At 68.7% G+C, this 110148-nt stretch carries 114 protein-coding genes and 1 tRNA gene (1 of these 115 cut by a window edge); 54 read left to right on the top strand and 61 right to left on the bottom strand.

Annotation, left to right across the window (positions count from 1 at the left end; translation table 11 throughout):
- From rplT to infC, 3 genes are all read right to left on the bottom strand, one after another.
- The coding region (gene rplT / locus RIN18_RS03395) for a 50S ribosomal protein L20 (protein WP_309102533.1) at window positions 1–185 on the bottom strand (185 nt) is incomplete at its 3' end.
- Between the two features lie 30 nt (window positions 186–215).
- Window positions 216–410: a 50S ribosomal protein L35 gene (rpmI, locus tag RIN18_RS03390; RefSeq protein WP_243232621.1), complete on the bottom strand. Its 195-nt coding sequence runs from the start codon at window positions 408–410 to the stop codon at window positions 216–218.
- Between the two features lie 72 nt (window positions 411–482).
- Complete coding sequence (infC, locus tag RIN18_RS03385; RefSeq protein ID WP_309102542.1) at window positions 483–1097, bottom strand: translation initiation factor IF-3; 615 nt, start codon at window positions 1095–1097, stop codon at window positions 483–485.
- Between the two features lie 259 nt (window positions 1098–1356).
- Here infC and RIN18_RS03380 point away from each other — a divergent pair, with 259 nt between their 5' ends.
- Window positions 1357–1749 (top strand): DUF1844 domain-containing protein, encoded by a 393-nt coding sequence (locus RIN18_RS03380; protein ID WP_309102532.1) that lies wholly within the window; start codon window positions 1357–1359, stop codon window positions 1747–1749.
- Window positions 1750–1890: 141 nt separating this feature from the next.
- Here the strand turns inward: RIN18_RS03380 and RIN18_RS03375 are convergent, their stop codons facing one another.
- From RIN18_RS03375 to priA, 3 genes are read right to left on the bottom strand one after another with little or no spacing between them, the layout of a single operon-like run.
- A complete protein-coding gene (locus tag RIN18_RS03375) occupies window positions 1891–2286 on the bottom strand; it encodes a hypothetical protein (protein ID WP_309102531.1) in 396 nt (131 codons plus the stop codon).
- 22 nt (window positions 2287–2308) lie between these two features.
- Window positions 2309–3118: an SseB family protein gene (locus tag RIN18_RS03370; protein WP_309102530.1), complete on the bottom strand. Its 810-nt coding sequence runs from the start codon at window positions 3116–3118 to the stop codon at window positions 2309–2311.
- Entirely contained in the window at window positions 3102–3848 is a 747-nt protein-coding gene (priA, locus tag RIN18_RS03365; protein WP_309102529.1) for a bifunctional 1-(5-phosphoribosyl)-5-((5-phosphoribosylamino)methylideneamino)imidazole-4-carboxamide isomerase/phosphoribosylanthranilate isomerase PriA, read from the bottom strand. Before priA ends, RIN18_RS03370 begins: the two co-directional genes overlap by 17 nt.
- Before the next feature lie 98 nt (window positions 3849–3946).
- Here priA and RIN18_RS03360 point away from each other — a divergent pair, with 98 nt between their 5' ends.
- Together RIN18_RS03360 and RIN18_RS03355 are read left to right on the top strand one after the other, a co-directional pair.
- Window positions 3947–5191 carry an AAA family ATPase gene (locus RIN18_RS03360; RefSeq protein ID WP_309102528.1) on the top strand — a complete coding sequence of 415 codons (1245 nt, stop codon included), beginning with the start codon at window positions 3947–3949 and terminating at the stop codon, window positions 5189–5191.
- Window positions 5192–5303: 112 nt separating this feature from the next.
- The gene (locus RIN18_RS03355; protein ID WP_309102527.1) at window positions 5304–6053 is read left to right on the top strand and encodes a hypothetical protein; all 750 of its coding nucleotides are present in this window, start codon (window positions 5304–5306) and stop codon (window positions 6051–6053) included.
- 62 nt (window positions 6054–6115) lie between these two features.
- Here the strand turns inward: RIN18_RS03355 and hisH are convergent, their stop codons facing one another.
- Genes hisH through RIN18_RS03335 form a run of 4 tightly spaced genes read right to left on the bottom strand, consistent with a single transcriptional unit; the run spans window position 6116 to window position 8860 of the window.
- Complete coding sequence (gene hisH, locus RIN18_RS03350; protein WP_309102526.1) at window positions 6116–6751, bottom strand: imidazole glycerol phosphate synthase subunit HisH; 636 nt, start codon at window positions 6749–6751, stop codon at window positions 6116–6118.
- Window positions 6748–7353: an imidazoleglycerol-phosphate dehydratase HisB gene (gene hisB / locus RIN18_RS03345; protein ID WP_309102525.1), complete on the bottom strand. Its 606-nt coding sequence runs from the start codon at window positions 7351–7353 to the stop codon at window positions 6748–6750. Before hisB ends, hisH begins: the two co-directional genes overlap by 4 nt.
- Window positions 7350–8444, bottom strand: coding sequence for a histidinol-phosphate transaminase (locus RIN18_RS03340; protein WP_309102524.1), 1095 nt, complete (start codon window positions 8442–8444; stop codon window positions 7350–7352). Before RIN18_RS03340 ends, hisB begins: the two co-directional genes overlap by 4 nt.
- Window positions 8445–8488: 44 nt before the next feature.
- Window positions 8489–8860 carry a LysM peptidoglycan-binding domain-containing protein gene (locus tag RIN18_RS03335; RefSeq protein WP_309102523.1) on the bottom strand — a complete coding sequence of 124 codons (372 nt, stop codon included), beginning with the start codon at window positions 8858–8860 and terminating at the stop codon, window positions 8489–8491.
- A 284-nt stretch (window positions 8861–9144) separates the two neighbouring features.
- On the opposite strand from RIN18_RS03335, the gene lexA reads away from it, so the two are divergent.
- Window positions 9145–9831 carry a transcriptional repressor LexA gene (gene lexA / locus RIN18_RS03330; protein ID WP_309102522.1) on the top strand — a complete coding sequence of 229 codons (687 nt, stop codon included), beginning with the start codon at window positions 9145–9147 and terminating at the stop codon, window positions 9829–9831.
- Between the two features lie 188 nt (window positions 9832–10019).
- Here the strand turns inward: lexA and metE are convergent, their stop codons facing one another.
- Both metE and RIN18_RS03320 read right to left on the bottom strand, forming a co-directional pair.
- Window positions 10020–12332 carry a 5-methyltetrahydropteroyltriglutamate--homocysteine S-methyltransferase gene (gene metE, locus RIN18_RS03325; RefSeq protein WP_309102521.1) on the bottom strand — a complete coding sequence of 771 codons (2313 nt, stop codon included), beginning with the start codon at window positions 12330–12332 and terminating at the stop codon, window positions 10020–10022.
- 20 nt (window positions 12333–12352) lie between these two features.
- Entirely contained in the window at window positions 12353–13300 is a 948-nt protein-coding gene (locus RIN18_RS03320) for a methylenetetrahydrofolate reductase (protein ID WP_309102520.1), read from the bottom strand.
- A gap of 198 nt (window positions 13301–13498) precedes the next feature.
- Here RIN18_RS03320 and RIN18_RS03315 point away from each other — a divergent pair, with 198 nt between their 5' ends.
- A complete protein-coding gene (locus tag RIN18_RS03315; RefSeq protein ID WP_309102519.1) occupies window positions 13499–15367 on the top strand; it encodes a prolyl oligopeptidase family serine peptidase in 1869 nt (622 codons plus the stop codon).
- Window positions 15368–15558: 191 nt separating this feature from the next.
- Here RIN18_RS03315 and smpB read toward each other — a convergent pair whose 3' ends face one another.
- The 3 genes from smpB to ftsE all read right to left on the bottom strand — a co-directional run bounded on the left by smpB (window position 15559) and on the right by ftsE (window position 18150).
- Window positions 15559–16035, bottom strand: coding sequence for an SsrA-binding protein SmpB (smpB, locus tag RIN18_RS03310; RefSeq protein WP_309102518.1), 477 nt, complete (start codon window positions 16033–16035; stop codon window positions 15559–15561).
- A gap of 64 nt (window positions 16036–16099) precedes the next feature.
- Window positions 16100–17014, bottom strand: coding sequence for a permease-like cell division protein FtsX (gene ftsX / locus RIN18_RS03305; protein WP_309102517.1), 915 nt, complete (start codon window positions 17012–17014; stop codon window positions 16100–16102).
- Entirely contained in the window at window positions 17011–18150 is a 1140-nt protein-coding gene (ftsE, locus tag RIN18_RS03300) for a cell division ATP-binding protein FtsE (protein ID WP_309102516.1), read from the bottom strand. The genes ftsX and ftsE overlap by 4 nt, the downstream gene beginning before the upstream one ends.
- A 205-nt stretch (window positions 18151–18355) precedes the next feature.
- On the opposite strand from ftsE, the gene RIN18_RS03295 reads away from it, so the two are divergent.
- Window positions 18356–19405: a DUF2510 domain-containing protein gene (locus RIN18_RS03295; protein ID WP_309102515.1), complete on the top strand. Its 1050-nt coding sequence runs from the start codon at window positions 18356–18358 to the stop codon at window positions 19403–19405.
- 68 nt (window positions 19406–19473) lie between these two features.
- Here RIN18_RS03295 and prfB read toward each other — a convergent pair whose 3' ends face one another.
- Window positions 19474–20583 (bottom strand): peptide chain release factor 2, encoded by a 1110-nt coding sequence (gene prfB / locus RIN18_RS03290; protein ID WP_309102514.1) that lies wholly within the window; start codon window positions 20581–20583, stop codon window positions 19474–19476.
- Between the two features lie 78 nt (window positions 20584–20661).
- Between prfB and RIN18_RS03285 the strand changes: the two genes are divergently transcribed.
- On the top strand, window positions 20662–21900 hold the full coding sequence (locus RIN18_RS03285; protein ID WP_309102541.1) for an MFS transporter: 1239 nt from the start codon (window positions 20662–20664) through the stop codon (window positions 21898–21900).
- Window positions 21901–21902: 2 nt separating this feature from the next.
- Here the strand turns inward: RIN18_RS03285 and RIN18_RS03280 are convergent, their stop codons facing one another.
- Genes RIN18_RS03280 through RIN18_RS03250 form a run of 7 tightly spaced genes read right to left on the bottom strand, consistent with a single transcriptional unit; the run spans window position 21903 to window position 26196 of the window.
- Complete coding sequence (locus RIN18_RS03280) at window positions 21903–22325, bottom strand: pilus assembly protein TadG-related protein (protein WP_309102513.1); 423 nt, start codon at window positions 22323–22325, stop codon at window positions 21903–21905.
- On the bottom strand, window positions 22322–22777 hold the full coding sequence (locus RIN18_RS03275; protein WP_375163487.1) for a TadE family protein: 456 nt from the start codon (window positions 22775–22777) through the stop codon (window positions 22322–22324). The genes RIN18_RS03280 and RIN18_RS03275 overlap by 4 nt, the downstream gene beginning before the upstream one ends.
- Window positions 22746–23150 (bottom strand): TadE/TadG family type IV pilus assembly protein, encoded by a 405-nt coding sequence (locus tag RIN18_RS03270; protein WP_309102511.1) that lies wholly within the window; start codon window positions 23148–23150, stop codon window positions 22746–22748. The genes RIN18_RS03275 and RIN18_RS03270 overlap by 32 nt, the downstream gene beginning before the upstream one ends.
- 2 nt (window positions 23151–23152) lie before the next feature.
- Entirely contained in the window at window positions 23153–23350 is a 198-nt protein-coding gene (locus RIN18_RS03265) for a hypothetical protein (protein WP_309102510.1), read from the bottom strand.
- 37 nt (window positions 23351–23387) lie between these two features.
- Window positions 23388–24326 (bottom strand): type II secretion system F family protein, encoded by a 939-nt coding sequence (locus RIN18_RS03260; protein ID WP_309102509.1) that lies wholly within the window; start codon window positions 24324–24326, stop codon window positions 23388–23390.
- Entirely contained in the window at window positions 24323–25180 is an 858-nt protein-coding gene (locus RIN18_RS03255; RefSeq protein WP_309102508.1) for a type II secretion system F family protein, read from the bottom strand. Before RIN18_RS03255 ends, RIN18_RS03260 begins: the two co-directional genes overlap by 4 nt.
- A complete protein-coding gene (locus RIN18_RS03250) occupies window positions 25177–26196 on the bottom strand; it encodes an ATPase, T2SS/T4P/T4SS family (protein WP_309102507.1) in 1020 nt (339 codons plus the stop codon). Before RIN18_RS03250 ends, RIN18_RS03255 begins: the two co-directional genes overlap by 4 nt.
- On the opposite strand from RIN18_RS03250, the gene RIN18_RS03245 reads away from it, so the two are divergent.
- The 9 genes from RIN18_RS03245 (at window position 26195) to RIN18_RS03205 (ending at window position 35048) form a co-directional block, all read left to right on the top strand.
- Entirely contained in the window at window positions 26195–27766 is a 1572-nt protein-coding gene (locus RIN18_RS03245) for a recombinase family protein (protein WP_309102506.1), read from the top strand. The two genes, RIN18_RS03250 and RIN18_RS03245, sit on opposite strands and share 2 nt — an antisense overlap.
- 825 nt (window positions 27767–28591) lie before the next feature.
- A complete protein-coding gene (locus RIN18_RS03240) occupies window positions 28592–29200 on the top strand; it encodes a hypothetical protein (protein ID WP_309102505.1) in 609 nt (202 codons plus the stop codon).
- Entirely contained in the window at window positions 29197–29508 is a 312-nt protein-coding gene (locus tag RIN18_RS03235) for a hypothetical protein (protein WP_309102504.1), read from the top strand. The genes RIN18_RS03240 and RIN18_RS03235 overlap by 4 nt, the downstream gene beginning before the upstream one ends.
- A gap of 226 nt (window positions 29509–29734) precedes the next feature.
- A complete protein-coding gene (locus tag RIN18_RS03230) occupies window positions 29735–29986 on the top strand; it encodes a hypothetical protein (RefSeq protein WP_309102503.1) in 252 nt (83 codons plus the stop codon).
- Window positions 29987–29994: 8 nt separating this feature from the next.
- Window positions 29995–30966: a TIR domain-containing protein gene (locus tag RIN18_RS03225; protein ID WP_309102502.1), complete on the top strand. Its 972-nt coding sequence runs from the start codon at window positions 29995–29997 to the stop codon at window positions 30964–30966.
- Between the two features lie 524 nt (window positions 30967–31490).
- Complete coding sequence (locus RIN18_RS03220) at window positions 31491–31823, top strand: hypothetical protein (protein ID WP_309102501.1); 333 nt, start codon at window positions 31491–31493, stop codon at window positions 31821–31823.
- A 355-nt stretch (window positions 31824–32178) separates the two neighbouring features.
- Window positions 32179–32346 (top strand): hypothetical protein, encoded by a 168-nt coding sequence (locus RIN18_RS03215; RefSeq protein WP_309102500.1) that lies wholly within the window; start codon window positions 32179–32181, stop codon window positions 32344–32346.
- On the top strand, window positions 32343–32687 hold the full coding sequence (locus tag RIN18_RS03210; RefSeq protein ID WP_309102499.1) for a hypothetical protein: 345 nt from the start codon (window positions 32343–32345) through the stop codon (window positions 32685–32687). The genes RIN18_RS03215 and RIN18_RS03210 overlap by 4 nt, the downstream gene beginning before the upstream one ends.
- A gap of 81 nt (window positions 32688–32768) precedes the next feature.
- Complete coding sequence (locus RIN18_RS03205; RefSeq protein ID WP_309102498.1) at window positions 32769–35048, top strand: hypothetical protein; 2280 nt, start codon at window positions 32769–32771, stop codon at window positions 35046–35048.
- Window positions 35049–35198: 150 nt separating this feature from the next.
- Here the strand turns inward: RIN18_RS03205 and RIN18_RS03200 are convergent, their stop codons facing one another.
- Window positions 35199–35600, bottom strand: a complete 402-nt coding sequence (locus RIN18_RS03200) for a hypothetical protein (RefSeq protein WP_309102497.1) — start codon at window positions 35598–35600, stop codon at window positions 35199–35201.
- 11 nt (window positions 35601–35611) lie between these two features.
- Between RIN18_RS03200 and RIN18_RS03195 the strand changes: the two genes are divergently transcribed.
- Window positions 35612–36394 carry a hypothetical protein gene (locus RIN18_RS03195; RefSeq protein WP_309102496.1) on the top strand — a complete coding sequence of 261 codons (783 nt, stop codon included), beginning with the start codon at window positions 35612–35614 and terminating at the stop codon, window positions 36392–36394.
- A 51-nt stretch (window positions 36395–36445) separates the two neighbouring features.
- A complete protein-coding gene (locus RIN18_RS03190; RefSeq protein WP_309102495.1) occupies window positions 36446–36694 on the top strand; it encodes a hypothetical protein in 249 nt (82 codons plus the stop codon).
- A gap of 346 nt (window positions 36695–37040) precedes the next feature.
- Here RIN18_RS03190 and RIN18_RS03185 read toward each other — a convergent pair whose 3' ends face one another.
- Together RIN18_RS03185 and RIN18_RS03180 are read right to left on the bottom strand one after the other, a co-directional pair.
- Window positions 37041–37295 (bottom strand): hypothetical protein, encoded by a 255-nt coding sequence (locus RIN18_RS03185; protein WP_309102494.1) that lies wholly within the window; start codon window positions 37293–37295, stop codon window positions 37041–37043.
- A gap of 271 nt (window positions 37296–37566) precedes the next feature.
- Window positions 37567–37923 (bottom strand): hypothetical protein, encoded by a 357-nt coding sequence (locus RIN18_RS03180; protein WP_309102493.1) that lies wholly within the window; start codon window positions 37921–37923, stop codon window positions 37567–37569.
- A gap of 151 nt (window positions 37924–38074) precedes the next feature.
- Here RIN18_RS03180 and RIN18_RS03175 point away from each other — a divergent pair, with 151 nt between their 5' ends.
- The 6 genes from RIN18_RS03175 (at window position 38075) to RIN18_RS03150 (ending at window position 41790) form a co-directional block, all read left to right on the top strand.
- Window positions 38075–38875 (top strand): glycosyltransferase family 2 protein, encoded by an 801-nt coding sequence (locus tag RIN18_RS03175; protein WP_309102492.1) that lies wholly within the window; start codon window positions 38075–38077, stop codon window positions 38873–38875.
- Window positions 38872–39723, top strand: a complete 852-nt coding sequence (locus RIN18_RS03170) for an endonuclease/exonuclease/phosphatase family protein (RefSeq protein WP_309102491.1) — start codon at window positions 38872–38874, stop codon at window positions 39721–39723. Before RIN18_RS03175 ends, RIN18_RS03170 begins: the two co-directional genes overlap by 4 nt.
- The gene (locus tag RIN18_RS03165) at window positions 39720–40316 is read left to right on the top strand and encodes a hypothetical protein (RefSeq protein WP_309102490.1); all 597 of its coding nucleotides are present in this window, start codon (window positions 39720–39722) and stop codon (window positions 40314–40316) included. The genes RIN18_RS03170 and RIN18_RS03165 overlap by 4 nt, the downstream gene beginning before the upstream one ends.
- A 144-nt stretch (window positions 40317–40460) precedes the next feature.
- A complete protein-coding gene (locus tag RIN18_RS03160) occupies window positions 40461–40724 on the top strand; it encodes a hypothetical protein (RefSeq protein WP_309102489.1) in 264 nt (87 codons plus the stop codon).
- A gap of 59 nt (window positions 40725–40783) precedes the next feature.
- Window positions 40784–41662 (top strand): hypothetical protein, encoded by an 879-nt coding sequence (locus tag RIN18_RS03155; protein WP_309102488.1) that lies wholly within the window; start codon window positions 40784–40786, stop codon window positions 41660–41662.
- Between the two features lie 46 nt (window positions 41663–41708).
- Window positions 41709–41790: transfer RNA gene (locus RIN18_RS03150), tRNA-Leu, on the top strand.
- Window positions 41791–41824: 34 nt separating this feature from the next.
- On the opposite strand, the gene RIN18_RS03145 is transcribed toward RIN18_RS03150, so the two are convergent.
- The 3 genes from RIN18_RS03145 to RIN18_RS03135 form a co-directional block, all read right to left on the bottom strand.
- On the bottom strand, window positions 41825–42676 hold the full coding sequence (locus RIN18_RS03145; RefSeq protein WP_309102487.1) for a hypothetical protein: 852 nt from the start codon (window positions 42674–42676) through the stop codon (window positions 41825–41827).
- A gap of 76 nt (window positions 42677–42752) precedes the next feature.
- Complete coding sequence (locus RIN18_RS03140) at window positions 42753–44081, bottom strand: ATP-binding protein (protein ID WP_309102486.1); 1329 nt, start codon at window positions 44079–44081, stop codon at window positions 42753–42755.
- Window positions 44074–44751, bottom strand: coding sequence for a response regulator transcription factor (locus RIN18_RS03135; RefSeq protein ID WP_309102485.1), 678 nt, complete (start codon window positions 44749–44751; stop codon window positions 44074–44076). Before RIN18_RS03135 ends, RIN18_RS03140 begins: the two co-directional genes overlap by 8 nt.
- Before the next feature lie 119 nt (window positions 44752–44870).
- Here RIN18_RS03135 and RIN18_RS03130 point away from each other — a divergent pair, with 119 nt between their 5' ends.
- A complete protein-coding gene (locus RIN18_RS03130) occupies window positions 44871–45644 on the top strand; it encodes a VTT domain-containing protein (RefSeq protein WP_309102484.1) in 774 nt (257 codons plus the stop codon).
- A 57-nt stretch (window positions 45645–45701) separates the two neighbouring features.
- Here RIN18_RS03130 and RIN18_RS03125 read toward each other — a convergent pair whose 3' ends face one another.
- The gene (locus RIN18_RS03125; RefSeq protein WP_309102483.1) at window positions 45702–46610 is read right to left on the bottom strand and encodes a Ku protein; all 909 of its coding nucleotides are present in this window, start codon (window positions 46608–46610) and stop codon (window positions 45702–45704) included.
- A 72-nt stretch (window positions 46611–46682) separates the two neighbouring features.
- Here RIN18_RS03125 and RIN18_RS03120 point away from each other — a divergent pair, with 72 nt between their 5' ends.
- Window positions 46683–49070 carry an ATP-dependent DNA ligase gene (locus tag RIN18_RS03120; protein ID WP_309102482.1) on the top strand — a complete coding sequence of 796 codons (2388 nt, stop codon included), beginning with the start codon at window positions 46683–46685 and terminating at the stop codon, window positions 49068–49070.
- Between the two features lie 9 nt (window positions 49071–49079).
- Here RIN18_RS03120 and RIN18_RS03115 read toward each other — a convergent pair whose 3' ends face one another.
- The 5 genes from RIN18_RS03115 to murI all read right to left on the bottom strand — a co-directional run bounded on the left by RIN18_RS03115 (window position 49080) and on the right by murI (window position 52927).
- A complete protein-coding gene (locus RIN18_RS03115; protein WP_309102481.1) occupies window positions 49080–50000 on the bottom strand; it encodes a cation diffusion facilitator family transporter in 921 nt (306 codons plus the stop codon).
- 82 nt (window positions 50001–50082) lie between these two features.
- Window positions 50083–50676 carry a dihydrofolate reductase family protein gene (locus RIN18_RS03110; protein WP_309102480.1) on the bottom strand — a complete coding sequence of 198 codons (594 nt, stop codon included), beginning with the start codon at window positions 50674–50676 and terminating at the stop codon, window positions 50083–50085.
- 45 nt (window positions 50677–50721) lie between these two features.
- On the bottom strand, window positions 50722–51366 hold the full coding sequence (gene rdgB, locus RIN18_RS03105) for an RdgB/HAM1 family non-canonical purine NTP pyrophosphatase (protein ID WP_309102479.1): 645 nt from the start codon (window positions 51364–51366) through the stop codon (window positions 50722–50724).
- Entirely contained in the window at window positions 51315–52055 is a 741-nt protein-coding gene (gene rph / locus RIN18_RS03100; protein ID WP_309102478.1) for a ribonuclease PH, read from the bottom strand. The genes rdgB and rph overlap by 52 nt, the downstream gene beginning before the upstream one ends.
- 35 nt (window positions 52056–52090) lie before the next feature.
- Window positions 52091–52927: a glutamate racemase gene (gene murI / locus RIN18_RS03095; RefSeq protein WP_309102477.1), complete on the bottom strand. Its 837-nt coding sequence runs from the start codon at window positions 52925–52927 to the stop codon at window positions 52091–52093.
- Between the two features lie 59 nt (window positions 52928–52986).
- Here murI and RIN18_RS03090 point away from each other — a divergent pair, with 59 nt between their 5' ends.
- Window positions 52987–54312 carry a nicotinate phosphoribosyltransferase gene (locus tag RIN18_RS03090; protein WP_309102476.1) on the top strand — a complete coding sequence of 442 codons (1326 nt, stop codon included), beginning with the start codon at window positions 52987–52989 and terminating at the stop codon, window positions 54310–54312.
- Window positions 54313–54363: 51 nt separating this feature from the next.
- Here the strand turns inward: RIN18_RS03090 and RIN18_RS03085 are convergent, their stop codons facing one another.
- The 3 genes from RIN18_RS03085 to RIN18_RS03075 are packed head-to-tail and all read right to left on the bottom strand — an operon-like array spanning window position 54364 to window position 58222.
- Entirely contained in the window at window positions 54364–54630 is a 267-nt protein-coding gene (locus RIN18_RS03085) for a DUF3039 domain-containing protein (RefSeq protein ID WP_028503536.1), read from the bottom strand.
- 41 nt (window positions 54631–54671) lie between these two features.
- Window positions 54672–56237 (bottom strand): hypothetical protein, encoded by a 1566-nt coding sequence (locus RIN18_RS03080; protein ID WP_309102475.1) that lies wholly within the window; start codon window positions 56235–56237, stop codon window positions 54672–54674.
- On the bottom strand, window positions 56213–58222 hold the full coding sequence (locus RIN18_RS03075; protein ID WP_309102474.1) for an ATP-binding cassette domain-containing protein: 2010 nt from the start codon (window positions 58220–58222) through the stop codon (window positions 56213–56215). Before RIN18_RS03075 ends, RIN18_RS03080 begins: the two co-directional genes overlap by 25 nt.
- Window positions 58223–58462: 240 nt before the next feature.
- Here RIN18_RS03075 and RIN18_RS03070 point away from each other — a divergent pair, with 240 nt between their 5' ends.
- The 5 genes from RIN18_RS03070 (at window position 58463) to RIN18_RS03050 (ending at window position 63656) form a co-directional block, all read left to right on the top strand.
- The gene (locus tag RIN18_RS03070) at window positions 58463–59155 is read left to right on the top strand and encodes an NTP transferase domain-containing protein (protein WP_309102473.1); all 693 of its coding nucleotides are present in this window, start codon (window positions 58463–58465) and stop codon (window positions 59153–59155) included.
- A 91-nt stretch (window positions 59156–59246) separates the two neighbouring features.
- A complete protein-coding gene (locus tag RIN18_RS03065; RefSeq protein WP_309102472.1) occupies window positions 59247–60245 on the top strand; it encodes a hypothetical protein in 999 nt (332 codons plus the stop codon).
- 121 nt (window positions 60246–60366) lie between these two features.
- On the top strand, window positions 60367–61755 hold the full coding sequence (locus RIN18_RS03060) for a sugar porter family MFS transporter (protein WP_309102471.1): 1389 nt from the start codon (window positions 60367–60369) through the stop codon (window positions 61753–61755).
- Window positions 61756–61830: 75 nt separating this feature from the next.
- The gene (locus RIN18_RS03055; RefSeq protein WP_375163486.1) at window positions 61831–63420 is read left to right on the top strand and encodes an acyl-CoA carboxylase subunit beta; all 1590 of its coding nucleotides are present in this window, start codon (window positions 61831–61833) and stop codon (window positions 63418–63420) included.
- Window positions 63417–63656: an acyl-CoA carboxylase subunit epsilon gene (locus tag RIN18_RS03050; RefSeq protein WP_309102470.1), complete on the top strand. Its 240-nt coding sequence runs from the start codon at window positions 63417–63419 to the stop codon at window positions 63654–63656. The genes RIN18_RS03055 and RIN18_RS03050 overlap by 4 nt, the downstream gene beginning before the upstream one ends.
- 39 nt (window positions 63657–63695) lie before the next feature.
- On the opposite strand, the gene RIN18_RS03045 is transcribed toward RIN18_RS03050, so the two are convergent.
- The 5 genes from RIN18_RS03045 to RIN18_RS03025 all read right to left on the bottom strand — a co-directional run bounded on the left by RIN18_RS03045 (window position 63696) and on the right by RIN18_RS03025 (window position 69332).
- The gene (locus RIN18_RS03045) at window positions 63696–64925 is read right to left on the bottom strand and encodes an ROK family transcriptional regulator (RefSeq protein WP_309102469.1); all 1230 of its coding nucleotides are present in this window, start codon (window positions 64923–64925) and stop codon (window positions 63696–63698) included.
- Between the two features lie 264 nt (window positions 64926–65189).
- Window positions 65190–66200 carry a hypothetical protein gene (locus RIN18_RS03040; RefSeq protein WP_309102468.1) on the bottom strand — a complete coding sequence of 337 codons (1011 nt, stop codon included), beginning with the start codon at window positions 66198–66200 and terminating at the stop codon, window positions 65190–65192.
- The gene (locus RIN18_RS03035; protein ID WP_309102467.1) at window positions 66197–67432 is read right to left on the bottom strand and encodes an ATP-binding protein; all 1236 of its coding nucleotides are present in this window, start codon (window positions 67430–67432) and stop codon (window positions 66197–66199) included. Before RIN18_RS03035 ends, RIN18_RS03040 begins: the two co-directional genes overlap by 4 nt.
- Window positions 67422–68084, bottom strand: a complete 663-nt coding sequence (locus RIN18_RS03030; protein ID WP_309102466.1) for a response regulator transcription factor — start codon at window positions 68082–68084, stop codon at window positions 67422–67424. The genes RIN18_RS03035 and RIN18_RS03030 overlap by 11 nt, the downstream gene beginning before the upstream one ends.
- A 30-nt stretch (window positions 68085–68114) precedes the next feature.
- Window positions 68115–69332, bottom strand: coding sequence for a TRAM domain-containing protein (locus RIN18_RS03025; protein WP_309102465.1), 1218 nt, complete (start codon window positions 69330–69332; stop codon window positions 68115–68117).
- A gap of 64 nt (window positions 69333–69396) precedes the next feature.
- Here RIN18_RS03025 and RIN18_RS03020 point away from each other — a divergent pair, with 64 nt between their 5' ends.
- Window positions 69397–70053, top strand: coding sequence for a nucleoside triphosphate pyrophosphatase (locus tag RIN18_RS03020; protein ID WP_309102464.1), 657 nt, complete (start codon window positions 69397–69399; stop codon window positions 70051–70053).
- Window positions 70054–70131: 78 nt separating this feature from the next.
- On the top strand, window positions 70132–71898 hold the full coding sequence (locus RIN18_RS03015) for a biotin carboxylase N-terminal domain-containing protein (protein ID WP_309102463.1): 1767 nt from the start codon (window positions 70132–70134) through the stop codon (window positions 71896–71898).
- 86 nt (window positions 71899–71984) lie between these two features.
- On the opposite strand, the gene RIN18_RS03010 is transcribed toward RIN18_RS03015, so the two are convergent.
- Window positions 71985–73433 carry an NAD(P)H-quinone dehydrogenase gene (locus RIN18_RS03010; protein WP_309102462.1) on the bottom strand — a complete coding sequence of 483 codons (1449 nt, stop codon included), beginning with the start codon at window positions 73431–73433 and terminating at the stop codon, window positions 71985–71987.
- Between the two features lie 48 nt (window positions 73434–73481).
- On the opposite strand from RIN18_RS03010, the gene RIN18_RS03005 reads away from it, so the two are divergent.
- Genes RIN18_RS03005 through RIN18_RS02995 form a run of 3 tightly spaced genes read left to right on the top strand, consistent with a single transcriptional unit; the run spans window position 73482 to window position 76302 of the window.
- Window positions 73482–74315, top strand: coding sequence for a purine-nucleoside phosphorylase (locus RIN18_RS03005; RefSeq protein ID WP_309102461.1), 834 nt, complete (start codon window positions 73482–73484; stop codon window positions 74313–74315).
- Window positions 74312–75982, top strand: a complete 1671-nt coding sequence (locus RIN18_RS03000; protein ID WP_309102460.1) for a phospho-sugar mutase — start codon at window positions 74312–74314, stop codon at window positions 75980–75982. The genes RIN18_RS03005 and RIN18_RS03000 overlap by 4 nt, the downstream gene beginning before the upstream one ends.
- Window positions 75983–76038: 56 nt before the next feature.
- On the top strand, window positions 76039–76302 hold the full coding sequence (locus RIN18_RS02995) for an HPr family phosphocarrier protein (protein WP_309102459.1): 264 nt from the start codon (window positions 76039–76041) through the stop codon (window positions 76300–76302).
- Window positions 76303–76305: 3 nt separating this feature from the next.
- Here RIN18_RS02995 and RIN18_RS02990 read toward each other — a convergent pair whose 3' ends face one another.
- Complete coding sequence (locus RIN18_RS02990) at window positions 76306–78228, bottom strand: PTS sugar transporter subunit IIA (RefSeq protein WP_309102458.1); 1923 nt, start codon at window positions 78226–78228, stop codon at window positions 76306–76308.
- A gap of 165 nt (window positions 78229–78393) precedes the next feature.
- Between RIN18_RS02990 and RIN18_RS02985 the strand changes: the two genes are divergently transcribed.
- The 7 genes from RIN18_RS02985 to RIN18_RS02955 all read left to right on the top strand — a co-directional run bounded on the left by RIN18_RS02985 (window position 78394) and on the right by RIN18_RS02955 (window position 85260).
- Window positions 78394–78711 carry a hypothetical protein gene (locus RIN18_RS02985; protein WP_309102457.1) on the top strand — a complete coding sequence of 106 codons (318 nt, stop codon included), beginning with the start codon at window positions 78394–78396 and terminating at the stop codon, window positions 78709–78711.
- Complete coding sequence (locus tag RIN18_RS02980) at window positions 78708–78989, top strand: HPr family phosphocarrier protein (protein ID WP_309102456.1); 282 nt, start codon at window positions 78708–78710, stop codon at window positions 78987–78989. The genes RIN18_RS02985 and RIN18_RS02980 overlap by 4 nt, the downstream gene beginning before the upstream one ends.
- Window positions 78986–80671 (top strand): phosphoenolpyruvate--protein phosphotransferase, encoded by a 1686-nt coding sequence (gene ptsP, locus RIN18_RS02975; RefSeq protein WP_309102455.1) that lies wholly within the window; start codon window positions 78986–78988, stop codon window positions 80669–80671. Before RIN18_RS02980 ends, ptsP begins: the two co-directional genes overlap by 4 nt.
- Window positions 80668–82221 (top strand): PTS mannitol transporter subunit IICB, encoded by a 1554-nt coding sequence (locus RIN18_RS02970; protein ID WP_309102454.1) that lies wholly within the window; start codon window positions 80668–80670, stop codon window positions 82219–82221. The genes ptsP and RIN18_RS02970 overlap by 4 nt, the downstream gene beginning before the upstream one ends.
- A 71-nt stretch (window positions 82222–82292) precedes the next feature.
- On the top strand, window positions 82293–82724 hold the full coding sequence (locus RIN18_RS02965) for a PTS sugar transporter subunit IIA (protein ID WP_309102453.1): 432 nt from the start codon (window positions 82293–82295) through the stop codon (window positions 82722–82724).
- On the top strand, window positions 82724–83881 hold the full coding sequence (locus tag RIN18_RS02960) for a mannitol-1-phosphate 5-dehydrogenase (RefSeq protein WP_309102452.1): 1158 nt from the start codon (window positions 82724–82726) through the stop codon (window positions 83879–83881). The genes RIN18_RS02965 and RIN18_RS02960 overlap by 1 nt, the downstream gene beginning before the upstream one ends.
- A gap of 86 nt (window positions 83882–83967) precedes the next feature.
- A complete protein-coding gene (locus RIN18_RS02955) occupies window positions 83968–85260 on the top strand; it encodes an NAD(P)-binding domain-containing protein (protein ID WP_309102451.1) in 1293 nt (430 codons plus the stop codon).
- Window positions 85261–85267: 7 nt separating this feature from the next.
- Here the strand turns inward: RIN18_RS02955 and RIN18_RS02950 are convergent, their stop codons facing one another.
- The 3 genes from RIN18_RS02950 to RIN18_RS02940 form a co-directional block, all read right to left on the bottom strand.
- A complete protein-coding gene (locus tag RIN18_RS02950) occupies window positions 85268–85756 on the bottom strand; it encodes a PaaI family thioesterase (RefSeq protein ID WP_309102450.1) in 489 nt (162 codons plus the stop codon).
- Window positions 85757–85851: 95 nt separating this feature from the next.
- Complete coding sequence (locus RIN18_RS02945; protein WP_309102449.1) at window positions 85852–87030, bottom strand: FAD-binding domain; 1179 nt, start codon at window positions 87028–87030, stop codon at window positions 85852–85854.
- Window positions 87031–87067: 37 nt separating this feature from the next.
- Window positions 87068–87934 (bottom strand): NAD(P)-dependent oxidoreductase, encoded by an 867-nt coding sequence (locus tag RIN18_RS02940; RefSeq protein WP_309102448.1) that lies wholly within the window; start codon window positions 87932–87934, stop codon window positions 87068–87070.
- Window positions 87935–88069: 135 nt separating this feature from the next.
- Between RIN18_RS02940 and RIN18_RS02935 the strand changes: the two genes are divergently transcribed.
- Window positions 88070–89512, top strand: coding sequence for a PLP-dependent aminotransferase family protein (locus tag RIN18_RS02935; protein ID WP_309102447.1), 1443 nt, complete (start codon window positions 88070–88072; stop codon window positions 89510–89512).
- 10 nt (window positions 89513–89522) lie between these two features.
- Here RIN18_RS02935 and RIN18_RS02930 read toward each other — a convergent pair whose 3' ends face one another.
- From RIN18_RS02930 to RIN18_RS02885, 10 genes are all read right to left on the bottom strand, one after another.
- The gene (locus RIN18_RS02930; RefSeq protein ID WP_309102446.1) at window positions 89523–90383 is read right to left on the bottom strand and encodes a carbohydrate kinase family protein; all 861 of its coding nucleotides are present in this window, start codon (window positions 90381–90383) and stop codon (window positions 89523–89525) included.
- A 31-nt stretch (window positions 90384–90414) separates the two neighbouring features.
- A complete protein-coding gene (locus tag RIN18_RS02925) occupies window positions 90415–91515 on the bottom strand; it encodes a polysaccharide deacetylase family protein (RefSeq protein ID WP_309102445.1) in 1101 nt (366 codons plus the stop codon).
- Between the two features lie 4 nt (window positions 91516–91519).
- On the bottom strand, window positions 91520–92635 hold the full coding sequence (locus RIN18_RS02920) for an adenosine deaminase (protein ID WP_309102444.1): 1116 nt from the start codon (window positions 92633–92635) through the stop codon (window positions 91520–91522).
- A gap of 67 nt (window positions 92636–92702) precedes the next feature.
- Window positions 92703–93995 (bottom strand): thymidine phosphorylase, encoded by a 1293-nt coding sequence (locus RIN18_RS02915; RefSeq protein WP_309102443.1) that lies wholly within the window; start codon window positions 93993–93995, stop codon window positions 92703–92705.
- Window positions 93992–94390 (bottom strand): cytidine deaminase, encoded by a 399-nt coding sequence (locus tag RIN18_RS02910; protein WP_096713717.1) that lies wholly within the window; start codon window positions 94388–94390, stop codon window positions 93992–93994. The genes RIN18_RS02915 and RIN18_RS02910 overlap by 4 nt, the downstream gene beginning before the upstream one ends.
- Before the next feature lie 2 nt (window positions 94391–94392).
- A complete protein-coding gene (locus tag RIN18_RS02905) occupies window positions 94393–95676 on the bottom strand; it encodes an ABC transporter permease (RefSeq protein WP_309102442.1) in 1284 nt (427 codons plus the stop codon).
- Entirely contained in the window at window positions 95673–96914 is a 1242-nt protein-coding gene (locus tag RIN18_RS02900; protein ID WP_309102441.1) for an ABC transporter permease, read from the bottom strand. Before RIN18_RS02900 ends, RIN18_RS02905 begins: the two co-directional genes overlap by 4 nt.
- Entirely contained in the window at window positions 96911–98440 is a 1530-nt protein-coding gene (locus RIN18_RS02895; protein ID WP_309102440.1) for an ABC transporter ATP-binding protein, read from the bottom strand. The genes RIN18_RS02900 and RIN18_RS02895 overlap by 4 nt, the downstream gene beginning before the upstream one ends.
- A gap of 79 nt (window positions 98441–98519) precedes the next feature.
- A complete protein-coding gene (locus RIN18_RS02890) occupies window positions 98520–99632 on the bottom strand; it encodes a BMP family ABC transporter substrate-binding protein (protein WP_309102439.1) in 1113 nt (370 codons plus the stop codon).
- 148 nt (window positions 99633–99780) lie between these two features.
- A complete protein-coding gene (locus RIN18_RS02885) occupies window positions 99781–100896 on the bottom strand; it encodes a mannose-1-phosphate guanylyltransferase (protein WP_309102438.1) in 1116 nt (371 codons plus the stop codon).
- 180 nt (window positions 100897–101076) lie between these two features.
- Between RIN18_RS02885 and sdhC the strand changes: the two genes are divergently transcribed.
- The 8 genes from sdhC (at window position 101077) to RIN18_RS02845 (ending at window position 108269) form a co-directional block, all read left to right on the top strand.
- A complete protein-coding gene (sdhC, locus tag RIN18_RS02880) occupies window positions 101077–101511 on the top strand; it encodes a succinate dehydrogenase, cytochrome b556 subunit (RefSeq protein ID WP_309102437.1) in 435 nt (144 codons plus the stop codon).
- A complete protein-coding gene (locus tag RIN18_RS02875; protein ID WP_309102436.1) occupies window positions 101511–101951 on the top strand; it encodes a succinate dehydrogenase hydrophobic membrane anchor subunit in 441 nt (146 codons plus the stop codon). The genes sdhC and RIN18_RS02875 overlap by 1 nt, the downstream gene beginning before the upstream one ends.
- 19 nt (window positions 101952–101970) lie before the next feature.
- Window positions 101971–103797 carry a succinate dehydrogenase flavoprotein subunit gene (sdhA, locus tag RIN18_RS02870; protein ID WP_309102435.1) on the top strand — a complete coding sequence of 609 codons (1827 nt, stop codon included), beginning with the start codon at window positions 101971–101973 and terminating at the stop codon, window positions 103795–103797.
- Window positions 103798–103799: 2 nt separating this feature from the next.
- A complete protein-coding gene (locus RIN18_RS02865; protein WP_309102434.1) occupies window positions 103800–104561 on the top strand; it encodes a succinate dehydrogenase iron-sulfur subunit in 762 nt (253 codons plus the stop codon).
- 15 nt (window positions 104562–104576) lie between these two features.
- Window positions 104577–105713: a YihY/virulence factor BrkB family protein gene (locus RIN18_RS02860; protein ID WP_309102433.1), complete on the top strand. Its 1137-nt coding sequence runs from the start codon at window positions 104577–104579 to the stop codon at window positions 105711–105713.
- A 34-nt stretch (window positions 105714–105747) separates the two neighbouring features.
- Window positions 105748–106587: an exodeoxyribonuclease III gene (locus tag RIN18_RS02855; protein WP_309102432.1), complete on the top strand. Its 840-nt coding sequence runs from the start codon at window positions 105748–105750 to the stop codon at window positions 106585–106587.
- A gap of 83 nt (window positions 106588–106670) precedes the next feature.
- The gene (gene trpS, locus RIN18_RS02850) at window positions 106671–107675 is read left to right on the top strand and encodes a tryptophan--tRNA ligase (RefSeq protein ID WP_309102431.1); all 1005 of its coding nucleotides are present in this window, start codon (window positions 106671–106673) and stop codon (window positions 107673–107675) included.
- Window positions 107676–107696: 21 nt separating this feature from the next.
- A complete protein-coding gene (locus RIN18_RS02845) occupies window positions 107697–108269 on the top strand; it encodes a hypothetical protein (protein WP_309102430.1) in 573 nt (190 codons plus the stop codon).
- Window positions 108270–108282: 13 nt separating this feature from the next.
- On the opposite strand, the gene pth is transcribed toward RIN18_RS02845, so the two are convergent.
- Window positions 108283–108864 carry an aminoacyl-tRNA hydrolase gene (gene pth, locus RIN18_RS02840; protein WP_309102429.1) on the bottom strand — a complete coding sequence of 194 codons (582 nt, stop codon included), beginning with the start codon at window positions 108862–108864 and terminating at the stop codon, window positions 108283–108285.
- A gap of 128 nt (window positions 108865–108992) precedes the next feature.
- Window positions 108993–109595 (bottom strand): 50S ribosomal protein L25/general stress protein Ctc, encoded by a 603-nt coding sequence (locus RIN18_RS02835; protein WP_309102428.1) that lies wholly within the window; start codon window positions 109593–109595, stop codon window positions 108993–108995.
- Window positions 109596–109820: 225 nt separating this feature from the next.
- On the opposite strand from RIN18_RS02835, the gene RIN18_RS02830 reads away from it, so the two are divergent.
- Window positions 109821–109946: a hypothetical protein gene (locus RIN18_RS02830; protein WP_309102427.1), complete on the top strand. Its 126-nt coding sequence runs from the start codon at window positions 109821–109823 to the stop codon at window positions 109944–109946.
- A gap of 11 nt (window positions 109947–109957) precedes the next feature.
- Here RIN18_RS02830 and RIN18_RS02825 read toward each other — a convergent pair whose 3' ends face one another.
- A protein-coding gene (locus RIN18_RS02825) for a D-2-hydroxyacid dehydrogenase (protein WP_309102426.1) crosses the window boundary here: on the bottom strand, window positions 109958–110148 show its 3' portion. The gene runs 868 nt beyond the window's last position; the window shows 191 of its 1059 coding nt (coding positions 869–1059); its start codon lies off the right edge, out of view — the gene reads right to left on this strand; it ends in the stop codon at window positions 109958–109960.

Genomic DNA, 110148 nt, shown 5'->3' with positions numbered 1-110148 from the left:
ATCCAGAGACGGCGGAAGTCGCCCTTGCGCTTGCGACGGTCCCGGTACGAGTAGACCAGGGAGTGGATGACCTGCTCCTTGGCCTTGCGGTAGAGGCGCGAACGCTGACCGCGGTAGCCGGAGGCGCGCTCGAGGATGACGCGACGCTTCTTGTGGGCGTTTACTGCCCGCTTGACTCTTGCCATGACTTGTTCCTATTCCTGCGGTCGGACGCTTCAGCGACCGAGAAGCTTCTTCGCGACCTTGGTGTCGTTCTTCGAGAGCACCTGGTCCTGGTTCAGACGACGGGTGCGACGGCTCGACTTGTGCTCGAGGTTGTGGCGCATCCCGGCCTGCTGCTTCTTCAGCTTGCCGCTTCCGGTGATCTTGAAGCGCTTCTTAGCACCCGAGTGGGTCTTCTGCTTCGGCATCTTCTCTTCCTTCGTATGGCGCCTTCTCAGGCGACGGTGTCACCCCGCGGTGCGGGAGTCTTGTTGGCGGATCTACTCCGCGGAGCTCTCAGCCGGAGCGTCGGCGCCGTGGGCGGCGTCGCGCGCCGCGGCCTTGTTCGCGGCCCGGACGGCGTTCTGCTCGGCCTTCGCCTCGGACTTGTTCTTCAGCGGTGCGACGACCATCACCATGTTGCGACCGTCGATGGTCGGGTTCGACTCGACAGTGCCGAACTCGGCGACGTCCTCGGCGAACTTGCGCAGCAGACGCACACCCTGCTCGGGGCGCGACTGCTCGCGGCCACGGAACAGGATCATGGCCTTGACCTTGTCGCCGGCCTTGAGGAAGCCCTCGGCGCGCTTGAGCTTGGTCGTGTAGTCGTGAGCCTCGATCTTCAGACGGAAGCGGACTTCCTTGAGGATCGTGTTCGCCTGATTGCGGCGAGCTTCCTTCGCCTTCTGGGCGGCCTCGTACTTGAACTTGCCGTAGTCCATGATCTTGACCACGGGCGGCTTCGAGTTCGGGGCGACCTCGACGAGGTCGAGATCGGCTTCCTGCGCAAGGCGCAACGCGGCCTCGATGCGGACGACGCCGATCTGCTCACCCGCGGGTCCGACGAGGCGGACCTCGGGGACGCGGATGCGCTCATTGGTGCGGGGATCGCTGATAGGTGCTCCTTAGACGATGTGATTCGGCCACCGCGACGCTGTGTGCATCGCGGGCGAATTCGGAATCGTCCCCACCCGCCGGCGTTCAGATGCCGGCTTCGCACCCTGACCATCGGCTGGCGCCGATCTGCCGGCCTGAACCGGCGGAGTGCTTGACCCGGTAGCCTGGAACGGCAAGCGCGGGTGGGAAGTGAATCCTCTTTCGAACCGGAGCTAGACGCTCCGGAGCCCGCCAAAGTCTAACAGAAGGCAAGGCGAAGTGACGACTCAGGGTCAGGACGAGGCAGATCGCGAGCGCGAAGAGCGCTGGGCACGGCAGGAAGAGGCAGCGTCATCCGCCACCCGGGACATCGCCGACGTCCCCGCCGTCGAGGTGATCACGACGGCCGCGGTGCACCTCATGAGCGCCGCGGCGGTGAAGGTGGGTCTCGCTCACGATCCGGAAGCCGAGCTCGACCTCGACGAGGCCCGCAAGCTCATCAACGCCCTCGCGGGGCTCATCACAGCCGGCGCGCCGGAGATCAGCGACATGCACGCGCGCTCCCTCCGTGACGGGCTCCGCTCCCTGCAGCTGGCCTTCCGCGAAGCGTCCGTCATCGTCGACCCGATCGGCAAGGGGCCTGGCGAGAAGTGGACGGGGCCGGTCACGTAGCTCGTCCTTCGGGCGCAGGGCTGCCGTCTTCGCTCGCAGAGCGGGCGCCCTCCCCGCTTCGCGGGTCCCCTCCCGATGCTCGCTCCCGGCGACATCCCCGCGCCGTTGCGTTGCTCAATGACCTCTGGGGATGGCAACGGGTCAGGGTTGCAGGACAATGGGCTCGGCGGTGGAAGGTCCACCGCAGCGGTCGGTGGAGTGGGTCCATGAGATCGTGTGCTCTGACTCGGCGACGAGCGATCCGTCCGCGGCGTAGACCCGGACGAGAGCCTCGTCGGGCGCCGCCATGCCGAAGCCGAACGTCGTGTCGTCCGCCCGCACCGGCGTCGCGGGGTCGGACGACGGCGTCGGTTCCTCACCTGGCGCGGCAGAGCAGCCGGCATCCGTGCACAGCTGGATGAACACGTCGTCGCCGTAGGCTGCGGCGTCGACGGTCACGACGTTGTTCCAGCCGATCGCCGGGCACGCGTTCTCTGCGCAGGCGGGGAGGGTGAGGAGCAACACGAACCCCATGACCGCGATCGCCGCCTTGCGCATACGGCGATCGTACCCAACTCGCTCAGGCCGACCGGCGGAGCTTGACCGTCAGGGAATCGGCGAGCACGGCGATGCGATCGTCGGATGCCCAGCGCTGGGCAAGGCGGGCGAGCACCGCGTCGAGCACCTCGGGCTCGAGTCCGTCGACGAGTTCGAGGATCACGACGAGCTCCGGCCCGCGCAGCCGCGCGTCCGGATCGCCGGGCGCGACGGCGACATCGATCACCGCGAGCTCGTGCCCGATGCTCTCGCGAAGCGCGCCGAACACCTCCGGCGACTGGAAACTCGGCTCCCAGCCGTGCCCCTGCGCGATCGCCCAGACGGCCGGGCGGCGGATGACGAACTCGGTGTCCGCCGTCGGATCCAGCACGATCAGGTCGGTGTCCTCCGCGGATGCCGCGAGCGCTGCCCGCACGGCTTCCACTGGGATGGGGCGGGCCGTGGCATCCCACTTCGCCATCGCGTCGACCGAAGAGAACACGGGCTGCACCCGGCGACCGTCGGGAGCAGCGACCGTCACGATCGACAGCTCCTGCGTCTTGTCGACCGTCAGTCCGCTGGGGGCGACGCCCTCCTCGCCCCTCTCGGCGACGAGCGGGATCAGCACCCGTGCCGAACGGAACGCGTCGACCACGTCGACCTGCGACCCTTCTCCTGCCCGAAAGCGAAGCAGTGCGTCGAGCAGCGCCGGATCTGCCGACCCGTCATCCGCCGCGTGCTGATTGGCCTCGAAGCTGCGCCCCTCCCAGGGGACGCCGGCGGAGTCCGAACGCTCGTGAGCGTCGTGGTCGTGCCCGCCGTCGTGGCCGGGCTCGTCAGTCCCCGGCGACATCCAGCGCCTCGGCCAGCGTGAACGCGCCGGCGTAGAGGGCCTTTCCGACGATGGCACCTTCCACACCCAGGGGCACCAGCTCTCGAAGCGCGATGATGTCATCGAGGCTCGAGATGCCGCCGGAGGCGACGACCGGCTTCGGGGTGCGAGCGGTGACCTCGCGAAGCAGCTCGAGGTTCGGGCCCCGGAGTGTGCCGTCCTTGGTGACATCGGTCACGACGTAGCGGCTGCAGCCGGCATCCTCGAGGCGGTCGAGCACCTCCCAGAGGTCGCCGCCCTCCTTCGTCCAGCCGCGCGCGGCGAGGGTCGTGCCGCGCACGTCGAGGCCGACGGCGATGGCCTCACCGTAGCGGCCGATGACATCGGCCGCCCACTCCGGGTTCTCGAGCGCCGCGGTTCCGAGGTTGATGCGGGTCGCTCCGCTCTCCAGGGCCGCTTCCAGCGTCGCGTCATCGCGGATGCCGCCCGAGAGCTCGACGTTCACGTTGCGGAACTGCTTGATGACCTTGCGCAGGATCGAGGTGTTGCTCCCCCGGCCGAATGCGGCGTCGAGGTCGACGAGGTGAATCCACTGCGCGCCCTGCGACACCCACTCCCCTGCGGCATCCAGCGGGTCGCCGTAGCTCGTCTCGGTGCCGGCCTCTCCCTGGGTCAGACGCACGGCCTTGCCGCCGGCGACATCGACGGCCGGGAGCAGGGTGAGATTGGGGGACTGCGCGAAGTCGTTCATGACGTCCTTGTGTGAGCTGGTGTGCTCCGTACGCGGGCACGAGAACCGAGGCTACCCCCGAGGCGGGTTCCGCTTCAAATGCCGGTAGGCTCGGGAAGATGTCAGGCGCGACTGAGGAACCGACCCCGTCGGCCGCTGCTCCTGCCCTGAGAGGCGATCACAAGCAGCAGATCATCAGCTCCGTCCCTTCGATGCCGTCCTCGGTTCCGCCCGCGCCGCCGGTGCCACCGAGCCCCGCGACACCCGCCGAGACGTTCGGCGCGCTCGACGACACGATGCCCGCACCGCCTCGGGATGCTCCGGCGGAGCCGCCGCAGTACCGCCGCGCCGGCGTGCCCGCCGGCCAGCAGGCACCACCGCTGCCGCAGCGTCCGGATGCCGCCCCGACCGTGAGTCCAGCACCACCGCCCTCTCGCCGCGAACTGAGGGAGCGCACCTCGTTCCTTCAGACCGAGCGGCCCGAGGAACCGGCACGCGAGGGCGCGCGCGGAGCGCTCAACAAGATGGGCTTCCGGCTGGCACCCGGAGCGAACGAGCAGTCGGCGCGCAGCGACGAACTCGCGGTCAGCCAGCACTGGCCGGGCCCGAGGACCATCGCCGTGGTCAACGGCAAGGGCGGCGCCGGGAAGACGCCGACGACGATCCTGCTCTCGGCCGTGTTCGCCCGGTACGGCGGCGCCGGCGTCCTCGCCTGGGACAACAATCAGACGCGCGGCACCCTCGGATGGCGCACCGAGCCCGGCGCCCACGACCGCACTCTCCTGGAGATGCTTCCCGAGGTCGACCGCCTCCTCGGCACGGGGGCGCAGTCGGCCGACCTCGCGCACTTCGTGCACCACCAGCCCCGGGAGAAGTACGACGTCCTCCGGTCGAAACCGATCCGGCTCGCGCACGAGAATCGCCTTCGCCCGGAGGACGTCGACGCGATCCATGCGGTGGCGGCGAAGTTCTACCGGCTGATCATCATCGACTCGGGCAATGACGAATCCGACCCGATGTGGCTGCGCATGGTCGATCACGCCGACCAGCTCGTGGTGGCGACGACCACCCGCGACGATCACGCCGAGGCGGGAGCACTGCTCCTGGAAGCACTCGAAGAACGCGACGAGAGGTCGGCGCGGCTCGCGCAGCAGTCCGTCGTCGTCGTGTCCCAGGCCGATCCCAAGGCCACGTCGGCCGATGTCGAGCACGTCGTCGGCGGCTATCGATCTCTCGCCCGTGATGTCGTCAGCATCCCGTTCGACCATGAGATGGTCGACGGCCACCTCCGCTTCGGAGCGTTGGCGAAGCGTACGCAGCGCGCGTGGCTCGCCGCGGCCGCATCAGTGGCTCGTGGATTCTGAGCCGGTTCCGATGCGCGACGGATTGAACGGTCCGTCCATCGCGGATGTAGTGCCGGGCAGGACTCTGTTTCGCTCGGAATTGCGAGCTCTCGCCTTCGGAGTGAATCTGGGTGTGCTCATCATCGCGATCGCCGCGGCGATGTGGGGCGCGTTCGACAGCATGACGGATGCCGGCGGCGACCGCTTCGGTGGAACCCTGGCGATCGCGAGCCCCGCACTTTACGCCGGCTGGTGCATGCTCGAGCCCGCCCTGCGGCGCGGCGCCGACGTCGGCTCGGTGATCATGCGCCTGATGACTGCCTGCTTCATCGCTCCGGGCCTCGTCGCGGTCCCTGTCGGCGTCGTCCTCGCGGTCGCCGTGATCTTCCCTGGGATGCGCGATGCCATCACGGACGCGCAGACGCAGAACGGTGGGTTCCACTACTACTGGTCGGAGGGGATCACCGCGCAGGTGTTCCTCCTCCCGCTGATGGGCTGGATGACCGGCGCGTGCGCCGCGCTGGGCGTGTGCCTGATCCTCGCTCTGCCGATCCTGTCGCTGCGGGCACCGAACGTGGTCGCAAGCGGTACGCACATCGAGAAGGTCGAAAGCAGCAAGCGCGACTCGACATCGGCGTTCGTGTTCTGCGGACTCGGCTCGACGGTGCTCGGCATCGTGCTCTGGGTGTTCGGCGACGGCGGCAACATCCTGGAGTTCCCTCAAGGCGTCCACCGCGCGATCACCACTCAGTCGCAGGGCGCGTTCTCCTGGGATGAGTCGATCTGGCTGTTCGGGGTGATCTTCGTCGTTCTCGGCGTGCTCGCGATGGCCTGGGGTTGCCGACGGGCGCTCTCGGCGCCTTCCGGCGCCGGGGGCGGATAGGCGCAGCCGGCACGGGCGAGCCCGCGGAGACCGCGTCGGGCGGACCGCCGCGACCGCGAGCGTCAGAGGCTTTCGACCCAGTTGCGCAGTAGACGGATGCCGGCCTCGCCGGACTTCTCCGGATGGAACTGCGTCGCCGAGAGCGGACCGTTCTCCACCGCCGCCAGGAACGGTGAGCCGTACGTCGTCCAGGTGAGCTTCGGCGTCGGGAACGGCGGGATGACGTCGAGCTCCCAGGAGTGCGCGGCGTAGGAGTGCAGGAAATAGAACCGCTCCTGCTCGAGACCGCGGAAAAGCACGCTTCCCTCGTCGGGGGTCACCGTGTTCCAGCCCATGTGCGGCAGCACCGGCGCCTCGAGCTCGGTCACGGAACCTGGCCACTCCCCCAGCCCCTCGATGTCCTGCCCGCGTTCGACGCCGTTGCCGAACATCACCTGCATGCCGACGCAGATGCCGAGAACCGGACGCCCGCCGGCAAGCCGCCGGTCGATGATGTCGTCGCCGCCGTGGGCAGCGAGAGCCTCGCGGACGGCGGCGAACGCACCGACGCCGGGAACGAGGAGACCGTCCGCCTCGAGAGCCTGTTTGCGGTCACCGGTGAGCACGGCGTCGGCGCCCGCGGCGATCAGGGCCTTCACCGCGGAGTGGACGTTGCCCGATTCGTAGTCGAAGACGACGACCCGCGGTGCGCCGCTCACAGCGCTCCCTTGGTGGACGGGATTCCCTCGACGAGCGGATCGATCGACTTCGCCTGGCGGAATGCTCGGGCGAATGCCTTGAACTCGGCCTCGGCGATGTGGTGCGGGTCGCGTCCGCCGAGGACGCGGATGTGCACGGTCAGCGCCGCGTTGAACGTGATGGCCTCGAAGACGTGCCTCACGAGCGATCCGGTGAAGTGCCCGCCGATGAGGTGGTGCTCGAAGCCCACGGGCTCGCCGTCGTGCACGAGGTACGGGCGACCGCTGATGTCGACGACGGCCTGAGCGAGCGCTTCATCCAGCGGCACCAGAGCGTCGCCGTAGCGGGAGATGCCGGACTTGTCGCCGAGGGCCTCGCCGATCGCCTGGCCCAGCACGATCGAGATGTCCTCGACGGTGTGGTGCGCGTCGATGTCGGTGTCGCCCGATGCCCGGACGGTGAGATCCGTCAGTGAGTGCTTCGCGAACGCCGTGAGCATGTGGTCGAAGAACGGCACCGAAGTGTCGATGCGGCTCGCGCCGGTGCCGTCGAGGTTCAGTTCGAGCTCGACGGTGGACTCCGACGTGCTGCGGACTCGGCTGGCGGTGCGGGCGGCGCTCATGCCCCCGATTCTATCGAGGCCAGAGCCTCGAGGAACGCCGTCGTCTCCCCTTCGGTGCCGGCGGTGACCCGCAGGTGCCCGGGGATGCCGACATCGCGGATGAGCACGCCGCGGTCGTACAGCTCCTGCCACGTGCGCTTCGGATCTGCGACACCGCCGAACAGCACGAAGTTGGACCACGATTCGTGCGGGAGGTAGTCGAGCGCCTCGAGCGTCGCCGTGATGCGATCACGCTGCTCGACGATCTCGTCGACCATCCGCAGCATCGTCGATGAGTTGCGCAGGGCCGCGACGGCCGCCGCCTGTGTCAGAGCGCTCAGGTGGTACGGCAGCCGCACCAGGCGCAGCGCGTCGATGAACGCCGGGTCGGCGGCGAGGTAGCCGACGCGGGCCCCGGCGAAGGCGAACGCCTTGCTCATCGTGCGCGAGATCGCCAGGCGCGGCCGGCCCTCGAGCAGAGTCAGTGCGGATGGGGCATCCTTCGGTGCGAACTCCTGATAGGCCTCGTCGACGACCACGATGCCGCGGGCCGCATCGTAGACGGCTTCGACGACGTCGAGTCCGAGAGGCGTGCCGGTCGGGTTGTTGGGCGCGCAGAGCAGGATCACGTCGGGGTCGGCGTGCTTCACCTGCGCGACCGCGTCCTCGACGGTGATCGTGTAGTCGGGCTCGCGAGGAGCTGAGACCCAGGTCCCACCGGTGCCCTGGGCGAGCAAGGGATACATCGAATAGGTGGGTGCGAAGCTGAACGCCGTCCGCCCGGGCCCGGCGAAGGCCTGCAGGATGTGCTGCAGCACCTCGTTCGAGCCGTTGCCGGCCCAGATCTGCTTCGCCTCCAGGCCGTGACCGAGGTACTCGGCGAAACCCTCTCGGAGAGCGGTGAACTCCCGGTCGGGGTACCGGTTCACGTCACGGAGGGCGACGGCGATGTCATCGAGGATGTCGCTGGCCACGGCGTCGGGCACCGGGTGCGTGTTCTCGTTGACGTTCAAAGCGATGGGGAGCGGTGCCTGCGGTGCGCCGTATGGGGTGAGTCCTCGGAGGTCGTCACGCAGCGGCAGGTCGTCGAGGGAGGCGGTCACCCTTCCCATGCTAGAACCCGCAGCAGGCTCCGTGCGCCGGCGGGTGCGAACGCTCAGCCGGCGAACTCCGCGGGAATCGCGAGCTCCTGGCCGGCCTGAACGACGCCGTCCTGCAGCAGGTTCAGTCGGGAGATCTCGCCGATGACCTCACGAGGGTCGGCCTCGGGGGCGACATCGACGGCGATCGACCAGAGGGTGTCACCCGGCATGACGGTCACCGTCTCGAAGCTGGCCGGCTCGGAGCCTGCCGCGTCACCACCCGCCGCGATCGCGCTCCCCCCGCTGATCGCAGCGAACGCGATGCCCGCAGCGAGCGGAAGGGACGCGAGCACCGCGAGCACCCGGCGACCCCTGGCGGTCAGCCGGAGACGGGTCGGAGACCCCGCCGGGATCACCGCTGCGGTGCTGAAGGTGATGCTGCTCATGTGCTGCTCCTCATGATCGCCCCGCCTGCGCGGAGCTGAAGTTGGCGTAGCATTCGCATTCGCCGCTCGGCCGGGAGCCGTGAATGCGAAGCTACGTACCGAAGATATCTTCGAGTTCGAACATCTGTCAACCGTTCTTCGAAATCGTGCCCGGAAATCGTGCGACACGCTCGAACAGATCTTCCACATCGGCGCGATTCTCGGATACGGTTTCGATGAGAACACCCCATCACGGGCCTCCGACATTCGAAGAGCGGCGTCGGATTCGCGTACGAAGGAGCATCATGAGCGACATCTCCGTCCCCGAGACCGAGGCACCGCGCACGCGCCGACGGAAGAGCCTCAGCGCCAAGCAGATGGCGATCCTCGAGGTCATCCAGGCCTCGATCGCCAACCAGGGCTACCCGCCGAGCATGCGCGAGATCGGCGATGCCGTCGGACTCAAGTCCCTCTCGAGCGTCACGCATCAGCTCGGTCAGCTCGAGCTCAGCGGATATCTGCGCCGCGACCCGGGCAAGACCCGGGCCATGGAGGTGCTCATCGACCTTCCGGGCACAAGCGGTGAGAATCCGGCTGACACGATGACGCCCGTCGGTGACGCGGCGATGGTGCCCCTGGTGGGCCAGATCGCCGCAGGCGTGCCGATCACGGCGGAGCAGCAGGTCGAGGAGATCTTCCCGCTCCCCCGTCAACTCGTCGGCAAGGGCGACCTGTTCATGCTCAAGGTCTCGGGCGAGTCGATGATCGACGCCGCGATCTGCGACGGCGATTGGGTCGTCATCCGCTCGCAGAACAGCGCCGAGAACGGCGAGATCGTCGCAGCGATGCTCGACGGCGAGGCGACCGTCAAGACATTCCGGCAGCGCGACGGTCACACCTGGCTGCTGCCGCGCAACTCCTCGTTCGAACCGATCCTCGGCGACGAGGCGACGGTGCTCGGCAAGGTCGTGGCGGTGCTCCGCGCCGTCTGAGTGCGCGCCGGCATCCGCCGACCGAGTATGCGAAGCCGCCCTCCCGATACGTCGGGAGGGCGGCTTTCGCATTCGTACCGCCCCGAAGTTCTGCGGCCATCTCGGACTTCTGCGGCCAAACGGCGCCGATATGGCCGCAGAAGCTGGGAATGGCCGCGGAAGTTGCGGGCCAGCCGCGCGAGTGCGGGTCAGGCCGTGACCGTCACGTCCTCGCGGACGCGGCGGGTGGCCTCGACGATGTTGCGAAGCGACGCGGTGGTCTCGTCGTAGCCGCGGGTCTTCAGGCCGCAGTCGGGGTTGACCCAGAGCTGACGCGTCGGGATCTCCTGCACCGCACGGCGAAGGAGCGATTCGACCTCGTCGACACCCGGCACCCGCGGCGAGTGGATGTCGTAGACCCCGGGCCCGATGCCGTGGTCGAACCCGGCCTCGGCGATGTCGGCGACGACCTCCATGCGGCTGCGTGCCGCCTCGATGGAGGTGACATCGGCATCCAGGGCCCTGATCGCGTCGATGACCACGCCGAACTCCGAGTAACACAGGTGGGTGTGCACCTGCGTGCCCGCGGCGGCACCCCCGGTCGCCAGCCTGAACGATGCCACCGACCAATCGAGGTACGCCGGCTGATCCGCCTTCTTCAGGGGAAGCAGCTCGCGAAGGGCAGGCTCATCCACCTGGATGACGGCGATGCCCGCCGCCTCCAGATCGGCGATCTCCTCGCGCAGCGCCAGTGCCACCTGGTTCGCCGTCTCACCCAACGGCTGGTCGTCGCGCACGAACGACCACGCGAGGATCGTCACCGGTCCCGTCAGCATGCCCTTCATGTGCTTGACCGTCAGCGACTGGGCGTAGGTCGACCACGCGACGGTAATCGGAGCCGGGCGCGAGACGTCCCCCCACAGGATCGACGGGCGCGTCGCGCGGGAGCCGTAGGACTGCACCCAGCCGTGCTCGGTGACCGCGAAGCCATCGAGATTCTCGGCGAAGTACTGCACCATGTCGTTGCGCTCCGGCTCGCCGTGCACGAGCACGTCCAGCCCGAGCTCCTCCTGCAGGGAGACGACGCTGTCGATCTCACGACGGAGGAACTCCTCGTAGTCCTCCTGGGGCAGCTCGCCGCGCGCGAACTGCGCACGCGCCCGGCGGATGTCACCGGTCTGCGGGAAGGAGCCGATCGTGGTGAGCGGCAGGGCGGGCAGATTCAGTGCCTCCTGCGCGCTCAGGCGCTCCTCGTACGACACCCGCGAGAAGTCGGCGTCGCCGAGAACTCGCTGCCGCACGGCACCGTCGCGCACTCCGGGAGCGCCCAGACGGTCGGCGAGCGCTGCGGATGCCGCGGCGAGTTCGCCCTCGATGGATTCGCGCCCCGCGGCGATGCCGCGTGCGAGGGTGACGACCTGCTCGACCTTCTGGTCGGCGAAGGCCAGCCAGGACAGCAGTCTCTCGTCGAGCTTCGTCTCGTCTGCGACGTCGTGCGGCACGTGCAGCAGCGAGGTCGACGTCGACGCGGCGACCGCTCGCGCACCGAGCCCTCGCAGGGCCTCGAGCTTGTCAGCCGCTGCGGCGAGGTCGCCGCGCCAGATGTTGTGACCGTCGATGACACCGCCGACGAGCGTCTTGTCTTCGAGCCCCGCCGCTGCCGCCGGGATGCCGCCGCGGACGAGGTCGACAGCGATCGCCTCGATCGGCGCCGCGGCGAGCACCGGGAACACCTCGCCGAGATCGGCATACGGGGCGGCGACGAGGATCGACGGGCGCTCGGAGGCGCCCCCGAGCACCGCAAGGGCACGCGCGGCGGCATCCGAGAGCTGTGCGACCGTCGCCGGCAGTGATTCGCTCACCAGGGCCGGCTCGTCGAGCTGGACCCATGCGGCGCCGGCGGCGCGCAGCCGCGCGAGAAGCTCTGCGTACACCGGCAGCAGGTCGTCGAGCCGGCTGAGCGGATCGAAGCCCTCCGGCGCCTCGTCCGATGCCTTGGCGAGCGCGAGAAGGGTCACCGGGCCCACGACGACGGGTCGCGTGACGAAGCCGGCGGCCGCGGCCTCGGCGACCTCGCGGACGAGGCGATCACTTGCGAGCGAGAACACCGTCTCCGGGCCGATCTCCGGCACCAGATAGTGGTAGTTCGAATCGAACCACTTCGTCATCTCTAGTGGCGCCCGCTCGCCTTCGCCGCGGGCGACCGTGAAGTAGGCGGGAAGCCCGATCGTGCCGTCGGCGTCGCGCAGATCCGCGAAACGGCTCGGGATCGCGCCGACGGTGACAGCCGCGTCGAGCACCTGGTCGTAGTACGAGAACGACTCGGGGATCGCGGAGTCGTCTCGGCCGAGGCCGAGCGAGGCGAGCCGGTCACGGGTCGCTGCCCGAAGCGCGGCCGAGGTGCGCTCGAGTTCCGCTTCGTCGACACGGCCCGCCCAGAACGCCTCGACAGCCTTCTTCAGCTCACGACGTCGGCCGATGCGGGGGTAGCCGAGGATGGTTCCCTCGGGGAATGCGGTCATGGTCTTTCCTTTCGGCGGGGTCAATGGTGCAGGGCCGGGAGGATGCCGGCTTCTGCGAGGACGGTGAGGACGGTCTCGTGCTGGTTGAAGGCGTAGAGGTGCACGCCGGGCGCACCGCCGGCGACGACCTCGCGGGCGAGTCGAGCCGCCCACTCGATGCCGATCTCGCGGCGCCCCTCCACCGTCGGCTCGACGTCGAGGGCGATGGCGAGTTCGCTGGGCAGGTCCTCGCCCGTGAGCTCGAGCACGCGAGCGAGCCGAGCGGGAGACGTGATCGGCATGATCCCCGGCAGGATCGGGATCGTGACACCGGCTGCACGAGCGCGTTCGACGAAGGCGAGATAGTCATCCGGGTGGAAGAAGAGCTGGGTGATCGCGAAGGTGGCACCGGCCGCCTGCTTCGCCAGCAACGCCTCGACGTCCTGCGTGCGGTGCGTCGCGCGCGGGTGCCCCTTCGGGAAGGCGGCGACGGCGATGCTGACCTCGCGCCGCGGTGCAACCGTGGCAGCTCCCGGGAAGCCGGGTACCGGCGACTCCTCGTAGGGCGCACGTTCGGCCTGGACCCGGTCGATGAGCTGCACGAGCTGCGCCGCGCTCTCGAGGTCGCCCAGGTACGCCTCGGTCTGTCCCGCGGGCGGGTCGCCGCGGAGGGCGAGGAAGCTGAGGATGCCGGCGTCGAGGAACTCGCGGATCAGCCGGGCTGCAGCAGCGTACGTGTTGCCGACACACGTGAGGTGGGCGAGGGGTTCGACGCTCGTCTGCTCCCGGATGAACCGGAGCACCTCCAGCGACCGTCCACCGGTCGATCCGCCCGCGCCATAGGTCACCGAGAGGAACTCGGGACCCGCTGCGGCGAGCCGGCGCACCGTCTCGTGCAGTGCCTCCTCGCGCGACTCGGACCGTGGAGGGTAGAGCTCGAAGGAGAACGGCACGCGCGGCGAGCCGGGGGGTGGAGTCTCGGAAGACATCTCTCTCCTGAAGAACGGGGCGGGCCGGGCGGCCGCGCACGACGCATGGTGGGCATCATTCGCGGGCGGGTGCCGGGCTCGGCTGTCGCTCCAACGCTCGGGGCGAACCGGGCGTTTCCAGAAACCTATGGCAACCGAGTCGCAGGATGCACGCTGTGTGACGCCGTATGTCGACACCGGGGCGCATAGGCTCGAAGGATGTCGCCTGCGTACGGAACCTGGCCCTCACCCTTCCGCGCCGAGGAGGTCGCGGCGTCCTCTCCGCGCATCGACGGAGCCCGCTTCGTCGGGGAGGAGATCTGGTGGGGGGAATCGGTGCCCACCCAGGCGGGTCGCGTCACCGTGCGCACCTCGACGGGACGCGAGGTGCTCACGGCGCCGTGGAGCGCGCGCTCGCGCGTGCACGAGTACGGCGGCGGTGCGTGGACGGCGGATGCCGACGGCATCCTGTACTTCGTCGAGGCGAAGGATCAGCGCGTCTACCGTGTGTCTCCCGGGGCCGATCCGGTGCCGCTCACGCCCCAGGGTGCGTCGCACGGTGGCCTGCGCCTGCAGCAGGGACGCCTGCTCGCCGTGCGTGAGGATCTCTCGGTCACCCCGCACCGACGCGCTCTCATCGAGATCCCGATCGACGGCTCGGGCGCGGTCGATGAAGAGGCCATCAACGTCTTCGTGCAGGGGAGCGCGTTCTTCGCACACCCCGCCCTCTCCCCCGACGGCACCCGGATCGCGTGGGTCGAGTGGAGCGGGATCCGGATGCCGTGGGAGAGCGCGCAGCTCTCGGTCGCCTCGATCGAGAACCAGACGTTTGCCGAGGTCACGGCCCGAGCCGCATTGCAGCCGGAGTGGGTGAGCGACACCGAGCTGCTGTACGCCGACGACCCGACCGGCCGCTGGGGCCTGTTCCGCCAACGTCTGGATGGCATCGCAGCGCAGGGGGAAGCTGAGGCGATCGCCCCCGCCGACGCTGACACCGGCTACGGGCTCTGGGTGCTCGGCAACAGGTGGTATCAGCCGCTCACCGACGGGCGGATCGTTGCGGTGCGCACGAACGGCCGCGACGAGGTGGTCGTCATCGGGCCCGACGGCAGCGCACGGGCGCTGCCACTCCCCTGTGACGGCCACGTCAGCATCGACGACGTCGCAGACTCGCTCGTGTTGATCTCAGGCAACGGGTCGGCGGTGGCGCCCGGTCTCTGGTGCGTCGACCTCGACTCGGGCGAGATCGTCGCCGTGCGCGGTGGTGCGCGCGTCGACGCGCGCTGGATGCCGCCGGCACGCCCGATCGTCATCGACGGCGACCACGGCCCCGTGCACGCGTTCGCCTATCCGCCGGCGAACCCCGAGGTCGACGCTGCCACCGACGAGCTGCCGCCGTACGTCGTCTTCGTGCACGGCGGGCCGACCGCTCACGTCACCGGTGCCGCCTCATCGGCCATCGCCTTCTACACGAGTCGCGGAATCGGCGTGCTCGACGTGAACTACGGCGGTTCGACCGGATACGGGCGGCAGTACCGCGAACGCCTGCACCGAGGGTGGGGCGTCGTCGACGTCGATGACGTAATCGCTGCGGCGCGGGGCCTGATCGATGCGGGGCTGGCGGATCCTGCCCGGATCGCGATCCGTGGCAGCTCGGCGGGAGGGTGGACGGTGCTGTCGTCGCTCGTCCGCGGTGGCACGTTCGCCGCCGGAATCAGCCGATACGGCGTGGCGGATCTGCGGATGCTGGCCGCCGACTCCCCCGACTTCGAGAAGCACTACATCGAGGGGCTCGTCGGACCTCTCCCGGCATCCGAGCAGCTCTTCATCGATCGCTCCCCGCTCACGCACGCCGAACGGATCGATGTCCCCGTTCTGCTGCTGCAGGGCGAGGAGGACCGAGTGGTGCCGCCGACGCAGTCGGCAGCGATCCGCGATGCGCTCGCCGCGCGCGGCATCCCTCACGAATACGTGCTGTACCCGGGCGAGGGCCACGGTTTCCGGCGAGCCGAGACCGTCGTCGACGCGCTGGAACGCGAACTGCGTTTCCTCGGCCGGGCCTTCGGCTTCACACCGCGGCCGGACTGACCGGAAGCTCCTCGCGGCTGCCGCCGCCCCGACGGCGAGACTCCGACGGGGAGTTCGACGGCGGCTCCGACCGCGACTTCGGCCGCGGCTTCGACCGCGAGTGCACCGGTTGTCGCCGAGTGCACGGGACATTGACGTGAGCAGGCCGTGCACTCGGCACGAATCCGTCCACTCGGCGCGAGCGTCTGAATTTACTCGCCGGTGCGGTTGCGGGTGCGCATGGCGCGCTCCGCCTCACGGGTGTCCTGACGCTCGCGCAGGGTCTGCCGCTTGTCGTACTCGCGCTTTCCCTTGGCCAGGGCGATCTCGACCTTGGCGCGACCGTCCAAGAAGTAGAGCTTCAGCGGGACGAGCGTGTACCCACCGGCCGAGACCGCGTGCGACAGCTTCGCGATCTCCTCACGGTGCAGCAGCAGCTTGCGCACGCGCTTGGCGGAGTGGTTGGTCCAGTGCCCCTGGGAGTACTCGGGGATGTGCACGGAGTCGAGGAACACCTCGTTGCCCTTGATGAACGCATACCCGTCGCTGAGATTCGCGCGCCCCTGACGCAGCGACTTCACCTCGGTGCCCGTGAGCACCATCCCCGCCTCGTACGACTTCTCGATGTTGTAGTCGTGACGTGCGCGACGATTGGTCGCGACGACCTTCTCCCCGCGTTCCCTGGGCATGTTGCTCTCCTGATCCGTGCCGTGCGGACGCACGACAGCCTGTCAGTCTACAACGGCACCGGCGTCAGGTGCGCAGCCAACGGCGGATGGCGAACCCGGCCGACAGGGCCGCGAGCAGGATGCCGATGCCGATCAGCACGGGGACCACGAGGGCGGCATCCTGCATGCTCACCCACGTCGTGATGAAGGGCACGCGCTCTCGCAGGTAGCCGTCGACCCCGAAATGCAGCCCGGCCACTACCGCGGCGCTCGCGAGAACCGAGCCGAGGAACGCCGCGAACACGCCCTCCAGCACGAACGGCGTCTGGATGAAGCGGTTCGACGCGCCCACCAGCCGCATGATCCCGATCTCCTTGCGCCGGGCGTAGGCCGACAGGCGGATCGTGGTCGCGATGAGCAACGTCGCTGCGATCAGCATCAGCACGGCGATACCGACGGCGATGTAGGTGGCGACGGTGAGCGCCGAGAAGAGGGGCTCGAGGTACTGCAGCTGGTCGGCCACCTGCTCGACCCCCAGCTGTCCGCCGAACGCTTCGACGAGAACCTGCGACTGCGTGGGGTCCTTCAGCGTGACGAAGAAGCTCTCCGACATCTGCTCGGCGGTGAAGACGCTGGCCTTCTCGGCGCCGATCTGCTCGACGATGTTGGCGTACGCCTCTTCTTTCGTCTCGAAGCGCACGTCGGCGATGAGCGGTGACAGCGCCTCGTCGGCGAGGCGATCGCGCACGATCTGCACCTGCTCCTCGGTCGCCGATCCGTCGATGCAGGTCTGCGACTCCGACACCTCGGAGCACATGTAGACGGCCACCTGGGCGCGCTCCGTCCAGTAGCCGCGCATCGTGCCGATCTGGGCCTGCATGAGGATCGCGGCCCCGACGAACGTCAGCGACACGAAGGTCACGAGGACGACCGAGATCACCATCGAGATGTTGCGGCGGAGACCGCCGAGGGCTTCTGCGAGGATCAGACCGATTCTCATGAGGTCGGCCCCACTTCCTCGTCGCCGGACTCCGACAGCCCGAGGCGATCGGCGACACCGAGCTCGGCCACGTCGACCTCGGGCAGGACGATCGGATGCGTGAGCGGTCCGACCGGAGCGGGCTTCTCAGCCGCAGGCTCCGGCGCTCCCGGCGCGCGGTCGGCCGATGCGCGTTCGGCCGGCGCCGACGCTGCGGCGGCGTGGGTGCGCGCCGGCGAGGATGCGGCAGCGGCTGCTGCCGCCGGTGCGGTCTCCGCCGCCTGGTCGGTACGGGCCGGCTGCCGGACGGGCTCTGCGGCGCTCTGCCTGCGCTGTGCGTTCAGTTCTTCGGCGAGGGCGGCGCGCACGACGGAGAGATCAGCCGTCTGACGCTGCACCTCCTGCACCGCGGTGAGGGCCGCGGCCGCTGCTGCTCCCCGCACCTCTTCCGGCACCAGGCGCGGGATGTTGGACGTGTCTCCGTACCCGCCGTGCACCTCATCGCGCACCATGACGCCGTCACGGAGCTCGATCACGCGGCGCTGCATCTGATCGACGAATGCGGCTTCGTGGGTGGCCATCAGCACGGTGGTCCCGCCGGCGTTGATGCGGGCGAGCAGCTGCATGATGTCGACCGAGGTGGCCGGGTCGAGGTTTCCCGTCGGCTCATCGGCGAGCAGCACCTGCGGCCGGTTCACGAGAGCGCGCGCGATGGCGACGCGCTGCTGCTCACCGCCGGAGAGCTCATGCGGCATCCGCTTCTGCTTGCCGTCGAGCCCGACGAGCGCCAGCGCTTCCGGAACGGCCTGCTGGATGAAGCCGCGTGAGGATCCGGTGACTTGGAGGGTGAAGGCGACGTTCTGGTAGACCGTCTTCGACGGCAGCAGGCGGAAGTCCTGGAAGACCGAGCCGATGTGCCGGCGGAAATACGGCACCTTCCGGTTCGCCAGCGCGCGGAGATCGCGCCCGAGGACGGCGACCCGGCCGGACGACGGGATCTCCTCGCGGAGGATCAGCCTTAGGCAGGTTGACTTCCCCGATCCCGAGGCGCCGACGAGGAAGACGAACTCGCCCCGCTGCACCTCGAAGTCGACGCCGGACAGGGCGGGCCTCGCGGTCCCGCGATAGCGCTTCGTGACGTTCTCGAACCGGATCATGGCGTTACGAGCCTAAGCGCGGCCCTCTCGCTGTCTGCGAGCGACACCCCGCGAGCACAAGGCGAGTCGCCTCTCGATCGCCCCCGGTGACCCGCATGGGGAGCCCTCCCCATGCCGCTGACCCTCTCGACGTCACCCGCGACTGCTATATATGGAGGGTCCGTTCGCACGTTCCGCGCGGGCTCACATTCTCTAGGGGGACCCCATGACGACACCCGCAGGCTGGTACGACGACGGTTCAGGCCGGCAGCGATGGTGGGACGGCCAGCAGTGGACCGAGCACTTCGCTCCCGAGGCCGAGGCACCCGCCGCAACCGACGCTCCCGCTGCCGAGCCGGCCGCCGGCTCCGCTGCCCCGCAGGACTGGTCGAACGGCGATTCACTCGACGACACCGTGATGCGGCCGTCGGGCGACGCTCCCGCCGCGTCCAGCGACGCCGACGCGCAGCCCACCGAGGCCTTCAGCGCACCGGGCGAGACGGCCTCGTACCCGTCGAGCGCCCCCTACCCCGGTTCCACCCCGGCCGTCCCGGAATACGCGGCGCCGTCGTACCCGGACGCAGCGGCGGCGTACGCACCGCCGGCTCCCGGGTACCCGGCCGCTGACTCGGGCGGCGCCTACCCCGGCGCAGCCACCGGCGTCGGCACCCCCGAGGAGCCGAAGAAGCTCTCCGTCATCGGGCTCGTCGGTCTGGGCCTTGCCGCGCTCGGCACGATCCTCGGCTGCATCCCCCCGGTCATGGTTGTCGGCTGGGTGCTGCTCGGTCTCGGCTTCATCGTCTCGATCGTGTCGCTGTTCCTCAAGGGCAAGAAGTGGCCGGGCATCGTCGGGCTGTCGGTCGCCGTGGTCGGCACGATCATCAGCATCATCGTCGCGGCCGTGTTCTTCACCCTCTCTTTCGCCGACGCGTTCCAGGACGAGCTCGACAACTTCCCGACGTCGATCCCGTCCGACTCGGCGAGTCCTGAGCCCGACGAGACCGACGCGAGTGACGACACCGCGACCGGCACCGGTCGACCCACCGTCGAAGAGGTCGCTGCCGGCCTCACCGAGGTGATCACCGCGCTCGGGGAGAACGAATCGTACTCACCCGAGCAGATCACCTGCATCGCCGAAGGATTCGTCTCGTCGGACATCCCGGATGACACGCTTCGGGTGATTGCGAACGGCGAGGAGATGTACACCGACCCGGACGCTCTCACCGCGTTCAGCGAGAAGTTCACCGAGTGGGGCGTCACCTGCCTGATGCCGTGACACCCGCCTGAATCAACAGAAGGCCCCGGAGCGCATCGCTCCGGGGCCTTCTGCGTGCGTATCGAGGATCAGTCGTCGGTCTTGCGCTTCCGCCAGCGGATGCCGGCAGAGATGAAGCCGTCGAGGTCGCCGTCGAAGACGGCAGCGGGGTTGCCGGACTCGTGGCCGGTGCGCAGGTCTTTCACCAGCTGCTGCCCGTAGAGGAAGTACGAGCGCATCTGATCGCCCCAGCTCGCGGTGATGGTTCCGGCGAGTTCCTTCTTCTTCGCCGCCTCCTGCTCCTTCTGCAGCAGCAGCAGGCGGGTCTGCAGCACGCGCATCGCGGCGGCGCGGTTCTGGATCTGCGACTTCTCGTTCTGCATCGACACGACGATGCCGGTCGGCAGGTGGGTCAGGCGCACGGCGGAGTCGGTGGTGTTGACCGACTGGCCGCCGGGGCCCGAGGAGCGGAAGACGTCGACGCGGATGTCGCCCTCGGGGATGTCGACCTCGGTCGCCTCTTCCATCAGCGGGATGACCTCGACGGCGGCGAACGACGTCTGGCGCTTGTCGGCCGACCCGAACGGGCTGATCCGCGCGAGGCGGTGGGTCCCGGCCTCGACCGACAGCGTGCCGAAGGCGTAGGGGGCCTCGATCTCGAAGGTCGCCGACTTGATGCCGGCGCCTTCGGCGTATGAGGTGTCCATCACCTTGACGGGGTACTTGTGCTGCTCGGCCCAGCGCAGGTACATGCGCATGAGCATCTCGGCGAAGTCGGTGGCGTCGTCGCCGCCGGCGCCGGAACGGATCGTGATGATGGCCGAGCGATCGTCGTACTCGCCGTCGAGGAGCGTCTGCACCTCGAGCTGGTCGATGAGCTCTTTGAGGGTGGCGAGCTCGGTGCGCGCTTCCTGCGCGGAATCCTCATCACCCATCTCGTTCGCGAGGCCGATGAGCACCTCGAGGTCGTCGAGGCGGCTGGCGATGCCCTCGATGCGGGCGAGTTCGGACTGACGGTGGCTCAGAGCGCTGGTCACCTTCTGCGCGCGCTCGGTGTCGTCCCACAGGTCGGGGGCACCGGCTTCTTCGCTGAGTCGGGCGATTTCGGTGCGGAGCGCTTCGACATCGACGACCTCGCGAATGTCACCGAAGGTGAGTCGCAGGGCCTGGATGTCAGCTGAGAGGTCGAGTTCGAGCATGGCACTTCAGCCTAACGTGCGCAGGGGTAACGTGAGAGCGTGAGTAGTGCGTCGTCGGTCCTGAGACAGTTCGGGCCGATGGTGTACCTGCCGACCATCCTCTTCTCGATCGGCGAGGGCGCCGTCATCCCCCTCATCCCGGTGATCGCGGTGACGATGGGGGCGGATGTCGCCTCCGCGGCGCTCGTCGCGGCCGCGCTCGTCGTCGGCCAGCTCTGCGGCAACCTGCCGGCCGGGTGGCTCGTGGCGAAGGTCGGCGAGCGGTTCACGATGGTGATCGCGGGGGCGGTCTCGCTGCTCGCGGCCCTCGGGATGCTCTCCTCCCCCACGCTGGGCCTCTTCGCGGCATCCGTGTTCCTGCTCGGCTTCTGCGCGGCCGCGTTCGGCCTCGCCCGGCACGCCTTCATGACGACGAGGGTTCCGCTGCCGTTCCGGGCTCGGTCGCTGTCGCTGCTGGGCGGCAGCTTCCGTCTCGGAATCTTCATCGGACCGTTCTTCGCCGCAGGTCTTCTGCAGCTGTTCCACGACGAGCTCGTGACGATCTGGTTCCTCATCGGCTGCCTGTTCGTGATGCTGCTGCTCGTGCTGTTCGGCCCCGACCCTGAGAAGGCGAATCCGCCGATCCGCACCGCGAACCGGTCGGACCCCGCCGAGGACTCCGGCGAGGCGGTGAGCGGCTCGATCCCGACGATCGAGCGCGCCGGGGTCTTCCGCACGATGTGGCAGCAGCGTGGTGTGCTGAGCCGGCTCGGGGCCGCGGCCGCGTCGCTGTCGGCGCTGCGCTCGGCGCGGATGGCAGTGCTGCCGCTGTGGGGCGTGTCGATCGGGCTGGACGCGTCGACGATCGCACTGGTGGTCGGCATTTCGGGAGCGGTCGACTTCGCCCTCTTCTACGCGAGCGGCCAGGTGATGGACCGGTTCGGCAGGCTCTGGGCCGCGATGCCGGCGATGCTCGTGATGGGGCTCGGGTTCCTCGCGCTGGCCTTCACGCACGACCTCGATTCGGCGGTGCTCTGGTACGGCACGTTCGCCGTGGTGCTCGGCGTGGGCAACGGCCTCTCCAGCGGCATCCTGCTCACCCTCGGAGCGGACGTTGCGCCGAAACACGAGCCCGCCGCGTTCCTCGGGTCATGGCGGACGCTGGCGGATGCCGGAGGGGCGGCAGCTCCGCTGATCGTCGCCGGCATCACCGCCGTGGCATCGCTATCGTTCGCGGCGGGTGCGATGGGAGTGATCGGGCTCCTGGGAGCTGCCGGGTTCCTGCGCTGGATCCCCCGGTTCGTGCCACGGCCCAGGCCGGATGCCGACGCGGAATGAGTTCACTCGAGCGCGGTGCGGCTGGTCGCGGTGGCCTGCAGCGGGATGCCGTCGGGGACGAAGGGCGAGAAGAGCGGCGGATGCCACGACGCGGTGAGCGTCACCTGCGCCGAGACTCCGTCCGGTGAGGATGCCGCCACCAGCGTGGCTTCGCCAGGGAGCGCGGCGATCAGTGCCTCCGCCTGCTCTCTCACCCCTGCGTCGCTGAGTTCTGCCCTGACGCTCTCACCGGTGACCGCGAGGGTGAAGCCGTCCGCCCCGGCGAGCGCCGCCGAGTCGGCGAGGGAGTCCAGTCGTTTCTGCGCGATGTAGAGATCGGTGGCGCACACGCAGACGAAGAGCACCGCGAGAGCGAGCAGAACGTAGCCGAGAGTGAGGAGCAGCACGCTTCCCTCATCGCCGCCGGTGCGGCGAGGGCGATTCATTCGCCACCCCACAGCCGCGACACCTTCTGCGCGGCCGACGCTTCCAGCGGGATCGACGCGATCCGGTCGAGGCCGAACACCGGCGGTACGAAGGGCAGACTCACGCGCGTCGCCACCGTGACGATCACCGTCGCGCCGGCGGATGGGCACTCGACTCCGGCGGGCGTGCAGGTCATTCCGACACGGACGGCTTCGGCGTCGAGTCCGTATTCGTCGATGACGCCCGCGAGCACGGCGTCGCTGCGCGAGGCGGCCGTATCCACGTCGGGTGCCTGCGAGATCACACGAGCGGTGTGCCTCGCCGCGGCCTCCGCGCCGAGCGTCTGCTCCTGGATCACACCGAGCGCGATGACGAGGTACACCAGGGGGACCAGCAGGATCACCCCGACCGTGATGAACTCCAGTGCTGCGGAGCCGTCGTCATTCGTCACCCAGCGATTCGACCGGCGCATGTCCCTCCACCTCCATCGCGAACGGGATTCCGAGCAGGCCGACGACCGGGAGGGTGGTGCGGATGCGGATCTCGACGACCGTGTGTCCCAGTTCCTGCGTTGTGCTCGCCGAGACGTCATCCGCGTAATCGGCGCCGACGGCACGGGTGATCGCGAGTCGCGCGCGCTCGGCGCCCTCCTCGAGGTCGGTGTCGGCGAGGGCTGCGTGATACGCGCCCTCGACGGCAGCGTCGTGGACGACGTTTCGCACGTAGACGGCGAGGGCGATCTGCAGCACGGCGAGCGTCAGCACGGTGAGGAGCGTGCCGACCATCACGAACTCGACGGGGCTCGACCCCCGGTCGTCTGCGATGCCGCGCCGTGCTGCGTGCACGGTCAGAGTCCGGAGACCCGCTGGATCGCCTGCTCGAACAACGCGCTCAGCGCCGGCCCTGCCACCGCCCAGATCACGACCACCAGACCGGCCGTCATGAGCGTGACGAGCACCCAGCCCGGCACGTCCCCGGTGTCGTCCTCGGCGAGCGAGCGAGCAGACGCGCTCAGGTCCCTCCACCAGCTTCGAAGTCTCGTCATGATCGTCCTTTCGTGGATGTCTGCGGATCGGTGCCGCTCAGCCGATGCCGAGTCGGAGAATGAAAAGTCCGGGGTAGACCGCGAAGAGCACGGACATTGGCAGGATCAGGAAGACAAGGGGCAGGAGCATGAGGATCTCCTTGCGGCCTGCCTGCTCGATGAGAACCCGCTTCGCGTCTTCGCGGGCATCGCCTGCCTGCGCGTGGAGCACCCCCGACAGCGGTGCGCCGTGTTCGAGGGCTGCGACGATCTGGTCGACGGAACGCGACAGCCCCGGCAGTTGCAGACGGGCCGCCATCTCGGCCAGCGCATCGGCGAGTGGGGACCCGGTGTTCGCCGCGAGCACCACCAGGCGGAGCTCCGCTGTCAGCTCACCCGACCCGACGGCAGACACTCGCCGGAGCGCGTCGAGGAACCCCTCCCCCGCGGAAAGGCAGAGCGCGAGAAACTCCAGAGTCGTCGGCAGCTCATCGGTGAGTCGGGTGCGGCGCGCCTTGGCGCGGGCCGTGAGCTGCGCATCGTAGATCGCGCCGGCCGCGGCTCCCGCGATGATCGGCAGGAGCGCGACCGGTGCCGACATCCGTCCCGCGAGGGCGAGGACGATGACGAGGACGGCGCCGGCCCCGAGTCCCGCGAGCGCCCAAGCCAGCTGTCGCGCACGGAACGCGCCCGCATCGGCTCTGAGCCCCGCCTGCGCCAGTCGGCGCTGCAACAGCTCTCCGCCGCCCAGCACGCGTTCGAACCCGTGCTGCAGCCGTCGCCATGCGGTGATGCGCCCCGAGGGGAGGATGCCCGCCCGCGGAAGTACGCCGGGCGGGAGGAGCGCGTCGTCGATCACGTCGCGGACATACGGAGCGATGCGGGTACTCAGCGATGCGGCACGCCAGCGGGGCAAGGAAGCGAGGAGGAAGAGGAGTCCCGCAGCGAGAAAACCGCCGAGAAGCACAGCAAGTGCCAGATCCGAGATCACACTCATCCGAACCACCGCCTGGGCTCGGGAAGTCGTCCGATGCGGAGCATGATCCTGAAGGCCACGACCGAGACCGCGGCGCCGACGCAGATCACGATCATCCCCTCGGGGCTCGCGTAGGCCTGGACTCCCTCCGGCCGCATCACGAGCAGACCGAGGATCACCCAGGGTGCGACGGCGCCCAGAACGGCCGCACCCCGGATCCAGGATTGGCGCGCCTCGACCTCGCCTCGGAGCGCAGCATCGGCACGCACCGACGACGACAACGCGCGAAGCACCCCCGTCAGCTCGGTGCCGCCGACCTGTCTCGCCATGCGCAACGTCTCGACGATCCGGTCGGCGATCGGATCCGCGAGCGACGCCTTCAGGCGGTCCAGGCTGCTCTCGAAACGCCCTGTCGCGCGCAGATCACGCGCGAAGACGACGAACGCGGGGCGCAGCATCATCGGGGCGGATGTGGCGAGACTCGCCACGGCATCCGGCAGCGAGAGCCCCACCCGGATCGACGCGATCAGCAGGTCGCAGACGTCCGGCCAGATCTGACGCCGGAGCTTGCGAAGCCGAACGCGCCGCGCGCGGAGGAACATGCCGGGCGCAGCCGCCCCGGCAAGCCCCGCCAGCACGGCGAGCACGGCGAGTCCGGTCAGCAACCACACGACGGACGCCGCTGCCAGTCCCGACGCGACCATCACCGACCCCGCCACGCGCGCTTCGACTCCACCGAACCCCGCCTCGCCGAGAAGCCGGGAGAGGGCGCCGGTGCGCTGTGCCCGCTCTTCGAGCGGTCGCGGCGGCCACAGCCACGGGGACAGACAGAGCAGCAGGCCGGCGGCCAGCGTCGCGCCGAGCAGGATGGTCACGGCCGAACCTCCTGCGGATCGCGAGCACTGTGCGACCGCAGCGAACCTGCCGCCCCCGCCCGGTACACCGTTCGCGTGATGATCCGTCCCTCGACGATCTCGCCGGTCGGCGCGATGATCTCCTCCACCCGCCTGACCCCGCGCGCGTCCCGCACGCAGTGCACCACCAGATCGATCGCCGAGGCCAGCGCCGGGGCGATGAAGGCGCGGTCGATGTTGCGTCCCGCGAGCAGCGGAAGGATGCTGAGCTTGTCCATCGCCTCGGCCGCGGAGTTCGCATGCACGGTGGCAGCACCGGGCACGCCGGTATTCAGTGCGAGGACGAGATCGAGCGCCTCGGCGTCGCGCACCTCGCCCACGACGAGCCGATCCGGCCGCATCCGCAGCGCCTCTTTGACGAGGCGCCGCAGGGTGATCTCGCCCGTTCCCTCCAAGCTCGCCTGACGCCCCTGCAGAGCGACGACGTCCGGGCCGTCGACGGCGAGTTCGAACGTCTCCTCGACCGTGATGATCCGCTGCGTGTTCGCACAGGATGCGAGCAGCGCTCCCAGAAGCGTGGTCTTGCCGGCGTGCGTGGCGCCGGACACGACGACGCTCCGCCCGGAGCCCATCGCCTCCCTGAGCTGCTCGGCGACGTGAGACGGCATCGCGCCCTGCGCGGTGAGAGCCTCCAGTGAGCGATAGCGGGGCAGGAACTTACGGATGTTCACCGCCCAGGAGCCCCGTACGACGTCGGCGATGGCAACGTGAAGCCGAGAGCCGTCCGGCAGGGAGGCATCGACGAACGGCTGACTGATGTCGACACGGCGCCCGGTCGATTGCAGCATCCTCTCGACGAGATCGCGCACCACCGCGTCCGTCAGCTGCAGAGGCAGACGCTCGGACACCCCGCCGCGGGCGACGTAGATACGGTCGGGTCCGTTCAGCCAGATCTCCTCAGAACTCCATTCGATGCACCGGGCAAGGGAGCCGCCCCAGGCGGTCTCCTCCTTCGCCAGCATCGAAAGGGACACCATGACTAGTGCCAACCTCGTTGACCTCTACCTTCGACTCAGCATCGACAAGGAAGGGAAGGACTCCCTCGAGCGCCAGGAGGCTGACCTCCGCGCGTGGGCCGACCGCGAGGGCCTGAGCGTGCGCCGAGTCTGGAAGGACCCGGGAAAGTCCGGTTACAAGCGCGGAGTCAGCCGCCCAGACTTCGACGCCGCCGTCGCCGCGGTCACGGCTGGCGAAGTGGCCACCCTCGCCGTCTGGAAACTTGACCGGCTGAGCCGCCAGGGCGCAGGACAAGTCGGTACAGTTCTCGACGATGTCGACGCCGTTGGCGGTCGCCTGTACTTCCTCAAGGATTCTCTCGACTCTTCTGTCCCGGGGCATCGCATGGTCATCGTCATGGTGTCGGAACAGGCCCGCGCCGAGAGCGCCAATACCTCGCTCCGCGTCCGCGCCAAAAAGGAGGTTCAGCGCAAGGCGGGCATGTACCTCGGCGGCTCTGACCCGTTCGGCTACGTCGTCGGCGAGGATCGGAAGCTACGTCAGCACCCTGCCGAGGCTCCCCTCGTTCGCGAGGCCGTCGAGCGGCTCCTCAGCGGTGAGACGATGCTCATGGTCTGCCGCGATTGGAATGAACGCGGCGTCCCGACACGACGCAACGGCTCCATGTGGCGCTCCTCCTCCATGTCCGTCGTCTTGCGCTCGCCCTCTCTCGCCGGGCTCGTGCCCGATCACCGCGAACAACGCGCGGCAGGATACGAGGGTGGCGACATCCACCCCTGGCGCGACCCAGACACGGGCGAAACTGTCTCTCTCATGGCACCCGGTGAGGCTCCCATCGTCAGCGAGGGAGAGCGCATGGAGCTCCTGCGCGTTCTTGACTCGCGTCTGCGTCGGTTCGGGCGCGGCATGCGCGCAGTCAAGCAACCCGAATCCCTCCTTGGCGGCGGCCTCGTCATCTGCGCTGAGTGTCGGCGGACATGCAACTCCTTCGGGAACGCCTACCGTTGCCGCAAGCGCGACTACGTGGGCGACCCATGCGCTCGCCCACTCAACGTCACCCTCGCGACACTGGAGGAGGCCGTGAAATTCCAATGGGCGCTTCACCTAGCGCGCCTCGAGGCCGACGACGAACTCCTTGGCGCGGTCGCCGAGCGCTGGCTCGCCAGGAACGATCCGGCACCGCTACGCGAGCGTGACGCGCTCAACGAACGGCTTCGCACTCTCGAGGCGCAGCTCGAGGACGCCGACCGCGATCGCTACGTCCGGGGCTCACTTTCCCCTGAGCGTCACGCCCGAATCGCTGACGCCCTCGGCAAGCAAGAGTCGCGTGTCCGCGCTGAGCTCGCGGCGCTTCCCAAGCCGGAAGCCGACCTCGGAGCGCTCCTCGATCCCGAGCTCTCACTTCCGGCCATCATGTCCGCCCCGGTGCTCGAGGCCAGAGCACTTCTCCGTCTCGCCATCGACAAAGTCATCGTCACGGCCGCTCCTTACCCCGGCGCGCGCTTTCACCCCCGTCAGCGCATGCGCATCGTCTGGGCTGGGCAGGACGAGGAGCCGCCCGCGTCCGAGCGCCTTGAGGGCGGCAGTTGAGATACTCGTGCTCTCGCGACGCGCGTTTACGCGCATCGCCGGGGTGAAGCCGCTGGGCCAACCTGGGCGAGCCGTGACGGAGTGACGCAAAAACCGTCACTTTCTATTCCCTTCTAGAGAGCTCTCTCTCTCGAAGCGGGAATAAGAAGTGTCGATTTGAAGCGTCACTTCGTCACGGCCCTCACTCGCTACCTCTCTGAGGTGGTCCCTCCACCGGCCCCCGTACGAGTGGGCATCTAGGCGGTCTTCTTCTATGTAGCCCCAGTTCTCTGTTCTCTCGCCATTCTGCGGTCTTCGCCCTCGTCATCGCCGACGGGGGCGCTTCTTCTTTCCCTACACCTGTCGCGCGACACGAAAGGACTTCCGTGCCTTCACTCCTCCTGCACTGCGAACACTGCGGACGCGACTTCGAAGCGGTGAGAGCCGCCGCTGTGACTTGCTCTGCCGCTTGCCGCAACCGCCTCTATCGCCGCCGACGACGCGACGAGCGCCGCGCCCTCGCCGCCGAGGCAGACGCCGCTCTGCGCTCCAGCGATGTGCTCAAGCTGGAGCAAGTAGCACGCGCCACCGTCTCCCTCCTCTCCGCCTAGCGGCGGGCACCACGGCCAGGCCAGGCGGTCTCCTCTTCGTACGCCCTCAAGCATCGACATCCCCTTGCGCGTTTCTGGCGCCCTTGAGAGGCGTTGAGCACTGTCCACTCCTGAGGCGGTATCTCCTCTCACAGCGCCGCTCGGTCCGTCCCGCGCGGCCTCGGCCCCCAAACGTGCCGCGCGCCCTCCTGTCTCGCTTCGCACGAGCGCGACGTCTTCCCAACGAAAGGCCCCCATGATTACCTCCAGACTCAGCCCGCTCACCCTCCGCTCCGAGCCAGCCTCGCGCGAGTACGGCCCCGATACAGCCGCTCCGGCCCCCGCGTGGCTCATCGACGCTACTCCCGGCTCTGCGCCGCTCGTCAAGGCCTTCGAGGCCGCCCGCGAGGTCGCTCGTGAGGCCCGGGAGGCGAACTCGAAGGCCGTCGCCGCCTTCCGAGCGGCGAGCAACCCGAACGCGGGTAGCTGGGAGCCCCACGTCGATGTCGAGTACGACAAGTGGCGACAGTTGAAGGCCGCCAAGGGCGCTACCGAGACCGCCGTCTCCCGCGCGTCGCGTCCGGTCAAGATTGCATGGCACGCGCTCCGGGACCATCTCATCGAGACTCCGGAGGCGCTGGCAGAGGCCAACCGCATCGCCGACGATCGCCTCGATGATGTCGTCGCATCGCTCGAAGCGCTCGACTCCAGCCTCAAGACCTTCGCCGAGGCCGACGCGCTCGTCTCGCACAAGTACGCCTACAGCGAGGGTCTCTACCGGAAGGCGCTCTCGACGGACCTCACCAAGTTCTCCCGCGACCTGCGGGGCCTGGTGGCTCAGGCTCAGAAGGTGGGCTCGGCGTGACTCTCTCCACCGACCGCCTCATTGAGGGCATCGTCGCAACGACCGTCGCGGAGCGCCCCGTGCCCGCCAACTACGAGGACCTCGACGACAAGCACCGCGCGCTCATCGAGCGTCAGGCGGCATCCGCCAGGATGACCCCTTCCGCGCTCTGGGCCCTGTCTCGCACACGCGCGAACTTGTCACAAGGCGAGCGTTACAAGGCGCGCATCGCCGACGAGCGCAACCTCCGCGAGGGCCGGGCCATGGACGACGAGGGCACAGTCCAGTCCGGCTACAACCTCGACGCCATCGTCGAAGGCTCCCGATGACCACGTAGCCCACAACACAGACCCGCGAGGCTCCGGCCTCGTGCGCTGGGCTCCTGCCCCTTTCTCGGGAGCCCAGAGGTCGCGGCGACGTGGGGACCTCCGCGCGGCGACCACCCGCGGCGCTGGCAATCCCCAGCCCTCCAGCCCGCCTCCTCCTCCGCAGTGTCCGGCGTCGAGTCGAGGGGGCGGGCTCTCCATTCTCCACTCAGTCCAAGGAAGGCTCCGCGTGACCCTCTCCCCCACTCTCGATCTCCGCGCCGCCTACGAGCACGCCGAGGCATCCCGCATTGCCGTCGCCGCCGAGCTCGCGACCGTCCGCCAGACACTCCGGCGCGAGCGCGCACTCCGCGCGCACCCCGCACTCACCGTCGACCTTCTCGACCTCGTCCACGGCGAGACTGACGAGGATTACGCGACTCGCGCCGCGAGACTCGCGGACGCGATCCTCACCGCCCGCGCCGCCCCACCGGCCCGCTAGCATGAGGCATGCCCACCGTTGCCGACAGCGTCCGTCGATTCCGGCTCGCCGACCTCCGATACTTCGCCGCAGCCCTATCTGAGGGCACGACACATGGTGGTCTTGATGCCTTCGACCTCTCACTCGGCATCACCACGTCTGGAAACAAGACGGAGCGCTCTGCCGCGATCCTCGCGGCCATCTTCAAAGCTCCCGACGCCGACGATCAGCTCATCAACATGCTGGACGAGCTCTACCTCATTCGTGCAGGCGCCGACTTCCGGATCCGCACAACGGAATACCGTCTCCTGGATGAGCGTGTGTTGCAACCGCTGAAAGTGGTGAGGACCGACGACGGCTACAAGTTCCAGACACAATCGGCTGCACCCACTAGGCCCGCCAAGGCACCCGCGCACAGATCAGCGCCGCCGACGCCTGGGACAACGCCAAGCTCGTCGCAGGCTCCCTCAGTCAGAGTGGGAGCGTCGCACACCGTCTTCATTGTCCACGGTCGCGATAAACGCCCGGTCGACGAGCTCCAGACCTATCTCAGGTTTCTCGGCTTGCGCATGATGCCCTGGTCAGAAGCTGTCGAGCTCACCGGTAAACCGCAGCCGCACACGTACGACATCGTGAAGGCAGGCATCGAGCACTCGGCCGCCGTGATCGTCATCTTCTCGCCCGATGACGAGGCACGGAAGTCCCGAGCGTTCGCTGACGGTCCCGATGACCCTGACCTTCAAGTTCGCGGCCAAGCCCGTCAGAACGTGACCCTCGAGGCAGGGCTTGCGTTTGGAATCGCGGCTGACAAGACGATCTTCGTGAAATCTGCGAAGACACGTGACATCTCTGACATCGACGGATTCAACTGGGTGACGCTAAACGGGGACTACGACAGTCGTCGCGACCTCAAGCAGCGACTAGCAACGGCGGGCGCTGACCTGCGCCCTCAGAGCGACAACCTCATGGATGCGGCTGCCGGTTCATTCAAGGTGGCTTAGCGGAGACTCCGCAACTCAGTGCTTGTGTCGCTGGCATCACGCGCACAAGTCTTCGCAAGAGAGGGCCGAGGCCCGTCGTCCGCCAGCTAAGCGAGCTCGCGAAAGAGAGTCGCATGCCGCGTTCCGCTGAGCGCGAGGGGCATGTCCCGGCGTGATGCGGGGCCGCCTCTGTACCCACGCCGACGAACTCGTCCGCCGAGCCGGGCCCGCCCCTGGGGGGCTCTCCCCCTACCCCCGTCGCGCACGTCCCGGGGAGGCATAGCGCAAAAGATCGAGCCTCTGCAGAGCTCTGATTTTCTGACTTCCTCGTCCCGTTTACACGCACCCCACGGAGCTCTCTTGCAACGCTGTTCAGGCCCTTGCGGCCGCCTACTCCGAATTCCCGACTTCCCCTCCCGAGGCTTTGGCGCGTGCTGGGACTGCTTCCGAGGCACCGAGCCCTCCCACCCCGGCGACGATTCGCTAACCCGCTCCTCGAGCCGACCCAGCGTCGGCGGCCTCAGGGGGTTCTGAAAGGCCTGCACATGACCGATACTCACTACCCCGACCACTGGCCGACCGCCACCATCGACACCTACGACAGCGTCATGGCGGAGAGCCCCGAACTCTCCGGCGCGGCGTACCAATCCCTCGTCGAGGCATGCGAGCTTCTGGCCGTCGCCTACAGCCTCGACGCCGTCGCCAAGGCCGCCAATTATGTCTCGAAGGGCTCGATGGGTCAGGACGTCCTGCATCCCGCCGTCGCTGAGGCTCGTCTCTCCCGCACCGAGGCGGCACGCATCCTCGCGCGTCTGATCGGCCCCACGAGCAAGGGCCAGGCCCTCGCCCGCGCTAGACACGGCGGCGTCCTCCGATGAGACCTCCGAGTCTCCGTGACGCCAGCGCCGCGTCAACGGTCCAGCCGCGCGTCGGCTCGCGAGTCACCCCCGCCCTCGTCATTCCACGGGGCCGCGCCATCCGCACACTGGAGCACACCGCGCGCGCCTACGGCAAGGAGCACGCCCCTCGCGTCGGCTATCCGGCCGCCCGCCTCGCGGTCGCGGCATTCGATGAGCTCTGTCGCCTCCACGGCCTCACCGCTCATCCTCTCGGCGGTGGCCGCTGGACTTCTCGCGCGCCCGCGCCCGGCGTTGAAAAGGCCCGCGTCCGTCTGAGCGGCGTCGAGATAGCTCTTCCGTCCGTCTTACCCGTCGCCCCCTTCTAGGAGCCCTCATGACCTTCATTCCAATTGACGACTACCGACACCCCGCGTCCATTGACTTCCTTCCGGGCGAGCCCGCCGTGATACAGGCGACGACGCTTCACGTCGTTCGCAACGAACGAGGCTCCGAACTCGGCTACCTCCTCGAGCCTGGTCCCGGCGAGCAGGGTTCACGATGAAGGCCGCTGACCACCGCCTCGCCTCGGCCGCGACGGCGCACGCCGACGCGACGCTTGCCCTCGTCGACGTCCTTCGGGCGGCGCGCGCCTGTGAATGGGAAGCGCCCACCGCAAGCCCTGTCACCACCGTCACCGGCATCATCGATCCGACCGGCGAGGCGGCGACGGCGATGTCAGGGCTGAGGCTCCGTGCTCGCGTCGAGGACGCTCTCAGTCGCCTCGAGCTCGCCTCCGACGAGTTCTTGCGGGCCGCCTCCAATCTCGAAGAGCTCCTCCAACTCCACTCTGACCCCCACGCGCGGCACGCCGCCCGGCACAACGCCGACGCGCTCACGGCATAACGCGCACTCACGCAAGGCCCCGGCTCCTCTCCCGCGCAGAGGAACGCCGGGGCCTTTGTCGTGCTCGCTGCTAGGACTCCAATGACTTCTCCCGAAATCGGCCAAGCGACGCTCGGCTTCATTCCATCCGCCAAGAGCTTCGGCAAGGCCCTGAGGACCGACATCGACCCTGCGCTTTTCGCTACGTCAAAGCGCGGCAACGCCGACTTGGGGCGCGCCCTGTCGCGCTCCTTCGCGCCTCTCGGTCTCGCGGCAGGGGGCGCGGCGCTCGCCGCCGCCGGGGCGACGCTCGTTGCCAACGCCATCGCAGAGGCCGGGAAGCTCGAGCAGAGCATCGGTGCGATCAACACGGTCTTCAAGGGCTCTTCCGTGCAGATGCACGGCTGGGCCCAGGGGGCCGCCACGTCCACCGGCCTCGCTCGCAATGAGTACAACGAGCTCGCCACACTCATCGGCTCCCAGCTCAAGAACGCCGGGACGGCCATGGAGGAGCTCGGCCCCAAGACCGACAACCTCATCACGCTCGGCGCTGACCTCGCTTCGATGTTCGGCGGCACCAGCCGCGAGGCCGTCGAGGCCCTTTCGTCCGCCCTCAAGGGCGAGCGCGACCCCGTCGAGCGCTACGGCGTCTCGCTGAATCAGGCGGCCATCGACGCCAAGGCCGCCGAGCTCGGCTTCACCAAGGTCGGAGGCGCACTCTCCAAGGAGGCGAACGCCGCCGCGACCCTCGCGCTCATCATGGACCAAACCGCCGACGCTCATGGCAACTTCGCCAAGGAGTCGACGACCTACGAGGGCGTGATGTCGCGCCTCGGCGCTTCGTGGCGCAACGTCACCGCCACCATCGGGGCGGGCTTCCTGCCCTTCGCTACCGCGGCGGGCTCCGTGCTCCTCTCCATGACGCCCGCGGTCCAGAACCTCGCGACCGGCTTCTCCACCTTCGGAGAGAGCATGTCGGCGGCCTTCCAAGAGGCCGGAGGAGGACTCCCGGGCATCGCGGCGATGTTCAAGGCCATCTTCTCGAGCATCGCGGAATGGTTCACCGGCATCGACTTCGGCGATGCCGTCGGTCGTTTCCTCAACCTCGCGCTCGCGGGGGCGGAGGCGCTCGTCGCCGCGCTCCCTGCGGTCGTCGAGAGCTACCTGGGGGCATATCCCGCGCTCGTTGAGCTCGTCTGGAGCGGCTTCTACGGCGGCATCCTCGACGCATTCCTCCACACGGCGACAGCCCTCGTAAAACTCATGCCGACCCTCGCGCCGCTTTTGCTCGACGTCGTCACTGTGGCGCTCGCGGTGCTTCTAGAGGCCGCCGCAACCTTGTTCATGTCCCTCATCGAGTCCTGGTACTCCGTACTGCCCAACCTTGTCGCAAACCTCGGCTCGGCACTCGCTGGGGTCACCATGTCACTCCTCAGCATGCTCTCGCCGCTCCAGGCGACCGGCATAGAGCTCTTCATGGCGCTCGTCGAGGCGATCCTCGCCGTCCTCCCGGACATCCTCAACACCCTCCTCGTGGATGTCCTGCCCAACGTCCTCAGCACCGTCCTCGGGATGCTCCCACAACTCCTCGAGGCAGGCGTCGAGCTCTTCTTCGCGCTCGTCACGGCGATCCTGGATGTCCTCCCCGACATCCTCAAGACGCTCCTCGTGGACGTCCTGCCGAACGTGCTGAGCACCGTCCTCGGAATGCTCCCGCAACTGCTCGAGGCGGCCATCGAGCTCTTCTTCGCGCTCGTCGAGGGAATCCTCACGGTCCTCCCCGACATCGTCATGACGCTTCTCACGGACGTCCTGCCGACCCTCCTGACGACGCTCCTCAAGATGCTCCCGCGCCTCATCGCCGGGGCCATCGAGCTCTTCGGCGCACTCGTGGCCGGGCTCCTCAAGAATCTCCCGGAGCTCATCAACACGATCATCTTCGACGTCATCCCGGCCGTGGTCGGCGCACTCATCGACGCCGTGCCGCAACTTCTCCAGGCCGGAGTCGATCTCCTCATGGGGCTCATCGACGGCCTCTGGAGCATGGCTAGCGCCGTCGGCGACGCGCTCCTCGACATCATCGGCGGAGCCGTCGACGGCTTCCTCGGCTTCCTCGGCATTCACTCGCCCTCCCGCCTCTTCCGAGGCTTCGGCGCGGCCATGGGTGTCGATCTTGCCAACGAGCTCGGGGACGTTCCGCGGTCTGCCTGGACATCCCAGGACGACATCGCCAAGGCGGTCAGTGAGAGCTTTCCTACGGCCTCCCGCGAGACGCCCGAGCTCTCGCCGCGCCACCGTTCCGCCACTCGCTACGGCTCCCAAGCGCTCACCGCCTCGCAGGAGCTCTCGCGCGCGTGGACACTCCTCGAACTAGCCGCATGACAGAACGCCCCCGCACCGTATGAGCCGGTGCGGGGGCCTTTTGGCGTTTACACGACCTCGGCACCGCTTTACTCCGCGCGCGCTAGCATCGGCGACATGGAAGCGTCCGAACCGATCACAGCACACGTCTGGCTTCCCGATGGACGCTCTCTATGCGACCGTCGAGCTCGCCCCACGTCGAGCCACCCCATCCCTACGTTGGAGGAGGCACGGAGTCACCGAGAGGAGCAGGACGCGGCTCCAGCCTGCGGGCCTTGCCTTCTTCTCGTCGGCTACCTCCGCACCGATGCCGCCGTTCTCCTCGAAGAGCGCAGCGAAGTCTGGCCTGCTACCCCCTCTGCGGCGTGGGCCGCGCTCCACGGCACCCGATGGGCTCAGCGCTTCGATCCAGTCGCGCATAGTCGCATCCCCAACCTCGACGAGGTCACACGATTCGACGCCATCCGGCTCGGCGTACATCCCGACCTCGTCCGGCGTCGACGCGAGGACTACGCGGCCCAATACAGCGCCGAGGACGCGGCGCTCCGCGACTATTGGGCTGCCCGAACTCATGACGAGACAACGTGAGCGACCTCGGCTCTCTCATCCCTCCCCACGAGCCCGCAGAAGACGCCCTCGCGACCATCGGAGGTATGGCGCTCGATGCCATCCCCATCCTCGGCCCCCTCGCCGGTCGAGCCCTCGACCACGCGCTCGCGTCGCGCGCCGCTCAGCTTCGCCATGAGTTCGACGTCGCTGTGGTTGCCAAACTCAAGACGCTCGCGGACGCACACAACACGGAGCTCACGGTTGCCGACATCGTCAACTCTGACGATTTCCTCGCGGCGTTCATCCGTGCCCGCCGCATCGCCACCGAGACAGCTAGCGAGACCAAACGCGAGCGCCTCGCGGCCGCCGTGGCCAACGACGGGCATTGGTCACCATTCGCCCGAAGCGAGGCGCAACGGTTCAACCGTCTCGTCGAGGCCTTCGATGACCTTCATGTCTGGCTACTCCACTACCTAGACCAGAGCGTCGACTGGCCCAGAGTGCGCGGCTTCGAAGGCAACAGGTGGGCACCATCCGAAAATAATCCGCTGTCCAGCATTCTCGGCGTGCCATTCGCAACCTGGTGGAAGCCGTACGCGCAGAGCGTCGCAGACCTGCAACGGGACGGCCTAGTCGAGATTCTGGACTTTTCAGCGCCGCCAATTGAACCTCCGGCTGGCTTTCCCCCAATCCCGCAAGCTCAGCTTCGAGACAACACTCGCGAGATGCGAGCGCGTACGACGCAACGAGGGCGCGAGTTCCTGGCGTTCATCATGGAACCTGCTTCCTCGGAAGCCGACCCACCGCACGAGTTGTAGCCCGCCGACTCCGCTCGCTCGCTCATTAGTTTCGCGTTAGGCTTTCGAGCCATGAACCTCGCCGACGCCACCGCCGCCGCTCAGGCGGCGCTCACGGTGTTCGACGACACCGCCGCGCTCGACGGCACTGTCTACGCCGACCGTGACGGCTGGGCCTTTAGCTGGCGCCTTGGCGGCTCTGACCTTGTGCCCCTCGGCACCGGCCCCGTCCTCGTCGACTGCAACGGCTCAGTCCGCCTCCTCGGCTCTCTCGATGAGCGCCCCCGCCTCTCGGCCATGGAACGTGTCCGAACTGTCTAACTCACTCGCTAACGACGGGATCATCGGGAGCTACGACTGCCCGAAGTGTGGAGCGCCACTCATCCCCGAGCACCTCTCCGGACTCTCGCTCGCATGGCGTTGCCGCACGCATGGGCCCGTCGAGGTCACAGTCGATCCCTTCGCGGCGAACGACTAGCTGATAGTGCCGCGCGAGCGCGTGCCTCATGGAGCCCGAGGTCTCCCTCGCCCAGAGCGAGCGCATGTAGCTCGTCGTCCGCCGCGTCGCTGGCCCCGGTGTCACTGAGTAGGACGCCGTCGTGCGCCAGTGCTATGAGCTCGTCTATGAGCTCGGGGGACATGGCCATCTTTCGTCGCAATCGTTCGCCTACGCCGCCGCCGCTGAACGCCCGAGCCGGTTACCTGCGAACAACAACAGCGCCTGCACGTCGGCGGCGTCCAGTCCGCCGAGTGCTGATCCTCGGAGGTACAGATGCCGAATACCGTCCACACCCGCCAGGGCCAGCGCATTCTCGATTGCCGCCCTTTTCTCTCCGTCACCGAACTCGCTCGCCCACGCCCACGCCCACGCTTCGACCTCCCGCCAGCCGTGCGCCGCAATCATCGCCTCAAGCTTGCCCATCTGAGTGCCTCTCTGGGCCGCGTCCGTCGCGGCCTGAAGATGAACTTAACAGCGATTCGAGACGCCGCCGACCACGCAAAGGGGCTTGCGCAAGTAGCCTTACGGTCCTCCCCGCGGTACGCTCATCGGTTCGCCACCCGCCGACCGAAAGGCCCTGCCTTGGACTCCTCCCACCGATTCGCCCGCCCCGACGTCGACTACGCCGACATCGCCGCCGAACGCGCCTATCCCGACGCCGACGTCGTCCACTTCGCAGGCTTCTCAGAGCTCCTTAGTGCCCGCGCCGCCTACGCGCGCGCCTACTCTGATGGGCTTGAGGCCGCGACTCCGTAGAGCACCCGGTGTTAAGCTGAGGACCTCGGTACATCGAACGGTTATCCTCGATCTCCGGGTCGTCCAGAAGCGGCTGCAGGGCACCGAACCCGCTGACAGAGGCGAGCACGTCCCGCACGCACGAGGCTTCGTCGTCGATCATCGCGCCGCCGCGCGACAGCGCCATGTCGTTGTGCCGACGCACCTCGGCCTGCGCGACCCGCCGTGCGGCCTCCGGCTCGACCGACGGATCGAGTCCCTCCGCTCGCAGACGCTGCCGCACGCGCTCGGCGACGACGACGGACGGATGGCTCACGCGAGCATCCTCGCAAGAATCGGCATCCGGCTGTCGAAGTTATCCACAACCGCCTCGGTGGTGCGGTATCGAACGTGATCGGCACTGTCAACCGCGTCGGCACCGGCCGGTTGTGCGCATAGTCTGAGACACCGCTCGCGGAGGAGACCACGTGCACCGTTCCACACCCACCGGACCGCCGCTGACCGTGTCGGTCGTGATCCCGGTGAAGAACGACGCCGAACTCCTCGACCGATGCCTGCGTGCGCTTCACCGCCAGACGCGGCCCGCCGACGAGATCATCGTCGTCGACAACGGCTCCACCGATTCCTCGGCAGCGGTGGCCACGAGCCGGGGCGCCCGGGTGGTGCGGTGCGATGAACCCGGCATCCCCGCGGCGAGCGCGGCGGGTTACGACGCCGCCACCGGTGATCTCATCCTGCGCCTCGACGCCGACTGTCTTCCCGCCGAGACGTGGGTACAGGCGGCAGCGGTGGCCTTCGTGCGGCATCCCCGCGTCTCGGTGTTCACCGGAGCTGCCCGCTTCATCGACGGACCCCGCGCGCTGCGCACGCCGCTCGCGACCGCGTACCTCGTCGCCTACGCGGTCGCGACGATTCCGGCTCTCGGCCATCTGCCGCTGTTCGGTTCGAACCTCGCGTTCCGCCGCTCCGCCTGGCGCTCGGTCAGCGCACGGGTGCACCGAGACGACCCCGAACTGCACGACGACCTCGACCTCGCCTTCCACCTCGGCGAGCGCCACCGCATCCGGTACCTCGCCGATGCCCCGATGGGCATGTCGATGCGCCCCTTCCGGGACGCGCAGGCGTTCGCGCATCGGTTCCGGCGGGGCTTTCGCACCGTCACCATCCACTGGCCGGACGACTTCCCGCCGCTGCGCTGGGTGCGCCTGGCCCTTCGCCGCATCCTGCACCGACTCCGCATCCCCACGCCGACGCAGGCACTCCGATGAACGACGCGCTCATCGGCCCGGCCGCAGCACCCGACCTGCACGTCATGAGCTTCAACGTGCGGCGCGACCTGGGGAAGCTCGCGTGGCTGCCAGCGGATCGTTGGCCCACGCGCGTGCCGCGGGTGGCCGCGCTGCTCCGGCAGGAGCGGCCGAGCGTGCTCGGGGTGCAGGAGGCGCTTCCGCACCAGGCCGTGGCGATTCGTGAGGCTCTCGGCGGCGAATACCGCTTCGTCGGTCACGGCCGCCGGCCCGGGCACCGCGGCGAAGGGTGCCCGCTGTTCTTGGACACCGCCCGGCTCGAACTGCTCGACTGGCGGCAGACGTGGTTGTCGGACCGTCCGGACGAGGCCGGATCGACATCGTGGGGCAATCTCATCCCGCGCGTCATCGTACGGGCGACGCTGCGTGACCGGGCCACGTCGAAGAGGTTCATCGCGGTGAACACCCATCTCGATGCGTTCTCACCGACGGCGCGACGGTGTGCGGCGGCCGAGGTGCGCCGGCTCGTCGCGGATCAGACGCTGCCCGCGATCGTCACCGGCGACTTCAACGCCGGTCCCTCCTCTGCCCCGATGCAGGCGCTGCTCAGCGAAGGAGCCCTGACGGACGCGTGGACCGCGGCGAGCGCGCGCCTCACTCCGGAGTGGCGCACCTTCACCGGCTATCGCGACCCCCGGCGCGGAGCACGGATCGACGCGATCCTCGTCTCGGCCGGCGTGGGCGTTCTGCGGACCGCCATCAACGCGCGCCGGTTCGGCGGCAGCTGGCCATCGGATCACCTGCCCGTGCAGGCTCTCGTGCGCATGCCCCCGGGTGAACGTGACAGGATGCCGGGAGGTGCCGAATGAAAGAGAACTTCCTGCGTCCTCCCGCTAGCGTCGGCGAATTCGCCGCTGACGCGCTGAGACTGCTGGGCGCGCTCGGTGTGATGGCTGCGGCGATCTGGACGACGCTCACCGATGCCGGCATCCTCGCCCTCGCGCTCCCAGCGCTCATGCTGCCCCGCGTCCTGGGACTGCGTGCCTGGTTCGACATCGCGGTGAGCGCGACCGTCCTGGTGGCCGCGTGGAGCAATGTGCTCGACCTCTATCGAACCGTCACCGGCTGGGACCTCGTGGTGCACTTCGTCTGCACCGGTGTGATCGCAGCGACCGCCTACATCGTGCTCGCGCGGCTCGGGATCGTGCCGACGCAGGACTCAGACGCCTTCACCGGCCGCGGAGCCATCGTCATCACGTCGGTGCTCGGGCTCGCCGTGAGCGCGCTGTGGGAGATGGTGGAATGGGCGGGCCACGCGTTCATCACCGACGAGATCTTCGTCACCTACGCCGACACCATCGGCGACATGGCGGTGGGCGGGATCGGCGCGATCGTCGCGGGCGTCGTCGTGGCGCGGGTTCGACTCGAGCGCCCGGCGGCAGTACGAGCGACAACGCCCTGACCGGCACCGAGCACGTCGGCGGCTCGACACATCGCCGCGCAAAGCGCAAGGGCCAAGACCTTGCGCCTCCCATGTGTTCGACTGGGATCGACCGAAGCCGGTGCCGAAGGCGCCGTGCCCGCGCCGACGAGAGAGAAGCAGATCATGTCAGACTCCACCTCCGTTCCCTCTGTCCCCGGCGAGCAGCCGACCGGCCCTGAGCCGACCGACCCCGGTCAGACCCCTCCCGGACCCGCTGTCCCCTCGCCCTCGGAGCCGTCGCCGGCCTTCCCCGACGAGCCGTCGCCGATGCACCCGAACGAGCCGCTCACGCCGACTCCCGACGAGCCGTCGGCGCCGCACCCGGCGGAGCCGCTCGCCCCGAACCCGGAAGAGCCGCTCATCCCGGGCTCCACCTCCCAGGCGTGACGCGCCCCCGGCCGCCGGCTCGCTCCTACCGGCGGCCGGGACACCGGTAGCATCGCGGGGTGACCGCCCCGCAGATCACCGTGAACGTCGACCGCGACAGCGTCGCGATGGGCGACGACGCCATCTCGCACGCTCGCGTCACCCACTTCGCCCCCGGCACGCCCGTCAGCCGCATGCTCGAGGCATCCGCGCCCGAGATCCACTCCCGAGGGTGGTCATGGGTCGCTGTCGTGGGCGGCGAGGTGTCTGCCGTGTGGTCCGCCGATCACGGCGTACGCCTGCTGGTGCCCGACCGCGCGCTGAGTCCCGAGCGCCCGGTCGAGACGGTGCATTTCCGCTATTTCCTTCAGATCGATCCGGAGTGGCTGTTCCAGCGACTCGCCGAGGGCGCTCCGGCCCATCGCGACACGCTCGCGGCGGAGTATGCACCGATCGCAGTGCGCAAGCGCGAGCAGGAGTTGCACCGCCGCGAACGCGAGCAGCGCGAGCGATTGCTGTCCGCCCAGTGCGTGGGGGCGCTGCAGACGCTGGGCGCCGCGATCGAGCTGCACGCCGACAGTGAGTGCCACTTCGACCTGCATGCGGAGCACTGGGTGGTGCGGCGGGCCGACACTATGACGCAGGTGTTCCGCGGTTCCGGCGCGCCCGTCGCCAGCATCCGTCCGATCGCATTTGCCGAAAGCTGGATCGTCGCCGCGGTGGCGGCCGAGGCACGTGCCGCGCGGGGTCTTGCAGCACTGCCCGCTCACGAAGCGCTTCCTGCTCCCGAGTTGCGGCCGATGGTCGGGTCGCGCCTCGGCCCGCAGCGGTGGACGAGCACCGGAGCGATCACCGCGCAACTGACCGGCGACGACGCCGTCGCCTCTTACCGTCTCGCCGCCGGGCGGACGGTCGATGAGATCGTCGCGCTGATGCTGCTACGCGACGATGTCGGCTGATCCCGCAAATCGGGAACAGCCGGCATCGGTAGACTGAGGTCACCGCGCGGGAGTGGTGAAATCGGCAGACACGCAGGATTTAGGTTCCTGTGCCTTCGGGCGTGTGGGTTCAAGTCCCACCTTCCGCACCGAGTGCCGAGCACCCGCGCCGGTGCCCGCAGGTCAGTCGTCGAGATCGGTCGACACGACCGACAGGTCGTCCGCCAGAGCAGCCTCGAACTCGCGGCCGTCCGGGTATCGCAGCGTGACCTCGAAGGCCGCCGCGTCGTCGTCGGACGTCGAGATCGCATCGATCGTGCCCTCGCCGTCTGCTGCCGGGGCGGCAGACGAGGCCGCATCGGCGATCGCGTCGAGCCGCTCGAGGTCGAGCACCGGCTCGGCCGACGTGCCCTCGTCGCGGCCGCGCGGCTCCGAGACGTCACCATCCGCCGAGACGAACACATCCGCGTCCGTGTCGTCGTCGAACCGCACCTCGACCTCGTAACCGCCGCGCTCGACATCGATCGAGCTGACACCGGCGCCGCCGGTGGCGTCGAGGGCGGCGGTGGCGGCGCCGCTCAGCGACTCCACGTCGGACGCGGCGAGGTCACCGCTCTGACCACTCTCACCACGGTCGTCGTCGCGATCCTCCGACCGGGCCTCATCACGGCGGTCGCCCTCACCGTCGTCGGCCCGCTCGTCGCGGTCTTCGTCCGATCCCTGCTGCGACGACGAAGAGTCGAGGTCTTCGCCGATCTCCATGCCGACGGCGAGTCCGACACCGCCCACCAGCAGCAGCGCGACGCCCGCGCCGACACCCCACAGCACCGGACGGGAGGCGCCCCGCCGGCGCGGCTTCGCGGTCGTGTGGTCGGGAGCGGAGTGCGGTGCGGATGCCGCCGGGTCGGCCGGCACCTCGACGGTCGGATCGGTCGGGGAAGCGGATGCCCCCGCCGGAACCGCGGAGTTGGGCGCTGCCGGCACCTGGTCGTGGGCGGACCCGCTGTTGTCGTTGATGCGCTCGTTGTCGTTCATGCATCCAGCTTCGCGCGCGGGTACTGAAGCCCCGCTGAAGCATCCTGACGCGGTCTTCAGGAACGACGGCAAGCCGTCATTCGGCGAGGGTCGGCAGCGTGAGGATGAACCTCGCCCCGCCCGACGCGCCGGCGTCCACCGTCACCGACCCGCCGTGCGCGAGAGCGACCTCCCGCACGATCGCAAGGCCCAGCCCGCTGCCGCCCTCATCCCGCGCCCGGCCGTCATCGAGTCGGGAGAACCGCTCGAAGACGCGCTCGCGCTCTGCCGGATCGATGCCCCCGCCGTCATCCTCGACCTCGACGACGACCCGGGACTCGTCGGTGCGAACGCGCAGCGCGACCGTCGAGCCGGCATGGCGGGCCGCGTTGTCGGCGAGATTGCGAAGCGCCCGCGCGAGCAGCACCTCGTTGCCCCTCACCCGTCCCGACGAGATCCCGCCGGCATCGACGCGCACACCGAGCCTGCGCAGCCGGCGCACCTCCGCGAGAGCGAGGTCGTCCACGTCGACCGGTGCCGCGGCCCCGAGACCTCCGTGCTCGTCGAGGCGCGCGAGCAGCAGCAGACCCTCGACGAGCTCCTGCATCCGCGCCCCCTCCTGCAGCACCACCTCGGTGAGCGCCTCGGTCGACGTCGTCTCGGGGTGGGCGGCGGCGAGCTCCGCATGCTGGCGGATGGTCGCCAGCGGTGAACGCAGCTCGTGGGACGCATCGCTGACGAACCGCCGCTGCGTCCGCTGCGAGTGCTCGATACGGTCGAGCATCCGGTTCATCGTGCCGGCGAGCCTGTCGAGTTCGTCGCCCGCTCCGCCGCCGTCGAGCCGGCGATCGAGCCCCGAGGCGTCGATCTCGTCGACCTGGCGTCGCAGTCGTTCCACGGGTTCGAGTGCTCGCTTGGCCACCACCCAGACGACGAGGCCGATCATGGCGATCGCCAGCGGTACGGCGACGGCCAGCAGGCCGGCGGCCGTCGAGACCGCCTCCTCCACCTGCTCCAGCTGACGCGCGACCGTGACGACTCCCGCCTCGGTGGTCTCGGATGCCGCCAGAAACGCGTCCCCGTCGATCACGATCCGCTCGACGCGGTCCTCGCCGATCTCCGGCAGCGCCGTCGCGTCCTCGTCGTTGACGCTCACCCCCTCCCGCCCCCGATGCCGGACGAGCACCTCGTCTCCGATGGTCTCGATGTCGAATCGCCGCTCGTCCAGACGGTCGCCGATGGTGTCGAGATCGTTCTCGAGCGACGCGGAGACGCCGTCGGTGAGAGATTGAGACAGGAGCAGAACCCCGGCGACGGATCCGGCGATGAGCGCGACCGCGACGACGAGCGCCGCCCCGAACGTGACTCGGGTACGGATCGAGCGCGTCCGGCCGGTGCCGCGCCGGGCCGCCGCGCCGTCAGCCACCGTCGGCCGCCAGCCGGTACCCCGCACCGCGCACGGTGTCGATCGCTCTGCGGCCGAACGGACGATCGAGCTTCGCGCGCAGGTGCCCGACGTACACCTCGACGATGTTCGGGTCGGCGTCGAAGTCGTCGCCCCACACGTTCGCGATCACCTCGCGCTTGGTGACGACCTCGCCGCGACGGCGCATCAGGAAATCAAGTACCGAGAGCTCTCGCGCCGTGAGCGAGATCTCGGTCTCGCCGCGGAACACCTGGCGGGCGGCGGGGTCGAGCCGCAGGTCGCCCGCCTCGAGCACGGCCGGGCGCTCCCGCGCGCCGCGCCGCACGAGCGCGCGGATGCGCGCGACGAGGACGGGGTAGGAGAAGGGCTTCGTCAGCCAGTCGTCACCGCCGGTGTCGAGGCCCTCCACCTCGTCCCACTCGCCGTCCTTCGCCGTCAGGAAGAGCACCGGCGTCCAGTCGTCCTGCGCCCGCAACTCCCGGCAGACGCGGTACCCGCTCATTCCGGGCATCATCACATCGAGCACGATCGCGTCGTAGTCGCGCTCCCCCGCCATCCGCAGCCCGTCCGTCCCGGTGTGCACGACGTCGACGGTCATGCCCTCGACCTCGAGACCGCGGCAGATGCCGTCGGCGAGACGCACCTCGTCGTCCACCAGGAGAATCCGCATCCTCCCAGTCTGGTCCGCCCACCTGAAGCGCCGCTGAAGCACCGCCGCCAACCCAGGATCCCCGCCGTGACCACGGCTATACTGAGCCAGCCGCCGACCGCCTCCTACGACGGGACCCCATGCATCACGCTGCCCTCATCCCCTGGCTCGACCCCGCCACGATCATCGGCGCCGCCGGCCCCTGGGCTCTCGTGGTGGTGTGCTTCATCGTCTTCGCCGAGACCGGACTGCTCATCGGCTTCCTGCTGCCGGGCGACACGCTGCTGGTCATCGCAGGGCTCCTCTCGCACCCGCAGGACTATGCGCCGGGAGGCGTGTTCGGCATCAACGTGTGGCTGGTCGCACTGCTCATCGGGCTCTCGGCATTCGTCGGCGGCGAAGTCGGCTATCTCATCGGCCACAAGGGCGGCCCTGCGGTCTTCGAGCGCAAGGAATCCGGGCTGTTCAGCGTGAAGAACGTCGAACGCACCAATGCGTTCTTCGAGCGCTTCGGCGGTCTCACGATCATCCTCGCCCGCTTCGTGCCGATCGTGCGCACCTTCGCCCCGGTCGCCGCCGGCGTCGGCCACATGCACAAGGGCAAGTACACCCTCTACAACCTCATCGGCGCCGTGCTCTGGGGCTTCGGGCTGACCATGTTCGGGTACGTGATCGGCTTCATCCCGTTCCTGGCCGCGTTCGTAGAGGAGTACATCGACGTCATCCTGCTCGCCGCCGTCGGTGGCACCGCGCTGGTCACCATCTGGCACTACTTCCGTGAACGGTACAAGGCCAAGAAGGCTGCGGCGGCGGGCGAAGACATCGTCACCGATGCCGTGGAGGCGCAGGAGCTCGCCCTCGAGCCCGAGGTCTTCGAGCGGGCTCCCGACCTCGACGGCGACGGCAAGCACTGACACCGGCCCTGCGCGGCAGCGGGTCTGACTGAACGCCGGATCCGCGGCCCGCAGCGGCTAGCTGGCCGCCTTCTTCTTCGCAGCCGGCTTCGACGTCTTCGCCTTGGTCGATTTGGTCTCCTTCGAAGACGCCGCGTCCTTCGACGCGTCGGCATCCTTCTTCTTCGCCGAGCCCTTCTGCTCCTTGGATCGGGCCACGCTCGCGCGCAGCGCCTCCATCAGGTCGATGACCTCGCCACCCTTGGCATCCTCGTCCTCGTCGCCGAACGTCGTGCTGACGTCGAAGCCCTCTCCCGCCTCGATCTTGGCGTCGATGAGGGTGCGGAGCTCCTTCTGATACTCGTCGACGAACGCATCCGGATCGAAGTCACTCGAGTAGCTGTCGACGAGTGACGCCGACATCTCGAGCTCCTTCTTCGAGATCCGCACGTCCTCGTCGAGGGCGGGGAACGCCGCCTCGCGGACCTCGTCCGCCCAGAGCAGTGTCTGCAGCACCAGGACGTCGCCGCGCACGCGCAGTGCCGCCAGCCGCGTCTTCTGCCGCAGCGTGAAACGCACGATCGCGGTGCGGTCGGTCTGCTCGAGGGTCTTGCGCAGCAGCACGTAGGCCTTGGGCGATTTCGAGTCAGGCTCCAGGTAGTAGGCCTTGTCGAGGGTCAGCAGATCGACCTGCTCGGTGGGCACGAACTCGACCACATCGATCTCGCGGCTCTTCTCGGCAGGGAGCGAGGCGAGGTCCTCCTTGGTCAGCACGACCGTCTGCGCATCGTCGACGTAGGCGCGATCGATGTCGGCGTACGCCACCGTCTCACCGCACACCTCGCAGGTGCGCTGGTAGCGGATGCGTCCGCCGTCCTTCTCGTGCACCTGGTGCAGCGGCACGTCGTGATCTTCGGTCGCGGAGTACACCTTCACCGGGACGTTCACGAGCCCGAATGTCAGCGCACCTTTCCAGATGGTCCTCATGACACCAGTAGACACCAGCCACACCGGCCACGGCCAGCCCCTTGACGTGGCACCGTGCCATAACCTGACCTCATGGCGGCGGACGGTCAGATCGTGCAGGTTGAGGGACGCCGGTTGCGCGTGACGAACCTCGAGAAGGTCGTCTACCCCGAGACCGGCACGACCAAGGGCGAGATCATCGCCTACTACACGGCCATCGCGCCGCTGCTGCTCCCTCTGCTCGCCGGACGTCCGGTGACGCGCAAGCGCTGGGTCGACGGCCTCGGCACGGCGGATGACCCCGCCGACGCCTTCTTCACCAAGCAGCTGGAACCGGGAGCTCCGGACTGGATTCCTCGGCGCCCGATCCAGCATTCCGACGGTCCCAAGGACTACCCGCTCGTCGCGGACGTGCCGACGCTGGTGTGGCTAGCGCAGGTGGCGGCCATCGAACTCCACGTGCCGCAGTGGCGCTTCGGCAGGGACGGCCTCCCCGCCAACCCCGACCGCCTCGTCCTCGACCTCGACCCCGGGCCCGGGGCCGACCTCGCCCAGTGCGCGGAGGTTGCGGGCATCGCGCGCGGCATCCTCGCCGGCATCGGGCTCGAGCCGGTTCCGGTGACCAGCGGCAGCAAGGGCATCCATCTGTATGCCGCGCTCCCGGGAACGCAGACCAGTGCCGAGATCTCGGCCGTCGTGAAGGAGCTGGCCCGCCTCATCGAGAACGACCACCCGGACCTCGCCACCAGCACGATGGCGAAGGCCGCCCGCGGCGGCAAGGTGTTCCTCGACTGGAGTCAGAACAACGGCAAGAAGACGACGATCTCGCCGTACTCGCTCCGCGGACGTGCCCGCCCCTGGGTCGCCGCCCCCCGCACCTGGGAGGAACTGGAGTCGCCCGACCTGCGTCACCTCGAGTTCGATGAGGTGCTCGAGCGCATGCGGGCGGGGATCGACCCGCTCACCGGTGTCCTCGGAACCGGCGACGATGCGCTCGGTTCCTACCTCGCCAAGCGTGATGCCGCGAAGACGCCGGAGCCCATGCCGGAACGCGTGGCGGCGGCCAACTACGGGATGTCGCGGAAGTTCGTGATCCAGGAGCATCACGCGCGCCGGCTCCACTACGACCTGAGGATCGAGGACCGAGGGGTGCTGGTCAGCTGGGCGGTGCCGAAAGGCGTGCCGGAGACGGCAGACCGCAACCATCTGGCCGTCATGACCGAGCCGCATCCGATGGAGTACCTCACGTTCGCAGGCACCATCCCTGCCGGCGAGTACGGCGCGGGAGACATGACGGTGTGGGACACCGGGACCGTCGAGCTCGAGAAGTGGCGCGACGACGAGGTCATCGGCACGTTCACCGGCCGCCCCGGCGGACCGCTGGGCGCTGCTCGCCTCGCCCTCATCCGCACCGGCGGCGAAGGCGAGAAGTCCTCATGGCTGCTGCACCGGATGAAGGACGACGCCGCGCACCACCGCACTGAACGCCCCCGCGCCGCGCCCGCAGCACCGAGCGCGGGAGCGATCCGGCCGATGCTCGCCGAGAACGGCACCGCACCGGTCGCGCGGCGGCTCAGCTCGCCCGGCTGGGCTGAGATCAAGTGGGACGGCATCCGGGCGGTCGGCACCTGGCGCGACGGGCGGATGACGCTCCACGCCCGCTCCGGCAACGACATCACCGCACGATATCCCGAGCTCACCGCCGACGGCGCCCCGGGGTTCGCGGTGGCAGAGGCGGTCGTCGACGGCGAGATCGTCGCGTTCGATGCCTCCGGCCGTCCGAGCTTCTCCCGGTTGCAGAGCCGGATGCATCTCGCGTCGGCGCGAGAGATCGAGCGCGAAGTCGTCCGCACTCCGGTGGTCTACCAGTTGTTCGATCTGCTGAGCCTCGAGGGGCACGACCTCACATCCCTGCCGCTCCGGGACCGTCGGGAGCTGCTGGAGGAGATGGCCCGTGATCTGGACGCGCCGGTGGCCGTCCCTCCGGTCTTCGACGATGTGGATGCCGCTCTCGAGACGAGCGCGGCCTTCGGCCTCGAGGGGATCGTCGTCAAAGACCCGGCCTCGGCCTACCGCCCCGGCCTTCGCTCCCCCGCCTGGTTGAAGCTCAAGCACACCCGCACTCAGGAGGTCGTCATCGGCGGGATCCGCCCAGGAAAGGGTGATCGCGCCGGACGCATCGGTTCGCTCCTGCTCGGCGTCCCCGATGACGATGGCATCCGATACATCGGCCGGGTCGGCAGCGGATTCACCGAGCGGATGCTGAAGGACCTCGACGAGCGCCTGCAGCCCCTGCGCACCGACCGCGCCCACCTGACCGGCGTCCCCCGGCCGGACGCCGCGGATGCGCTCTGGGTGCGTCCCGAGCTCGTCGGCGAGGTCGAGTTCGCGAACTGGACTCCGGACGGGATCCTCCGGCACGCCCGCTGGCGGGGACTCCGCACCGACAAGAGCCCGGCCGAGATCGTCCGTGAACCCTGAAGCCGACGCTCAGGCGTGACGCGGCTCGCAGTCGGATTGTTCGACCGGTTCGATCTGGAAGGTCGAGTGCTCCACATCGAAATGATCTGCGAGACATGCCTGGAGATTCGCGAGGAGCCTGCCGGAGCCGCCGTCGGCCAGCAACGTGGGTGCCACGAGGACGTGCGCGGTGAAGACCGGGGCACCGCGGGTGAGCTGCCAGACGTGGACGTCGTGCACGCCGACCACGCCGTCGTAGTCCAGCAGATGGCTGCGGATGTCGCTCACCGCCGTCCCCTGCGGTGCGGACTCTGCGAGCACCGAGAACACCTCGCGCAGCAGCGCGATCGCCCGGGGGACGATCATCGCCGCGATCAGCAGTGAGGCGATGGCATCCGCCGGCATCCACCCGGTCGTCATGATCACGACGGCCGCGATGATCACCGCGACCGATCCGATGAGGTCGCCCATCACCTCGAGGTAGGCGCCGCGCACGTTGATGCTGGTCTTCTGCGCTCTGCTGAGCAGCCACATCGACACCGCGTTCGCCAGCAGGCCACCCGCCGCGACGACCAGCATCAGGGTTCCGGTGACCTCCACGCCGCTCGGATCGAGCAGACGCCCGACACCCTCGATCGCCACCCATCCGGCCAGCAGGATGAGGATGATCGCGTTGATGAGCGCGCCGAAGACCTCGGCCCGCTGGTACCCGAACGTGCGGCGGTCGTCGGCCGGGCGGGCGGCCACCGCGCTCGCGATGAGGGCGATCACGAGCGCCGAGGCGTCGGTGAACATGTGCGCGGCATCCGCGAGGAGGGCGAGCGATCCGGTGAGCACCGCGCCGACGATCTGCACGATCATCACCGATGCGGTCAGGCTCAGCGAGATCGCCAGCAGACGCCGGCTGCTCGCCGAGCGGATGCCGCCGGCGGCGGGAGCGTGATCGTGCATGTCTCCAGGCTAGACCGGCCGAACGGAGCCGACGGCGGCATCGGCCTAGTCGGGAAGGGTAACGATTCTCAGTAGGCGCGCGTCATGATCCGGCCGCATGCTCCCGCAGGCGCGAGTAGCTGAGCACCGCGCAGCCGTTGTCGAGGGTGTGCACGTCTTCGAGCTGGAACTGCGTCGGAGCGAACGCGTGACGGGTCATCGGGATGCCGGATCCGGCGATCACCGGGTACTTCTTGACGATGAGCCGGTCGATCTCGTCGAGAAGCTGCCCGGCGAGCCCGGCGCCGCCGGCGAGGTAGATGCCGAGGCCATCCTCCGCCTTGAGCTCGCGCACGCGGGCGACAGGGTCGGTGCGCACGAGTTCGACGTTGGCTTCTGCGGGGTCGTCCAATGTGGTGGAGAAGACGAGAGTACGCAGGTGCGCATACGGGTCGGTGATGCCGAACTGCAACGCCGGCTCATACGTTCTGCGCCCCATCAGGATCGTGTCGAACCGAGACAGCGGTTCGTCGGCGACACCCATCGACGCCCGCACGTGGCTGGGCTGGAGATCAGGGAGCGTCGAGCCCAGGAACGCTTCGAACCCCGGGGTCAGTCGATAGAAGTCGATCTCGTCGTCCGGTCCCGCGATGAAGCCGTCAAGAGTGACGCCGATGTAGTAGGTCAGGTCTCGCATGGTCCCAAGCTACCCACTACACCTGACCTACGTCAAGTGTAGTGGTTAAAGCTTCGTGAGCAGCGATGCGAGATTCACGAAGGCCCGTGCCCGGTGCGACTGCGCCTGTTTCTCGTCGGCTGTGAACTCCCCCACCGTTCGCTCCGCACCTTCGGGCTGGCCGTCGGGGATGAAAATGGGGTCGTAGCCGAAGCCCCCGCTTCCGGACGGGCGGTGGGCGAGCCGTCCGGGCCAGATGCCTTCGACCACGTGCTCGACGCCTGCGGGGCTCACGAGCGCGATCGTCGAGGTGAAGTGGGCTACGCGGTACGGGTCGGCGATGTCACGCAGCTGATCGAGGAGAAGCTCGAGATTCGCGGTTGCGTCCTTGCGTTGACCCGCCCAGTAGGCCGAGAACACCCCGGGTGACCCGCCGAGCACGTCGACGCAGATGCCGGAGTCGTCGGCGAGTGCCGTGAGGCCCGTGTGTGCCGCAGCGGCGCGAGCTTTGAGCAGGGCGTTCGCCGCGAACGTGATGCCGTCCTCGACCGGTTCGGGACCGTCGTAGCCGATGATGGTGATGTCGGGCCGCACCTGCGCGACGATCTGCTGGAACTCCGCCACCTTGTGCGGATTATGCGTAGCGAGGACGAGCCGCATCAGGAGGTCGCCGCGAGCGAGGCCAGCTGCTTCTCGGTGAGGGCTGCGCATCCGGCAACGCCGAGGTCGAGCAGGGCGTCGAGTTCGCGCTTGTCGAACGGCGCGCCCTCCGCCGTTCCCTGCACCTCGACGAAGAGACCGCGCCCGGTCACGACGATGTTCATGTCGGTCTCCGCGCGGACGTCTTCGACATATGCCAGATCGAGCATGGGCTCGCCGTCGATGATGCCGACCGACACCGCCGCAACCGAGTCGAGCAGCGGAGTGCTGTTCTTGCCGATGAACTTCTTCGTTCGTCCCCACTCGATGGCATCCGCGAGCGCGACATAGGCGCCGGTGATGGCGGCTGTCCGCGTACCCCCGTCTGCCTGCAGCACGTCGCAGTCGATCACGATCGTGTTCTCTCCGAGCGCCTTGGTGTCGACAACGGCGCGCAGCGCCCGGCCGATCAACCGGGAGATCTCGTGCGTGCGACCGCCGATGCGGCCCTTGACGCTCTCCCGGTCGTTGCGGCTGTTCGTGGCCCGCGGGAGCATCGAGTACTCGGCGGTGACCCATCCCTTGCCCTTGCCGGTCAGCCAGCGCGGGACGCCATTGGTGAAGGATGCCGTGCACAGCACCTTCGTTCCCCCGAAGCTGATCAGGGCTGAGCCCTCGGCATGAGCACTCCACCCGCGCTCGATCGTGATCTCACGGAGGTGGTCGGTGGCGCGGCCGTCGGCGCGGACGATGTCTGACATGGGTTTCCTTCGAGTTCGGGTACGGGGGGCCGGTCTCAGTGCGACTCGGCGAGAGAATCAGGAAGGGCGATGACGCCGGTGTGCACCAGCTGCACGTCGCGCACCTCGCGACCCATGAGGCGGTTGGCGAGGGCGGTGAACTCGGTGGCGGAATCGCCCGTCGCCTCGTAGACGTAGTTCGCCGTCGCGTCCGCCGAGGCCAGCAGGTCGCGCCGCACCAACTGCCGGTAGACGTCTCCGGCGGTCTCGTCGTCGCTGGAGACGAGGCTGACGCCCTCGCCCATGACATAGCCGATCGCGCCGCGCAGGAACGGATAGTGCGTGCAGCCGAGCACGAGGGTGTCGACACCCGCGTCACGCAGAGGTGCGAGATATTCTCCCGCCGTGGCGAGCACCTCGGGCGTGCCGGTGATACCTGCCTCGACGAACTCGACGAAACGAGGGCAGGCGGCCGTGAAGACCTCGAGCGACTCGTTCACCTCGAGCATGTCCTGATACGCGCGGGAACCGATCGTGCCCACGGTGCCGATGACCCCGACGCGGCCGTTGCGCGTCGTCGAGACCGCGCGGCGCACCGCCGGACCGATCACCTCGACGACGGGAACGTCATAGCGTTCGCGCGCGTCGCGCAGCATGGCCGCCGACGCGGTGTTGCAGGCGATGACGAGCATCTTCACACCCTGGTCGACGAGCGTGTCGAGCACCTCGAGCGAGTACCGGCGGACGTCGGCGATGGGCTTGGGGCCGTAAGGCGAATGCGCCGTGTCGCCGATGTACACGAACGATTCTCGGGGCAGCTGGGCGCGGATGGCCCGCGCCACCGTGAGCCCGCCGACACCGGAGTCGAAGATCCCGATCGGCGCGTCATTCATGACTCACCAGCCTACCCGCGCCGGACGCCGCCGTCGTCACCGCTCACTATGCTGAGCGGATGACCACGTCGACGGCGCTGCTCACCGACCGCTACGAACTGACGATGCTCGCCGCCGCTCTGCGCGACGGCACCGCGGCCCGGCCCTGCGTGTTCGAGATGTTCTCCCGCCGCCTGTCCGGCGGCCGCCGGTTCGGGGTCCTCGCCGGAACCGGGCGGCTGCTGTCGCTCCTGCGGGATTTCCGCTTCGGCGACGAGGAACTGCGGTTCCTCCGCGACGCCGGCGTCGTCGACGCGGAGGCGCTGCGATACCTGGAGAACTACCGGTTCACCGGATCGATCAGCGGATACCGCGAGGGCGAACTCTATTTCCCCGGCTCCCCCGTGCTCACCGTCGAGGGCACGTTCGCCGATGCGGTGGTCCTCGAAACGCTCGCACTGAGCGTGCTCAACCATGACTCGGCGGTCGCCACCGCCGCCTCGCGGATGAGCATCGCCGCCGGAGATCGGCCCCTCGCCGAGATGGGCTCCCGTCGCGCGGCCGAGCACTCCGCGATCGCCGCAGCCCGCGCGGCGTACATCTCCGGCTTCGGTGCGACGAGCAACCTGGAGGCCGGTCGCCGCTGGGGCATCCCCACGATGGGGACCGCCGCGCACTCCTGGACTCTGCTGCACGACACCGAGGAGGACGCGTTCCGCGCTCAGATCGAGAGCCTCGGCACCGGCACCACGCTGCTCGTCGACACGTACGACATCCGCACCGGGGTCGAGACGGCGATCCGCATCGCCGGCACGGCGCTGGGCGGGGTGCGCATCGACTCGGGCGACCTTCCGATCGTCGCCGGTGAGGTGAGAGCGCAGCTCGACGAGCTCGGGGCGGTGAACACCCGCATCACGGTCACCAGCGACCTCGACGAGTACGCGATCGCCGCCCTCGCCGCCTCCCCGGTCGACGCCTATGGCGTCGGCACATCAGTCGTGACCGGCTCCGGTTATCCCACCGCGGGCATGGTGTACAAGCTCGTCGCGCGGCAGGATTCCGGCGGGTCCTGGATCGCGGTCGCGAAGGCGTCGACCGACAAGGGGTCCCGTGGCGGGCGCAAGGCCGCCTTCCGCACGCTCAGCGACGGCGTGGCCGTAGCGGAGACGGTCGCGGTGTCCGACGGATTCGAGGAACTGGACAGCCCCGCCGAGCATCCGGAGGGCCGCGCGCTTCAGGTGCCCCTGGTGGTGGCGGGCGAGATCGACACGGCATTCGAGGGTGCGGAGGGAACGGCGTCGGCACGCGCCCACCACCTGCGGGTGCGTGAAGAACTCCCCCTCAGAGCCCTCGCGCTGAGCAAATCCGATCCCGCGATCCCGACCGTCTTCGTCGACGCGGGCTGAGGCCCGACGCTGCGCCGGCCGTGACGTGCGCGGGTGACGCGACGCGACGCGTCAGCCGACCATCGATTCGTAGATCTCCTTGCAGGTGGGGCAGATCGGGAACTTCTCCGGGTCGCGCCCGGGAGTCCACTTCTTGCCGCACAGCGCGCGCACCGGCTTGCCGGTGATCGCGGACTCGAGGATCTTGTCTTTCTTGACGTAGTGCGAGAATCGCTCATGGTCGCCCGGCTCGAGATTCTCCTCCCGGAGAAGCTCTTCCAGTTCGCGATCAAGCGTTGCCACGCCGCCCTGATCGGGGCTGTCCAGCGGAGTACTCATCCCGTGAGTCTAGCCGCGTTGCGGCCGTCACGGGCGGTGTCTCATGCCGTCTCGACGAACTCCATCAGCCGCTCGCCGCTGCGCTCGAAGATGCGGCCGCCGACGGCGACGCCGAGCACCAGCATCCCGATGCCGGCGACAATCCCGGTCCAGAATGCCGCCGGAGCGTACTGGTCGCCGTGCACGATCGTGAGAGTGAACAGCCACAGCGCCGGAGCGCTGATGACGATCGCTCCGAGGAACGCGACGGCCGGACCGGAGAACCCGCGCGAGGTGGGACGCTGCGGCTGCTGGAAGGGGCTGTCACCGGGTCGCGACACCGCATACGGCGCGACGGCGGAGACGATGCTCGACACCCCGAGTCCCGACAGGAGGAGGGCCGCTGCGACCCCGGTCAGCGGCAACAGCATCCGCCAGTCGTCGATCGTCAGCAGCGTGAGCGGCACTGCCACGGCGAGCACGGGCACCGCCACCAGAGCAACGGGCACCAGGCGGCCGAGGCGATCCGGTATGCCGCTGACACCGCTTGCGACGTGCGTCCACAGCGCGGTCGAGTCGTAGGCGACGTCGTTGTGCGGAAGCCACCCGAAGAAGAGCGCCATGACAGGGACCGGCACAAGAGCGGCGATCTCCAACGGCACGCCGGCGACGAGCAGCGGCAGTACGGTGAGCACTCCGGCGACCGGTACGACGATGATGTTCATGATGTACCGGCGATCGCGCAGCCAGTACACGAGACTGCGTGCGGCGATCGCGCCGAACGCGTTCGAGGGAAGCAGACCGAACCAGCCGAGACCGGTGCGCTCCCGGGCAGCAACCGGACGCTCCGTCGTGGTGAGCAGCCTCCGCACGAGCCAAGACCACGACGCGCCGAGCGCGATCACGGTGAGCAGGGCGATCAGCCCGCTGACCCACGCCGCCGACTCGACCCCGGCAGCGATGTCGAAGAGGGAACCGAACGGCGCAGCCAACGGAGTGACCCCGAGCACGGCGGTCACGGCGGCGACAGGGGCGGGAACCTTTCCGTCCCACTCGAGGGAGGCGAGGAAGAGCGCCACCGGGAACGCGACGACGATCACGACGAGCGCGAACAGCGCGGTCAGCTCTCGAGAGCGGCGCTCCGGCAGGATCAGCGCGTTGATCGCCATGCCGATGCGCGCCACGAGGACCGTGCTGAGCAGGCCGGCGAAGCTCATGAGAACCGCGAGCGGCCAGGGGGCGCCGAGGCGGATCGCCACGACGCACACGGTGATGTTGACGGCGATGAGCGCGAGGCTCGGCACGCTCACGAACGCGGCGATGGTGAGGACGAACGGCATCCGCGTGTCATCGACGCCGAATACCCGGAACCGACGCGGATCGAGCTGGTCGACCGCTCCGACGAGGATCGGTCCGACCAGGAATCCGAGGAGCATGGCGGAAGCGCCCAGCACCGCCACGGTGCGAGCCACGGTCACGGGGGCATCGGCCAGGCTGAGGACAGCGAGGCACACCACGACGGTGGCCGCGATCACGGCAGCCAGCAGCAGCAACGTGCGCAGCCGACGGCCGCCCCGCAGAGAGCCGACGAGCAGGGCGACCCTCAGTCGGAGAACGTGTGCAACCACTCGAGCCCCTCCACCTCGCCGATTCCGCCGGACAGTTCGACGAAACGGGACTCGAGAGTCTGGCCCGCGCGCACCTCTGCGATGGTCCCCTCGGCCAGGACATCACCGCCGACGATGATCGCGACGCGAGAGCAGACTCGCTCGACGAGGTCCATGCCGTGACTGGACAGCACGACCGTGCCGCCATGCGCCACGTAGGCACGGAGGATGTCGAGGATCACCGCGGAGGAGACCGGATCGACGGCTTCGAAGGGTTCGTCGAGCACGAGCACTCGCGGCGAGTGGATCATCGCACCGGCGAGCATGATCTTCTTCGTCATGCCGGCGGAGTAGTCCGAGACGACCCGGCTGAGAGCATCACTGAGATCGAACGCCCTCGCCAGGTCCGCGGCGCGCTTCTCGATCACGTCCGACGACAGCCCGCGCAGCAGTCCGTAGTAATACAGCAGCTGGCGCCCGGTCAGGCGGTCGAAGGTGCGCAGGCGATCGGGCAGCACTCCCATCAGGCGCTTGGCTGCGAGGGGCTTTTCTGCCTGGTCGATGCCGCAGACGACGACACTTCCCTCGTCGGCGCGGAGCAGCCCCGCCACGATCGACAGGGTCGTGGTCTTGCCCGCGCCGTTCGGACCGACGATGCCGTAGAAGGCACCAGCGGGAATCGTCAGATCGATTCCGTTGACCGCGCGGTGATCACCGAAGTGCTTGGCGAGCCCCCGGATGCGGATCGCCTCGGGGGCGGCCGCGACATCGGACTCCGGCGCCGCGGACATTGCTGCGGAGGATGCCGGTTCGGGGGCGGGTTCGGGGGCGGGTTCCGAGGCAGTCTCGTCCGCGACCACAGGGTCGACGGATGCCGGCTCTACCCCGGTCGCAGGAGATGCCGGCTCGTCGACGAGCACTTCGGAGGCCGCGACAGGCTCGGCCGATGCCGGTGTGATCGCCTCGGCGGTGGTCACACCGCCAACGACCGGGTTCTCGCGCGTGCGGTCATCATCGGAGTCGGCGAACGCGGCCTCGTCGGCAGCCGGCTCGGGGTCGGCGAGGTCGGCCGCGGTGGTGTCACCGGGGCTCGGATCCTCGTCCCCGGGGGGAAGCTCCTGGATCGGCGGCTCGGCGAGGGCCGCCGGCTGCGTGTCCGGGAGCGTCGCGATCTCGACGTCGGCGCCCGGACGGGCCACGGTCACCTCGTCGGCTTCTGTGATCGGCTTCGCCGACGCGGCCTCCGCCGCGCTCTCCGCCAGCGCCTTCGCAGCCGCGTTCCGTGCCGCCGCAGCCTTGGCGGCGGCCGTCTTGGCCGACGCCGTCCGTGCCGCCGCGGTCTTCGCCGTCGACTTCGATGCCGCGGTCCGTTCGGCCGCGGTGCGCGCCGCAGCCGCTTTGGCCGCGCCGGCGCGGGCGGCGGAGGACTTCGCCGTCGTCTTCGATGCCGCGGCCGATCGAGCGGCCACCGACTTCGCCGCCGCAGTCGATGCGCTCTTCGGCACCGCGCTCTTCGGTGCTGCCGTCTTCGCGGCTGCCGCTCTCGCGGCCGCCGTCCTGGCGGAGCCCGGCCGCGCGGAACCGGATTCGGCAGCGGCGGATGAGGCGGCGGCCGGCTTTGCGGCATCCGATCCCTCGACGGTGGCTGCCGCCGGCGCCGGCACCGGGCGCACCGTGGCCGTTCGGGCCGCGGGCTTCACCAGCGGCTGCGAGATCGTCTCCGCCGACGACGCCGCCTTCTCTGCAGCGGTCTTCGCGGCGGGCTTGCCTGCAGCGGTCTTCGCGGCGGGCTTCGCCGGGCTCTTGCCTGCAGCCGGCTTCGCCGGGCTCTTGCCTGCAGCGGTCTTCGCCGAGCTCTTCCCTGCCGTCGATTTCGCGGGCGTCTGCTTCTTCGGAGTGCGCTTCACGGGGGCGCGGTCTCCCGTCGACCGATTCGCCGGAGCCGCATCGGCCGTCGTCGCGGCATCGTCCATCTGGTCGGCGCGGTCGTCGGAGGAAGCAGTCACCGTCCTAAGGTATCAACGGGCTGCGACCTGTCGATGCCCGACCGCAACAATTCAGCGGATGATGGCTCCCTGTTCGCAGGAGGGCGCGAGCCTGAGTATTGCGTGTGTACTCGATCACGAAATGACAACAGGACTGCTCTGGCCCGGGGGTTTCCAGCCTCGATCGCTAGCATGGAAGTCGGCACGAAGAAGTGTCTGGTCGGTTAACCCGCCGTGAACACACTTTCTTTAGGAGCACTCATGACTCTTCAGACCGTCATCCTGGCAGCAGGCATGGGCTCCCGCCTGGGCCGCGCGCTGCCGAAGCCGCTTACCGAACTGAGCGACGGCCGCACGATCATGGGCCAGCAGCACGAGAACATCCGGGCCGTCTTCGGCAGCGAAGCCCGCATCACCACCGTCGTCGGGTACCGCGCCGAGACGATCATCGAGGCGTTCCCGAACGTCAACTACGTGCACAACGAGCGCTACGACGAGACCAACACATCCAAGAGCCTGCTGCGCGCCCTCGGTGCGACCGGCAAGGGCGGGGTGTTGTGGATGAACGGTGACGTCGTCTTCGACCCGATGATCCTCGGCCGCGCGGTCGAGTACATCGAGCGCGACCAGTCGTTCGTCACGGTGAACACCGCCAAGGTCAGCGACGAAGAGGTCAAGTACACCGTCACCGCCGAGGGCTTCATCAACGAACTCTCCAAGACGGTGAAGGGCGGTCTCGGCGAGGCGGTCGGCATCAACTACATCTCCTCCGCGAACAAGAAGGCGTTCATGCGCCAGCTGCAGCGCGTCGAGGATCAGGACTACTTCGAGCGCGGTCTCGAGCTCGCCATCGCCGAGGACGGCCTGCTGCTCGAGCCGATGGATGTCTCCGACCTCTACGCCGTCGAGGTCGACTTCGCCGAGGACCTCGAGCGGGCGAACCTCTTCGTCTGAGAGTCAGCACGAGCGAACGACGCCGGGAGCCGCATCCTTTCCAGGGTGCGGCTCCCGGCGTTCTCGCGGCATGACTTCGTAGGATCGGGGCATGGCGCGCAAGGTTCACAAGATCCACTCGCTCCCGGACGATTCTCCGTGGGACAGTGGTCTTCCTCCGGCGGGATCGGCGGAGCATCCGCTCATGGTGCGCGGACTCGATCGAGTCCTGGCGATCCAGCGTCCTCTCGTGCTCGCCCACATCCGCAGCATCCGCCTGCGCAATCCGCAGGCGACACCGGCCGAGATCATCCGGATCCTGGAGCGGCGGTATCTGGCCGCCGTGACGGCGGGCGGTGCTGCGGTCGGTGCCACGGCCGTGATCCCGGGCATCGGCACGGGCGTGACCCTCGCGCTGTCGGGCGTCGAGACGGTGGGGTTCGTGGAATCCACAGCGATGTTCGCGCAATCCGTCGCCGAGGTGCACGGCATCGCCATCGAGAACCCCGATCGTGCGCGCGCTCTCGTGATGACCCTCATGCTCGGCAAGGAGGGGGTCGACCTCGTCAGCCAGCTGGCGCGGCAGGCCACCGGCAAGGGCGTGGCACGTTCGTCGTACTGGGGCGAGCTGGTGACCAAGTCGATCCCGCGTGCGGCGGTGGGACCGATGGTCGATCAGCTGAAGAGCATGTTCATGAAGCAGTTCGCCGCACGAGGCGGCGCGTCGTTTCTCGGGAAGGCGCTGCCATTCGGCGTCGGGGCAGCAGTCGGCGGCGCGGGCAACCACATCCTCGGGCGGCGCGTGCTCACGACCTCGCACCGCGCCTTCGGTGTCGCTCCGTCCACGCTCCCCGCGGACCTCGAGCCGGTGGCGGGCGCGCAGAAGCTGGAGTTGCGGATGCTGCGGGGCGCGAGGTTCGCCGGAAGCGCCGTCGCCGGAGCTGCGGGCACCGCCGCGCGAGGTGTGGGCTGGGCGGGCCGGAAGGTGGGCGAACTTACGGTCGGACGCGGGCGCCGAGGCGGCGAACCGGATGACGCGGAACTCGAGGCGCCCGGTGGTCACGACCTCCCCGCCGGGATCGAGTCCTCCGCCACCGATGCCGGTCGATGACGCCTCCTTCGCCCTGACCGGTGGTGGTCTCGCGGCATCGCGGGACGAGGTCACGGGTCGGCGCCACGCCGCCTGCGCGGATGTAGCGTGGAAGCCGCATCCGCCGACGGAAAGGCCGCCGTTGCATGAACTGACCGAGACCACGAAGATCACTCGCCTGGCGCTCATGGTCGGGATCACTGCTGCGACGGTCGGCTTCATCTACGGCTACGATTCGTCGAACATCGGCAGCTCCATGCTGTACCTGAAGCCTGACTTCGGCCTCGATGACGCCCAGGTGCAGCTGGTGACCACCACGGTCGTCGTCGGGCAGATCATCGGCGCCCTCCTCGGCGGCGCGATCGCGAATCGGATCGGACGCAAACGCACGATGGTCGCGGTGACGACCTCCTTCGCAGTGTTCTCGCTGCTCTCTGCGGTGGCCCCGACACTGGGGATCCTCATCGCCGGTCGCCTCCTGCTGGGAATCGCCCTCGGCGTCGCCGTCGTCGTGGTGCCCGTCTTCGTCGCCGAATCCGCCCCCGCCCGCTCCCGCGGTGCGTTCCTCGTGCTGTATCAGGTCGCCACCGTCAGCGGCCTCATCCTCGGCTATCTCGCCGCCATGACGCTCACGCCGACCGAGAGCTGGCGATGGATGCTGGGACTTGCCGCGGTGCCCGGTTTCATCATCACCGCAATCCTGCTCCCGCTGCCCGACACCGCACGCTGGTATGTCATGACGGGCCGCATCGACAAGGCGCGCGAAACCCTCCGCCGGATCGAGGGCCCGGCGCACGACGTCGACACCGAGATCGAAGCCATCACGCGGGGATTCGCGACGGGACGCGGTACCTCGTGGACGGACATGGTGCGTCGCCCGTACCTGCGGGCGACGATCTTCGTCGTCGGCCTCGGGTTCTTCGTGCAGATCACCGGGATCAGCGCGATCGTGTACTACAGTCCCCGCATCTTCGAGGCGATGGGGTTCACCGACCCGGTCACCCTGCTCGGCCTGTCGGCGCTCGTCCAGGTCGCCGGACTCGTCGCCGTCTTCATCGCCCTCGCCGTCATCGACAGGCTCGGCAGACGACCGGTCCTGCTCATCGGGATCGGCGTCATGGTCGTGGCGAACGGCCTGTTGGTGGGGGTTTTCGTCGCCGGCGGCGGCGAGTTCACCGGCATCCTCTCGATTCTGGGCTTCAGCGGGCTCGTGCTGTTCACCGCGGGCTTCACTTTCGGCTTCGGATCGCTCGTGTGGGTGTATGCGGGCGAGGCGATGCCGGCCCACCTCCGCTCCCACGGGGCCGGTGCCATGCTCACCTCGAACCTCATCGCGAACGTGATCGTGGGAGCCCTCTTCCTGACCCTGCTCACCCAGCTCGGCGGGGCCGGCGCGTTCGTGGTCTTCGGAGCCCTCGCCGCCGGCGCGTTCGTCTTCGTCGCGTGGCTCGCGCCCGAGACGAAAGGCCGCCCGCTCGAGGACATCGATCAGTTCTGGCAGAACGGCGGCAGCTGGACGAAGCACAGCTAGAGCGCCAAAGGATCGGCCGACCCGTTGTGGCGAGCATCCAACGTCGGCGCACACGCCGCCGCTAGTGTGGAATGCGTGACGGACAAGCCCGACCTCTTTACCACCGCCGGCAAGATCGCGGATCTTCGCGCTCGCTACACCGAGGCCGTCGTCGACGCCGAGGCCACGGCGAAGCAGAAGCAGCACGCCAAGGGCAAGATGACCGCTCGCGAGCGTATCGAACTGCTCGTCGACCCCGGCAGCTTCGTCGAGTTCGACGAGTACGTCCGTCACCGCACGACCGCCTTCGGGATGGATCGCTCCCGCCCCTACGGCGACTCGGTCGTCACCGGTGTCGGCACGATCCACGGCCGCACGGTCGCCGTCTACTCGCAGGACTTCTCGACCTTCGGCGGGTCGCTGGGAGAAGTCGCCGGCGAGAAGATCATCAAGATCATGGAGTTCGCGCTGGCCGGCGGGATGCCGTGCATCGGCATCCTCGACTCCGGCGGAGCGCGCATCCAGGAGGGGGTCGTCGCCCTCGGCAAGTACGGCGAGATCTTCCGCCTGAACACCCGCGCCTCCGGCGTCATCCCGCAGATCTCGATCATCATGGGCCCGGCCGCGGGCGGGGCGGTCTACTCTCCCGCCCTCACCGACTTCGTCATCATGGTCGACAAGACCAGCCAGATGTTCGTCACCGGCCCTGACGTCATCAAGACCGTCACCGGCGAGGACGTCGGCATGGAGGAGCTGGGCGGCGCCTACACGCACAACACACGCTCCGGGGTCGCGCACTACCTCGCCGAAGACGAGGACGACGCGATCGACTACGCGCGGACGCTGCTGAGTTACCTGCCGGACAACAACATGGCGGAGCTTCCGTCCTATGAATCGCGCTTCGAATTCGAGACCACGGATGCCGATCGGTCGCTGAACACGATCATCCCCGACTCCCCGAACCAGCCGTACGACATCAAGGGCGTGATCTCCCGCATCGTCGACGACAGCGAGTTCACCGAGGTGCAGCCGCTGTTCGCCCCCAACATCGTCATCGGCTTCGGCCGCGTCGAAGGCCGCTCGGTCGGCATCATCGCGAACCAGCCGTCGCAGATGGCCGGCACGCTCAATATCGAAGCCGGCGAGAAGGCCAGCCGCTTCGTGCGCTTCTGCGACGCCTTCTCGATCCCGATCGTGACGCTCGTCGATGTGCCGGGATACCTTCCCGGCACCGACCAGGAATGGACCGGCGTCATCCGCCGCGGCGCGAAGCTGCTCTACGCATACGCCGAGGCGACCGTGCCGCTGGTCACGGTGATCCTCCGCAAGGCATACGGCGGCGCCTACATCGTGATGGGCTCGAAGCAGCTGGGCGCCGACGTGAACCTCGCCTGGCCGACGGCCGAGATCGCCGTGATGGGTGGTCAAGGGGCGGTGAACATCCTCTATCGCGGCGAGATCAAGCGCGCCGAAGAAGCGGGCGAAGACGTCGCAGCGGTCCGCACCCGTCTGGCGAACGAGTACACCTACAACGTCGCGTCTCCCTTCCTGGCCGCAGAGCGCGGCGAGCTCGACGGCATCATCGAGCCCGCCAACACGCGCGTCTCGATCGCCAAGGCGCTGCGCTCACTGCGCGGCAAGCGGGCCGAGCTGCCACCTAAGAAGCACGGGAACATCCCGCTGTGACCAGGAGCGATTCGCCCTCGACGCCGGCGGAGGGACCGCTCGCCGTGGAGATCTTTCGCGGCTCGGCGACCGAAGAAGAACTGGCCGCCCTGATCGCCGTGATCAGCGACGCCTACGAGGGCGAGGCGGCGGATGCCGTGGCGGAGGAGCCGCATGTCTCCGCGTGGATCCGCACTCAGCGCCCGATGCGCGCGCCGCTGCGGCGCGACATCCCCTGGGGCCGCTTCGCGGGCTGATCCCGTCGTTGCGATCGCGGCGGTGTGCCGTCCGGGTGATCAACCGCCCAGAAGCAGGTCTGACGCCCGCGGCGTGAGCACCGCGTCGAGGACGACGCACGCTGCTCCGACGGCGGCGACATCCTCCCCCACCACCGTTCCCGCGACCTCGAGCGTGTGCACGGAACGGGTGACGCTACGGCGATCCAGCTGCTCCGGCAGTTCCCGGAGGTACACGGCCGCGAGCCGGTCCCAGAAAGGACCACCGAGGACGACGCGATCGACGTCCAGCATGTTCGTGAGCGCTGCGATCATCACGGACAACCGGATCGCTGCCTGTCGAAGCACTTCGGCCGCGGGCGCGTCCCCCGCGGCGGCGAGCTCGCAGAGCCGCGCGAGGCGAGCGTCGATTCCTTCGTCACTCACCGGCGGATCGCCACGCAGGACGCCCGCGCGCTCGGCGTCCTCGACGATCGCCTGCGGGGTGCACACGACCTCGACGCATCCCCGAGCGCCGCAGGCGCAGGAAGGTCCGTCGGGATCGACCATGATGTGGCCGACCTCTCCGAGATTCCGCGAACTCCCCCGCTCGACATCGCCGCCGCGTGCCAATGCTGCCCCCACACCCGTCCCCAGGTACACGAACACGAAGGAGTCATGGGCAGACCCCCGCCCCCTCCACAGTTCACCCACGGCGGCGGCGGTCGTGTCCTTCTCCAGGACCACCGGGAGTTCGACCGCCTCCGCGAGCACCGCTCGCAACGGCACCCGGTGCCAGCCCTGAAGCTTGGGCGGATCGATCACCGTTCCCTTCACGGCATCGAGCGGACCCGGGGCCGCGATCCCCACACCGGCTATCCGCGCGCGGTCCACCCCGGAGGAGGAGATGAGCTCCTCGATGGCGCGCGCCATCGAGTCCACCACCCGGTGGGGGTCGCTGTCCGGTGTATGGATCGCCAGCCGGCCGACGACGTCGCCCGCGAGATCCAGCAGGACCAGGGTGATGAGCGACGGGTCCAGGTGCACACCGACCGAGAAGCGGCTCTGAGAGATCAGCCGCAGCGTGATGCGGGGCTTTCCCGGTCCGTTGATCGTGCGTCCCGCCTCGGCGATGAGTCCATCATCGAGCAGTCGCCGGGTGATGTTCGTCACCGTCTGGGCGGACAGTCCGGTGGCTGCGACCAGCTCGGTCCTGCTCAGACCCTCGCCCGAGCGCCGGATCGTCTCCAGGATCACCGACTGGTTGAAGTCGCCCATCCGTGGAAGGTTGGTTCCGCGACGCGTGCCCATCCCCCCATCTTCCTCCTTCCGGGGCACATCCGTGTCCCCCGAAATACCTACAGACAACCTCTTCGCGACCGCACAGACTGAGGGAGACGCTTCGCGTTCGGCCGGTCTCTCTGTCCCAGGGTAGACAGACGCTGATCGGCCATCAGCGGACAGTTTTCGGGTAACTGGCCGCACGGCGAGGGGCAGGCGGATTCGCCGCCCCTCGCCTTCTCCATCGGCTCGAGCTCTTCCCGCACCCCCGATGGCCGACGCGGCCGGGGCCCGTCAATCCCGAGGATCCCTCCGGGGGATCTCGTGCCAGAGTTCGACGTCGTCGTCATCCTTCGAGCGCCCGGATCCTGCCCGCCCCACCACGGTGACGGCGATGAGCGGATCCCGCGCCGCGCGGATGATCAGACGCCCGGCGCTGGCTCTGGTCAGCACTTCGGCGAGTTCGTCGCGGATGGCTGTGCGCCGATCCTCGCCCACATCCTCCAGCCCGCCCTCGTCGAAGACGGTGACGACGATACCGCGGCGACGTGCATCGGCGATCGCATCACGCACCGCGTCGTTGAGCAGGTCCGCTCCTCGCAGCTCATCGCGAAGCCGCCCCTCGGCCAACCGGGCCTCCTGCCGTTCGTCCTCGGTCAGCGCGCCCCGCGACGCCACGGTGCGGCTCAGTACGGGGCCGGCGACGGCGAGCGCGAACTGGGTGCGCACTCGACGTTCTCGTTGGCGCACCTGCTGCGTGGCGTGCCACGCGGACACCGCCTGCTGGATGTCGGCGAGGCGCTCGGTGTCTCTCACCGCGCGGTCCCAGAACATCACGAGCAGATGTGCGACCGCGACCCACATGATCGATCCGACGAGGCCCAGATCGAGCGCGACGAACAGGCCGAGGCTGCTCGCCGAGGTGATGACCAGCACGAGCAGGATGAGCCAACCGATGAGGAAGCGCCGTCGCACGACGCAGACGATCCCGAGCAGACCCAGTCCGCCGATGTACCAGGTCGCGAACGGCGCCGTCAGCGAGGTCGCGTCGAGCGACAGCGTGACGAAGACCGGGATCGCCATGCTCGCCCCCAGCGCGAGCAGCGCCGACCACAACGGCATCCTCACGTCCGACGCCGAGTCCCACAGGATCGCGATGTTCACCACGATGAGGTAGAGGGCGATCGCGGCGACCATCAGCAGTGGTGCGGTGGGATGCTCGATCCACCACACGCCCCTGGCGGCGAAGTACATCGCGAACCCGACGGCGAGAGAGGTGGCGACGCTGCGCACCGTCCAGTTCATCCCCGCTCCCAGCCCAGCACGACCGTCGTCCCGCTGTCGTCCGATTCGATGGTGGCGGTGCCGGCGACACCCGCCATGCGCGCCAGGATCGACGCCCGGATGCCGAGGCGGTCCTCGCCGATGGCATCGACGTCGAAGCCGGGACCCGAGTCGACGATCGTGACGGTGATGCCCTCGTCACCTCGCCCTTCGGCGACGATGTGAAGGCCACGACCCTGCGCGTGCGCGACCGAATTGCCGATCGCCTGCCGAGCGGCGAGCACCAGGGCCCGCGCCGCCCGCCCGGGGATCAGTCCGATTCCTCCGCGCTCCTCGACGATGGCATCCACCCCCTGCTCCGAGAGCGCCCGGCGCAGTTCCACCACGATCTGCGCGGCGCCGACCGGGTCGTCGCTGCCCTCCTGAGCCACCGCAGCCTCGGTGTTGGCGAGTCTGGTGAGGGCCTCTCTCGCCATGCCGACGGCGAGGTCTCGCGCGCGATCGCCCTCCGCCCTCTCGGCAGCGATGAGGGCGGCGAGCACGCTGTCGTGCATCAGGGCCGCCATCGTCACCCGCTCCTCCTCCGCCGCTGCGGCGGCCGCCGCTGCGGCATACGAGGCGACCGCCCGGCCGCGGGCATCGTCGACGCCGGCCGCGACGGAGCGGAACATCCAGCCGAGCGAGATGATCACGATGCCGAGGATCAGCGTGAACGAGAAATCGAAAGCCGTCTTCACCCAGAATTCGCGCGAGAACTCTCCCTGGACGAGGCGCACGTAGCCGTAGACCACCGGCACCCCGACGGCCCAGACGAACTGCAGGCGCAGCGGGAACGCCAGCATCGCCGCGACCACGCCGACGTTGACGAGGAAGAAGATCCACGGCTGGGCGTCGGCGCCCTTGTCGCTCGGGTCGACGACCACGGGCCAGGCGGCGAGGGCGACCAGATACGCCACCGCGAACACGCCGGACGCCGTCTTCACGCCCCGGCCGGCGAGACACGCGAGGAGCATCACGAGCAAGGGCACGAACACGATGACGACGGCGACGACGTGGGGCGCGTCCATCTGCGAGATCGTTCCGAGTGCGGCGATCAGCGCCTGAGCGCCGAGGACGGCGGAGCCGATCGCGACCACGGTCGCGAGAATCCGCTCCATCCGCTTCCCGGTGAAGCGCTCGAACTCGATCTCGGCAGCACCGGGCGATGGGATCTGACTCCACGCCTGGCGGATGCTGAGAGGATCAGCCGGCACTCGGTGCCCCGTCGGCGGCCAGGATCCCGTCCTCCATTGCTCGCCGGAGCAGGTCGACCTTCGTCGGAGCGGGACGCCCGACGTCGACGTACTTCACGCGGATGCGAGTGATGTTCTCCTTCGCCGTGGAGTAGGCGACTCCGAGACGTTCGGCGACGACCTTGAGCGGCAGTCCGGTGGCATACAGGCGCAGCACCTCGCGCTCGCGCACCGACAGCTGTGCATCGGCGAATGCGCGATCACCTTCGACGGCACTCGCCCATTCGACGTTGTTCAGCGCCTCGCCCTGCGCGACGGTGCGGATGGCGTCGAGCACGTCATCCAGCGCCGAGGACTTGCTGACCACGCCCGCGGCGCCGGCGGAGAGCGCCTCGCGCACGGCGGCCGGACGATCGGCGACGCTGTGGATGACCACGCTCGCGCCGTCGAGGACGAGGGCGGTCACGTTCTCGGTGACGGTCGTGCCGTCGCCGAGCGTCAGATCGAGCACGACGACGTCCGCCGGCGCTTCTCCGGATGCGGAGCGCCATTCGAGGTAACCGCCCACGGTGCTCCCCGAGAAGACCACGGTTCCGGCGCCGTCGCGCTCGCATGCCGCCTCGATGCCGAGGCGGACGGACTCGTGATCATCGATGAGGGCGACCCTGCTCATCCGCCCAGCCTACCCAGACGCGGAGGCGGGTCAGCGAGTGAGGAGGGCGACGACCTCGAAGTGGTGCGAATGCGGGAACAGATCGAACGCTCGCATGTGCTCGACCTGCCAGCCGTGACCGCGGAACGTGCCGAGGTCGCGGGCGAGGGCGACCGGGTCGCATGCGACATACGCGATCGCGTCAGGCGAGAGCGCATGCAGGGCATCGACGACGGCTCGGCCGGCGCCGGCGCGTGGCGGGTCGAGCACGACGACCCCGGCGGACGCGGACGGGTCGAGCCCGGCGAGGTAACGATCGACGCGCGCCGTCACCGCGGTCACGTCGTGCGGCTCGAGGTTCACCCTCGTGTGGGCGCTCGCTCGCGCGCTCGACTCGACGCTGACGATGTCGGAGGCACCGAGGTCGGCCAGCGTCGCGGCGAAGAGGCCGACTCCGCCATAGAGGTCGTAGTGGGTGGATGCCGCGTCGACGCGCCCCTCGAGGATGCCGCGCACGGCGGCGTCGAGCGTCGCGGCAGCATTCGGGTGCACCTGCCAGAATCCGGTGTCGTCGACCCGGAAGGTCCGCTCTCCGACGCGCTCGCGGATCTCCGTGGAGGCGGGACGCCGGCCGCGTTCGGGATTGCGGATGACGTGCACCTCGCCATCGGCCGATTCCACCAGGTCGACGCGGCCGGGTTTGGGGTTGCGCACGGCGAGCGCCGCCGCCTCGACGCGGGGCCTCGCCAGCGGGTGCGATGCGACCGGGATGACCCGGTGACTGCGGGCGGCGAAGGGCCCGATGAGACCGTCGGCGTCGACGTGCAGCGAGATGCGGGTTCGCCATCCGGTGCCGTCGCCGTCATCGACCGCCTCGACGACCGGGGCTTCGAGACCGGGCCCGGCGAACTTGTCGAGAGCCTCGGCCAGGACCTGCCGCTTGAGCGTTCGCTGATGATCGAGGTCGATGTGCCCGAGGTCCGCTCCCCCCGCGCGCGCAGCCGGGTCCCGCGACACATCCGCCTCCGCCCAGACATGCGGACGCCGATGCGGCGACGACTCGAGCACCTCGACGGTCTCCGCCCGCCAGAAGCTCCGCTTGTCGGCTCCGGGGTCGCCGGCAGCATCCACGAGGCGAGCGCGGACCCGCTCGCCGGGGATCGCGTCGGATACGAACACCACCCGGCCCTCGTGCCTGGCGATGAAGGTGCCGCCGTGGGCGATCCCCGAGATGTCCAGATCGAGCAGGCCGGGAGCGGTGGAAGTCATCTCTCCAGGATCCCACGGTTCGCCTTCTTCGCCGACCGGTCGGCCGCCGGGTAGCGTGGTCGGCATGCGCGTCTGCCTGGCCTCGACCTCTCCCGCACGTCTCATGCTGCTGCGACAGGCGGGGATCGAGCCACTCACCGTCGCACCGGGAGTCGACGAGGACGCTCTCGCCGCCAGCGCCGCTGCCGAGCGCGGGGGGGAACTCTCGCCGACCGAGCTCGTCCTCCTGCTGGCGCGCGCCAAGGCGGCCGACGTCGCCCGCCGGGTCTCGGCCCAGGAACCCGCATTCGACGGCATCGTCATCGGCGGGGATTCGATGTTCGCGATCGGCGGGCGCGTCTACGGCAAGCCGTACACCCCGGCGGAGGCCACCCGCCGGTGGCATGAGATGCGCGGGATGACGGGGGTGCTGCACTCCGGGCACTCCGTGTACCGCATCGCTCCCGGCGCCGAACCCCGGGAGGCCACCGAGACGGCCGAGGCGTCGGTGACCTTCGCGGACGACCTCACCGACGCCGAGATCGCCGCCTACGTCGCGTCCGGCGAGCCCCTGCACGTGGCGGGGGCCTTCACGGTCGACGCGCGCGGCGGCGCATTCATCACGCGCGTCGACGGCGATCCGTCGACGGTGGTCGGGATGTCACTGTCGACCGTTCGCCGCCTCGCCGCTCAGCTCGGCGTCACCTGGACGGATCTGTGGGCCACGGTCGAGCCGTCGTAGAGTCCCATCCACGTTTTCCCTGCTTTCTTGTGGGGAGCCGTCAAAGGGAACGGCACCGTTCTCGCTAGGCTGACAGTCATGCCTGCTATCGCCAAGGTGCTCGTCGCCAACCGCGGCGAGATCGCCGTACGCATCATCCGCGCCGCCCGTGATTCCGGGATCGCTTCGGTCGCGGTCTACGCCGACCAGGACCGAGATGCCATGCACGCCCGCCTCGCGGATGAGGCCTATGCGCTCGACGGCTCGACCAGCGCGGAGACATACCTGCAGATCGAGAAGATCCTGTCGATCGCGCGACGCTCCGGCGCCGACGCCGTGCACCCGGGATACGGCTTCCTGGCGGAGAACGCCCAGTTCGCCCGCGCCGTGATCGGCGCAGGCATGGTGTGGATCGGTCCGTCGCCCGAGGCGATCGAGGCACTGGGAGACAAGGTCACCGCCCGTCACGTCGCCGAGAAGGTCGGCGCCCCTCTCGCCCCGGGCACCCCCGGCCCGGTCGAATCCGCCGACGAGGTCATCGCCTTCGCAGAGGAGTTCGGCCTTCCCATCGCCATCAAGGCCGCCTACGGCGGCGGCGGTCGCGGCCTGAAGGTCGCCCGTGAACTCGGCGAGGTGGCGGAGCTGTTCGAATCGGCCACCCGCGAGGCCGTCGCCGCGTTCGGTCGTGGTGAATGCTTCGTGGAGAAGTACCTCGACAAGCCGCGGCACGTCGAGACGCAGTGCCTCGCGGATGCCGCCGGCAACGTCGTCGTCGTCTCGACGCGCGACTGCTCGCTGCAGCGTCGTCATCAGAAGCTGGTGGAGGAGGCGCCGGCGCCGTTCCTCACCGCCGAGCAGAACCGGCAGCTCTACGAGTCGTCGAAGGCCATTCTCAAAGAGGTCGGATACGTCGGCGCCGGCACCTGCGAGTTCCTCATCGGCGCAGATGGGACGGTGTCGTTCCTCGAAGTGAACACCCGACTGCAGGTGGAGCACCCGGTGTCCGAGGAGGTCACCGGCATCGACCTCGTCCGCGAGCAGTTCCGCATCGCTGCCGGCGGCACCATCGACTATGACGACCCGCAGCCGACGGGACACTCGATCGAGTTCCGCATCAACGGCGAAGACCCCGGCCGAGGATTCCTTCCGCAGCCCGGCCCGATCCACGTCTTCAAGACCTTCGGCGGTCCGGGGATCCGGCTCGACTCCGGTGTCACGGCCGGCGACTCCGTCTCCGGTGCTTTCGACTCGCTCCTCGCGAAGATCATCGTGACCGGTCGCGATCGCGAGGAGGCGCTGGAGCGCGCCCGCCGCGCGCTCGACGAATTTGAGGTCGCCGGTCTGCCGACCGTGCTGCCCTTCCACCGCAAGGTGGTTCGTGACCCCGCGTTCACCGCGGAGGGCGGCGAGTTCGGCATATACACACGCTGGATCGAGACCGAGTTCGTCAACGACATCCCGGCGTGGGACGGCGAGCTCGAGGCGCCGAGCGCCGGCGGAGGCCGCCACACCGTCGTCGTCGAGGTGTCGGGCAAACGGCTCGAGGTCAGCCTTCCTGACCGCGTGGCTGCCGCTCCCGGCACCGCCGGGCGTCCGGCGGCGGTCCCGCCGTCGCGTCGCAGCCACGCCACGACCGCGAGCGCCGGGGCGTCCGGCGATGCGGTCAAGTCGCCCATGCAGGCGACCGTCGTCAAGGTCGCCGTCGAGGAAGGGCAGCAGGTCGTCAAGGGCGACCTCGTCGTCGTGCTCGAGGCCATGAAGATGGAACAGCCCCTGCAGGCACACAAGGACGGAACGGTGGGCGCGATCAACGCCGACCCCGGGTCGACCGTCGCGGCCGGCCACCAGCTGCTGACGATCTCCTGATCGCGAAACTGCACCTGCGCGCCGAGACCGTGGCGTAAAGCCACCGTCTCGGCGCGCCGATGCATTCTCGCCGCCGGGGCCCCCTGTCAGGAGATGTTCACGAGGTGCATCGCCCTGCTGGCGTCGGTGATGCTGCTGGACAGCGACGGGTATGCCGCGAACACGCGCGACACCTGGTCGACCGTCAGCCGGCGCTCCACGGCGACGGCGATCGGGTAGATCAGCTCGGATGCCTTCGGTGCGACGATCACCCCGCCGATCACCGTGCCCGACCCCTTACGGGCGATGATCTTCACGAACCCGTCCTTGATGCCCATCATCTTCGCGCGCGGGTTGGCGGCGAGCGGCAGCTTGTACACCAGTCCGTCGGCGACGCCCTCCTCGACGTCCTTCTGGGAGTACCCGACCGTCGCGATCTCGGGCGCGGTGAAGATGTTCGAGGTGATCTTGATCAGCTCGAGGGGGATCACGATGTCGCCGAGTGCATGGAAGACGGCGGTGCGCCCCTGCATCGAGGCGACCGAGGCGAGCGGGAAGAAGTTCGTGCAGTCCCCGACGGCGTAGATGTTGGGCACCGAGGTCCGCGCCACGCGATTGACCCGGATGTGACCGGATTCGGACAGTTCGACGCCGGCCTCCTCGAGGCCGATCCCCGCGGTGTTCGGAACCGATCCGACGGCCATCAGGCAGTGGCTGCCCTCGACGGTGCGGCCGTCCGACAGCGTGACGAGCACGCCGGTCTCGGTGGTCTCGACCTTCTCCGCACGCGACTTCGACAGCACCTGCATGCCGCCGCGCTTGAACACCTTCTCCAGCACGCGAGCGGCGTCCTCGTCCTCGCCGGGGAGAACCTGGTCGCGGCTCGAGATGAGAGTGACCTGCGCGCCGAGGTTCATGTAGGCCGAGGCGAATTCGGCCCCGGTGACGCCGGACCCGACGACGATGAGGTGCTCGGGGAGCGCCTTCATGTCGTACAGCTGGGTCCACGTGAGGATGCGCTTGCCGTCCGGCTTCGCGGAATCGAGCTCGCGGGGCGATGCCCCCACCGCCACGACGATGGTGTCCGCCTCGACGCGGTCGAAGTCCGTGCCGCCCTGACCGGTCGACACGACGATCGCGCTGGTGCTCTCCAGGCGGCCGTGACCGGAGAGGATGCGCACGCCCGCGTCGAGCAGGGTGCTGCGCATGTCTTCGGACTGCTGTCCGGCGAGGGCGACGAGTCGCTTGTTCACAGCCGCCAGATTGATCGCGATCTCGGGCTTCAGAGGCTTTCCGTTCGCGCCTTTGGCGTAGAACTGCACGCCCAGATCCGTCGCCTCTGAGATCGCCACCGCGGCATCCGCCGTCGCGATGAGGCTCTTCGACGGCACGACGTCCGTCAGCACCGCAGCTCCTCCGACGCCGACACGCTCCACCAGGGTCACCTCGGCTCCGAGCTGTGCGGCCGCGAGGGCCGCCTCGTAACCGCCGGGACCGCCGCCGAGCACGGCGACGCGCTGAGTGCGCTCGAAAGGGGTGGATGACATGCAACCCATTCTTCCGCAATCCTGGCAGCCCGACCTGCAGCTTCTTAGACTCGATCCATGCCTGACACACACAGCAACCCTCTCGACGGCCCGAACGCGAACCCGTTCGAGGTCGCTGCCCTTGCAGCCTCCGACATCGCGCGGCTGACCGGCGTCGAGAAGCACGACATCGCCCTGACCCTCGGCAGCGGCTGGAGCAAGGCGGCCGATCTCATCGGCGAGACGACGGCGACCGTGCCTGCCACCGAGGTCACCGGATTCTCGAAGCCCGCCCTCGAAGGGCACGTCGGCACGCTCCGCAGCGTCCGCACTCCGGGCGGGAAGAACGTCCTCGTGATCGGTGCCCGCACCCACTACTACGAGAACCACGGCGTGCGGCGAGTCGTGCACAGCGTGCGCACGGCGGCGGCGACCGGGGCGACGACCATGGTGCTCACCAACGGTGCCGGGGGCATCCGCGAGACGTGGAAGCCGGGGCAGCCGGTGCTCATCAGCGACCACATCAACCTCACGGCCGACTCGCCGTTGGAAGGCGCGACATTCGTCGACCTCACCGACCTCTACTCGGCGCGACTGCGCGACGTGGCGCGCTCGATCGACCCGAGCCTCGACGAGGGCGTCTACACGCAGTTCCGCGGACCGCACTACGAGACGCCTGCCGAAGTGCAGATGGCCAAGCACATCGGGGGGCACATCGTGGGGATGTCGACGGCGCTCGAGGCGATCGCCGCACGCGAGGCCGGGATGGAGATCCTCGGCTTCTCGCTCATCACGAACCTCGCCGCCGGCATCCAGAAGACACCGCTCAGCCACGCCGAGGTGATCGAGGCAGGGCGCGAGGCGGAGCCCGTGATCTCGGCGCTCCTGGCACGCGTCGTCGAGGCGCTGTGATCGAGCAGCGCCTGCAGCAGGCTCGTGCCTGGCTGCGACAGGACCCCGACCACGAGACGCGTGACGAACTCGCCGGACTCCTCACCCGCGCGGCGGGCGGCGACGACACGGCGATCGCCGACCTCGACGACCGGTTTCGCACGCGCCTGGCGTTCGGTACGGCCGGCCTCCGCGGCCGGCTCGGCGCCGGCAGCAACCGGATGAACCGTGTGCTGGTCGCGCAGGCTGCCGCAGGATTCGCCGCGTACCTCCGCGAACGCGCGAACGGAGCGACGCCGACGGTCGTGATCGGCTACGACGGCCGCCGCAACTCCCGGATCTTCGCCACGGACTCGGCTGAGTTGTTCGCCGGTGCCGGTCTCCGCGCGATCCTGCTCCCTCGGCTCCTCCCCACCCCGGTGCTCGCCTTCGCGGTCCGCCATCTGGGGGCGGATGCCGGCGTCATGGTGACCGCGAGTCACAACCCGCCGGACGACAACGGCTACAAGGTCTATCTCGGCGGGGCGGATCAGGGTTCCCAGATCGTCTCCCCCGCAGACGCTCGGATCGCCGATGCCATCCAGCGGATCGCGGATGCCGACGACATCCGCGCCCTGCCGCGCTCCACGGAGTACGAGATCGCGGGCGACGACATCGTCGACGCGTACGTCACCGCGACCGCAGCGGTAGCCCCGGCGCCCGGCGGCGCTTCGGGCATGCGCTGGGTCTACACCGCCATGCACGGCGTCGGCTGGGAGACGCTCTCTCGGATCCTCGACAAGGCCGGATATCCGCAACCGGTCACCGTCGGCGAGCAGCTCACTCCGGACCCGAGCTTCCGAACGGTGTCCTTCCCGAACCCGGAGGAGCCGGGGGCGATGGATCTGTCCTTCGCCGCGGCGCGCCGCGCCGGTGCCGACTTCATCCTCGCCAACGACCCTGACGCCGACCGGCTCGCGGTCGCCATCCCGGACGACGGCGCGCCGGACGGCTGGCGTCGCCTCACGGGCAACGAGGTCGGCCTGCTGCTCGGAGCGCGCGCTGCGCGAGCAGCCGAAGGCACCGCCGGGGCGGCGCTGGCTTGCTCGCTGGTCTCCTCCCCGGGTCTCGCAGCTGTCGCCGCTCGTCACGGCCTCGCGTTCCACGAGACACTCACCGGCTTCAAGTGGATTTCCCGCGCTCCCGGTCTCGTCTTCGGTTTCGAGGAGGCGCTCGGATATCTGGTCAACCCCGAGACCGTGCGCGACAAGGACGGGATCTCCGCGGCGATCGCCGTGCTGGGTCTGGCCGCGGAGGCCAGGGAGCGGGGCGCGACCCTGGCGACGATGATCGCGGAGCTCGGCGACACGTACGGGCATTTCGCCAGCGGACAGGTCTCGGTGCGCGTCGATGATCTCGCCGTGATCGGCAATGTGATGCTGTCGCTGCGGACGCTGCCGCCGGCCCATATCGGCCAGCACGCGGTGGCCTCGGCAGAGGATCTGCTGCAGGCGGGGCCCGGCCAGCCCGCAGGCGACGTGCTGCGGTACGTGCTCGCCGACGGCTCACGGGTGATCGTCCGCCCGAGCGGCACCGAGCCGAAACTCAAGGTGTACCTCGATGTCCGGGCCGACTCGGCGGTTCATGCGAACGATGCGGTGACCGCTCTCGAAGCCGGCGTCCGCACGCTCCTGGAGGAGCGCTCCTAGATGGCGCCCCGCACGGGCGGTGGCTCCTCCCGTGCGGGCGCGGTTACGATCGGACCATGCCGACCAGACACGTCATCATCACCGCGCACAACGGTGTGCATGCGCGTCCCGTCGCCGAACTGGTGCGGCTCGTCCAGGCCGACCGGCGCACCGTGACGTTGCGCACGTCGGCCGGGACGACCGTCGATCTCAGCAGTGTGCTGGCGGTCATGGATCTGGCACTCATCCCCGGCGACGCCGTCGTGCTGGAGACTGAGGACGGCACGGGCTCAGACGCGCTGCTCGACACGCTCGCGGCGGTGCTCTCTCCGCTGCCGTGATCCTCAGCCGTCGATGACGGCGACGAGCTCATCGAGGAAGGATTCGAAGCTCGTGCCGCGGCGTACGATGCGCTGCACGCTGTCGCGCTCGCTGAACACCTCGACGAGCTGCTCGAACACGGTCTGGAAGGCGGCGCGATCACTCTCGCTGAAGGCGGCGAGCGCGACGACCTGCACGCGTCCCTCTCCCCAGGCGACGGAACCCCCGGTGACTCCGATGGCGATGGCGGTCCTGGTGGCGGTCATCTGCAGGGCGTGCGGGACGGCGAGCGCATCGGTGAACGCCGTCGACGACATGCGCTCGCGCGTGATCGTGTTCTCGATGTAGTCCTCGCCGATCAGCCCTGCCTCGACGAGAAGCCGACCGAGACGGCGGATGATGGCTTCCTCGCCCTCGTCCGCCAGCGGGTGCACGTACGCTCCGGCGTGGAAATAGCGCGCGAGCTCGCCGCGCAGCCTCGTCAGACGCCGAGCCCGGCGCACCCGCGCTGCGGCCTGCTGGATCCGCTCCACATCCGCATCGGTGAGGAACGGCTGGATGCGCACGAAACGATCGCCCGCAGAGCCCGGTTCGATCGTGCTGAGCACCAGGTCGGTGTCGAACGCCGACCAGTCCGGGTCGACGTTCGTCACCACGCTCGTCACCTCGATCGCCGATCCCAGAGACCTGTCGACGCTCGAGCGGAGCAGTTCGTGCAGTTCGTAGTAGCCGGGGCACACGATCGTCGCGGTGAGGATCGATTCCGCCTTCCGACTGCGCTCCAGGCGCCCGCCGACGTGCATGGCCACGTAGGCGATCTCGTCGTCGTGGATCGGCGTTCCCAGGCGATCGTGCAGCCCGCTCGCGATCGAGACCGCCACCTCGAAGATCATCGGGTACGAGCTCTTGAGCGAGCGCGTGAGCGGGTTGCGCGTCAGCGCGCTCTCCTCGGCGCGTCGCAGCAGGTTCTGCACGTGCAACGCGAGTCGCAGCACGAACGCCTCATCGACGAGGTCCACCTGGTACTCCTCCGCCGCGCGGGTGAGCTCGGCCCGGACGGCGTGCTCGACGGCCGGGTCCACCCCGCTTCCGGCGACATCCTGCGGGAGGTCCTTTCCCGGGGCGACGATGCGGGTGAGGACGAGCGAGGCCAGGTGTTCGCTGTCGCCCGCGCCGAGGTTCACGGCGAAGTTCTCGGCCGCGAGCCTGGCGATCAGCGCACCCACCCGCGGGACCGCCTCGCGAGGCGCGCCGGGATCGGGTTCCAGAGCGTGACCGGCCGCCACCCGCTCGGCGGCGATCGCGATGTGCAGCAGCACATCCGAGATCGCGAGCTCGTTCACGTAGTAGCCGAGCTCGCCGAGTTCTCTCACGAGAGCGGATTTGAAGGGACCGACCGCCTCGGCAGGCACCGCGCTTCCCGCGAGCGCCGTGCGGAACGTCTCCGGGTGGAACGACGCGGCATCCATCTCATCATGCGCGAGGCGACTGAGCAGGCGGCGCTGCGCAGTCTCCGTACCGCGCAGCCGCACGGTCGCGCGTTCGCGCTCCAGTACGAGTTCGGTGCCCTCCAGGAGCGACCTGACGCGGGCGAGGTCGGCCTCGAGAGTCGCCTCGCTCACATGCAGCTCTTCCGCGGTCTCGAACACGTCGATTCCCGCCGGCACATCCAACAGTGTCCGTACCAGCGCGTGCAGCCGGTCCCGCGGCGGCGAATCCCCCGGCTGCCTGACCCGCAACGCGTCTCGCGCACCAGGACCCGCGCGATACCCGGCGGGTCCGGACTCGACCGCGTCCCCTCCGGGGGCGCGGGCGTTGAGAGCTGCGACATACGAGCGGATGCTGCGCGGGGTGACTCCGAGAACGTCGGCGAGGCTTGCCGCCGTCGCCCATTCCCGTTGGCGCAGGAGGACCGAGAGGAGCTGGTCCTGACGCTGGCGCGACATGATCCCTCCGACCCGTTCCTCACGTGCTGACCGCACTGTCTGGACCCCATGATGTCAGGTCGCCGGTGGCGGCGCTCGGGAAGCGGTGTTCCGCAGGGGCGGAAAGGAACCTGTTGGCGCCGGCGGCCCCGACGTTCCCAGACTGTTCTCAGGAAGGTGGCATCGATGAGGATCCTGGTGGTGTGCGGGGCCGGTGCGTCCAGCACGTTCGTGGCTCAGCGGCTGCGCCGCGCGGCCGCCCTTGCCGGCCTCGATTGGCAGGCGACCGCCGGCATGCCCGAAACCGCCCTCGACGGGGGTCACGATCTCCTCCTGCTCGGGCCCCACCTCGCCAGCCGGCTTGAAGCGATCCGTGACAGCGTGCAGTCACCCGTCGCGGTGCTGCCGGATGACGTGTTCTCCGACCACGACGGCTCGCGCACGCTCACATTCGCCCTCTCGATCCTCGCCGACGCCGACCAGACCCCGAAAGGATCCCCATGACCGTCTCCCGCACCGTTCGGATCGGCTCATCCCACGGACTTCACGCGCGCCCGGCGAAGCTGTTCGCCCAGGCCGCGAAGGATGCCGGGGTCCCGGTGACCATCGCGAAGGACTCCGGCAAACCGGTGAACGCCGCGAGCATCCTGGGTGTCATCGCCCTCGGCGTCGAACATGGCGACTACGTCACGCTCACGGTCGACGCGGACGACGCGGACGGCGTGCTCGACACGCTCACCGAGCTGCTCACCACCGACCACGATCAGGACGCGACCGGATGAGCGTGCTGCGTGGAGTGGGCATCGGCCTCGGCGTCGCGCAGGGTCCTGTGGTGCGTATGACCGAGGCGTCGCCGCCGCCGGAGAACGCTCCGAGTGCGATCGGGGCCGATGCCGAACGCGCCAGGGCACGTGACGCCGTCACCGCCGTCGCGGAAGAGCTGAACGCGCGCGGAGAAGCCGCCGGAGGCTCCGCACGAGAAGTCCTCGAGGCGCAGGCGATGATCGCCGAGGACCCCACGCTGCAGGACGAGGTCGACACCAGGATCGATGCCGGAGCCACCGCGGAGTGGGCCGTGCATGACGCGTTCGCCGGATTCCGTGCCACGCTCCAGGCCGTCGGCGGGTATTTGGGTGAACGAGCAGCAGACCTCGACGACATCGCGCAGCGGGTGCTGGCTCGTCTGCGCGGCGCGGACGCGCCGGGAGTTCCCGATCCCGGTTACCCGTTCGTCCTCGTCGCGCGGGATCTCGCACCGGCCGACACCGCACTGCTGGATCTCGACAAGGTCCTGGCCCTGATCACCACCGACGGCGGGCCGACCTCGCACACCGCGATCCTCGCCAGGGAGAAGGGGATCGTCGCGGTCGTCGGCGCCGCGGACGCGGCCACGCTCACCAGCGGGCAGACCGTGATCGTCGACGCCGCGGCCGGAACCGTGACGGTGGATCCATCGGCCGATGAGTCGGTGCGCGCGACCGAGCGTGCAGCGGCCCGGCGCTCCGCGGTCGCCGCCCCGCCCACTCCCGGCGCCCTCGGCGACGGCACGCGCATCGCACTCCTGGCGAATCTCGGCAAGCCTGCGGACGCGGCGGACGCCGTCGCGCGCGGGGCCGAGGGGGTCGGGCTGTTCCGCACCGAGTTCCTGTTCCTCTCGGCAGCGCAGGCACCGACCGTCGCCCAGCAGCGGACTGCCTACCGTGAGCTCCTGGCGGCATTTCCCGGCAAGAAGGTCGTCGTGCGGATGCTGGACGCGGGTGCCGACAAGCCACTGGCCTTCCTCAACGACGCGCACGAGGAGAATCCAGCCATGGGCCTCCGGGGGCTCCGGGCGCTGCGCGCCAGCGAGGACATCCTCCGCGAACAGCTCACGGCGCTCGCGGAGGCCGACACCGAGACCGGCGCCGAACTCTGGGTGATGGCGCCGATGGTCACCACCGTCGAGGAGACGGCGTACTTCACGGGACTGGCCCGCGAGTACGGGCTGAAGACCGCCGGAGTCATGGTCGAGGTCCCCGCCAGCGCTCTCTTGGCCGACCGCGTGCTCGCCCACGCCGACTTCGCCTCGATCGGCACCAACGACCTCACCCAGTACACGATGGCGGCCGACCGGATGCTCGGCTCCGTCGCCGGGTTCCAGGACCCGTGGCACCCGGCGGTGCTCCGGCTGGTACGAGAGGTCGGCGACGCCGGCGCCCGCGCCGGCAAGCCCGTCGGCATCTGCGGTGAGGCGGCCGCCGACCCCCTGCTGGCCGTGGTCCTCATCGGTCTGGGCGCGACGAGCCTGTCGATGGCGCCTTCCGCGCTCGCCGACGTCCGCCTCGCCATCTCCGAACGCACCCTCGACGAGGCCAGGCGCCTCGCCGAGGTCGCACTGGCTGCGGACGACGCCGCCGGTGCCCGCCATGCCGTGGTCGAAGCCGCCGCGGCTCTCCCCTCACATCAGAAAGAGACGACATCATGACGACGACGTCACCAGCCGCTCCCTCCACGAGCGGCGTCCGCGTGGGCGTCCAGCGATTCGGGACGTTCCTGTCCGGCATGGTCATGCCGAACATCGCCGCCTTCATCGCCTGGGGTTTCATCACCGCCCTGTTCATCCCCGACGGCTGGCTCGGCAGCAAGAGTCCCGTCGAAGCCTGGCGCTGGGCCGACTCGGCCATCCTCGGCGGGGGTGAGATCGACGGCGTCACCTATCCGGGCCTGGTCGGTCCGATCATCACCTACCTCCTGCCGATCCTCATCGCCTTCACCGGCGGCCGGATGGTCCACGGCCACCGCGGCGGCGTGGTGGGTGCGGTCGCGGCGATGGGTGTCATCAGCGGCGCGTCGGGCACCGTCATGTTCCTGGGCGCGATGATCGCCGGCCCGCTGGCGGCCCTCGTGCTGAAGTGGGCCGAGAAGCCGTGGCAGGGCAGGGTCAAGCCCGGGTTCGAGATGCTCATCGACAACTTCTCGGCCGGTTTCGTGGCCTTCTTCATGGCGCTGGCGTCGTTCTTCTGGCTCGCGCCCGTGATGCGCTGGCTCACCGACATCCTCGGGGGCGCCGTCGGGTGGCTCGTCGAGACGCAGTTGCTGCCACTCGCGAGCATCATCGTGGAACCGGCCAAGGTGCTCTTTCTCAACAACGCGATCAATCACGGCGTGTTCACCCCTCTCGGCACCGAGCAGGTGCAGGAGACCGGCCGCAGCCTGCTGTTCCTGATCGAGGCGAACCCCGGGCCCGGCGCCGGCATGCTGCTCGCTCTCACCGTCTTCGGTGTCGGCGTGGCCCGTGCGACCGCGCCCGGTGCGTTCATCATCCAGTTCCTCGGCGGCATTCACGAGGTGTACTTCCCGTACGTGCTGGCCAAGCCGCTGCTGATCATCGGGCTCATCGCCGGTGGTGCGACCGGCGTGCTGACGAACATGATCTTCCAGTCCGGCCTCGTCGCACCCGCGGCTCCCGGTTCGATCTTCGCCGTGCTCATCCAGACAGCGCCGGGAAGCCACCTCGGCGTCGTCTGCTCGGTGCTGTTCTCGGCGGCGGTCACGTTCGCGATCTCCGCGCCCATCCTGCTCGCCTCCCGCAAGCGTGACATCGCGGCCGAAGCAGCGACCGGCGACCCGCTGGCCGCAGCCATCGCTCGCACCGAGGCGAACAAGGGCAAGTCCTCCAGCACCCTGTCGAACCTCGCCGCCTCGGCGTCGGCGACCGGCACCGCTGTGCTCACCGCACCCATCCGCAACATCGTCTTCGCCTGCGACGCCGGTATGGGATCGTCGGCGATGGGTGCGAGTGTCCTGCGCAACAAGTTCAAGAAGGCCGGCATCGAAGACGTCTCGGTGGTGAACCAGGCGATCGCGAACCTCGACGGCACGGCGGACCTCGTGATCACGCAGCAGCAGCTGACCGATCGGGCGAAGGCGCAGTCGCCGAACTCGATCCACGTCTCGGTCGACAACTTCATGAACTCGCCGAAGTATGAAGAGGTCGTCGAGATGGTGCGCGAGCAGCGCGAACCCGAGGCCTGATCGACCGGCGGGGCGGATGCCGCGGCATCCGCCGCGCCCCCCCCCCCGCCTCCACTCAGAAAGGAACAGACATGAGCGTTCTGACTCTCGACCGGATCCGCATCCACTCCGGCCCCGCGACCCAGGAGGAGGCCCTCCAGGAGGCGACGGACATCCTCGTCGCGGCCGGGGCGGTCACCCCGGCGTACGTCGACGCCATGCGTCAGCGCGAGGCGACCGTGTCCACGTACATGGGCAACGGCCTCGCCATCCCGCATGGCACCAATGACACCAAGGACGAGATCCTCGCCTCCGCTCTCTCCGTCGTCCGCTACGACGGCGGCGTCGACTGGGCCGGAGAGCAGGCGACGTTCGTGATCGGCATCGCCGGCCGCGGTGACGAGCACCTCGAGATCCTGTCGCAGATCGCCGTGCTGTTCTCCGACGAAGACGACGTCGCCCGGCTGGCCGCGGCAGAGACGCCGCAAGAGCTCTTCGAGATGCTCGCGGCGGTGAACGACTGATGAAGGCCGTCCACTTCGGCGCCGGCAACATCGGCCGCGGCTTCGTCGGACTGCTGCTGCACGAGGGCGGATACGAGGTCGTGTTCTCCGATGTGGCCGATGCCCTGGTGGACGCCGTCAACGCGGCGGATTCCTACACCGTCCACGAAGCGGGCCCCGGCGGGGTCGACCACGTCGTCACGGGTTTCCGGGCCGTGAACAGCAGGACCGATCCGGATGCCGCCGCCGGAGAGGTCGCCACCGCCGACCTCGTCACCACGGCCGTGGGGCCGACGGTGCTGAGGTTCGTCGCACCGGTCATCGTCGAAGGACTCCGACTGCGCTCCGCCGACGCCGCGCCGCTCGGTGTGATGGCCTGCGAGAACGCGATCGGTGCGACGGACACCCTCCGCGCCGAGATCGAGACCGCGGCGGGTGCCGACGCCGATGCGCTTCTGCGGCGCGCCGTCTTCGCGAACACGGCCGTGGACCGCATCGTGCCGCCGCAGGCGGGCGGGCCCGGCGTCGACGTGACCGTCGAGCCCTATTTCGAGTGGGCGATCGAGTCCGGCCCGTTCGGCGCGGAGCGTCCGAACATCCCCGGGGCGCACTTCGTCGAAAACCTGGCGCCCTCCATCGAGCGCAAGCTCTTCACGGTCAACACCGGTCATGCCGCCGCGGCGTACTTCGGTGCGCAATCCGGTGTCGAGCGCCTGTCCGACGCACTGGCCGATCCCGCCATCGCCGCGAAGGTGAGCGCTGCGCTGGAGGAGACCTCGGCCGTCCTCGTGGCAGAGCACGCACTGGACCCCGCGGGACTCGCGGCCTACCGGTCGACCATCCTCGACCGCTTTCGCAACCCTGAGCTCATCGACACCGTGCAGCGGGTGGGGCGCCAGCCCCTTCGCAAGCTGTCCCGGCACGAGAGGTTCATCGGTCCGGCGGCATCCGCGGCCGAGCGCGGCCTCCCGGCTGACGCTCTCATCGCCGCCGTCGCCGCCGCTCTCGCGTTCGAGGACGAGGACGATGAGCAGTCGATCGACCTGCAGCGGATGCTGCGCACCGAGGATCCGGCGTCTCTCACCGCGCGCATCACCGGGCTCGACCCCATGCACCCGCTATTCCCGGCGGTGCTCGACGCCGTGGTCGTTCGGCAGTCCGCGATCAACGCCGGCTGAGAGCCACGCACGCCCCCTCGGCGGCCCTCCGGCAGATACGATCGGTCAGGGGCACCGGATCGAGCACAGCGACGTGCGGGAGCAGCATGAACAGTTATGCCGTCATCGGCGCGGGTCCATCGGGCCTGGCGACAGCACGAGCACTGCAAAAGCGCGGCATCCGCGTGGACGGCTACGAGTCGTCTCACGACGTCGGCGGACTCTGGGACATCTCCAACTCGCGCAGCACGATGTACGAGTCGGCGCACCTGATCTCCTCGCGTACCACGACCGAGTTCACCGAGTTCCCGATGCGGTCCTCGATCGACTACCCCGGCCATCGCCTGCTCCTGGAGTACTTCCGCGACTACGCCGCCCGTTTCGGGCTCACAGAGCTGTTCCGCTTCGGCACCGGTGTGACGCGCCTGGAGCCGAGGGACGGCGGCTGGGATCTCACCGCCTCCGGACCTGACGGGGAGAGCACGAGGTGGTACACCGGCGTCATCCTCGCCAACGGCACGCTCGCTGAACCCCACATCCCCACGTTCCCCGGCGCTTTCGAAGGTGAGTTGCTGCACACGAGCGCGTACAAGTCCCCCACCCAGCTCGCGGGCAGGCGAGTGCTGCTGATCGGCGCGGGCAATTCCGGCTGCGATATCGCGGTGGATGCCGTGCATCACGCCGCATCGGTCGAGATGAGCGTGCGCCGCGGCTACTACTTCGTCCCGCGGTATCTGTTCGGCCGTCCGAGCGACACCCTCAATCAGGGGCGGCCGCTTCCCGCGCGGATCAAGCAGGCGGTCGACAGCCGGGTCCTCAAGGCGTTCACCGGCGATCCCGTGCGGTTCGGCTTCCCTCGCCCGGACTACCGGATCTACGAGTCGCACCCCATCGTCAACACCATGATCCTGAACCACCTCGGTCAGGGCGATCTGCGCATCCGAGCCGACGTCGCCCGGTTCGACGGGACAACCGTGCACTTCCGCGACGGCAGCAGCGGAGACTACGACCTCGTCCTGCTCGCCACCGGATACACCCTGGACTATCCCTTCGTCGATCGGCAGCACCTGCACTGGCGCGGGGCTGCGCCCCGGCTGTTCCTGAACATGTTTCCGGCCTCGTTCAACGGTCTGTACACGGTCGGCATGATCGAGGCGTCCGGCATCGGCTGGCAAGGCCGGTACGAACAGGCCGAGCTCCTGGCCGCGTATCTCGCTGCCGCACAGAGCGCTCCCCAGCGCGCCGCACGGTTCCGGGAGCGGGTCATGGGCCGACCCTGGCCCGACCTCACCGGCGGCTACCGGTACCTCGGTCTGGCACGGATGGCGTACTACGTGAACAAGGACGCCTATCGCGCCGCGGTGCACCGGGAGAAGGCCGAACTGGAGGCGTCTTCGTAGCTTTCCTTCATCGGGATCGTGGTCCGGATCGGTCAGCATCGTCGCCCCGCACGGTCATCACCGAGCTGTCTGCGACAGCGACGATGCGGTCGGTGTCGTCCCGGATCTCGCACCGATAGTGGGACACGGTTCGGCCCGCGTGCTGCGCCCACGCTGTCGCAGTCAGCGATGTCTTCCAGACCGGTCGAAGGTAGCGGACGGTGAGCTCGATGGTGGCGAACGATTCGCCTTCACCGATGACGGTGGAGTGCGCAGTCCCGATGGCGGCGTCGGCGAGCTCGGCGATGGTGCCCCCGTGGACGGTGCCCTGCTGATTGCCGTGCACGTCCGGCGTCACCGTCATTCGCACCGTGGCGGCGCGCTCGTCGACGGCGAGGATCTCGAACCCGAGGAGTTGCGAGATCGGCGTCGGATACCGCAACAGCGTCGAGTCCTCCGGTTTCAGCTGACCGGCGAGGTGGCGCCGCAGATACTCGAGCACAGCGAAAGTGGTCACCGATACAGAACACCGTCTGCGATGCGGATGCCGCGCGGTCCACCTGGATTCACTGGACCAGCGGCGTGCCGCACCGCACTGGCGCGGGGTTCTGTTCAGGTGGTCGGGGTGGGCGACAGTTCGATGGGGTCGCGCAGGCTGCGACCCAGTGCGATGCGGGCGACGAGCGGAATGCCCATCAGCCCGAGCACGGCGTTGCGGACCAAGAGCTGCCGGCGGTTCTGCGGTGCGAATGCCGCGCCGAGCCGTATCGCCGCATCCTGCTTCACTCGCACCGCAGACGCCAGCCGGCTCCGGTAGGCCGAGAACGCGCGGGTGTGGTCGCCGCCCGCGTCACGCAACTCAGTCGCGAGGACATACGCCGCCACCATCGCCAACGCGGAGCCCTGCCCCGACAGAAGGGAAGGGCACGCCGCGGCGTCGCCGACGAGCGCAACCCTGCCCCGATGCCAGGTCGGCATCAGGATCTGGCTGGCGCTGTCGAAATAGAAGCTTCTCGCCTCCGGCAGATGCTTCAGGATCTGAGGCGCCTCCCACCCCATTCCGGACAGTCGAGCACGCACCAGCTCGCGCTCCTCGTCCTGATCTCCCACCGGCACATCGGACTCGTGCCTGAAGATCATGGAGAAAATCGTCGCGTCGTCCCTCGTCGAGAATCGGAGAACCTCTGCTCCCACGACGGTGTGTGTGAGTGCAGTGAGCTCATCCCTCGGTCGGTACCCGTCGACCTCGAATGCCGCGACCGAGATACCGAGTCGTCTTTCGAACTGCCCCTCCGGTCCGAATGTCATCGCACGAACGTGAGAATGCAGCCCGTCCGCGCCGACCACGACATCGAACTCTCGCTCCACGCCGCTGGCGAATCCGACCAGCACGCGGGACCCGTCGTGGAGTGACCGGATGGTGTCGCCGAAGATCGTCTCGACATCGTCCTCGAGGGAGTCGAGGATGGTGGCGGCGAGGTCCGAGCGGGCGATGCTGATGTAGCGGCCGCCGACCGCGTCGAGCGCGATCCGCGGGTCGAAGTGAGCGATGCGCCTGCCGGATGCCGACACCTCCCGCACCTCGCGGACCCGGTACCCCCTCTCCATCAGCCCGGGAACGATGCCCATCCGCTCAGCGACGTCGAAGCCGGCACCCCAGAAGTCGATGACATAGCCGCCCTGCCGAGGCCTCGCTGAGCGCTCCGCGAGCGTCGGTTCGTGCCCGAACCGACGCAACCAATACGCCAACGTCGGTCCGGCGACGCCTGCGCCGACGATCAGCACCCTCATATGCGAAATCCTCTCAGCGAGCGGTCCGCCGCAACCGTCACATCCTCAACGCGGCAGACCGCGCCCGGTAGGCCGTGACGACGGCGGCCATGTCATCCACGCCGTGCCCGAGTTCCAGCGTCTCGGCGTACAACCGCGCGCACTCGTTCATCAACGGCGCGGCGCCCCGGTGCTCCCGTGCGGAGTCGACGACCAGGCGGGCATTTCTGAGCACGTCAGGAACGGCCGCTTGCGGGGTGAAGTCGCCGGACACGAGCGCGGCGGACTTCGCACGCGAGACGAATGATGCCATCGGGCCGACGTCGAGAATCCCCTGCAACAACGTCGCGTCGAGCCCGTGGGTCTCTGCGAAGTGGAAGGCCTCTGCGAGCCCGGTCACGACGGTGACCAGGAACGTGTTCACGGCCAGTTTCATCTGCATCGCCTGCGGCGGCTCCCCGCACCTCACGACCCTCGCGCACACCGGATCGAGAAGTGCCTCCACCTCGTCCAGCAGCCGGTCGTCCCCGGCAATCATGCCGATGAGTTCTCCGTTCAACGCCGGCTGCCGCGAACCGGACACCGGCGCCTCCACATACCGGCCGCGCGCGTGAGCGAGTCGCTCCCCGAAAGCGGCGGAGCGGGAAGGTGACACCGTGCTCATCACCACCAGCGTCCTGTCCGTCACATCCACGCTGCGGAGGATGTCGTCGATGGCGTGCTCATCCGTGACCATCACGAACACCGTGCGACAGGTCGCGAAGACCTCCGCCGCGGACGACGCGACCGAGGCACCGGCCTCGGCGAAGGGTGCAGCCGCAGATGGCGAGCGGTTCCAGACCATCAGAGGTTGTTCGGTGAGCAGGCGGGAAGCGATGGCTGAGCCCATCAGCCCGAGACCGATGAAGCCGACGGGCGGTGTCATCGCCGCCTCCGGGCGTCGTCGTGGACTTCCCTCTCACCCATCGGTTCGCACCTTTCGCCGTCGACTTCCTGCCAATGTCCGAGTAAACGCCGCGTCGGCGAAGGCTCGCCAGGTCCACTCGCAGATGCTGGACTCATGGCCGCACTCGGAGCACGAATGTCAGCACGCGCGCTGCTGTCGATGACCGGCGACTTGGGTGTCGAACGGGTTGCTTACACCGAACTCGCCGGACGCATCCGTGTGCTCATCGCAGACGGACGCATCGCCGTGGGGACTCGCCTCCCGTCCGAACGGGAACTCGCGGTGGTCGCAGGTCGCAGTCGGACCACCATCGTCGCCACCTATCAGGCACTGCGCGACAGTGGCCATCTCGTCAGCCGGCGGGGATCCGGCAGTCTCGCCTCCCTGCCGCACCTTGCCGACGTCTCCAAGCGCCCCGGCCGCGTCGTCGACTTCGCGGGTTCCGTCCCGCCCCCGGTGGACGGGCTCCGAGAACTCATCGCCGAGACGACAGCAGACCTCCCCGACATCACCACGTTCCCCGGCTTCGACCTGCTCGGCAACGACGCGCTTCGTGAAGCCATCGCGGACCGCTACACGACCCGCGGACTTCCCACCTCCCCAGACCAGATCATCGTCACCACGGGGGGCCAGCATGCGATCGCACTCACCGCCCAGACACTCATCCATCGCAGCGATACCGCACTCGTCGAATCGCCCACCTACCCGCACGCATATGAAGCGTTCCAACGCGCCGGGGCGCGCATGGTCGCCACTCCGGTCACCACCGACGGGTGGGACATCCCGCACTTGCTCGCCACCATCCAGCACACGAGACCGACCGCCGCGTACCTGATTCCCGACTTCCACAATCCGACGGGCGCGTCGATGGACCCGCAAGACCGCATCCGAGTGGCGCGGGCCGCCCGCGCCGCGGGGACCGCACTCGTCATCGACGAAGCGCCCGTCGACCTCAACATCGACCGCCCGTGGGACGACGGTCCTTTCGCCCGCCATGCCGCCCGCGACGCAGGGCCTGACGGGTCCGGTGTCATCACACTCGGCTCCCTGTCGAAGTCGGTGTGGAGCGGGCTGCGCATCGGTTGGATCCGCGCCGATGAGGCGGTCATCCGCCGCCTCGTCCAAGCCCGCCCCGCCGGCGACCTCGGCACCCCACCCATCGAGCAGCTCATCGGCGAACGAGTCGTGCGGCGCCTCGACGACCTCGTCATCGGACGGCGAAAGTTCCTGCGCGAACACCGGGCGGTGCTGACGGAGTCCCTCAACCGTCGCTTGCCGCAGTGGACGACGCCATGGCCCGCGGGTGGCCTGTCCATGTGGGTGCAACTCAACCGTCCCGCAAGCTCCGCCCTCGCCTCCATCTGCAGAGCTCGCGGCATGTCACTCATCGCCGGACCGAAGTTCTCCATCGACGGCTCCCTCGAGCGGTACCTGCGGCTGCCGTTCACCTCACCCATCGCGGACCTCGACGCCGGCGTGCAACTCATCGCCGACGCCTGGGAGCAGCTCGATGTCGATGCGCCTGCGCCGCGTGACCATGCGCCGACGGCGACCTGAGGAGTCCGTCTCAGCCGAGCACCGGATCCAGCAGCGGATGCAGGTGGCGGGTCCGGAGCGCTTCGGATGCCGATCGGGCTCCCGCTTCGAGCGCTCGCGGCAGCGAGAGCCCTGACAGCCGGGCGTCCAGCACGCCCGCGAAGAACGCATCCCCAGCGCCGTTCGTGTCGACGACGTCGACGGCGACAGCAGCGACGCGATGGGTCGCTCCCTCGGCGTCGACCGCGACCGCGCCATCCGCGCCGAGCGTGCACACGGCGAGCGCGGCACCGCGCGAGACGCACGTCCGAAGAAACCCCACGGGGTCGGCGAGCCGGTCTGCACTGCAGAAGACGACGTCGGCGGCCGACAGGAACGGCACATGGAACGCGGCCTCGCCGTCGTAGTCATGAACGTCGACCCAGATCGGCCTGCCGGACGCCTGCGCCGTGGGGAGCAGGCGCAGCGATTCCGCGGCGAGGTCCATCACGATGGCGTCGGCCGTTCTCATCGCGTCGAGCAGTGCGGGATCGAGGTCGACCGCGTCCGTCGAGGGTGTGGCCAGGTACAGCGAGACCCGCTCCCCCGCTCGCGTCATCAGGTTGAGGTGGCGCTCCGTGGTGGCACTCCTGCCCCAGACCGCCTGCACTCCGGCGCCTGCGAGCGCGTCGCACACCCGCCTGCCCGGCTCATCGTCGCCGGCGAGGGCATACAGCACGGTCGCCCTCCCGAGCGCCGTGAGGCTCAGCGCCTTGCCCGCGCTCGTTCCGCCGACCGTCTCCCAGGACTCCTCTGCGAACTGCATATGCGGGACGGGCTCCGGAAGCCGGTCGAGGACGACGATCGAGTTCCAGGAAGCCGGTCCCGCGACGAAGACGGAGGGGGATGTCATCGCACAATCCTCTCGTGACGGCAATCGTGTGTCAGCCGATCCGCTTGATCAGGGACTCCAGCCCCATCCCGTAGTCGATGCGCACGACGGGGAGGGCGAGCTTGTCGCTGCCGATGTGCACATAGCCCGGCTCGATCGTGCGTGCCATCTCGAAGCCGGCCTGCGCCACCCCCTGCTTGGCGATGTCGTTGTAGTGACCGAAGGGGTAGGCGATCACCTCGCTGACGCCGAGGACGCCGGCGGAGGCGGCGAGATCGGCGGCGATCTGCTCGGCCGGCCAGTTCACCATCCTTCCCCTGCCGTTCTCTCCGGCCTGATGCATGTCGTGGGTGTGCGAGCGTCGCAGCACGTACATCGACGGAGCCGGGTCCTGGCGGTAGGCGGTGATCATGAACGACGTCGCCAGCACCCGGTGCTCGTCAAGGATCGGCACGGCGAGATCGAACCAGCTCTGATCGGCGTCGTCATCCGTCACGATCACGGAACGAGCAGGCAGGAACAACCTGCCGTCGATGAACGCGCTCAGCTCATCCCAGGTGGGCAGGTAGAAACCGGTGGTCGCGATGTGCTCGATGTGCGCCTCGAAATCGCCGACGTACGCGTAGTTGCCGCGCAGCCACCCCGACTCGCCCTCGGGCTTCGCTGTGAACTGGTGGTACATGAGGATCGGCACCTGGGCGTTCTCCGCCGCGTTCTCGTCTGGGGTCTTCCACGCCGCGAAGAGCTGCACCTGCTGGTCGACGCAGATGACGGGATCTGATCCGTTGACCCGTCCCTCGACCCGGTAGCCGGCGGCGTCGTCGCTGCTCGCGTACCAGCCGGCGAAGACCCTGCCTGCCTGCGCCGGGATCGGCAGCGCCTGATAGAGGCCGCTCTGCAGCTGCAGCACCGGATCCAGGTCGATGCCGTCGCCGGCGAAGCTGACCGCGCACGCCAGCGGATCTCCGGAATCGGCGATGAGCTGCTGTGCAGGCGTGAGCGGCCGCACGAGCACCCCCGCGCGCGCCTTCGGCTCCGGCTCCGGCGGTGTCTGATTCATCCACGCGAACGCCGCAGCGCCCGCACCGACGACGAGCATGGTGCCGATGATGACGACGGCTGCGATGCGGCGTCTGCGCTTCCCCCGAGGCACGGCGTCAGACGTCGAAGCCCTCGGCGATCATCTCGACGAGTTCTTCACGCTCCTCGACCGGAAGGAACGTCGCGGCGGCGGCGTTGAACTGGAAGGTCTCCAGATCGTCGAGGTCGTACTCGAAGGCTTCGACGAGCAGTGCCAGCTCCCGCGTCAGGGAGGTGCCGCTCATCGTGCGGTTGTCGACATTGACGGTGACGGCGAAGCCCAGCTGATACAGCAGATCGAAGGGATGGTCCGCCAACTCCGTGCCCCAGGCCGCCACGGCGCCGGTCTGCAGGTTCGACGACGGCGACAGCTCCAGCGGGATCTCCCGGTCGCGAACCCAGCGCGCCAGCTCTCCGAACTGGACCTGCACCTCGTCGCCCTCGCGGGTGATCACCTGAAGATCCTCGGCGATGCGCACGCCATGCCCGAGCCGCAGCGCGCGACCGTCCAGCAGTGCCGAGCGGATCGAGTCGAGACCGGCCGCCTCACCGGCATGCACCGTCACGGGGAAGAAGTTCTCGGCGAGATAGTCGAAGGCCGCTCGATGGTTCGACGGCGGGAAGCCGTCCTCGGGGCCCGCGATGTCGAAGCCGACAGCTCCTCGTCCGCGATATGCGACAGCGAGCTCGGCGACCTCCATCGCTCGATCGGTGTGCCGCATGGCGCTGATCAGCTGACCGACGCGGATGCTGTGCCCGGCGCGGTCGGCGGCGTCCTCGCCTTCCTCGATGCCCTGCTGCACCGCTTCCACGGCCTGCTCGAGCGAGAGTCCGCGCGACAGGTGCTGCTCCGGCGCCCACCGCACCTCGCCGTAGATGACGCCGTCCGCCGCGAGATCCTGCACGAATTCGCTGGCTACGCGACTGAGCCCCGCCTGCGTCTGCATCACCGCGGTGGTGAGATCGAAGGTCTTCAGGTACTCGACCAGTGAGCCGGAATCGCTCTGCTTCGTGAACCAGGCCGCGAGCGCGCCCGCCTCGTTCTCGGGCACGTCGATGCCGTCGGCATCCGCCAGCTCGATGATGGTCGCCGGACGCAGGGCGCCGTCGAGGTGGTCATGCAGCGACACCTTCGGAAGGCCACGCAGGGAGGCTCCCTGAATGGTGACGTCGCCGGTCGGGTCGATCGACATGGTGATCCTCTCGGTCGCAGAAGTCGTGGGTCAGCGGAACCGCTGGGTTCAGGCTATCGGTCGACGCTCACGCCGTGATGCGCTCGCGCACGATCGGCGCGGTCTGCGGTGCGGACTCCCCGAGCTCCCAGGCATTCTCGAGCGCTTCCAGCGCGCGTGGGAACCGTGCCTCATCGGCGGCGGAAAGGGTGAAGAGTGGCTGACCGGCCACGACGCGGTCGCCCGGCTTGACGTGCAGGTCGATCCCCGCTTCGTGCACCACCGGGTCCTCCGCGCGGGCTCGCCCGGCCCCGAGGCGCCAGGCGGCGACGCCGAACGGAAGCGCGTCCATGCGGGTCATCACGCCGCCGGCCGTGGCCGTGACGACATGGGTCTCCCTGGCGGTGGGCAGTGCGGCATCCGGGTCGCCGTCCTGCGCGCGGATCATCGCCTTCCAGCTGTCCATCGCTCGGCCGTCGTCGAGTGCGGCCTCCACATCGGCATCGGGCTGACCGGCGAGAGCGAGCATTTCCCGCGCCAGCGCGAGCGTGAGCTCGCGGACATCCGCAGGTCCCCCGCCGGCGAGGATCTCCACCGACTCCCTGACCTCGTTGGCGTTGCCGATCGCCAGTCCCAACGGCACGTTCATGTCGGTGAGCAGCGCGGTGGTCGCGACTCCCGAGTCGGTGCCGAGGGCGACCATCGTCCTCGCGAGCTCGCGTGCCCGCTCGATGTCCTGCATGAAGGCGCCGGACCCGAACTTCACGTCGAGGACGAGAGCGTCGGTGCCCTCTGCGATCTTCTTCGACATGATGCTCGAGGCGATGAGCGGGATCGCCTCCACGGTGCCGGTGACGTCGCGCAGGGCGTAGAGCTTCTTGTCCGCGGGAGCGAGACCCGATCCTGCCGCGCAGATGACCGCACCGACGTCGCCCTTCATCTGGTCGAACATCTCCTCGTTGCTGAGCGCTGCGCGCCAGCCGGGGATCGACTCGAGCTTGTCGAGGGTTCCCCCGGTGTGCCCGAGTCCACGTCCGCTCAACTGGGGAACAGCGACACCGAACACGGCGACGAGCGGGGCGAGCGGCAGTGTGATCTTGTCACCGACGCCGCCGGTGGAGTGCTTGTCCACCGTCTTCTTGCCGAGCGACGCGAACGTCATCCGCTCGCCCGATGCGATCATCGCGTCGGTGAGCACGCGGATCTCGTCGCGTTCCATGCCGCGCTGGAACACCGCCATCGCGAACGAGGCCATCTGCGCATCCGAGACGTATCCGCGGGTGTAGGCGTCGATCATCCACCGAAGCGCCGGCTCTGGCACGACGCCGCCGTCCCGCTTGGCACGGATGACGTCGACGGCATCGAACGGCTCGATCGTCATCGGGCGTCCTCCAGATCGCGCGGCCCGAAGGCGTCGGGCAGCACCTCGTCGATGGTGCGGATGCCGGAGACGGTCTCCAGCAGCATGCCGGGCATCGCGTGCTCGAACAGCAGCTGACGGCAGCGACCGCAGGGCATGATCGTCTGACCGTCGTTGTTGACGCAGACGAACGCGACGAGCTGACCACCGCCGGACATGTGCAGGTCGCCCACGAGTGCGCATTCGGCGCACAGTGTGACACCGTAGGAGGCGTTCTCTACGTTGCAGCCCGCGACGATCCGCCCGTCTCCGACGAGGGCGGCCGCACCCACCTTGTACCGCGAGTACGGCGCATACGCCTTCGTCATGGCGTCGGTGGCGACCTGGCGCAGTTCGTCCCAGTCGATGTCGGTCATCACTATCCCTTGATGTACGGCTTGCCGTCGGCGGCGGGGGCACGGACCTTGCCGGCGAAGCCGACGACCGCGAGCACCGTGACCACATACGGCAGCATCTTCATGAACTCCCCGGGGATCGGCGACCCGAGGTTGCTCAGCAGCGTCTCGAGGTTCATCGAGAACCCGAACAGCAGGGCCGCGAGCGTCGCCCTGATGGGATCCCAGCCGCCGAAGATCACGGCCGCGAGGGCGATGAATCCCAGCCCGTCCGTCATCTCCTTGTCGAAGGCGCCGACCGAGCCGAGCGTGAAGTACGCGCCCCCGATGCCCGCGATGGATCCGGCGAGGAGCAGGTTCCAGAAGCGGGTCGGATTGACCTTGATGCCCACCGTGTCGGCGGCCTGCGGGTGCTCGCCGACGGCGCGCAGGCGCAGCCCCCAGCGCGAACGGTAGAGCGCCCAGGCGACCAGGGGCACCGCGATGTACATGAGATACACGATCAGCGTCTGGTTGAACAGCACAGGCCCGAGCACCGGGATCTCGTGCAGCAGCGGGATCGCGATCCGCGGCAGACGCGGCGGGGCGTTGAACAGCGCCTCGTTCTGCCCCATGACCGCCCCGTGCAAGAAGCTGGTGAGTCCCGTGATGAGCACGTTGAGCACGACGCCGACGATGACCTGATCGACGATGTAGCGGATCGCGAAGAGTGCGAGCACGGCGGCGACGAGCGCACCGCCCACCATCGCGGCGATGAGGCCGACGACGTAGCTTCCGGTCATGGATGCCACGAGCGCCGAGCTGAACGCGGCGAGCAGGAACTGCGCCTCGATCGCCACGTTGACGACGCCGGCGCGTTCGCCGATGACTCCGCCGAGCGCTCCGAACACCAGCGGCACCGACAGCGAGACGGCGCCGAAGAGCAGACCCGTCACCGGAACGAGGCCGTCGGCCGCGGACCAGGCGAGGAACGCGAAGACGGCGACGAACGCGAAGACGATCGGCAGCCAGAGACCCACGCGGCGGTAGCCCGCCACGCGGACGGCGCTGTATGCCGCGAGGGCGACGAGGATGAGCGCGCAGACGAAGACCGTCGGCCAGGTCGGCACCCCCACATCGGGAAGAGCGAGCGACGAGGTGCGGTCGGCGAGCCGGAACACGCTCGTGCCGGTGCGCCCTGCGGGGATCGCGAGCAGAAGGATCAGCACCGCTCCGATCGCGAGCGAGATCGGGAGCTTGAAGCTTCGCTGCCGGACGGTCTCGCGGACGATCGTTCCGTCGGCGGCAGTGGCTGCGATGGCGCTCACGCGGCCACCTCCTTCTTCACGCGACGGGCGGAACGGGTCGGGGCTCCCTCTTTGGGGAGGAAGAAGATCGCACGGATCAGCGGAGGCGCCGCGATGAACAGCACGATGAGCGCCTGCACCACCAGCACGATGTCGACCGGGATGTCCTGCGAGGTCTGCATCGTGAAGCTCCCGGCCTTGAGCGCACCGAACAGGATGCCGGCCCACAGCACGCCCCAGGCCCGGCTCCGGCCGAGGAGGGCGACGGTGATCGCGTCGAACCCGATCCCGGCGTCGATGCCGGCCTCGAAGCCGCTGGTGATGGTGCCGGACATCTGCTGCACCCCGGCGAGCCCGGCGAGCGCGCCGGCGATCCCCATCGCGTAGACGATCGTGCGTCCGACGTCGACGCCGGCGGCACGCGCCGCGTTGGGGTTCTCCCCGACCGCCCGCATCCGGAATCCCAGGCTCGAGCGTTCGATGAGCCACCACACGAACAGGACCGCGAGGATCGACACCAGGAATCCGGCGTTGACGGACAGGGGCGCGGCGAACAGCAGCGGGAACTGCGCGCTCTCCGGCGTCGGCGGCGAGATCGGCTGCGTCCCGCCCGGGCGCTGCAGCAGACCGGGCGTCGCCAGAAGCCACGCGATGAAGTAGTACGCGATGAAGTTGAGCATGATGGTGAGGATCACCTCATGCGCGCCCGTCTTCGCCTTCAGGAATCCGACGAGCCCGCCCCACACCATGCCTCCGATGAGACCGGCGATGATCGTCAGCGGCAGGTGGATGAACAGCGGGGCCTCCACGGTGAACGCCACCGTGGCGGCCGCGGCGACGCCCATCAGCATCTGCCCGCGGCCACCGATGTTGAACAGCCCGACGCGGAACGCCAGGGCGACGCCGAGGCCGGCGGCGATCAGCGGCGTCGCGAAGTTGAGCGTGTCGGTGATCGGCTTGATCGCCCGCATGAAGTTCGGTGCGTTGTAGTTGTAGATCGCTCCGCGGAACAGTGCCGCGTACGCGCCCGAGATCGCCTCCCAGATGGCGGCGAACGTGTCACCCGGCCGCTGGAAGAAGTACCCGAGGGCCGCCTGGACGCTCGGGTTCGTCGCCGCGATGAGGATGCCGCCGATCAGCATGGCGAGCACGATCGCAAGGACCGCACGCAACGCGCCTCCCGAGAGGATGTCACGGACGACGGTGTTCTGCCGCGGAGCCGCGGTGGGCTCGGTGGTCGTCACGGTGGTCTCGCTCACGGAACGACCTCTTTCTGCACGGAGCCCGGCATCTCGCCGGCCATCATGAGTCCGAGCACCTCACGCGGTGCGTCGCCAGGGACGATGCCGACGATGCCGCCCCGATACATGACCGCGATGCGATCGGCGAGGGCGGAGACCTCGTCCAGCTCGGTGGAGACGACGATCACCGGCACGCCGGAGTCCCGGGTCGCCACGATGCGCTCATGGACGAACTCGATCGAGCCGACATCGATGCCCCGCGTGGGCTGCGATGCGACGAAGAGCTTCAGCTCCCGGCTCAGCTCGCGCGCGAGGACCACCTTCTGCTGATTGCCGCCCGAGAGCCGGCCGGCGGCGGTGTCCGGGCCCTGGGTGCGGATGTCGAACTCGTCGATCTGCTCCCGCGCGAAGGCGTCGAGCACCTTGCGCTGGATGGTGCCGCTGCGGAAGAAAGGCGCGCCGCCCGCGGACCGGTTCAGGATCAGGTTCTCGGCGACGCTGAACTCGCCGACGAGGCCGTCCTCCTTGCGGTCCTCCGGCACGAAGCCGACTCCCGCATCGATGATCCCCTGGACGCTGCGCCCCAGCAGTTCCTCGCCGTCGAGGGTGACGCTCCCGGTCGCCTTGCTCTGCAAACCGATGATGGCCTCGGTGAGTTCGGTCTGACCGTTGCCCTGCACGCCGGCGATGGCCAGCACCTCACCGGGGCGCACTTCGAAGGTGACGTCGTCGACGACGATCTGTCCCGCCTCATCGATGACGCGGAGGTTCTGCACGACGAGCCCGCCGCCTCGCAGGTCGGGTTCGCCCTTCTTGACGGTGAGCTCGACCGCCCGGCCGACCATCAACGCGGCAAGCTCCGTGTTGGTCGCTGCGGGGTCGGCTTCTCCGACGACCCTGCCGAGTCGGATCACGGTGATCGTGTCCGCCACTTCGCGGACCTCCCGCAGCTTGTGAGTGATGAAGACGATCGCCGTCCCCTCGTCGCGGAGCTGACGCATGATGCCCATCAGCTCGTCGGTCTCCTGAGGTGTCAGCACGGCTGTCGGCTCATCGAAGACGAGCACCTTCGCGTCTCGCGAGAGCGCCTTGATGATCTCGACGCGTTGCTGCACACCCACCGGCAGATCGCCGACGACGGCATCCGGATCGATCTCGAAACCGAACCGCTCGCTCACCGCCAGGACGTGCGCGCGAGCCGCCGCCAGGTCCAGGCGACCGGCGAACCCGGTCTTCTCATGGCCGAGCATGACGTTCTCGGCGACGGTGAACACCGGGATCAGCATGAAGTGCTGGTGCACCATGCCGATGCCCGCGGCCATCGCGTCACCCGGACCGGCGAAGTGCTGGACCTCGTCGTCGAGCACGATCTCTCCCTCATCGGCGGTGTACAACCCGTAGAGGACGTTCATCAGCGTCGATTTGCCCGCCCCGTTCTCACCGAGCAGGCAGTGGATCTGCCCCGCCTCGACGGTGAGGCTGATGCGGTCGTTCGCGACGAGGGAACCGAAGCGCTTGGTGATCCCGCGGAGCTCGAGCTTCATATTCTCAATCTATCGATCAGTGGAGCGGCCGGACAGATGCTGAGCATCTGTCCGGCCGCGTCAGTCGCAGCTGGTGTCGTTACGGCGACGCCGGCGACTCGACGGCGATCGAGCCGTCGATGATGCCCTCCTGGATGGCAGCCAGCTCGTCGGCGAGAGCGGGGTCGACCTTGCTCTCGAACTCGTGGAACTCCGACAGGGAGACGCCCTCGTTCTCCAGCACGCCGACGAACGGCGTCGGGTCGAACTCGTCGTTGGCCGCCTCCATGACGGCATCGTAGACGGCGACGTCCATGCCCTTCATGATCGAGACGAGCAGCAGGTCGGCGACGGTCGGGTCGGTCTCGAAGACGTCGGCGTCGACGCCCATGAGGGCGATGTTGCCGCCGGAGTCACGGATCGCCTGTGCCGCCGACTGGTAGATCGGACCGCCGACCGGCAGCAGCACGTCCGCACCCTGGTCGATGATGCCCTGTGCGACCTGCTTGGCCTTGTCGTTCGCCGCGAACTCGTCGGTGAACTGACCCTCCTGCGAATCGATGCTCCAGCCGACGACCTTGACGTCCTCGCCCTTCTGCTCGTTGAAGTAGTTGACCCCGAGCTCGAACCCGTCCATGAAGATCGTCACCGGCGGGATCTTGGCACCGCCGAAGGTGCCGACGGTGCCGGACTCCGAGTAGGAGGCCGCGGCGTAGCCGCCGAGGAACGCGGCCTGTGCGGTGTCGAAGACGAGCGGCTTGATGTTCGGGGCGTCGGTCTTGCCGTCGAAATCGGCGTCTGCCCAGTCGTCGATGATCGCGTACTGGATGTCGGGGTTCGCGGTCGCCGCCTCGATCGTCGGCGCGCTCAGCTTGAAGCCGACCGAGACGATGAACGTGCAGCCCTCGGACGCCAGTGCGTCGAGGTTGGACTCGTAGTCGCTCGCGGACTTCGATTCGGTCTTGCTCACCTCGACGCCGAGCTCATCGGCCGCCTTCGACAGTCCTTCGAACCCGAGCTGGTTGAACGACTTGTCGTCGAAGCCGCCCTCGTCCGAGACCATGCAGGGCTTGAAGTTGTCAACCGCGGGACCGGCTTCGCCGCCGTCGCCGCCGCCGGTTTCGGTCGGAGCCTGGCCGCAGCCGGCCAGTGCGAAGATCACGCCGGCCGCGACCGTCGCGCCGAGCAGCTTCTTAGTGGTGGAGATGGTCAACTCATGCCTCCCTGAGCGAAACCGCGGCCATCGCGGATCGATCAAAGTTACCTACTGTTTCAGGTTTTCCGCACGTCAGAGAGGAAGACGCTGGCGAATGGTTACAAAGCTGAAACCAACCCGTCCGATGAGCATGCGGGCGTGCTCATCAGAGCACATCACCTCTTCCGGTGAGCTTGAGCGATTCCACGACGCCCTTCACGCGCTGCGCATGCTCGACGGTGGTGACCAGCAGCGCGTCGGGTGTGTCGACCACCACGATGTCGCGCACGCCGACGAGGCTGATCACCCGCGAGGTCTGGCTGACCAGGATGCCGCTGGCGGCGTCCGAGAGCACGCGGGCGTTCTTACCCAGCACGGCCAGGTCGTTCTTGCGCCCGTGCGTGATGAGCTTGGTCAGCGAGGCGAAGTCGCCCACGTCGTCCCAGTCGAAGTGACCGGGAATCACGGCCAGGCGTCCTCGCTCGGCCGCCGGCTCCGCCACCGCATAGTCGATGGCGATCTTCTTCAGACGCGGCCAGATGCGGTCGACGGCCGGGCCCCGAAGAGCCCTGTCGTCCCAGGCTTCGGCGAGTTCGAGCAATCCGGCGTGGAGTTCGGGCTCGCTGCTGGCGAGCTCGTCGAGCAGCACGCTCGCCCTGGCGATGAACATCCCCGCGTTCCACAGGTAGCTGCGGTCGGCGAGATATTCCTTCGCGGTATCGAGGTCGGGCTTCTCCACGAAGCGCTCCACCAGTGCCGCCTCGGGCGCACCGGTCACCACGAGTTCCCCCGCCTTCTTGATGTAGCCGAAGCCCACCGACGGCTCGGTCGGCGGAATGCCGATGGTGCAGATGTACCCGGCGCGCGCGACCTCCACGGCCTGCTTCACGGCCCATTCGAACACCTGGGTTCCGCGGATGACGTGGTCGGCACTGAACGAGCCGACGATGACGTCGGGGTCGCGGCGGTGCAGGATGGCCGCGGCCAGCCCGATGGCGGCCGCGGACTCGCGCGGCTCGGACTCCAGGAACACGTTGAGATCGGGGATGCCGGGAAGCTCTCCCTCGACGGCCGCGCGATGCGCACGTCCGGTCACCACCGCGATCCGCTCGGCGCCCGCGAGCGGGAGCAGGCGATCCCACGTGTCGCGCAGGAGGGAGTGGCCGGAGCCCGTGAGGTCGTGCAGGAACTTCGGGGCGTCGGCGCGCGAGAGCGGCCACAGCCTGCTGCCGATGCCCCCCGCAGGGATCACCGCATAGAAGTCTTCGATCGGCTCGGTCATCGTGCCAGCGTATCTTCCCCGATACATCTTGACGTCGAGATACTTAGGCTCGCCTTCGTCGCTCCCACCCCGTCAGCGGGAATAGGATGGATCCCGATCGGGCGTGCCTGCACTTCGACGGGTTCACACTTGGACGAGCGCTGCACGCGACCGAGTCACATCGATCCAGGGAGGACGACCGTGTCCGCAGGCGCTCGCTTGGCACCGTCGATTTCGGAAACCACTTCCAAGACGCCCCGCGGCACCCTCTACCGGGGTCGCGAAGGCATGTGGTCGTGGGTGCTTCACCGCATCACCGGAGTCGCCATCTTCTTCTTCCTGTTGGTGCATGTGCTCGACACGGCGCTGATCAGGGTCTCCCCCGAGGCGTACGACGCCGTCATCGGCACCTACAAGAACCCCGTCATGGCGCTCGGTGAGGTCGTCCTCGTCGCCGGGATCGTGTTCCACGCCATGAACGGCCTCCGCATCATTGCGGTGGACTTCTGGTCGAAGGGAGCGCGGTACCAGCGCCAGCTGTTCTGGGGCGTCATCGCCGTCTGGGTCGTGCTCATGGCGGGCTTCGTGCCGCGCCACCTCATGCTCGCATTCGCCGGGTTCGGAGGAGGACACTGATGGCCACCGAGACCCTCGCCGCGCCCGTCCGGCGCCGCCGCGGATTCAACGTCGAGAAGTGGGGCTGGCTGTTCATGCGCATCTCCGGCGTCGTGCTGGTCGTGCTCATCTTCGGTCACCTGTTCGTGAACCTGATGCTCGGCGAGGGCATCCATGCTCTGGACTTCGCGTTCATCGCCGGAAAGTTCGCCACTCCGTTCTGGCAGTGGTGGGACGTCCTGATGCTGTGGCTCGCGCTCATCCACGGCGCCAACGGCATGCGAACCATCGTGAACGACTACGTCTTGGGCGAGAAAGCACGCAAGGCGCTTGTGTGGACCATCGGTCTCGCTGCTGCGCTGCTCATCGTGCTCGGCACGCTCGTCGTCTTCACGTTCGACCCCTGCCTCGGTGTCACCGAATCGAGCACGCTGTGGGACACCTGCCAGGCGCAGAGCTAGAGAAGAAGGCAAATCAGAAGTGACTACTGAGACCCAGGATTCCGTCGTCCGCGACGGCATCCACTACCACCAGTTCGACATCGTCATCGTCGGCGCCGGCGGCGCAGGCATGCGTGCGGCGATCGAGGCGGGACCGGGTGCGCGGACCGCGGTGATCTCCAAGCTCTACCCGACGCGCTCTCACACGGGAGCAGCTCAAGGCGGCATGGCGGCGGCCCTCGCGAACGTCGAGGAGGACTCCTGGGAGTGGCACACCTTCGACACCGTCAAGGGCGGCGACTACCTCGTCGACCAGGACGCGGCGGAGATCCTCGCCAAGGAGGCCATCGACGCGGTCATCGACCTGGAGAACATGGGCCTGCCCTTCAACCGCACCCCCGAGGGAAAGATCGACCAGCGCCGGTTCGGCGGCCACACCGCCGAGCACGGCAAGTCGCCCGTGCGTCGCGCCTGCTACGCCGCCGACCGCACCGGCCACATGATCCTGCAGACGCTGTTCCAGAACTGCGTCAAGCTCGGCATCAACTTCTTCAACGAGTTCTACGTGCTCGATCTGCTGACGGTGAAGGATGCCGAGGGCAACAACCTGACCGCCGGCGTCGTCGCCTACGATCTGTCCACGGGCGAGCTCCACGTCTTCCACTCGAAGGCCGTGATCTTCGCCACCGGCGGCTTCGGCAAGATCTTCAAGACCACCTCGAACGCCCACACCCTCACGGGCGACGGCGTCGGAATCGTGTGGCGAAAGGGCCTCCCCCTCGAGGACCTCGAGTTCTTCCAGTTCCATCCGACGGGCCTCGCCGGACTCGGCATCCTGCTCACCGAAGGTGCTCGCGGTGAGGGTGCGATCCTGCGCAACGCGTCCGGCGAGCGCTTCATGGAGCGCTACGCCCCGACCATCAAGGACCTCGCGCCGCGTGACATCGTGGCTCGCTGCATGGTGCAGGAGGTCGCAGAGGGCCGCGGCGCCGGACCCCACAAGGACTACGTGCTGCTCGACTGCACGCACCTCGGTGCGGAGGTGCTCGAGACGAAGCTCCCCGACATCACCGAGTTCGCCCGCACCTACCTCGGGGTGGACCCGGTCGTCGAGCCGGTGCCGGTGATGCCCACGGCCCACTATGCGATGGGCGGAATCCCCACCAACAACAACGCCGAGGTGCTCGCCGACAACACGACCGTCGTGCCGGGGCTCTACGCCGCCGGTGAGTGCGCGTGCGTGTCGGTTCACGGCGCCAACCGTCTCGGCACCAACTCGCTCCTGGACATCAACGTCTTCGGCAAGCGGGCAGGCCGCCAGGCGGTGGAGTACGTCAAGACCGCGGAGTTCGTGCCGCTGCCGGAGAATCCGGCCGGCTTCGTGCGCGACATGCTCGAGGGCCTGCGCAACAATCAGGGCACCGAGCGCATCGCGGTGCTGCGCAAGACCCTGCAGGACGAGATGGACAAGGGCGCGCAGGTGTTCCGCACTCACGAGTCGCTGGAGCACGTGCTCGGGGTCATCGCGGAGCTGCGCGAGCGCTACCGCAACGTCCACGTCGACGACAAGGGTCAGCGGTTCAACACCGATCTGCTCGAGGCCGTCGAGCTCGGCTTCCTCCTCGACATCGCAGAGGTCGTCGTCTACGCCGCACAGAACCGCCAGGAGAGCCGGGGCGGCCACATGCGCGACGACTTCCCCCAGCGCGACGACGAGAACTACATGAAGCACACCATGGCGTACCTGACGGGCGACCCCCATTCGTCGACGCCGAGCGATCACATCAAGCTGGACTGGAAGCCCGTCGTGTTCACCAAGAATGAACAGGGCGAGTTCAACTACCCGCCACTGGAGAGGAAGTACTGAGCATGTCCAACGCAGTCGCAGAGGCACCCGCAGCGGGCTCCGACGTGGTGCAGTCCTTCATCGTCACCTTCAACATCCGCCGCTTCGACCCCGAGGTCGACGCGGAACCGCACTGGGTCGACTACGACGTGGAGCTCTACTCGACCGATCGCGTGCTCGACGCGCTGCACAAGATCAAGTGGGAGGTCGACGGCTCGCTGAGCTTCCGCCGTTCCTGCGCGCACGGCATCTGCGGCTCTGACGCCATGCGCATCAACGGACGCAATCGCCTCGCCTGCAAGACCCTCATCAAGGATCTCGACATCTCGAAGCCGATCTACGTCGAGGCGATCAAGGGTCTGCCGCTCGAGAAGGATCTCATCGTCGACATGGAGCCGTTCTTCGCCTCCTACCGCGAGGTCCAGCCCTTCCTGGTGGCCAACTCCACTCCCGACAAGGGCAAGGAGCGGGTGCAGTCGATCGCGGACCGCGAGATCTTCGATGACACCACCAAGTGCATCCTGTGCGCCGCCTGCACCTCGTCCTGCCCGGTGTTCTGGACCGACGGGCAGTACTTCGGGCCGGCCGCCATCGTGAACGCGCACCGCTTCATCTTCGACTCGCGCGATGACAACGCCGCCGTCCGCCTGGACATCCTCAACGACAAGGAAGGCGTGTGGCGCTGCCGCACCACCTTCAACTGCTCCGAGGCATGCCCCCGCGGCATCGAGGTCACCAAGGCGATCGCCGAGGTCAAGCAGGCGGTCCTGCGCGGCGGACGCTGAGCACCGGAGCACCCGGTGTCGCGTCTGAAGGCGCAGGCCGCCGTCGCCAGGGAGCGCACGCTGGCCGCCTTCCCGGTGCGCGTGTGGCGGCACTTCCTCCGGCAGAACGGCTTCCTGCTCTCGGCGGGGATGAGCTATCAGGGGCTGTTCGCGCTGTTCGGGCTGCTGTACATGGCCTTCGCGGGCGTGGGCATCTGGCTGGGCGGCAGTGACCGCGCCGTCCAGGCACTGATCGACGGCGCGAACGCCTACATCCCGGGTCTCATCAGCAAGAACGGCGTGGCCTCCCCGGCCGAGGTCGAGTCCATCGCCGAGTCCACGTCCGGGGTCCTCAGCGTGACCGGCGCGATCGCCGCCGGCGTCGTCATCTGGTCTGCGACCACTGCCGTGACCTTCACACGCCGCGCCATCCGTGACATCTTCGGGCTTCCGTTCGATGCGAGGAACTTCCTGCTGCTGAAGTTCTGGGATCTGATCGCCGCGACAGCCTTCGGACTCTCGCTCCTCATCGGCTCGGCCCTCAGTCTGCTCGGCGTCTGGACCGTCGCGCGCGTGGTGGAGTCCTTCGGCGGTGATCCGACCCGACCCCTGTACGAGATCGGGTTGCGCGCATTCTCGGTCCTCGTCGCGATGTTCCTGGATGCCGCCGTGCTGGCCCTGCTCGTGCGCTATCTCACCGGCACGGAGTTGCCCTGGCACCGGATCATCCCGGGATCACTCGTCGGCGGTGGCGCGATCGTGGTGCTGCAGCTGGGCGCGGGTCTTCTGCTCTCGCATACACCGACGAACCCGCTGCTGGCGACCTTCGCCGTCGTCGTGTCGATGCTCATCTGGTGCCGGGCCGTGTCGATCGTCGTCCTCATCGCGGCATCCTGGATCTCGGTCGGGGCCGGCGACCATGACCAGCCCCTCCAGGCGAAGGCGGAGAGCATCACGCACGAGGCAGAGGTGCAGGCACTCGTCATCGCCGCCCGAGTGCGCGTCCGTCACGCGCAGGAAGCGCTCGACGAATCGCCATGGTGGCTCACTCCGATCACGGCGCGGCGACTGCGACGTGCGCGCCGCGATTGGCGAAAAGCGGTCAGTGACGCGAAGTCCGAGGGGCTTCCCGTCGTCGAGGCCCCATCGGAAGAGGTTTCCCGCGACGGTTGAACCCGACGTCGTACCCTCCCCCTAGGCTTGGATCATGCCTCATCTGCGCGTCGCCTCTGTCAACGTCAACGGGATCAGGGCGGCCGTCCGCAACGGCCTGCACAACTGGCTCGACACCGCGGATGTCGACATCCTCACGCTGCAGGAGGTTCGCGGGCAGGACGAGCACCTCGAAGCCGCTTTCCCCGGCTGGTCGATCGCCCATGACGAGGCGACGGCCAAAGGGCGTGCCGGCGTCGCCATCGTCAGCCGCACGCCCGCGCTCGCCACTCGCACCGACTTCGGTGATGAGGACTTCGACTCCCGCGGGCGATGGATCGAGGGCGACTTCCTGCTGGGGGATCGCCCGGTGACGGTCGTCAGCGCCTACGTGCACTCCGGCGAGGCAGACACTGCGCGACAGGAGGAGAAGTGGCGTTTCCTCGATGCCTTCGGCCCGCGTCTGGCTTCTCTCGCCGCCGATGACGCACTCGCCGTGGTGACGGGCGACCTCAACGTCGGTCATCGCGAACTCGACATCAAGAACTGGCGCGGCAACGTCAAGAAGGCCGGCTTCCTGCCGCGCGAGCGCGCGTACTTCGATCGTTTTCTCGGTGAGGCGGGGACCGAGGTCACGGCTGTGGACGGCTCGGTCGGCACCGGTCTCGGCTGGGTCGACGTCGGCCGCCGTTTCCACGGCGAGGTGGAAGGGCCGTACACCTGGTGGTCCGCCCGCGGAAAGGCGTTCGACAACGACAGCGGGTGGCGCATCGACTACCACCTGGCGTCTCCCGCTCTGGCCGAGCGCGTGACGGCGTATCACGTCGCACGGGCAGCGGCCTACGACCAGCGGTGGAGTGACCACGCCCCCGTCGTCGTGGACTACTCCTACTAGCTCACGCCGTCGGCAGAGCCCGAACGAGCGTCGCGGCGGCACCCCGGATTCGCCACCGCCGGCGCCCCCATAGGATTGATGGCGTGATCAGACCTCGCCTCTATTCCGGAATGCAGCCCTCCGCCGACTCCCTTCAGATCGGCAACTACATCGGCGCACTTCTGCAGTGGCGTGATCTGCAGACGTCATACGACGCCTACTTCTCCGTCGTCGATCTGCACGCGCTCACCGTCGCGCAGGATCCGGCAGAGCTCCGGGAGAAGACACGACGGACCGCTGCGCAGTACATCGCCGCGGGGATCGAGCCGTCGCAGTCCACGCTGTACGTGCAGTCCCACGTCCGTGCCCATGCAGAACTCGCGTGGATCCTCAGCACCATCACGGGATTCGGCGAGGCCGGCCGGATGACGCAGTTCAAGGACAAGTCCGCCCGCTACGGGCAAGATGCGACGAGCGTCGGGCTCTTCACCTACCCGGTGCTGATGGCGGCCGACATCCTGCTGTACCAGACCGACGTGGTGCCTGTCGGAGACGATCAGAAACAGCACGTCGAACTGACCCGCGACCTCGCCGAACGCTTCAACTCCCGATTCGGAACCACGTTCACGGTGCCCGAGCCGGTGATCCAGAAGGACACCGCTCGCATCTACGATCTGCAGAACCCCACGTCGAAGATGTCGAAGTCTGCTGAGAGCGACGCCGGAGTGCTCTGGATGCTCGATGACCCCGCCAAGTCCGCGAAGAAGATCATGCGCGCGGTCACCGACAACGAGGGTTCGGTGCGCTTCGACCGGGAGACCAAGCCGGGCGTCTCGAACCTGCTCACGATCTACGCCGCGCTCACAGGACGGCAGGTCGCCTCGATCGAGGACGAGTACGCGGGTCGCGGCTACGGCGATTTCAAGAAGGGTCTCGCCGAGGTCGTCATCGCAGAATTCGGCCCGGTACGCGACCGGGCGCTCGAGCTGCTCGACGATCCGGCGGAGCTCGACCGAATTCTCGCTGCCAACGCGGCGCGCGCGGATGCCGTCGCCGATGCCACCCTTCGCGACGTGTACGACCGCGTCGGTCTGCTCCGGCGCGTCTGAGCGCCACCCTAGGATGAGATCGTGACCGACCCGCAGCTGCCCCCGCCGATGGCTCCTGCCCCCGTCCCACCGACCCCGCAGGGCCCGGTCCCGACTTTCCCGCAGCAGGGGCTTTTCCCGCCGCAGGCTCCCCCGCCCGGCGCGTATCAGGTCCCGGTGGGCGGCTACGCGTTCCCCGACGGTGCCTACCGGGTTCAAGTGACCGAGCCGAGACCTCCGCTCGTCGGCATCCTCGCTCTGATCCTCGCGCTCGCGGCTGCCGTCCTCACGCCCGTGGTCGGCGGTCTCACCGCGTACGAGATCGGGCGCCGCATCCCGGCGGCCCTGACGTATGTGAGCGACGTGGACTCGCTGGGCTTCCTCTCCCCTGCGCGCGACCAGGTGCTGTGGGCCGAGGTCTCGTTCTGGGTGGGCACACTGCTCGGGGTGGCCGCCATCATCCTCGGCATCGTCGCGATCCGGCAACGCCAGGGGCGCGGCCAGGGAATCGCCGCGTTGGTCGTCGCGGTCATCGCACCGATGATCTTCTTCGTGGTGCTGGGAATCGCCCTGAGTGCGGGAGCCGCGACAGGATTCGCCGGCTCCACGGTGTGACCGGCGGCGGCGCTCAGCGCGGGGCGTGATGCTTCTGCTGGGCCGCGAGCAGCCCCTCGGCCACGAGGAGCTCGACGGCATCCGCCGCGTCCGAGACGAGGACGGGCAGGTTCTCCCGCTCGTCTTTGCCGAAGGGTGACAGGACCCAGTCGGCAGGATCCTGGCGTCCAGGAGGCCGCCCGATACCGACGCGCACGCGCGGGAAATCCGCGGTTCCGATCGCCCTGGCGACATCTCGGACGCCGTTGTGCCCGCCGTGTCCGCCGCCCGTCTTGAGTTTGACGGTGTCGAACGGGATGTCGAGCTCGTCGTGCACGACGACGACCCGTTCCGGCGGCACCGAGTAGAACCGGGCGAGGGCCGCGACCGGCGTGCCCGAGACGTTCATGAACGAGTTCGGCTTGGCCAGCACCAGCTTGTCAGCGCCCGGTCGCAGCCAGGTCTCCACCACGCGCGCTCCGCTCTTGTGCTCACGGAACACCTCACGTCGACGTTCGGCCAATTCGTCGACCACGAACTGGCCGACGTTGTGCCGGGTTGCGGCATATCGCGGGCCGGGATTGCCGAGTCCCACCACGAGCCAGGTGGATGCCATGACGCGGTCCTTTCACACTCGAGCCGGTGACGCTCGGTCATACTATGGCAGCCCGGCCGGGGGCCAGCGGGAACGACAGAGGGGACGCGATCTCGATCGCGTCCCCTCTGTTCCGATGCGATGCGAGGTTACTCGGCGTCGGTCTGGGCCGCGTCGTCGGCCGCTGCGTCGTCCTCGTCGGTCTCGGCGGCTGCCGGAACCGAGATCGCGACGACGAGCACCTCGGGGTCGGAGAGCAGCGTCGACCCCTTGGGCAGGGCGACGTCGGCGGCGGTGATGTGCGCGCCCTCCTCGAGGCCCTCGACGGACACCTCGAGGTTCTGCGGGATGTGGGTGGCCTCCGCCTCGATCGACAGCGTGGTCGCGTCGAGGTTCACGATCGTGCCCGGGGCCGACTCGCCGACGACGGTCACGGGAATGTCGATCGCGACCTTCTCACCCTTCTTCACCACGAGCAGGTCGATGTGCTCGATGATCTGGTGCACCGGATCGCGCTGCACGTCCTTGACGAGGGTCAGCTGGTCGCCCTTGCCGTCGATCTCGAGTTCGAGGACGGCGTTCGCACGACGGATGATGAGCGAGACCTGGTGGCCCGGGAGGGCGACGTGCACGGGCTCGGTGCCGTGGCCGTAGATGACGGCGGGGATCTTGCCGGCGGCGCGCAGGCGGCGGGCGAAGCCCTTGCCGAAGTTCTCGCGAAGCTCGGCGTGGACCTTGGTGTCTTCAGACATGGGAATTCTCCTTCGGGGCACGCAGCGAACGAGCCGCGCGGTGGTCTTGGAATTGTGGGCTCGAACGCGAACGCGTGAGGAAAGCCACCGGGCTTGCTTCGCCGCGTCGATCACGGACGTTCGCGCACACGCGGAAGCGTCCCTCGCCGAGGTACTCCTCAATGGTACCGGATGACCCGGTAGGCTGAGAACACCGGCATCCACCACGCAGATCACGGAGTCCCCATGCTCGACGGCGCCTTCCTCTCGCACGTACTCGCCTGGCTCATCGGCGCCATGACCGTGTGCGTGGCCGGCCTGACATTCGCGGCGCTGTTCTCGATGAGCCGGACCGGCTACCGCAAGGACTGAGAGAGTTCGACTCAGTAGAACTCGACGGTGTCGACGACTGCTCGCAGCGGCTCCCCGTCGAGCAGCCGTGTGGCGTTCTCCGCGAACCGCCGCGCGATCCGCTCCTCCTCCTTCGAGCTGAGGGCCGCCGTGTGGGGACTCACGAGCACGTTCGGGTGAGACCACAGGGCGGATGCCGGATCCAGCGGCTCCCGCTCGAAGA

This window comes from Microbacterium sp. (assembly GCF_031179285.1).
Taxonomy (GTDB): Bacteria; Actinomycetota; Actinomycetes; order Actinomycetales; family Microbacteriaceae; genus Microbacterium.
This window is presented reverse-complemented; position numbering and strand designations above follow the sequence as displayed.

Bases quoted from the DNA above. Each gene is read 5' to 3' on its own strand.
- RIN18_RS02980 (WP_309102456.1), top strand. From the start codon at position 78,708: ATGACCGTCTCCCGCACCGTTCGGATCGGCTCATCCCACGGACTTCAC.
- RIN18_RS03185 (WP_309102494.1), bottom strand. From the start codon at position 37,295: ATGGGCAAGCTTGAGGCGATGATTGCGGCGCACGGCTGGCGGGAGGTC.
- RIN18_RS02985 (WP_309102457.1), top strand. From the start codon at position 78,394: ATGAGGATCCTGGTGGTGTGCGGGGCCGGTGCGTCCAGCACGTTCGTG.
- RIN18_RS03215 (WP_309102500.1), top strand. From the start codon at position 32,179: ATGACCTTCATTCCAATTGACGACTACCGACACCCCGCGTCCATTGAC.
- RIN18_RS02885 (WP_309102438.1), bottom strand. From the start codon at position 100,896: ATGACCGAGCCGATCGAAGACTTCTATGCGGTGATCCCTGCGGGGGGC.
- RIN18_RS03020 (WP_309102464.1), top strand. From the start codon at position 69,397: ATGCGCGTCTGCCTGGCCTCGACCTCTCCCGCACGTCTCATGCTGCTG.
- RIN18_RS02960 (WP_309102452.1), top strand. From the start codon at position 82,724: ATGAAGGCCGTCCACTTCGGCGCCGGCAACATCGGCCGCGGCTTCGTC.
- RIN18_RS02855 (WP_309102432.1), top strand. From the start codon at position 105,748: ATGCCTCATCTGCGCGTCGCCTCTGTCAACGTCAACGGGATCAGGGCG.
- pth (WP_309102429.1), bottom strand. From the start codon at position 108,864: ATGGCATCCACCTGGCTCGTGGTGGGACTCGGCAATCCCGGCCCGCGA.
- RIN18_RS03085 (WP_028503536.1), bottom strand. From the start codon at position 54,630: ATGAGTACTCCGCTGGACAGCCCCGATCAGGGCGGCGTGGCAACGCTT.
- RIN18_RS02970 (WP_309102454.1), top strand. From the start codon at position 80,668: ATGACGACGACGTCACCAGCCGCTCCCTCCACGAGCGGCGTCCGCGTG.
- RIN18_RS03240 (WP_309102505.1), top strand. From the start codon at position 28,592: ATGATTACCTCCAGACTCAGCCCGCTCACCCTCCGCTCCGAGCCAGCC.
- hisB (WP_309102525.1), bottom strand. From the start codon at position 7,353: ATGAGCGCCGCCCGCACCGCCAGCCGAGTCCGCAGCACGTCGGAGTCC.
- RIN18_RS03065 (WP_309102472.1), top strand. From the start codon at position 59,247: ATGGCGCGCAAGGTTCACAAGATCCACTCGCTCCCGGACGATTCTCCG.
- rph (WP_309102478.1), bottom strand. From the start codon at position 52,055: ATGTCAGACATCGTCCGCGCCGACGGCCGCGCCACCGACCACCTCCGT.
- RIN18_RS02865 (WP_309102434.1), top strand. From the start codon at position 103,800: ATGTCCAACGCAGTCGCAGAGGCACCCGCAGCGGGCTCCGACGTGGTG.
- RIN18_RS02945 (WP_309102449.1), bottom strand. From the start codon at position 87,030: ATGAGGGTGCTGATCGTCGGCGCAGGCGTCGCCGGACCGACGTTGGCG.
- RIN18_RS03360 (WP_309102528.1), top strand. From the start codon at position 3,947: ATGTCAGGCGCGACTGAGGAACCGACCCCGTCGGCCGCTGCTCCTGCC.
- RIN18_RS03010 (WP_309102462.1), bottom strand. From the start codon at position 73,433: ATGGGTTGCATGTCATCCACCCCTTTCGAGCGCACTCAGCGCGTCGCC.
- rpmI (WP_243232621.1), bottom strand. From the start codon at position 410: ATGCCGAAGCAGAAGACCCACTCGGGTGCTAAGAAGCGCTTCAAGATC.
- ftsX (WP_309102517.1), bottom strand. From the start codon at position 17,014: ATGAGAATCGGTCTGATCCTCGCAGAAGCCCTCGGCGGTCTCCGCCGC.
- RIN18_RS02830 (WP_309102427.1), top strand. From the start codon at position 109,821: ATGCTCGACGGCGCCTTCCTCTCGCACGTACTCGCCTGGCTCATCGGC.
- RIN18_RS03285 (WP_309102541.1), top strand. From the start codon at position 20,662: ATGGTGTACCTGCCGACCATCCTCTTCTCGATCGGCGAGGGCGCCGTC.
- RIN18_RS03220 (WP_309102501.1), top strand. From the start codon at position 31,491: ATGACCGATACTCACTACCCCGACCACTGGCCGACCGCCACCATCGAC.
- RIN18_RS03370 (WP_309102530.1), bottom strand. From the start codon at position 3,118: ATGTCGCCGGGGACTGACGAGCCCGGCCACGACGGCGGGCACGACCAC.
- RIN18_RS02995 (WP_309102459.1), top strand. From the start codon at position 76,039: ATGCCGACCAGACACGTCATCATCACCGCGCACAACGGTGTGCATGCG.
- RIN18_RS03135 (WP_309102485.1), bottom strand. From the start codon at position 44,751: ATGCGGATTCTCCTGGTGGACGACGAGGTGCGTCTCGCCGACGGCATC.
- lexA (WP_309102522.1), top strand. From the start codon at position 9,145: ATGAGCGACATCTCCGTCCCCGAGACCGAGGCACCGCGCACGCGCCGA.
- RIN18_RS03005 (WP_309102461.1), top strand. From the start codon at position 73,482: ATGCCTGACACACACAGCAACCCTCTCGACGGCCCGAACGCGAACCCG.
- RIN18_RS03250 (WP_309102507.1), bottom strand. From the start codon at position 26,196: ATGGTGTCCCTTTCGATGCTGGCGAAGGAGGAGACCGCCTGGGGCGGC.
- metE (WP_309102521.1), bottom strand. From the start codon at position 12,332: ATGACCGCATTCCCCGAGGGAACCATCCTCGGCTACCCCCGCATCGGC.
- RIN18_RS03320 (WP_309102520.1), bottom strand. From the start codon at position 13,300: ATGTCTTCCGAGACTCCACCCCCCGGCTCGCCGCGCGTGCCGTTCTCC.
- murI (WP_309102477.1), bottom strand. From the start codon at position 52,927: ATGAATGACGCGCCGATCGGGATCTTCGACTCCGGTGTCGGCGGGCTC.
- RIN18_RS03110 (WP_309102480.1), bottom strand. From the start codon at position 50,676: ATGCGAGACCTGACCTACTACATCGGCGTCACTCTTGACGGCTTCATC.
- RIN18_RS03375 (WP_309102531.1), bottom strand. From the start codon at position 2,286: ATGCGCAAGGCGGCGATCGCGGTCATGGGGTTCGTGTTGCTCCTCACC.
- RIN18_RS03260 (WP_309102509.1), bottom strand. From the start codon at position 24,326: ATGAGTGTGATCTCGGATCTGGCACTTGCTGTGCTTCTCGGCGGTTTT.
- RIN18_RS03200 (WP_309102497.1), bottom strand. From the start codon at position 35,600: ATGAGTTCGGGCAGCCCAATAGTCGCGGAGCGCCGCGTCCTCGGCGCT.
- RIN18_RS03340 (WP_309102524.1), bottom strand. From the start codon at position 8,444: ATGGGAAGGGTGACCGCCTCCCTCGACGACCTGCCGCTGCGTGACGAC.
- RIN18_RS03165 (WP_309102490.1), top strand. From the start codon at position 39,720: ATGAAAGAGAACTTCCTGCGTCCTCCCGCTAGCGTCGGCGAATTCGCC.
- RIN18_RS03335 (WP_309102523.1), bottom strand. From the start codon at position 8,860: ATGAGCAGCATCACCTTCAGCACCGCAGCGGTGATCCCGGCGGGGTCT.
- RIN18_RS03265 (WP_309102510.1), bottom strand. From the start codon at position 23,350: ATGACGAGACTTCGAAGCTGGTGGAGGGACCTGAGCGCGTCTGCTCGC.
- RIN18_RS03070 (WP_309102473.1), top strand. From the start codon at position 58,463: ATGACTCTTCAGACCGTCATCCTGGCAGCAGGCATGGGCTCCCGCCTG.
- RIN18_RS03045 (WP_309102469.1), bottom strand. From the start codon at position 64,925: ATGGGCACGCGTCGCGGAACCAACCTTCCACGGATGGGCGACTTCAAC.
- RIN18_RS03130 (WP_309102484.1), top strand. From the start codon at position 44,871: ATGCATCACGCTGCCCTCATCCCCTGGCTCGACCCCGCCACGATCATC.
- RIN18_RS02835 (WP_309102428.1), bottom strand. From the start codon at position 109,595: ATGTCTGAAGACACCAAGGTCCACGCCGAGCTTCGCGAGAACTTCGGC.
- RIN18_RS03025 (WP_309102465.1), bottom strand. From the start codon at position 69,332: ATGACTTCCACCGCTCCCGGCCTGCTCGATCTGGACATCTCGGGGATC.
- RIN18_RS03245 (WP_309102506.1), top strand. From the start codon at position 26,195: ATGACTAGTGCCAACCTCGTTGACCTCTACCTTCGACTCAGCATCGAC.
- RIN18_RS02940 (WP_309102448.1), bottom strand. From the start codon at position 87,934: ATGACACCGCCCGTCGGCTTCATCGGTCTCGGGCTGATGGGCTCAGCC.
- ptsP (WP_309102455.1), top strand. From the start codon at position 78,986: ATGAGCGTGCTGCGTGGAGTGGGCATCGGCCTCGGCGTCGCGCAGGGT.
- RIN18_RS03205 (WP_309102498.1), top strand. From the start codon at position 32,769: ATGACTTCTCCCGAAATCGGCCAAGCGACGCTCGGCTTCATTCCATCC.
- RIN18_RS03125 (WP_309102483.1), bottom strand. From the start codon at position 46,610: ATGAGGACCATCTGGAAAGGTGCGCTGACATTCGGGCTCGTGAACGTC.
- RIN18_RS03120 (WP_309102482.1), top strand. From the start codon at position 46,683: ATGGCGGCGGACGGTCAGATCGTGCAGGTTGAGGGACGCCGGTTGCGC.
- RIN18_RS02875 (WP_309102436.1), top strand. From the start codon at position 101,511: ATGGCCACCGAGACCCTCGCCGCGCCCGTCCGGCGCCGCCGCGGATTC.
- RIN18_RS03210 (WP_309102499.1), top strand. From the start codon at position 32,343: ATGAAGGCCGCTGACCACCGCCTCGCCTCGGCCGCGACGGCGCACGCC.
- RIN18_RS03295 (WP_309102515.1), top strand. From the start codon at position 18,356: ATGACGACACCCGCAGGCTGGTACGACGACGGTTCAGGCCGGCAGCGA.
- RIN18_RS03275 (WP_375163487.1), bottom strand. From the start codon at position 22,777: ATGCGCCGGTCGAATCGCTGGGTGACGAATGACGACGGCTCCGCAGCA.
- RIN18_RS02895 (WP_309102440.1), bottom strand. From the start codon at position 98,440: ATGAAGCTCGAGCTCCGCGGGATCACCAAGCGCTTCGGTTCCCTCGTC.
- RIN18_RS03090 (WP_309102476.1), top strand. From the start codon at position 52,987: ATGACCACGTCGACGGCGCTGCTCACCGACCGCTACGAACTGACGATG.
- RIN18_RS03190 (WP_309102495.1), top strand. From the start codon at position 36,446: ATGAACCTCGCCGACGCCACCGCCGCCGCTCAGGCGGCGCTCACGGTG.
- RIN18_RS03160 (WP_309102489.1), top strand. From the start codon at position 40,461: ATGTCAGACTCCACCTCCGTTCCCTCTGTCCCCGGCGAGCAGCCGACC.
- RIN18_RS03015 (WP_309102463.1), top strand. From the start codon at position 70,132: ATGCCTGCTATCGCCAAGGTGCTCGTCGCCAACCGCGGCGAGATCGCC.
- RIN18_RS02920 (WP_309102444.1), bottom strand. From the start codon at position 92,635: ATGTCGATCGACCCGACCGGCGACGTCACCATTCAGGGAGCCTCCCTG.
- RIN18_RS02935 (WP_309102447.1), top strand. From the start codon at position 88,070: ATGGCCGCACTCGGAGCACGAATGTCAGCACGCGCGCTGCTGTCGATG.
- prfB (WP_309102514.1), bottom strand. From the start codon at position 20,583: ATGCTCGAACTCGACCTCTCAGCTGACATCCAGGCCCTGCGACTCACC.
- RIN18_RS02910 (WP_096713717.1), bottom strand. From the start codon at position 94,390: ATGACCGACATCGACTGGGACGAACTGCGCCAGGTCGCCACCGACGCC.
- priA (WP_309102529.1), bottom strand. From the start codon at position 3,848: ATGAACGACTTCGCGCAGTCCCCCAATCTCACCCTGCTCCCGGCCGTC.
- RIN18_RS02930 (WP_309102446.1), bottom strand. From the start codon at position 90,383: ATGACATCCCCCTCCGTCTTCGTCGCGGGACCGGCTTCCTGGAACTCG.
- RIN18_RS03030 (WP_309102466.1), bottom strand. From the start codon at position 68,084: ATGAGCAGGGTCGCCCTCATCGATGATCACGAGTCCGTCCGCCTCGGC.
- RIN18_RS03115 (WP_309102481.1), bottom strand. From the start codon at position 50,000: ATGCACGATCACGCTCCCGCCGCCGGCGGCATCCGCTCGGCGAGCAGC.
- RIN18_RS02990 (WP_309102458.1), bottom strand. From the start codon at position 78,228: ATGTCGCGCCAGCGTCAGGACCAGCTCCTCTCGGTCCTCCTGCGCCAA.
- RIN18_RS03280 (WP_309102513.1), bottom strand. From the start codon at position 22,325: ATGAATCGCCCTCGCCGCACCGGCGGCGATGAGGGAAGCGTGCTGCTC.
- RIN18_RS03040 (WP_309102468.1), bottom strand. From the start codon at position 66,200: ATGAACTGGACGGTGCGCAGCGTCGCCACCTCTCTCGCCGTCGGGTTC.
- RIN18_RS02915 (WP_309102443.1), bottom strand. From the start codon at position 93,995: ATGACGATCGAGCCGTTCGATGCCGTCGACGTCATCCGTGCCAAGCGG.
- RIN18_RS02965 (WP_309102453.1), top strand. From the start codon at position 82,293: ATGAGCGTTCTGACTCTCGACCGGATCCGCATCCACTCCGGCCCCGCG.
- RIN18_RS03225 (WP_309102502.1), top strand. From the start codon at position 29,995: ATGCCCACCGTTGCCGACAGCGTCCGTCGATTCCGGCTCGCCGACCTC.
- RIN18_RS02955 (WP_309102451.1), top strand. From the start codon at position 83,968: ATGAACAGTTATGCCGTCATCGGCGCGGGTCCATCGGGCCTGGCGACA.
- smpB (WP_309102518.1), bottom strand. From the start codon at position 16,035: ATGCCCAGGGAACGCGGGGAGAAGGTCGTCGCGACCAATCGTCGCGCA.
- ftsE (WP_309102516.1), bottom strand. From the start codon at position 18,150: ATGATCCGGTTCGAGAACGTCACGAAGCGCTATCGCGGGACCGCGAGG.
- RIN18_RS03145 (WP_309102487.1), bottom strand. From the start codon at position 42,676: ATGAACGACAACGAGCGCATCAACGACAACAGCGGGTCCGCCCACGAC.
- RIN18_RS03315 (WP_309102519.1), top strand. From the start codon at position 13,499: ATGTCGCCTGCGTACGGAACCTGGCCCTCACCCTTCCGCGCCGAGGAG.
- RIN18_RS03170 (WP_309102491.1), top strand. From the start codon at position 38,872: ATGAACGACGCGCTCATCGGCCCGGCCGCAGCACCCGACCTGCACGTC.
- rdgB (WP_309102479.1), bottom strand. From the start codon at position 51,366: ATGCGCAGCCCTCACCGAGAAGCAGCTGGCCTCGCTCGCGGCGACCTC.